Below are 111,529 nucleotides of genomic sequence, written 5' to 3'. Positions count from 1 at the left end.
TCCGGGCCGTCACCATGATCACCGGGACGTCGCTGTTCCGGCGGATCTCCCGGCAGACACCGAACCCGTGCCGGTCCGGAAGCATCAGTTCGAGCAGGACGACGTCCGGCGGCTCGCGACGCAGCGCCGCCAGCGCCTCAGCCCCATTGGTGGCTTCGAGAACCTGGTATCCCTCGTCCTCCAGGGCGAGCCGCAGACGTCGCCTGATCCGCGGATCGTCGTCCACCAGCAGCACCCTCCGGGCCGGCATCGAGCCATGCCCGCCGGCGGCCGCAGTCCGGGTGTCGCTGATCATCGCCAGTCGTCCTCTCCATCACACGGCCGGAGCGGGACCGCCTCACCTTCGAAACGGTCTTTCAGCTCATGAAGGCTGCAGAGTGATCGCACCATCGCAGCATCGCGCGGCACGGATGGTCCTGTCGTCGAAGTGAGCACCCAACCACCGAGCCTGCTGGCGGGAGTCCCGCCCCACCCGCTACCTGCAATCGCCGAGGCGCGGAAACTACCTACGGCAGCCAGGTAACAGCCCCAGGTTGCCGCCCGATATAGCCGAGGGGCCAATCGCACCAGGTGCATCGACGAGCGGCCCGTCACAGTGGTACCGCGATGCGAGTCCGAGCATGGGATAACGGCGCACAGCACTCATCTGGAGCGCGGTACGACCTCAAGTGCGCGGCCAGGGTCGCGACAACACTTGTGGGCGGAGGGGTCAGAGATATGGGGGGACGTTCGTTGGTTGGGATCTCGAGGAACATGGTGCGGAGGGCGCTGGACTCGCAGGAGTGGCCGCGATATGCGCCCGCGCCAAAGGTCAACCCCGGGCGCGCCGCAATGTGTCGTGTCGAGCATCAACATCTGCACCCGCGATGGATGATGGAACCAGTTCGATCCTCAACGCCGCCCAAGCGCCGACAACTGCGACCGGGCGAGGTTGCGGCGAGACCGCCCAGCAGTACGGAAAGGGACTTCGTAGCATGACTGAGAGTCTTGGTCGATTCGTATCAAACGTCATCGAATTCGTGATCTCCGGCGTTCTCTTTCTCGCAACCCTGGCCGTATTGTTCCAACTGTCGTTTCCTGGCGACTCCCACACGGCATGGGAAAGGTTCGAGCAGCTTTCGTCGAAGACTTCTTCGGACACGCTACTGTTTGCGATGGGCGTTGCGTTTGCCTATGCCGCCGGTGCATTCGCCGAGAATCTCGCCCGATGGTTGTTCGAGTGGCGACTCAATCAGATCAAGGTGCAGCGAAGCTCAGATCAAGACGAGTACGGCAACATGCGTTTCGCTATCATGGCTCGCCATCCTGAGCTGTATCTGGAGATCGAGTTCCAGCTTAAGAGGATGCGGACTGAGAGAGTTCTCGCTCTCTGCCTCGCACTTCTCCTCCCCGCCGCAGCCAGCCGCCTAATCGTCGATCCGAGATGGTTCTGGGTCATTTGCTTCGTCATGCTGATCGGCGGCCTCCTGGCGCTCCTCACCCAGATCAATGAACGCTTCCACAGGTACTGTCGCGCCATCGAGCGTGCCTACCACGAGTCAACCAAGGTGCCGCAGGTTCCCTGACTACTCATCCCATTGGTTGGCTATCTCCACCAACTGCTGGTGAGCGGCCCCGTTCGACAGGATCACGCCAGCCATCGTGCTGTCGAACACGAGTGGCGACCCAGCCAAGTCACTAGCACGGCCGCCGGCCTCGACGACGATCAGGGCACTTGACGCCACATCATGAAAATCTGCATGACTCTTGATCGTCCCGACGCCCTTGCCGCGCGCCACCATCATCGCTTTGTATCCACTTCCTGCTACCGACTGGGTAGCGGCCCCGAATTTTTGCAAGGCGGGTACAAACGGCCGAGAAGTCGTCCCCAAGAGGACCAGACCCTCGCTGAGATCCTGACCACTGACCCGAAGTGGGGCACCGTTCAAGAACGCCCCGCCACCGCGAACAGCCTGGTACAGGGAATCGGAGAAGGGGTCATACACCACAGCCATGTTCAACAACCCGCCCTGCTGCAGCGCGAGCATAAAAACGCTGTTGGGGATGCCCAGCAGGTAGGTCCTCGTCCCGTCCAAAGGGTCGCAGATCCACGTCGACGACTCTGCTCCGGTGCCGGAGTTCAGCTCCTCACCCAGCAATCCGTGGTCAGGATACGCATGCAACAACTCCGATTTCACCATCCGATTGATGCGCTCGTCTACTTCAGTAACTGGCGATCCGTCTTGTTTGGTGGTCACCTTGACATCGCTACGGAATCCTTCGAGCATTAATCGTCCAGCCTTCAGGGCAACGCCTCTCGCGAAGGCTGAATACTCTCGGGCGCGATCTCCATCCATGCAGTCATGCTACAGCACTTCAACGGACGCCTCTGTCGTACATAAACTCGATTGCTCGACCCACAGGCAGCGGAGCACATGAGCACTTACATTGGAATCGACCTCGGTAAGACCAGATTGCGGATAGGCATTTTTGAGTTCGACCTTGCGACCACCGAAGTCCTCTCGATACGACGCAGACCCGCCATCTCGACGCCACTTGTTGATGTGGAGTCTCTGACCGACGCTTGCATCGCCGGCATCAGGGCGGCCATCGCATCGGTGACCTCAGTGGACGCGGTCGGGATCGGAGCATTCGGCGTGGTCGATCCCGCTTCCGGGTCCGTGCTGAAAGGAGGATCGGTAGAGTTCTGGAACGGTGTGCCACTGGCAAGCATCATCGCCAGCGGCAGCGGCATCCCGTGCTATCTCATCGGTGATGTCGCCGCCGCGGCGTTCGGCCATGCCACACAACTGCACGATCCCACTGACTGTTTCAGTCTCGTCCAGATCGGCACCAGCGTAGGAGTCGGCGCATGTGGCGGCCATCTGAACTACTCGCCGGACGCTCCGAACTTTGGCCAGATATCGCGACTATCGGCGCCGAGCGGCGCAGCATGGGGAGACACGCTGGGCGGGAAGGGGTTTCGACTGACGGCCTCACGATCGTTCGGGAGGCCAGTTCAACCACGCGAGGTCTTCCACATGGCTAGCCACGGAGACGGCCGCGCCCTAACGCTGGTCGAGGAGTATGTCGGCGCGCTAGGCGACCTGTGCGCGCTACTGGCCGTCATGCATTCCCCTCGCCGCATCCTTGTCGCCGGAGGAATGGTGAACGCGCTGCGGCCGTTAGAGACCCAACTCCAAGACAGTTATAGATCGAGAACCGCGTCCCTGTGGTCGGCGCCTGCTCTCGAACTGAGAAGCGACAAAGGAATGGGTGAGATCGGCGCTGCCCGATGGGCGATGAAGCAACACACGGCCCGCGGCCCGAGAGGTTCAGACGCGGGGCCTGGCTTGGCTCTATGACAATGCAACTGGTCGACAACTGCCTCACGCCGCGTCGGACCCGAGATGATCCGCATCCCCGATATCGATCGCGCGATCACCAGGCGTTGTACCTCCAAATTGGTGTAGATCTTGCGGGTACAAGCGTGGGCAGATCGGTCACCAATCAGAGGCTCACCAGCTCCGTAGACGTGGAAGGACCCGACCCAGCAGCCCGAGTCTGCGGTCGCCTTGGCTATCAAGCGGCCAGGGCAGTGCGGGGGCAGGCAGTCGCACAATCGGCGCCTGCGCGGGCTTCTAGGGCGACGCGAGGCGGATGAGGGCCGTGGTGGCGACGCCCGCGGCGGCTGCCGGCAGCATCGGCACCCTCAGGAGATTGAGGATGCCGGCAACGCCTACTCCGATCAGTTGGGTCCAGTCGATCGTGCGGCCGCCGAGGTCAGTGACGATCAGTCCTGCGAGCAACGCCGGAGCAGTCAGCTTGGTGACACTGATCAGTGCCGGCGGGAGATCTCGCTTCCCGAGCACCAGTGGGCCTGCGGCCTTCATCAACCAGTTAGCGGCGCTGACCGCCAGTACGCACAGCCACAGCTTCATGAGGCCTCCTTCGTCGTAGCCCGATCAGGGTGGCCGCAGCGGCGCCGAGCAACGCATAGCTGGGACCGGTGACGAACAACAGCCCGGCGGCGATCACCGCGCCGAGCAGGCAGGCAGCGACCGCGCGGCGGGATCGGCGTACTTCGTCGATCAGCAAGACGATGAAGAACGCCGGGAACGCCACGTCGAGGCCGAGCCTGTGCATGAGATCCGGCGATGGAGCGGCCAGCACCCCGACGGCGGTGCCTCCGGTCCAGCAGATCCATTGGGGGACGCTGACTCCGATCATCCGCCAAACGTCGTACCGTCCGTCCTCGTCGTGCGCGGCCAGGAACGACGCGTCGACGATCGCTTGTGCCTGGAGCATGCGCGCCAGCCGGCCTCCGCGCAGGCTCGGCGCAATCGCCACGCTCATCACCAGGTATCGCACGTTGATCACCATGGCCGCGACGATCGCCGCCAGCACCGTTGCGCCGGACAACGAACTGAGCAACGTGAACTGTGCCGAGCCGCTGAACGCGAACGCGGAGAAGGCCACCGGCACCACGGTCCCCCAGCCTCGTGCCCGCGCTTCGGCACCGAAGTTCAGTGCCAGTACGCAGGTCGCGAGCGCCGGTCCGATGCCGAGACGAAGCCCTCGGGCGAACGACTGCCGACCAGACTCCGTCATGCTGTCGATTCGTCTCGGGCTCGCTGGTAATGCCGGCGAGCGCGAGCCCGGTTGCCGCAGTCGGCCGAACTGCACCACCGGCGTGAGCCGTTCTTGCTCCGGTCCAGGAACAGCCAGCCACAGCCGTCATCTCCGCACTGGCGCAACCGGCCCAGGTCTTCGTCCTCGAACAGCCGCCAGACTGCCAGTCGGACGACGCCACCCGGATCGTCGGCCCGCCACCCGAACGGACCCACCTCGACGGATGCCGACCGGACCACCTCGGAAACGAGGCCGTGCAGAGCGTCGATTGCGGCGCGGGCCGGCCGGTCCCCGATGGCGAGGCTTGCGAGGACGTCGTACGCGATGTCCCGCGCAGCCACCAGGTCGTCGCGCAACCGTCGCGTCACCACTCCGCCATCCGTGATCACGCCGGCGGCAAGCAGCCACCGCTCCACATTCGACAGCTCGGTGAACCGATCGACCGTCCGCCCAGGATCGAGACGCCACGCCACAGTGTTCACAAGGTCGAGCGCAAGATGCCCGCCAATCAACTCCGCCCGATACGTCACCCAAACCACCTCCGCACCTAACCCTAACAGCCAATATCACTTTTGCCTGTTAGAGAGGCCGACGCCCCGCAACCTCCAGGCGACCCAGACCTGCTGTAGCTTCACCGAAGAGTTCGGGTCTACGAGCATGCTGGAAGGGAAACCTCAGATGGCCAGCTTCGGAACACCGGACAAGACGGAGGGTTCAGGCAGGACCTGGTGCTCTGTGGTCGCGGCACAGTACCGGTCAACCCTCGACGACCTGGCCATCACCCTGCGCGGCTGTCCAGATGAGCTGTGGGACGCAAGCATCTACGAGGTAAAGAAGACCGACCAGTGGGCGTGGCCTCCAACGGATCGTCACGGGCAGCCGTTCGATGACCCAGCGGTCCGCGAGCGCAAGCTCCAGGCCACCTCCGCCGTCTGGCGAACTACCTCCCACGCGCTCTGGTTCACCGACGTCGACCTGTCGACCATGGAGACTGACTGGGCACCGCCGGCCCCGTTCTCGCCGGGCGACGAGGAAGCGTACGTCGTTCCGCCCCGGTACTCGCGCGAAGCGGTGTTCGGCTACCTCGGCCACTGTCGGCGGAAGGTCGACAGACTGTTCGGTGACCTGACCGATGATCAGGCCGCCGCACAACTCCCCCGTCCGCACCGAAACGGCGGGACGTCGCTCGCGGCCGTCCTCATCCAGGGCGTGGTCCACCTCCAGCTTCACTCCACCCAGATCCGCACATTCCTCAGAAGCCGGGGCCTCCGCTGCGAAGACGAGTGAGCCCCGGATGAGCGGTTGTCTGCTTATGCTTCGTCGGTGTCGATCACTGTGAAGATCATCGATGTGTCGGGTACTGGCCGGGTCGGTGCGACGACGATGCTGGAGGGGGTTTCGAGCAGGATCGCGCTTCGCGATCTTGTGCGGACACGTGTTCGGGATGAGGTGGCGCGTTTCAATGCTGCTCCGGAGCCGGTGTTCACCGGTTTGGTGATGCCCGAGGGAGGAGTGGCGACCGAAGAGGGCTTCCGGTTGCCGAAGCACCGGCCGCTCGATTGGGAGCGGCAGGCTGATCGGGCGATCGAGGCATTCGAGCGCAACGGGTTCTTCGTCCTGGTCGACGACCGGCAGATGACCGAACTCGACGAGGAACTCGAGCTGGCTGCGGACTCCGACATCCGTTTCGTCCGCCTTGTTCAGCTGGTCGGTGGCTGAGCGTGGCGCAGGCAAGCGATGGTGTGCCTGACCGGAGCGATGGTGAGGCCGCCACGATGGTGGTGGCTGCGCTGCAGGCCCTCAACGGTCAGTCCTGGACACCCGGGCCGGAAGCTCGGGCGCTGCCGCAGGTTCAAGAGATCCTGCAGGGCTCGGACGCACTTCGGCGGGAGTGCATTCTCAGCGTCTTCGACCGCATAGACAGTTATCGCAGCGTCCAACTGCTGTCGGTGATCGCGCGGAAGCGCGTCGAGCTGTCGGCGGAGCACATCGAGCGGTTGCTGACTCCGCCGCTTGCGCAGCTCGAGCAGCTGTGGTGGTGGAACAGCGAGTGCCTCCGCCTGATGAGCCGCCACATCGAGCACGCCCACGCTGCGCTGTCCGGCGCGGAGCAGGACCGGCTGAAACCACTGCTCGGGCGTGCGGCCGAAGGGGTTCGAGACGCAGCCACCGCGACCAGGCTGCGCAAGCTCGTAAGGCCCGGTGATGGGATCCGCGTCGACTTGATCGACGAGGGTGACGACATCGGCCCTCGGCTGCGAGCCGCGTTCGAGACGGCCGACGAATCGATCGGCACGCGTGCGACGGCGCTCGATCTCGTTGCGGCGTATCCCCCAAGCGGTCGACCCTCGAAGAAGTGGCTCGCCGAGGCCGGCCGCGTACGCGGCCAGTTGTCCCGGCCCGCGGCTCTGGTCGGCGCGCTCCTCGATGCTGCCCTCGACGCGGCCGAGACCGACACGGAGCACAGCCACGGCGATCGGGTCTACACCGTGACGCGATACGCCACCGCAGGCAACGAGGCCTTCCTGTGTGGAGTTGTCGCGATCGCGGGGCTTCTCGGGGATCCGGGGCTCCTGCCGCAACTACGGCGCCTTGCCAGCAAAAGTGTAACCGTGATCGGAGGTCAGTTCGGCAATCCACGAAGCCTGCGACTCGCCAATGCATCAGCGCAGGCGATGGCCGATATCGGCGCCCCTGCGTCGATCACCGAGTTGCTCGCGCTCGAGCGCTCCGTTCGGCACGGGACGCTGCTGAAGCAAATCCGTAAGGCCATCGACGCGCTGGCCGCCGCGCAGGGAATGACACGCGAGGAGCTACTGGAACGCGCCGTCGAAACACATGACCTCGACAAGGATGGCGAACGCCGCGTATCGCTGTCGCGGGGGTCCGCCTTGATCGTCGTGGACGGACGAACGGCATCACTTGTCTACGTCGACGAGAACCAGACGCCACGGAAGTCGGTTCCGGCGGATGTGAAGCAGACTGATGCCGAAACGCTTGCTGCGATCCGCGGCGACCTGAAGGCGATCCGCAAGACGATCGCCGGCGAGCGCCTGCGGCTCGACGGGCTGATGTCCCTCGACCGCCGCTGGCCGCTCGACGACTGGCGCACCTGGTACCTGGACCATCCGATCACCGGTCGACTGACACGCACGCTGGTCTGGGCGTTCAGCACACCGCAAGGAGACAGCGTCGTCGGAATCCCACGCGATGCCGCGACCGCGATCACCAGTTCGGGCCTGCAGGTCGCGATTCCGCTTGATGCGGAGGTGCGGCTTTGGCACCCGATCCACGCGACCGCTGACGAGGTTCGCTCCTGGCGAGCCCAGCTGCTCGAGCAACAGGTCGTTCAGCCACTCAAGCAGGCGTTCCGCGAGCTCTATGTGCTCACGCCCGCCGAGGAGCAGACCCGCGTGTACTCGAACCGCTTCGCCAGCCACATCTTCGGCCAGGTCCAGGCTCGCGCGTTGATGAAAGGGCGTGGGTGGACGCCGGTCGCCGTCGCGTGGTGGGACGACGGCATCGACCACGGAGTCGCCCGCCGAACGTTCGCCACCGCCGGGATCCGTGCTGAATTCTTCTTCGACCCGATCCTCGATCACCAGCCGACCGCGAGCGATCTCTACCCATACTGCACCAGCGATCAGGTGCGATTCGTCGATATCCACAGCGATGACTCGATCGAACTCGCCGATGTGCCGCCACTCATCCTCACCGAAGCGATGCGTGACGTCGACTTGTTCGTCGGGGTGACATCGATCGGAGCCGATCCGGAGTGGCTCGACCGCGGAGCAGACCACCGCTTCGAGGCGTACTGGCATACCTACGGCTTCGGCGAACTGTCCGCTGCAGGCGAGATCCGCCGCGACGTCCTCGAGCAACTCGTACCGCGTCTTGCCATCGCCGACCGGTGTGAACTCGAGGATCGATACCTGAAAGTGCGCGGCGACCTACGCACATACCGCATCCACCTGGGAAGCGGCAACATCCTCATGTCACCGAACGACCAGTACCTCTGTATCGTCGCCGCCCGCGACCCCCGAGCCGGCAAGCTCTTCCTTCCCTTCGACGACGACCCCGTTCTCAGCCTGGTGCTCAGCAAGGCGTTCCTGCTAGCGAACGACACCGGGATCAAAGACACCACGATCACCGCCCAAATCAACCGCCACTAACTCCCACACCAATCGACTCCCACCCTCCACCCATCGAGCCACACCGCGGCTCAACAGTGCAGCCCGCAACTGCCGCAGCCGCCGCCACCTCGTGCCCCCATCCGCACCCACGGGCAGTCGACACGCACGCCGCAGCACGCAAACCGCGGGCGAGTGCCCACTGCAACACTCTGACCGCGGCAGAGCCGTGTGATCAGCAGAAGATTTGTTGTTCCATGTCCTGAGGCCGATCGGGTGCGCGCCCAGCGGCATGGGCTCGAGCCTCCGCCGTGCAACTCCGCGAACACCTCCGCGTGCTCGTCGACTAACAGGCCGATCGCGTCCAAGCGAACAGGCGCCCCTGAAGAGCGCCTTGCTGGGGGATGTCCCATTGCTCTGTTGGCACGCAACCGCGTCGATGGGCCGGCAACGGACTACTTCTCATCCGCGCGAGTCCTTATGGTGGCCATCACCTCGCGTACAATCGCCAACTTTTGGCTGAAAAGCGGGTCCAGGAGCGAAACTGATGTCACAGCGACCCCAGACGATGCAAAAGAAGGTCAGCCCACCGCCCAGTGCACCATCGACCTCGATTCCGGACGATCGCAGGGCGACAACCACAATCAATGGAATCGCGCCGATCAGGAGTGATTTGACTATCTGACTTGCCACGATCAAACGCTGGGCGCCGGTCAGTGGCGGCAAGTGCGACTCTGGAAGCTCATCATAATGTCCGGACAAGAGTACAACGCCAATGTTGATCGAGACTGCCGATAGCTGCGCTGCCGTATCTGATTTGGGAAGCGCAACCCAGATCTCCATCGATTCCAGTGAGTCAGCGGCACCTCCGCACCGCGCACTGAAGATGGCGCGCTGCGCAGGACTCGGAAGTAGGATCGAGCCCGGCAGGCCAGACCGCGTGAGCCTGGACGCTCGATGTAGCGCCTTCACTACCTCGGAACGCCTCCGGTGGCTGGTGAACGGCTCCGGCCTGGACAGGAAGTCCACGACACGGACGAGTTCGTGCAGTGCGTACACATGCGGCATCCGCATCTCAGCCCGGCGATTCCTGATCGAGACCCATATCAAGCCGAACACGAACGCGGCACCGATCATGTAACCGTAGAAAGCGAAGAAGATGAGTAGCACCGCAGAGAAGCTGCGCTCATCCTGCAACAGGACCGCGGACAACTCTCCGCGGCCGACTCCGCGCGGCAGCAGCAGGAATCCAACCGTACCGGCGAGGCCGAACAGAGCCGTCAGCGTGGTGGCTACTGCGACGAAGGACGGCAGGGCTCCGAGTGCGAGGGCAGCGCAGATGCCTGACATCGCGAGAGCCAGACAAGCGGATCCGAGGACGATGTACCGCAACTCTGTCCTGTCGACGAGCGCCAACGGTAGCCAGCACGAGGCGATCAGTACGATCGCTGCACACGCCGCACTCCTAGCAGTGCGAGCCTGGCGACACACGAGATCTTCGGCGACCTGCCTCGCACAACAAAGTAGTGATTCTTTACCTCACGACAGTCACTGCCCGGGTACTTGATCTTGAGGGCTCGCTCGAACATGAGCCAGCTTCTGTACCAGTGCTCCAGAGTGCGGCGTGCGCGGCGACTGGCTCGCGGTGTGGGATCTACCAAATACGCAAAGAGGTTGAAGATCCATCTCATGGGTCGAAGAAGGTGACGGAGCCCCTCGGCAATCCCTTTTTGTCCAACAGGTAGGTCTGGCAGTGAGCCTCCTTGCCCGGGGTACCGCGCTCCCGGTGCGATTCGACCATCAGTTGCGTGATCCCCAACGCTTGTCATTGGCTCCCCCACGTCCCCCGAAGCCTGGCCCCAATTCCTGGCCATGGCCACCTGACGGTTGTATCGCGTAGCGTCAACACATCGTTACCTGATCCCTGAGGAACAGGTCTGAGCTGTCAAAAGCGGACAATTCGCGTCCATACCAACGCAATCCAGAGCATGTTCGAGCACTACTCAAACAGTTGAGCCAAGCGGCCAGTTGGCCCGCCCACCAGTGCAACGCTTCGCGGGACCCTCCCATGCACACATGCGGCTAGCTACAGGTCTGGCATGGCATCACCGGCCGTACTCGGTCGATGGACCTCAAAGATGATGGTGCAAGTCGGCTGAGCCTCGAGCACCGGTGTTTGTCCTGCCTTGCACCCTGTGAAGCAGCTCGAGGCCAGCCAGATGCTGCGTGCGAAGACCCGCTGGAGGCCAGCGACGCGCGTGTTCGGATGCAGCCGCGGAGCTGCCGGCGGCAGACTTGGAGTTGCTCGACATGTCCACAGCGCAGAACGACGTACACGTTGGCCTGCGCGGCCGTTCGAACATCGGAGGGAGGCGGCGAGCAGTGGAGCAAGCTAATGACTTGTGGACAGCGTTCGAGTACGCCGTCGTCGATGTCGAGGGCAACGGACAGCGGCCCCCGGACCTGGTCGAGATCTCGATTGTCCCGATCAAGGGCGGCTTGATCGGCCCTGCGAAGAACTGGCTTGTTCGCCCGCCTAGGCCGATCACACCGATGGCGCGACGCTTCCACAAGATCACCGACGACCGGCTCGCAGACGCACCAACTGTTGCCGACATCGAAGAAGAACTGCGCCACGCACTGAGTGACAAGGTGTTCGTCGCCCACAACGCCGGCGTCGATCTCGCCGTTCTCGGACGCGAGCTGCCGGGTGTCCAACCCGCGCGCGCCCTGGACACCCTCAAGCTCGCTCGGCGATTGCTCCCCGGCCGCACTTCCTACAAACTCGGCGCGCTTGTCGACGCGTTCGGCCTAGCCAGAGGCCTTCCAGCCGACTTGATGCCGCACCGTGCGACCTACGACGCGCTGGTCTGCGCCCGACTCCTCTCCCATCTCGCAACGCCTCCCGGCCGCGAGCCGCTTTCACTCCTCGAACTGCTGGATGCCACAGCTGGTAAGGCGATGACGGACACCGCAGCGGATGAACCAGCCGCGACCCTCTTCTAGACCGGTGCCTACAACTACTTGTAGCGGTGCCACAGTTCGTTGGCACCCGATCTGAGAGTGGCCAGCCGATGCGCGTGGACCTTGGCGATGTCGGGACGGTTGCGGAGGTCGGTGATGACGCTGGTGACGAGGACCAACTCTCGGATGCGACTGAGGGTTGGCCAGGACGGGAGGGTGGTGACGTCTAGGCCGTACGTGGTGGCTAGGGCTTCGTGGTCTTGGATCGCACCGAAGCGTAGAGCGCTTACAGCGGCGACAACCAGGTCGTACGCGAGAGGGCCGATGCTGGTGCCGTCGAAGTCGCAGAGGACGAAGCGGCCGGTGGGTTCACGTAGGAGGTTGCCGATGTAGGCGTCGCCGTGGAGTAGGCCCATCTGGAGGTCAGGGGTGAGGGCGCTGTAGTCGGCTTCGATGTTGGCCCATTGTCGGGACAGCCAGGCGTGGTCGTCGGCGGTGAGTCCATCGGCCATGGCAAGGCGACTACGGGCACTGCTGAACGGGTCCCACGGCTTGAGGCCGGGCATCGGCTCGAGTTTGCGCCAGGCGAGTAGTGGTGCTGCCAGCTCGGCGCCGGTCCATGCGGGGTTGCTGGCTTCGAGGAGCTGCCAGATTGTGGCCGAGTAGTTCTCGAACAGGACGGGCTGGGTCAGACCTGGCGCGAGCCTGACTGCCGGCGCTTCGTGGTGCTCCAGCCAGGTGGCGATTCGGACTACGTGGTCGGCCCGTTGGCTGGCTAGATCGCCGGCTCCGAACCTGACGACAACGCCTTGGTTGGGAAGCCGGTAGACGGCGTTGTTGGTGTACTTGATCAGCTCGGCTTCGTCCGGCAGGAGGCCTGCTTCTTGGCAGAGGCCCTTCAGGGCGTGCTTAAGCCGCTGGTCGAGCTCTGAGGACAGGTTGGTCATGCTGTGAGTGCCTTCGGCGCGGTTGTGCGGACGGATTCGATCTGGTGTAACAGGTCCACGGCGTCGGAGTTGTCGGAGTGTTGTGAGGCTGCGGTGCCGATCTCGGCCAGGCGGCTGAGTCCGCGGCCGCTGCGGAGATGTTGCGCTTCATTGATCACGTCACGAGCGACGTCGATGCCGACGTCCAGTTCGTTCGTACGCAGGAGGTTGGTCGACAAGATGATCCGATCGAACGTCCGACTTCGGCGTGACCTGTCGGGGCCGGATTCTGCGATTGCTTGCTGCGCGAATGCGACGGCGCGTACGGCGTACTCGCGGGCTTGCGCATCGTCCTTCGCGTAACTCGACAGCGAGTTGTACACGAGCGCCTGATGTCCGGTGTAGTCGCCTGGCGTGAAGTACAGCGTCGTCCACGGAGAGACCCGACGCCTATCGGCACGTCCCATCTCGTGTTCCGCACGAGCGAGAGCCTCGACGACGTGATCGTGCTTGCCCAGCATCGCGTAGGCCAGCGCCTCGTTGGCGTGCAGTCTTGCGACCTCGGCTGGATCGCCCGCGTCCTGTGCTGCGAGTTGGCCGAGCTGCAGCATCTTCAACGCCTCAACGGGTTGAGCTTCCTGCATGCTGACCCGACCGAGCCGGTACAGAATTGACGCAGCCAGCGAGGGCTCGTCGGCGTCTTTCGCGAGTACGAGAGCGTTCATCAGGAAGCGTCTTGCGGCAGCTTGGTCGCCGATGTCATGGAACGACCATCCGACCATGCTGCTGAAGTCCGCGAGGGACACCTTGAGGTCTCGGTGCGTGCGCTGGTCGGCGGTGGAATGGATCATCCGTCGTGCGTAGCCGTAAAAGCCACGGGCAGCGTCGACCGCCGCTCCCCCGCCGTAGCGCTGATCGAGTTTCCGGAGTTCTGCTGTCATCGACACGACTTGATCGACGTCGGATTCAGTGATCGTCGGAGGCACGGCGGCGACGCTGCTGGGGAACTCCGGCAGCCACTTCCGAGCATGGTCGTTCACCGAGCCGAACGCCACGCTCGCCACCGCGCCGGCGAAGTTTCTGCGATCTTCGCTGGTCAATTCGTGCGACTCGTCGGCCGCCGCTTGGGCGGTCGAGCTGTACGCAAGCCCCATCCTTCCTCGCGGAATCTCGAGCGCGTCCGCGATGCGCTCCAAGACGTCGTACGCCTTGACCTGGCGGCCGTTGAGGATCTCCGAGACCTCACCCTGAGACTGGTATGTCCGGGCGCCAATCTGCGTCTGGCTCCAGCCATGCCGCTGGAGCCAGCGGAAGATGCCAGCCACGTCGCGAGATGCCAGGACAGGACGCAGCTCCGAGCTGTCCCACCACGAGGAGTCGAGCAGCGGCTGCGTTGCCGTCATCGTCACTCCTTGTCCCTAGGCGGCTCTGTGAAGTTAGCCCGCGCGCATCCGCTCCGTCTATTGGCATCGCCGATAGGTCGCCTCGATGAGCACAGCCGGTGGTGGAAGTTGCCGCCACAGCGCCATGGTGTGAATACAGAGCGTTACAACACACCGACGAAGGACACCCACCATGACGACGCCACTGTTCATCGTGATCTGCCTGGCTGCGGGGCTGACGATCGCGATGCTCACCGATCTGTTCCGAGACCTGTCCGGCCGGAACGAATGACGTGGCGGCCGGACAAATGACCAGCACGCCTCGAAGTACAGATCGCCACCAACTGAGCAGCGCCGTGCGGGCGTACGGCTACATCCGGAAGCATTTCCTGATGAACGAGACGGAGTTCGCGAAGGCTCGGAAGCTCATCGTCGAAGCCGCTCGGACTCGTGGTGTGGAGCTCGTGGCGATTCACGTCGAGGAGATCGAGACATCGCCAGAGGCGTTCCACGATCTGCTCGCGGTCGTGATGCAGGACGCACAGCGAATGATCATCACGCCCGACATCCACCACCTCGAGGTAGCCGGCGACCCATCGGTAGTACGACAGCGCCTTGAGTCCAACGGCATCACGATCGTGGCCGGCGACTAGACACCGCGGCCGTAAGGAACGACTGGTGCACATGTCTGCGACCCCAGCCCTCGGATTCATCTCCATGTCCTTTGTACGCAACCCCGGCGAACTCCTCGCCATCCACCGAGAACTGCTGGCGCTCGCAATCGAGCACGGGCTTCACCTCACCAAGGTGTACGTCGAAGAGCCGGGACCGCCCAGCGCGGCGTTCGACCTCCTCGAATCGCTCCTGGAGTCCGACGGACAGCCGCTCGTTGTGCCGACACTGCACCACCTCGCCGGCCTCGGCCATCCGGTTCAGATCCGAGACCACCTCCGCCAATGCACCCACGAGGTTCTGATCGCCGCCAAGCCGGCGGAGCGGACGTGCTGAGGGGACGTCCCTCGTTCTCCTCAAGTCCCCTGCACTCCGCGTCCGTTCCGCCGTTCCACCGGAGCGCAACCCGATCACCTCACCACGTCGGGATTGTGTTCCTGCCCCAAAGCAGGCGCTGGCCCCTGAGCGGACGCGGCGTCACGCACGCCCGCGTGCAGTCGCAACGGCGCGCCCAGCGGGCTCCGTCCAGGGTCTCCTCGGCTAGCACGGTCGGTCTGCCACCACCACGGAGCGGTCGCCCGCGCGGCAGCGGGCACCGCGGGCGGCAGCCCGCCGATCGCCGGCGGGAGCCGGCAAAGGGAAGGACGGCGATAAGCCGGGGGCGGGTGGGAGCGCGCGTAGCAGGCGCGGGAGGAGCGAAGGGACGAAGCGCCTGCGTCGCGCGCGTGGGTCGGACCTACCTGATCCGCATGCCGGAGATGGCTCGGGCTATTACCAGGCGCTGGATCTCCGACGTACCTTCAAAAATCGTGTAGATCTTGGCGTCTCGGTGCATGCGTTCTACGGGGTACTCGCGGGTGTAGCCGTTGCCGCCGAGGATTTGGATGGCTTCTTCGGTGACCTTGACGGCTACCTCGCCGGCCTTCAGCTTCGCCATGGAGCCTTCGCCGTGCTGGTAGTCGGGGGTTTCGCCGCGCATCAGGGCCGACGACATGTTGGCGGCGCGCCAGACCAGCAACCGGGCGGCGTCGATCTCGAGGGCCATGTCGGCGAGTTTGAAGGCGATGCCCTGGTTGTCGATGATCGGGCGGCCGAACTGTTCGCGGGTCTTGGCGTACTCGAGGGCCACCTCGTACGCCGCGCGCGCGATGCCGATCGCCTGGGCGCCGACCAGGTGGCGGGTCATCTCGAAAGTGGCCATCGAAGCGTTGCGCCCTTGCTGGCCGGCGGCGGGCACCCGAGCGCGCTGGCCCGCGGCCTCGCGAGCGCGGGCCAGGCGGGCGTCCAGCTTCTCCTTGCCCCCGAGAACGTTCTCGGCCGGGATGCGCACGTTGTCGAAGAAGACGTCGGCCGTGTGTGACGCGCGCAGGCCGTGCTTGCGCAGCTTGGTCCCCATCTCCAGCCCGTGCACCTCGGACTTGGGTACGACGAACGCCGCCTGCCCCTTCGTCCCGAGCGACGGGTCGACGGTGGCGACGACGACGTGGATGTCCGCGATGCCGCCGTTCGTCGCCCAGGCCTTCTGCCCGTTGATGACCCACTCGTTGGTCACCGAGTCGTACGTCGCCCGCGTACGGATCGCGGACACGTCAGAACCCGCACCAGGCTCCGACGAGCAGAAGGCGGCTACACGTACGTCGTCAGGTGTCCCGTAGCAGCGCCCCATCCACTGGCTCCACTGCTCAGGGGTGCCGTTGGAGAAGATCGCGGACGATGCCAGACCGGTGCCCTTGAGTGACATCGCGATGCCGGCGTCGCCCCAGAACAGTTCCTCGTGGACCAGCGGCATCAGTAGGCCGGTCGGGTCGACGAAGAGGTTGACGTTCATGTCGAGGCCGTACAGGCCGATCTTCGCGGCCTCCTGGATGATCGGCCACGGCGTCTCCTCACGCTCGTCCCACTCGGATGCGGCGGGGCGGATGACGTCGGCGGCGAAGGCGTGGGTCCAGTCGCGGATCTCCCGCTGATCGTCGTTGACGGCGAGCGAGAAGGTGCTCCAGCCGGGCTTGGATCGCTCGGCGCCGAGCTCTCCGGCAAGCGTCATCACGTTGGCGGACAGGGTGGGCGCGGACTTCGGGTCGGTCATCAACATCCTCCGGCGGCAAGAAGCAGACAAGCCAGATGTTACCGACGAGTGTAACCGTCGTTTGCACCGGGGGGCACCCCTGTGACTAAGATCGTTCCATGAGCTCCGCGCTGCTCGCGATCGGACGCCGCCGCACCACGGCGGAGCGCCGGCGCGACCGGGAGCGGGACATCATCCGGGCCACCCGCGAACTGTTCGACGAGCGGGGCACGATCGACGCCCAGATCGACGATATCGCCAAGCGGGTCGGGATCAACAAGGCCCTGATCTACCGCCATTTCGCCGGCAAGGAGGAGTTGTTCGCGCTCACCCTGGTCGACTATCTCGGCGAGCTCGACGAGCGGCTGGCCCAGGTCGACAACCCCCGGCGGGCGCCGCTCAATCGATTGAAAGCGCTCAGTGAGGTGTTCGTCGACTTCTGCCTGGAGTTCCCGGCCTTCGCCGACTGCGCGATGAGCCTGCTGCGGCGGACCGGTGACGAACTGTTCGGCGAGATCACCGAGCCGGTGATGACCAAGCTCGGTACGGCGATGGCCTCGGCGCTGGAGCGGATCTCGGCGATCCTCGAGGCCGGCCAGCGGACCGGGGTGTTCGACGACGTCGACAGCGACTACCTCGCCAACCATCTGTACACGCAGACACTCGGTTCGTTGCACATGGCAAGGGTCGGGTTGATCGTGTCGAGCGGCCGGCCCGGACATCCGGTCGTGCATCATGCCGATGTCGGCACCGTCCGGTCGACCGCGATCACCGCCACGCTCGCAACCGCCGTAGGCCGCAAGGCGCTCAACGGCAAGAAGACAACCCCGCGCTCCACCAGAGCAGGAGAGAAATCGTGACCGAGACCCGCAGAGTGGCCGTTGTCGCCGGCAACAGGATCCCGTTCGCCCGCCAGGACAAGGCCTACCGGCACGCCTCGAACTCCGACATGCTCGCGGCCGCACTGAACGGCCTGGTCGACCGGGCCGGCCTCGGCGGCCAGGAGGTCGGTGAGGTGGCGGCCGGCGCGGTGCTGAAGCACGCCCGCGACTGGAACCTGGTCCGCGAGGTGGTTCTCGGGTCCAAGCTCGCCCCGACCACCCCGGCGTACGACATCCAGCAGGCGTGCGGCACCGGGCTCGAGGCGGCCATCCTGGTCGGCAACAAGATCGCTCTCGGTCAGATCGACGTCGGCATCGCGGGTGGTGTCGACACCGCGTCCGACGCGCCGATCTCGGTCAACGACCGGCTGCGCAGCATCCTGCTCGACCTGAACCGGGCCAAGAGCTTCCAGGACCGGCTCAAGGTCCTCGCGCGGGTCCGTCCGAAGGACGTCGTACCCGAGATCCCCCGGAACGCCGAGCCGCGGACCGGCAAGTCGATGGGCGACCACGCGGCACTGACCGCGCTGGAGTGGGGTATCACCCGCGAGGACCAGGACGAGCTCGCGTACCGCTCCCACGTCAACCTGGCGAAGGCGTACGACCGCGGCTTCCAGCAGGACCTGATCACGCCGTACCTCGGTCTCGAGAAGGACCAGAACCTCCGCGCGGACACGTCCCTGGAGAAGCTCGCCAAGCTCAAGACGGTCTACGGCAAGGGCGAGACCGCGACGATGACGGCCGGCAACTCGACACCGCTGACCGACGGCGCGTCGACCGTGCTGCTGTCGACCGATGAGTGGGCCACCGAGCACGGTCTGCGGCCGCTCGCCTACCTCACGCACTCGCAGACCGCCGCGGTCGACTACGTGAAGGGTGCCGAGGGCTTGCTGATGGCCCCCGCGTACGCGGTACCGCGGATACTCGCCCGGGCCGGTCTGACCCTGCAGGACTTCGACTACTACGAGATCCACGAGGCGTTCGCGTCGCAGGTGCTGGCCACCCTGAAGGCGTGGGAGGACCCGATCTTCTGCAAGGAGCGGCTCGGCCTGGACGCGCCGCTCGGCGAGATCGACCGGGACAAGCTGAACGTGAACGGCAGCTCGCTGGCCGCGGGCCACCCGTTCGCGGCGACCGGCGGGCGGATCGTCGCCGCGCTGGCCAAGCAACTGAACGAGAACGGCGGTGGGCGGGGCCTGATCTCGATCTGCGCCGCCGGCGGCCAAGGCGTCGTCGCCATCCTCGAGAAGTAGGAGCAGAGAATGACGGATCGCTACCAGACCTTCACCCGCACGCCGCTCGGCCAGACGCTGGTGAAGAACCTGGGTCTGCCCGACCCGACGCCGCTGCCGCGCTGGACCGAGGGTTCGCCGGTGATCGACGGGCCGGTCGTGTTCGGCGCGATCTCCGAGACCGACGCCGGCAAGGCGATCCAGGCCCTGCTGCGGGATATCGGGGCCTCGTTCAGTACGGCGACCGAGGGCGTCGCGTCGAGCGAGATCCGGCCGAAGGCACTTGTCTTCGATGCCACCGGCGCGACGTCGACAGCTGAGCTGACGAGTCTGCAACGGTTCTTCTCCCCCGTCATCCGTCAGCTGGCGCCCGCCGGCCGGGTGATCGTGATCGGACGTACGCCAGAGCTCGCGCACTCGACCGAGCAGCAGATCGCCCAGCGCGCTCTCGAGGGCTTCACGCGCAGCCTCGGCAAGGAGGTGAAGCGTGGCGCCACCGTCAACCTCGTGTACGTCGCTCCGGACGCGCACGAGCAGCTGGACTCCACGCTCCGCTTCTTCCTCTCCCCCAAGTCCGCGTACGTCGACGGCCAGGTCGCGCGGGTCGGGACCGGACCGCTGGTGAGCAACGACCCGGGTCACCCGCTGGCCGGGAAGGTCGCACTCGTGACGGGCGCTGCGCGTGGAATCGGCGCGTCGATCGCCGGCACACTGGCCCGGGACGGCGCGACCGTCATCGGCGTCGATGTACCGCAGAACGCGGACGCGCTGCGCAAGGTGATGTCCAGGATCGGCGGCAGCGAACTCCTCCTCGACGTGACGGCGGTCGACGCCGCGCAGCGGATCGCGGCGCACGCGCAGGAGCAGCACGGCGGACTCGACATCGTCGTCCACAACGCAGGCATCACGCGCGACAAGCGGCTCGCGAACATGCGGACGGACGCGTGGGACGCCGTACTCGATGTGAACCTGCGCGCGCCGGAGCGAATCACCCAGCATCTGCTCGAGTCCGGAGCCGTCAGGGACGGTGGCTCGATCATCGGGGTCGCCAGCATCGCCGGGATCGCGGGCAACAACGGCCAGACGAACTACGCGACCTCCAAGGCCGGGGTGATCGGCCTGGTCCAGGCGTTCGCGCCGAAGCTGACCGAGCGGAACATCCGCATCAACGCGGTCGCACCGGGCTTCATCGAGACCGAGATGACCGCCAAGGTCCCGTTCACGATCCGCGAGGTCGGCCGCCGGATCAACTCGCTGCAGCAAGGTGGGCAGCCGATCGATGTGGCCGAAACGATCGCCTGGTTCGCCGATCCCGCGTCGGCGGGCGTGACCGGCAACGTGGTCCGCGTCTGCGGCCAGAGCATGCTGGGCGCATGACATGCCGACCCGACGGTACGACGACACGCCCGGGTTCGGCTCGCTCTACGCCCGGACCGTGAAGGCGACGCTGCGGCGAGCGGACTACGAGCCGGACGCGGACGGTCTGATGCTGGAGCTCCCGCGGTCGGCGATCGATCAGGACCACCTGTCGGCGTACCGGGATGTCACCGGGTTCCCGGCAGGTCCGGCGCTTCCGGCGACGTACCCGCACGTCCTGGCGTTCCCGCTGCACCTGGACCTGATGTCCGATCCATCGTTCCCCTACAAGCCGATGGGGATCGTGCACCTGTCCAACACGATCACGCAGCGGCAGCCACTCCCGATCCACACAGAGCCCGCGATCCGCGTGCACAGTACGCCGGAACGCCCGCACCCCAAGGGCACGGTCTTCGACGTGATCAGCGAGGTGAGCGTCGACGGTGAGGTGGTGTGGACGGACCTCACCACCCTGCTCAGCCGCTCGTCCGGGGACGAGTCCGTGCAGGTCGACCTGTTACCGGACCCCGAGCTCGCCCCCGCGGCATGGTGGGACCTGCGCGGCAACCTCGGCCGCCGGTACGCCGCCGCGTCCGGCGACCGGAACCCGATCCACCTGTTCAAGCTGACCGCTCAGGCGTTCGGGTTCCCGCGCCAGATCGCGCACGGCATGTGGGCCAAGGCCGCCGCGCTCGCCTCCATCGAGCGCGCCGGGAAACTGCCGGACGCCTTCACTGTCCGCGTCGACTTCCGCAAGCCGCTGCTGCTCCCGTCACGTGTGCAGTTCGGGTTCAAGGACACCGGCAAGACGACCGACTTCGCGCTGTACGACGAGCAGCACGAACTCACTCACCTGATCGGACAGCTGCAGGCACACTGAGCTTCGCGATCCGGCCGAGCACTTCGCCGATCGGTGCGGCCTCGTGCTGCTGACCACCGCGTTCCCGGATCGCCAGCGACCCGGCGTCCGCTTCACGAGCACCGATGACGGCCTGGTACGGCGCCAACCGGTTCTCCCGGATGCGGGCACCGAGACTGCCCTCGTCGGCGTGCGCGACCTCGACCCGCAGGCCGCGCTGTGCCGCGCGCCGAGCGACGTCGATCGCGACCTGCTCCTCGTCGTCGGAGATCGGGAGTACGACGAGTTGTACCGGAGCCAGCCAGGCCGGGAACGCCCCGCCGTGCACCTCGATCAGCTGCGCGACGGCGCGCTCGATGCTGCCGACGATCGCCCGATGCACCATCACCGGCCGGTGCTTGTTGCCGTCGGCACCGATGTACTCGAGGCCGAACCGCTCCGGCTGGTGGAAGTCGATCTGGACGGTCGACAGACTGGACTCCCGGCCGGCCGAATCCTCCATCTGGATGTCGATCTTCGGGCCGTAGAACGCGGCGTCGCCGGGCGCCTCCTCGTAGTCGACGCCCGCGTCCTTCAGTACGTCGCGCAGGAGATCCGCGGAATGCGCCCAGCTCTCGGCAGCACCGACGTACTTGCAGTCGGGGCTGTTGAAGTCGGCGTCCTCGGACGGCAACGCGAGGACGTAGCGGGACGGACTGATGCCCATGTCGCGGTACGCCTGGTTGATCAGTTCGAGCGCACTCGCGGCCTCCTCCTCGACCTGGTCCAGGCGGCAGAAGATGTGCGCGTCGTTGAGCTGCATGGCACGGACCCGGTTCAGGCCGCCGATCGCGCCGGACAACTCGGAGCGGTACTGACCGCCGAGCTCGGAGTAGCGGAGCGGGAGTTCGCGGTAGCTGTGGGCTCTGGATCGGTACATCAGCGCGTGGTGCGGGCAGATGCTCGGTCGCAGTACGAGCTGCTCGTTGCCGACGTCCATCGGCGGGTACATGTCGTCGCTGTACTTCTCCCAGTGACCGGAGATCTCGTACAGCTCTCGCTTGGCGATCACGGGCGAATAGACCTGCTGGTAGCCGGCTCTTCGCTCCACTTCGGCGATGTAACTCTCCAAGGCGTGGCGGATCGCGGCACCGGCGGGCAGCCAGTACGGAAGGCCGGCGCCGATCAGCGGGTCAGAATCGAACAGGCCGAGTTCACGGCCGAGCTTGCGGTGGTCGTACATCTCAGTGGCTCCTTCACGAGGTGGGGCGAGGACCACGGAGCACAACAAAGCCCCGGGGCACACGCCCCGGGGCTTTGTCAGACAGTCAGGTGTCAGCGCGCCGGGACGGACTCCGGCGTCGTCTCCACTACCGCGCGCTTGAACATGCTTCAACCGTAGCAGACCCCCACGGGGCTTCCGCACGATTTACCTTTGAGCCATGACCGCCGAGTTGCTCACTCTCGCCGACGGGCGGACCCTCTCGGTGTGGGAGGGCGGATCGCCTGAAGGGTCCCCGATCGTGTTCCACCACGGGACGCCGTCCGGACGGCTCCAGGCGGTGCTCGGTGCCGAAGCCGCTGCCCGGCATCACGTTCGGCTCGTGTCCTTCAACCGCCCGGGGTACGGCGACTCGACCGATACACCACCGAGTCTCGCGTCGGTCGGTGTCGACACATTGCGGGTGGCCGACGCTCTCGGCCTCGCGGAGTTCGCCGTACTGGGGGCGTCCGGAGGTGGGCCTTATGCGCTGGCTGCCGGGCTTGCTGATCCAGGCAGGGTGCGGGCGGTCGGGCTCGCCGCCGGCATCGGTCCGTGGCGGCTGATCGAGTCGACCGAGAGCACCGATCCCGACCTGCCGCTGCTCGCACTCGCTGACGCCGGCGACGTGGACGGCGCGCTGGACGGGTTCCGGGCGCAGGGCCGCGTCGCCTTCGACCGTATGCTCACACTCGCGGACGAGTCGATGATCGACGAGTTCTTCCGCGGCGCACCGGCGGCCGACCTCGGCTGGCTCGACGACGACGCCCGACGCCACTGGGCTGCCGACGTACGCGACGCCCTTCGCACGTACGACGGGTATGCGCGGGACAATGTCTCCTGGGGAGGCCCGTGGGACATCGATCCCACTCGGCTGGAGGTCCCCGCCTACCTCTGGTACGGCGCGGAGGACCGCCTCGTTCCTGCGTCCCATGGTCAGTGGCTGGCCGCCCGCATTCCGACATCCACCGTCGTCATCCATCCCGGCGAGGGGCATGGCGGAGCCATCTTCGGGCACTGGGACGAGATGTTCGCCGGCCTTACCGGAGGGTGAGTGGGGTCTCGGATTCCACCCGGGACAGCTTCTCCGGGTTGCGGACGTAGTACACGCCGGTGATGCGGTCGTCGTCGACGCGGATGGCCATGACGCCGTCGAGCTCGCCGTCCAAGCGGAGGACGAGTCCCGGACTGCCGTTGACCACGGTGGGTTCACTGGTGAGCGTGGCTGGTGTCTTGCCGATGCCGCCGAGGATGTAGCGGATTGCCTTGTCGGCGCCGACGACCGGTCGCAGCCCGGCCTGCTTGAGGCCACCGCCGTCGCCGATCAGGACGACATCGGGGGCAAGCACGTCCAGAAGACCCTGCAGGTCCCTGGTTTCGATAGCGCGCTGGAAGGACTGCAAGGCAGCCTTGGTCTGGCGCTGCGATACGGCGGCGCGCGGCCGGCGGGCATCGACGTGCTGTCGGGCGCGATGCGCGATCTGGCGAACTGCCGGCGGGGTCTTGTCGACGGCGGCCGCGATCTCGTCGTAGCTGACGTCGAACACCTCGCGCAGTACGAAGACAGCACGCTCGGTCGGCGTGAGTGTCTCGAGGACGAGCATGAGCGCCATCGACACGCTCTCCGCGAGTTCGACGTCCTCGGCCACGTCCGGCGTGGTGAGCAACGGCTCCGGGAGCCACGGGCCGACGTACGCCTCCTTGCGGCGCTTCATCGTGCGCAGCCGGTTGAGCGCCTGCCGGGTGGTGATCCGGACCAGGTATGCGCGCTCGTCGCGGACCTCCTCCGGGTCGACCTTGACCCAGCGCAGCCAGGTCTCCTGGAGGACGTCCTCGGCGTCGGCCGCCGACCCGAGCATCTCGTAGGCCACGGTGAAGAGCAGGTTGCGATGGGCAACGAAAGTCTCGGTCGCCCGGTCGGCGGCGTGGTCGCTCATCCTTCGCTCCTCATGTTCGTGGCCGGCCCGGCGTCAGCCGGTGAAGGGCTCGAGGCTGAAGCGACCGAGCGCGATGAAGGCCGCCAGCACGAGGTAGACCGAGTTCAGCATGACGAACTTGTACTGATCAAGCCGACCGTGGGTGATCATCGCACCGATCATCAGCGCCACCCAGCAGACCGCCGTCACCGGCACCATCACCGGTGCGATGTCGACGATGGCGGGCAGGAGCAGGCCGACCGCGGCCAGGAGCTCGAGGATCCCGAGGCTCTTCACGAAGCCGGCACCCGAGTGCCCGGTCCACTCCCCACCGTTGTGCGCGGCCAGCTTCTCCTTGGGGACGAACGTCTTGCTGATGCCGCCGGTCAGCGCGACTGCTGCCAGCAGTCCGGCAGCGATCCACAGAACGAGGTTCACGATCTCTCCTTGCCTTGTCTCGGGGTTCGGCCACAAGACACCGCGTCGTCGATCGTTGTGACGGCGCGTGAGACAGATCACTCGACAGGCGTGGAGACGTACTACTCGCTGAGGTCCAGGCCGACGGGACGGATGAGGCCTTCCTGGGCGACCGAGGCGGCCAGCTGGCCCGACTCGGTGTAGAGGCGGCCGGTGGCGAACCCCCGGGCATTGGACGCGGACGGGGATGCCTGGTCGTACAGGAGCCAGTCGTCGGCGCGGAACTCCCGGTGGAACCACAGAGCGTGGTCGAGAGACGCCGGCTGGATCCGGCGGTCGCCGATGATGATGCCGTGGGGCAGGAGGCTGGCGCCAAGGAGGGTCAGGTCGCTGGCGTAGGCCAGGACGCACGCATGGAGGGCGCGATCGTCGGGAAGCTTGCCTGCGGCACGGATCCAGAACTGACGACCGCTGAGGCCGGCCAGGCGTACGTCGAGCGCCGCCCACTCCTTGTCCCAGTCGGCGGCCTTGCGGCCCGAGCGTGCTTCGAGGACAGTCGCCAGCCGCGGCGCCTCCTCCGGCGGGACCAGATCCTCCGGCATCGGGTCCTGATGGTCGAGCCCCGGTTCCGGCCGCTGGAACGACGCGGACATGTAGAAGATCGGCTTGCCGTGCTGCGACGCGACCACCCGCCGGCTGCTGAACGTTCCGCCGTCCCGCGTCGGCTCCGGCCGGTAGATGATCGGTACGGCGGTGTCCCCGGCACGCAGGAAGTAGCCGTGCAACGAGTGCACCACCCGCTCGGGATCGACCGTCCGGCTCGCCGCTGCGAGCGCCTGACCGAGCACCTGGCCGCCGAACACGCGTTGCAAGGAGGTCTCCGGCTGACGGCCGCGGAACAGGTCGACCTCGATCATCTCCAGGTCGAGCAGCTCGACCAGATCCTCCAGCGACTCAGGCATGCCTCATCCTGACAGGCCCCGGCCCGAATCCCGCTGTGGAACCGGTCACGCGGACAAGAACCGGGGGCCTCGGACAGGCTATTTCCTGTCCGAGGTCCCCGGATCATGTACGCACCGCCGGCGTGGGGAGGTGGTCAGTCCTCGTCGTTGCGGTTGAGCTCGGCCAGGAACTGCTCGACCTCGGCGCCGAGCTCCTCCGCGGACGGCGTGGAGCCGGCCAGGAGGCTGCCACGGCTGACCGAGCCGGCGGCGGCGTCGTACTGCGTTTCGAGCGCGTTCACTACCGCGGACGCGTCCTCAGAGGCCTCGACCTGCTCATCGACCAGCCGGCCGGTGACGGCGGCCTCGTCGAGCAGAGCCTTGCTAGGGAGCAGCAGGCCGGTCGCGGCGGAGACCGCGTGCACCAGCGCCAGCGCGGCGCCCGGGAAGCGGTTCTCGGCCAGGTAGTGCGGCACGTGGACCGCGAAACCCATCGCGTCCTTGCCGGCCTCGCCGAGCCGCACCTGCAGCATCGTGCCGGCGCTCGCCGGAAGGCGCATCTCGCCGTCCCAGATGTTCGAGCGGGTGACCAGCTCGGGCCGCGTCGCGTGCGCGGTCAGGCCGAGCGGACGGGTGTGCGGGACGCCCATCGGGATGCCGTGGACGCCGACCGTGAGCGTCACGTTGTAGCGCTCGATCAGCTGCCGGACCGCGCCGGCGAACCGGTCCCAGTGGTTGTCCGGCTCGGGGCCCTCGAGCAGCAGGAACTCGACCCCCGCGTCATCCTTCAGCAGGTGCACGCTCAGCCGCGGCGGCGTGTAGTCGATGAATCGGTCCTCGGCGAACGTCACCTCAGGCCGCCGGGCCCGGTAGTCGTGCAGGAGGTCGATGTCGAACCGCGCGAGCAGCCTGTGGTCCAGCACCTCGAGCAGGTGGTCGGCCGTGACTCGGCCTGCCTGACCCGCGTCCATGAACCCGTCCAGCGAGTGCACCAGAACCTTCGGCGTCGCCGCCGCGCCGGTCGCCACCGACTCGTCGACGATCTCGTAGAGGTCGTCCGGTCGCAGCATCGTCGTTCTCCTTCACATCTGGCCAACAGGGCGGGTAGGCCCATCTATCCTGCCCTCTCCACCTCACAACGCCCGACCTCGGGCCCACATTCCGGTGCTCGCGATCTTTCAGCTTCTTCCAAGATTCGGCACGCGGGGCGACAGCGTTGGAAAGCGCTTGCTAAGTTGCTGTCGTGCGCACCGAACCTGACTCCGCCCTGACCGTCATGCTGGCGATGAACGACGCCAGCCGGGATCGCGTGCTCGTCCCGCGGGTCCGGAAGCGCCTGGAAGCGGCCGCCACCGTGCTGCCGGTCGGTCCCGGCACCAGCTTCCTCGCCGACCCCGCGATCAAGGCCGCCCTGGCCGACGTCGACGTACTGGTGACCGGGTGGGGGTGCCCGCGGATCGGTCCCGAGGTGCTCGACGCGGCGCCGAAGCTGCGGGCGATCCTGCACGCGGCCGGTTCCGTGAAGGCGATGGTCGACCCGTCCGCGTTCGACCGCGGGATCCAGGTCTCGTCGGCGGCCACCGCGAACGCGCTGCCGGTCGCGGAGTTCACCGTGGCCGCGATCGTGCTGGCCGGGAAGCGGGCGTTCCGGCTGGCGGCGCAGTACCGGCTGGAGCGGCGCAAGTCGGACCCGCACGCGATGCCGGGCAACTACGGTACGACGGTCGGCCTCCTGGGCGCCTCGCGGATCGCCCGGATGGTGGCCGAGCGACTCCGCACCTTCGACCTGAACGTACTGATCAGCGACCCGTACCTGAACGAGGCCGAGGCCGCGGGGCTCGGCGCCGAACTGGTCGACAACGACACCCTCTTCAGCCGCAGCGACATCCTCAGCGTGCACGCGCCGCTCATCCCGGAGACAGTTGGGCTGGTGGACGCGCGCCTGCTCGGCCTGCTGCGGGACGGCTCCGTCCTGATCAACACCGCCCGCGGCAAGATCATCGACTCCGAGGCGCTGGAGCGTGAGTGCGTCTCCGGCCGGATCGACGCGATCCTCGACGTGACCGACCCCGAGCCGCTGCCGCCGGACTCGCCACTGCTCGACCTGCCGAACGTCTTCGTCACGCCCCACGTAGCCGGTGCGGTCGGCAACGAAATCGCCCGGCTCGGTGAACTCGCCGTCAGCGAGCTCGAACGCCTCGCCGCCGGCGAACCCCTGCAGCACGCCATCAACGCTTCCGAGATCGGGAGACTCGCATGAGCCGCCTTGTTCTGCCTGACACTGATCGTGTTCTTTCTCGTCAGACTGGGTGGGTGCGTGCGCACTGGGAGGCCCTTGCGGACCATCTGTTGGAGTCGCTGGTGCCGTACTTCTCCCCTGGTGCGTCGCTGATCGCGCTGCCTGGTCGGCCGAGCCGGTCGGGTACGGCGTCCGACCAGTTGGAAGGTTTCGCGCGGTCGTTCATGCTGGCCGCGTTCCGGATCGGTGGAGTGCGGGGTGAGGGGTGCGAGGCGCTCATCGAGCGGTACGCCCGCGGTGTCGCGAACGGTGCGAACCCGGACCATCCGGAGTCGTGGCTGCGGCTCACCCCGCGGTCGCAGCAAATGGTGGAGGCCGCGGCGATCGCGGTGTCCCTGCACGAGACGCGGGAGTGGATCTGGGACCGGCTCGACACCCGCGCGCAGGAGCACGTGGCCGAGTGGCTCGGCGGGTTCATCGGGTCCACGACGCACGACAACAACTGGCGGTTGTTCCAGGTCGTGAGTGAGCAGTTCCTCGCGTCGGTCGGAGCGCCGTACTCACAGGAAGACATCGACGGCGGGCTGGACCGGATCGAGGACTGGTACGTCGGTGATGGCTGGTACTCCGATGGCGACGGGCAGAACTTCGACAACTACATCGGCTGGGCCATGCACCTCTACCCGGGACTGTGGACGCGGATGGCGGCTGCCACGCCGGGTGCGGCGTACGAGGACCGGCTGAAGCTCTATCAGGAGCGGATCGGTCTGTTCCTCGAGGACGCGGTGCATCTGGTCGGCAACGACGGCGCACCGGTGTACCAAGGGCGCTCACTGACGTACCGGATGGCCGCGGCGACGCCGTACTGGATGGGTGCGCTGCTGGACTCCACTCCCCTGTCGCCCGGGCAGACGCGGCGGCTGTGCTCCGGGATCGCGCGGCACTTCGTGCAGCACGGTGTGCCGGACGAGCGTGGGCTGCTGACGCTGGGGTGGTACGACACGTTCCTGCCGACGACACAGCAGTACTCCGGGCCTGGCTCGCCGTACTGGGCGTCGAAGGGGTTCATCGGGCTGCTGCTGCCACCGGAACACCCGGTGTGGACGGACCCGGAGGACTCGATCCCACTGGACGACGCGGACCAGGTGCGGGCAATGCCGGCGCCGGGGTGGATCGTGCATGCGAGCCGGCACGACCAGATCGTGCAGTTGGTGAACCACGGTGCTGATCACGCGCCGATGGCCGAGCCGGAAGGAGTGGAGCCGGAGGGCGACGCGCACTACAACCGGCTGGCGTACGCGAACCACGCCGGGCCGGAGTTGTCCGACCACGCGCCGCGGATCGACAACCTGATCGCTCTCGTTGACGCGGACGGCCGGTCGAGCGCGCGCGGGCGGATCCGGCGGATCGGGCTCAGCGGACGTACGGCGTCGTCGTGGCACAAGGCGTGGCTGGGATCGGACGGACCGTGGCGGATCGAGACGGCGTCGGTCGTGCACGGCGGCTGGGAGATCCGGTGTGCGCTGGTCGAAGGGCCGGCCGGGACGTTGGTGCGCAGCGGCGGGTTCGCGGTCGCCGGGGCATCCTTGCCTGAGGCAACCGCTGGGGACCGGTCGGCGTCGGCGCGGAATCTCGACGGGCTGATGTCCGCGGTGGTCGGTCTGCACGGGTACGACGAAGCCGGCGTGCACCGGGGTCTCGGTGCGAACCCGTTCGGTGTGCACTCGGCGACGCCGTACCTCACCGCTCCGCACAGCGGGGATCCGCTCGTGCTGGTGAGCGCCGTACTGCTGACGCGGGACGCGCTCCGGCCGGAAGCGCTTGCCGAGGGCATCGATGTCGCGGTGGACGGTACGACGGTGCGGATCAGCCTGCCTGGTGGGGGTACCGAGGTGGTCGAGCTCGGGCAGACACACCCTTAGGTCAGGCTCACCAACCATGTGCTCGCCGGATCTGGTCAGTAGATTGACGGGATGAGCACGTACGAGAAACTTTTGCAGGAACAGATCCGTAACGAATTCACGGCGTCGCAGCAGTACACGGCAGTCGCTGTCTGGTACGACGATCAGGATCTGCCGCAGCTGGCCGGGCACTTCTACAAGCAGGCACTCGAAGAGCGCAACCACGCGATGATGATGGTGCAATACCTGCTGGACAAGGACATCCGGCCGCACATCCCCGGTGTCGGTGAGGTGGAGAGCGACTTCAAGACGGCGCTGGAGCCGCTGGAACTCGCGCTGCAGCAGGAGATCACCGTCACCAAGCAGATCGAGACGCTGGCGCGGGCCGCTCGGGACGAGAGCAACTACATCGGCGAGCAATTCATGCAGTGGTTCCTGAAGGAGCAGGTCGAGGAGGTCTCCGCGATGACCACTCTCGTGAATGTCGCGAAGCGGGCCGGGGACAACCTCTTCCACCTCGAAGACTTCCTGGCCCGAGAGATCTCCGGAGCCGCCGCCGACGACCCCACCGCTCCGACTGCGGCCGGCGGTCGGGTCTAACACTTTTCAGTTGTCTCTTGGCTGATCGGGTGGCCCATGCGGCCGGCACGGTTGCCTGAGGTCCTCGCCGCTCCGGCCGGAGTTGGTCGTGAGCCGAGCCTTGCACGGCCAACGCCAGAGCCGCGACGAGCATGCTGAACAGGATCCCGAGTGCCCGACGCATGCACGTGACACTACCGAGCGTAAGAGCCGCCACTACTACCAGCTACCGCCGCCTCCGCCGCCGCCACCGCCTCCGGACGAGCCGCCGCTGAAGCCAGACGAGCTACCGCCGCCTCCCCCACTGCTCGCCGGAGCGGGAGGCGGGTCGAACGTCTGCGCGACGGTCGAGCTGACGGCGCCGGCCGTCCAGCCGGAGGTGTAGTACGACGGTCCGCTGTACCAGTACGGGTCAGGCGTCAGCCGGCCCGCTGCGACCAACCGCTCGCAGACCTTCTGCCAGCGGTCGGCGAGGTCGAACGCGATCGCCCAGGGCAGGTACTTCGAGAAGATGTCCTCACCCTCCTCGAAGCGGAGCTGCTCCGCCTCCGCCGTCGCCAGGTACTTCCGGAACCCGATGAGCTGATCCGTGACCGCCCGCCCGGCCGGATTGCGCTGCCCACGCCCGCGTATCGCGATCCAGAGGCCGACGGCAACGATCACCGCGATCACCGGGACCGCGATCACCACCGCACGACCGAGGCCGCCGGTGAACGCCGCGGTGGCTGTGCCTGCCAGGCCGGCACCGACCACCCAGAACCCGATCATCGCCATGCACGCGCACCCGGTACCGCTCTTGAACACCGAGCCACCGCCGGCGCGTGGCATCCGCAGGTACCACGCACGCTCCTTCACCTGGGCCCGCAGCGCCGCGATCATCGCGTCGTGCGCCCGCCGCATCGTGTGGTCCCCCACCGCACCGCGGCGCAGCAGCACCTCCGACCCCGGCTCCAGCGTCGGGAACAGGCCGGACATCAGAGCCTGCTCGTGTGGCGCGGTCGCGACCGCCGGGTTCAGCAGCACCGCCTTCTGATCGTTGCCGGTGTTCTCGATCCGTACGCCGCCACGCACCGCCATGTCGATCAGCGTCGCGGCCGTCTCGGTCGTGGTCGCCTTCGCATCGATCAGCAGACCACCTTCGGCCACCGGGATCCTCGGCGGCGCGAACGCGACCGGGATCTGGTCCTCGGCCAGGTCGTCCTTCACCGGCTCGGCAGCGACACCGTTTGGCGGGAACGTGCCGGGTGGCATGCCGGCGTACCGCTGGTCCTTGTTGCCCCGCTGCGAGTACAGCCACGCGCCGGCGATTGCCGCGAGGGTGACGACGCCCGAGCCGATCAGTGCCGGCAGGCTCACGCCGTTGCGTTCCATCCAGCTGGGCGCGTCGACCACGATCGGAGCGTCGTTGCTGACAACTCCGGCCTTGATGCCGGCGACGATCGTCATCTGGTCGCTGCGAGCCAGACGGCTGGCGCTGAAGATGCCCTTGTCACCACTGACGCTGCTCGTACATTCGTCGGTCGAGCCGTACGGTCCCTGGAAGCACTGCGTCTTCTGCACACCTTCCGGCACGCTGACGCTGACATCGACCTGGTCGAGCACCGCGTCCCAGCCGTCGCCGGTCGCATCCCAGTACAGCTCGCTGTGGTCGTCGAAGTGCCGGAGGGCCCCGCGTACGTCGTACGTGATCACGTACGTCGCGTCGTACCCGGAGATGGTCTCGTTCGCGGAGCCGATCTTGATCCGCAGACTCTCGTCGCGGTCGTCGTTGTACTTGAACGTCTCCGTCGTGAACTCGTCGGGCGCGCCGGACGGGCTGTCGACGGTGATGTTCGAGACCTCGTACTCCTGGTCCTTCGAGTCGTCGTCGACGTACGGCTCGCGGGTCACCAGGTCCCGGAAGATGCCGTGCCGCCCGGTGTCGCCGAAGCTGTAGGCGATCGTCTCCTTCACCTGCAGCACACCGTCGGCGGTGACGTTGTAGTCGATCGTGAGGTTCTTGATCTCGTCACCCGTCGCCGCCGCCGCGGGCAGTGCGAAACCGACGACTGCCAGCCCCGCGACGAGCGTGCTGATGATGACCCCGAGTGCCCTACGCATGGCCGCGACCCTACCGAGCGTGAGGGTCCGCCGAGGCGCGGCGGCCCGGCTGGGCGGCTGACGGCTCAGCGAATCCCGCACGTGATGGCTCTTGTGCGAAGGGGCCGTTGGGGGAATCGTGGGTGAACCAGGAGGAACGTCATGGCAGACAAGACGAACACTTCCCAAGGCACCGGAGCCGCGCCCGCTGTGGACAGCCCGGACGCCATCCGCAACGTGGTGCTGGTCGGCCCGTCCGGGTCCGGCAAGACCACCCTCGTCGAGGCCCTGCTGGTGGCCTCCGGAGTCCTGAACAGACCCGGCACCGTCCTGGACGGATCCACCGTGTGCGACTTCGACGACGCCGAGATCAGGCAGCAGCGCTCGGTGGGCCTGTCGCTCGCGTCGCTGCCGCACGACGGCGTCAAGGTGAACCTCATCGACACGCCCGGGTACGCCGACTTCATCGGTGAGCTGCGGGCCGGCCTGCGGGCCGCGGACTGTGCGCTGTTCGTGATCTCGGCGAGCGAGGGCGTCGACGAGCCGACCAAGACGGTCTGGCAGGAGTGCGCCCACGTCGGGATGCCGCGAGCCGTCGTCATCACCAAGCTCGACCACGCCCGGGCGAACTACCAGAGCGCGCTGGCGGCCGCACAGGCGGCGTTCGGCGACAAGGTGCTGCCGCTCTACCTGCCCGCTGGTGACGGGCTGATCGGGCTGCTCTCCCAGACGTACTACGACTACTCCGGCGGCAAGCGGTCGACGTCCACGCCCGACTCGTCGTACGACGACCAGATCGAGGAACTGCGCGGCACGCTGATCGAGGGGATCATCGAGGAGTCCGAGGACGAGTCGCTGATGGACCGCTACCTCGAAGGCGAGGACATCGACCAGAAGGTGCTCATCGACGACCTCGAGCGCGCCGTCGAGCGCGGGTCGTTCTTCCCGGTCATCCCGGTCTGCAGCGCCTCCGGCGTCGGCACCCACGAGCTGCTCGAGGTCGCGACCAGCGGTTTCCCGTCGCCGCTCGTGCACGCCCTGCCCGAGGTGTTCTCGCCGCACGGCGTGGCGCGCACGGGCCTGACCTGCGATCCGGGCGGTCCGCTGCTCGCAGAGGTGGTGAAGACGACGTCGGACCCGTATGTCGGCAGGGTCAGCCTGGTCCGGGTGTTCTCCGGCACCATCAGGCCCGACGCGACGGTTCACGTGTCGGGCCATTTCACGTCGTTCTTCGGTTCCCAGAACTCGCACGCCGACCACGACGAGGACGAGCGGATCGGCACCCTGTCGTTCCCGCTCGGCAAGGTGCAGCGTCCGGCGGCTCAGGTGGTCGCCGGTGATCTGTGCGCGATCGGCCGGCTCACCCGGGCCGAGACCGGTGACACACTGTCCGACAAGTCCGATCCGCTGCTGCTGAAACCGTGGAACATGCCGGAACCGCTGCTGCCGATCGCGGTCCAGGCCCACGCCAAGACCGACGAGGACAAGCTGAGCGTCGGCCTGCAGAGGCTCGCGGCCGAGGATCCGACCCTGCGGATCGAGCAGAACCCGGAGACGCACCAGATCGTGCTGTGGTGCATGGGCGAGGCCCACGCCGACGTCGTACTCGACGCCCTGGCCAACCGGTACGGCGTGACCGTGGACACCGTGGAGTTGCGGGTGCCGCTGCGGGAGACGTTCGGTGGGAAGGCGAAGGGCCACGGCCGGCATGTGAAGCAGTCCGGCGGCCACGGTCAGTACGCCGTCTGCGACATCGAGGTCGAGCCACTGCCGCAGGGCTCGGACTTCGAGTTCGTCGACAAAGTGGTCGGCGGCGCGGTGCCGCGGCAGTTCATCCCGAGCGTCGAGAAGGGCGTTCGGGCGCAGATGGAGCGGGGTGTCTCCGCCGGGTATCCGATGGTAGGCATCCGGGTCACACTGCTGGACGGCAAGGCCCACAGCGTCGACTCGTCGGACATGGCGTTCCAGATGGCCGGTGGGCTCGCCCTGCGTGAGGCCGCGGCCGCGACCAAGGTCAGTCTGCTCGAGCCGGTGGATCTCGTCTCGGTGCTGGTGCCGGACGATCTGGTCGGCGCGGTGATGAGCGATTTGTCCGGGCGGCGCGGACGGCTGCTGGGGACCGACAAGATCGGCGACGACCGGACCGTGGTGAAGGCCGAGGTGCCGCAGGTCGAGATCACTCGCTACGCGATCGACCTCCGCTCACTGTCCCACGGTGCTGCGTCGTTCAGCCGGGAGTTCTCCCGCTACGAGGCCATGCCGGAGGGCGCCGCGGCGAAGATGAAGTCATCTGCCTGACGGATCACTGTCCGGTGCCGCCGTCAGCTGAGGCGGCGCCGGACATCCCGCGACTTCAGGTACGCCGCGACGTCGTCGTACCGCTCGCTCTGGTTGGCGAACTCGATGTACGACCGGACGCGGTGCAACCAGTCGAGCGTCGACGGCTTGACCGCGGGCAGCACGTCGGTGAGATGGTGCATGGCCAGCGGCGGCTCGCCGCCACTCGACAGCGCTTCGTCGATCACCTGGTCGACGCCACGCTCGATCAGGGCGCGCAGGTCCGCTCCGCTGAACATCGGTGTCTGCCCAGCGAGCGCCTTCAGGTCCAGTCCGTCCGCCGGTACGTCCTGCACCAGCACGGACAGGATGTCGGCGCGCGCGGGCTCGTCCGGCGGCGGGACGAAGATGACGCGGTCGAACCGTCCCGGGCGCAGCATCGCCTCGTCCACGTCCCACGGCGCGTTGGTCGCGGCCAGAACGAGCAGACCGTCGTTCTCGGAGCCGATCGCATCGAGCTCCTGCAGCAGTACGTCGACCAGCCGCCGTGCCTCCGAACCACCGTGCTTGTGCCGCGCGAACGCCAGCGCGTCGAGTTCGTCGAGGAACAACACGCACGGCGCATTCGCCCGGGCACGCTCGAAGGCGGCGTGCAGGTTGCGCTCGGAGACCCCGAGATACGGGTCCATCACGTCCTCGATCCGGACGTTGATGAACGGCAGACCGCACTCGCCCGCTGTCGCCCGGGCCAGCAGGGTCTTCCCGCAGCCGGGCGGACCGTAGAGCATGACACCGCCGCCGGATTTCCGGCCGTACTTCTCGTACAGCTCCGGGCGGCTCAGCGGCAGGATCACCATCCGGTGGATGACCCGCTTGATGTCCTCCATCCCGCCGACCTGGTCGAAGGTCGTGGTCTCTTTCGGGGCGTCCACCTCGAACGGCGCGTCCGCCTCGGGACCGACCTTGATCTTGACGCCACTGCGCTCGGCGATCATGTCGTCGACGAGCTGCTGCAGGCGACCGGTCCCCTCGACCACGCCCTGCTGACGAGCCGCCTCGAGCAGGCTCCGCAGCAGCGCGAGCCGTCCGTTGGCCGCGGCCAGTTCACCGACCGGCACGAACTGGTCCTCCGGCAACCCCTGCTGGTCGAGCAGTACGACGTACTGGTCCAGGGCCTCCTCGGTGTCGCCGGCACTCACCAGCGACTCGGCCAGGACCAGCCGCAGCAGTACGTCGTCCGGGCTGGTGTCGACCGCCTTGCGCAGAGCGGCGATCCGATCGTTCGTCATGAGCCCCATTTTCTGTTGATCCAGCGGCGGACCAGCGGCGGCGCCACCCAGGAGTACACGCAGAACGCCAGCCAGACCATCGCGAAGGCGAACGACAGTGGGGCCAGCCCGACCATGCGCAGGCCGTAGATGATCGCGACCGCGCCGATCCAGACGACCAGCGGGTTGAAGCGCTGGAACGGACGCAGCGGCAGCATCAGAGGATGGTTCATGAGCTTCGCCTCGCGTGCGGCGGCTCGGAGGTCGGGGTCGCCGGGCTGGGACGCGGCGGCGGAGGCGAGCGAGTTGTAGCCGGATCGCGAGTCGCCCGTGAGCATCGATGACGTACCGTGCAGGGCGCGGGCGCCGGGGTCCTCCGGGTCGTGCGAGAGAGCCTCCGTGCTGTGGCGGTGCATGTCGCGGTCGTTGCCGAGAGCGAAGGCGACCTGAGCGCGGGCGGCCGAGACGGCGGCGCTCTCCGGCGCATACGACGCGGCGCGCTCGACCAGGGCGCTCGCCTTCTGCGCCTGCCCGGCGGTCAGACACACCCGGGCGTAGCCGATCAGGAGATCGGGATCGTTCGGATCCAGGCTGAGACCTTGCAGGAACGCGGCCTCGGCCTCCGGGAGACGTCCTTCGGACCGCAGCGCGGAGCCCAGCACCTGCAGCATCGGGAGGAACGGGCCGTGCTGAGCCAGGCCGTCCTTCAGTACGTCGATCGCCTCGGCGTTGCGGTCCAGCGCGTGCAGCGCGGCACCGCGGAACAGGTACGCGCGGAAGTCGACCGCGGCGTCGCCCCACAGGCCCTGGAGTTCGTCCAGGGTGCGCTCCGGGTGGCCGATCTGCAGCCAGTGGCCGGCCATCTGCAGGCGGGCCTCGGTCGGTTCGCTCACAGGGCCACCGTCACAAGGAACAGGATCAGGGCTTCGGCGACCGCGCCGGCGATCGTCACTCCGAGGCCTGTGCCCCACAGTGAGCCGTAGTCGGTGCCGCGGAGCTGGAACGCGCGGTCCATCGGTCGCTGGATCCGGAGCTGGATCAGGCAGCAGACCACGGCGACGACCCGTATCCCGACCCGCAGGCCGGAGCCGAGATCACCGTCGGTGTTCAGGACGGCGAAGGCCGCGATCACCACAGCCAGGCCGATGGCGCCGACGCTCAGGATCAGGCGCTGCTTGGCCGTGTCGACGCCGAGCCTGCGGGCGTTCAGGAACGCGATCACCGTCGAGGCGATCACCCCGCCGAAGAAGGCGACGTACGTCTGCGACATCAGCCGCCACGGGCGCACCGACATGTCCACACCGGCGCCGATGGTCGGGCGCAACAGTTCGTCCGGCATGAGGCTCCTCGATGGGCCATCGATCTGGGCACGCGCAGTGTACTGCTCTGGCGGGCATTAGCCTGGGGCGATGAGTGAGACGAACTGTCTGTTCTGCGGGATCGTGGCTGGGAGCATTCCGGCGACACGGGTCGCAGAGACCGAGCGGGCGATCGCGTTCATGGACATCAATCCGGCGACGGCCGGGCATCTGCTGGTGATTCCGCGGGCGCACTCGACCGATCTGCGCGAGGCGGGCGCCGAGGACCTCACCGCGGCGACGCTGCTCGCGCAGTCGCTGGTCAGCCGCGTGATCGAGCGCCTCGACGCCGACGGCGCCAACCTGCTCAGCTGCATCGGTGAGGCCGCCTGGCAGTCGGTCTTCCACACCCACCTTCACGTCATCCCGCGGTACCAGGATGACCCGCTTCAGCTCCCCTGGCACCCGACCCCGGGCGACATGGACCAGATCCAAGCCACGGCCGCGAAGCTGGTGTAACGCTGCCGCACCCTCACGACACTGCAGGGCTGACCGAACACCTCAGCCCTGGGAGTCGTCATGACGCAAGCCATCGCCACCGCTCCTCCCACGCCGTGCGTCGAGCCCAAGAGCGCGCTGCTGCGAAGACGGCTGCTGCCCCTGTGGGTGGCCACCTTTCTGCAGGGCGTCGGGTTCTGGGTGCCGGTCGAGAAGCTGTTCATGAGCGGGATCGGGTTCGATGCGGCCACGATCGGAGTGATGGCGGCCGCGTACGCCGCGCTCGTGCCGGTGATGGAGGTGCTGTCCGGCGTACTCGCGGACCGCTGGTCGCGGCGGGGCGTGCTGATGGTGGCTGGTGTCGCTCTCCTGCTGAGCGTGTTCATCGGCGCGATCAGCCAGAACGTCGTCACCTACATCGTGGCGGCGCTGATCCTGGGGATCTACTTCGCGATGTACTCCGGGACCGTCGAGGCCGTGGTGTACGACGTGGTCGTCGAGGAGACCGGTGACGGTGCGGAGTACGAGCGGCGGATCGGCTGGGTCCGCTTCGTCGAGAGCGTCGCCCTGGTGGGAAGTGCGTTGGCGGGCGGATGGATCGCAGCCGCGCTTTCGCCGCGGGCGACGTACTTCCTCACGCTGCCGTTCGCAGCGCTCTACCTGGTCGCGCTGAGCCGGTTCTGCGAGCCCCGGCTGCATCGGACGGCCGAACGGACCTCGCTCCGGGATCACCTCGTGGTCACGTACCGCGCGATCACCGACCGTGGGCGGTTGGTGCCGATCGCGGCAGCCACCATCATGTCGGCGATGATCTTGCAGGCGATGTACGAGTTCGGTCCGCTCTGGCTGGTCACGCTCAAGGCAGAGGCCGGGTACTACGGACCGTTCTGGGCACTGCTGGTCGGGATGATCGGGGTCGGTGGACTCCTCGCGAGTCGGCTGCCTCTCGAGCGACCGCTGCCCGTGGCGATCGTCGTACTCACCATGTTGGCTGCGTGCGTGACCATGACGACCAGCCGCAGCCTGGCCGCGTTGACAGCCGCCATGGTCGCTCTGACGCTGCTGCTCGTAGTGATCGGCATCCACCTCAGTCAACTGATGCACGACGCGGTGCCGTCGACGATCCGGACCGGGGTGGCGTCCGGGATCAGCGCCGTCTCGTGGTTGCTGTTCACGCCGTTCGCGCTGATCTTCGGTGCCGTGAGCAAGCACGCCGGCGTCTACGTGTCGGGCTGGATGATCACCGGTGCGGTCGCGCTCGCCGGTGCCGCGCTCGTCTGGGTGCAGCGGCATGCGGTCGCCGTACGCTGAGCCGATGATGGCTGGGCTGCCGTCTGACGACGTACTCCTCGAGCGGTTGCGGAGCGGCGACGAGGACGTGTTCGCCCTGCTCCTGGACGGCTGGTCCGGTGGGATGCGGCGGGTGGCGCGCTCGTTCGTGTCGACCGAGGAGTCGGCCGCCGAGGTCGTGCAGGAGACCTGGCTCGCGGTGATCGAGGGCATCGGCGGGTTCGAGGGCCGGTCCTCGCTGAAGACCTGGGTCTACCGGATCCTCACCAACACCGCGAAGCGCCGCGGCACCCGCGAGCACAAGGTCGTGCCGATGAGCAGCATCGACGACCAGGGGCCGACCGTGGACCCGAGCCGGTTCCGCCCGGCGGGCGATCCGTTCCCTGGCCACTGGTGGGACTACCCGCCGGCCTGGCCGTCGCCGGAGCAAGGGTTGCTGACCGCCGAGGTCCGCGCCTACCTGACCGAGGCTCTGGCCGAACTCCCGGAGCGCCAGCGCCTGGTCGTCGTACTGCGGGACATCGAAGGCTGCCCGTACGACGAGGTGTGCGAGCTGCTCGGAATCACGGCGGCGAACCAACGGGTGCTCCTGCACCGCGCACGGGCGTTCCTGCGCGGCAGACTGGAAGAGTTCTACCAGCGGGAAGGTGACGGGTCATGAGCGACCTCGAGTGCCGTGAGTTCGTCGAGCGCGTGACGGCGTTCCTCGAAGGGACCCTGAGTCCCGAGGCGGAGCAGGACTTCGTCGACCACCTGGCCCTGTGCGACGGGTGTGAGCGCTACCTCGACCAGATCCGTCAGACGTCGCAGACCCTGAACGACCTGCCGGGCGAGGGCTTGCCAGGCGACGCCCGCAGCGCACTCCTCAACGCCTTCCGCTCCGGTCGGTCCTGATCAGGGCCGGACGGCGTCGAGCAGGCGGTCAGCGGCCTCGGTGTCGCCGGTGATGATGAGACGTCCGTCCTCGACAGCCTTGGTCACACTTGCTCCTCGACGAGGACCCGCGCCAACGTGTCCGGGTCGGAGTCGATGACGGTGTCGGGCCGATCGTGCGGCACGCCGCGAGTCGTCCGCCGGGACTACCGGCGGGCGACGAGCTCGTAGACCGACAGGAGCTCTGGCAGCAGGACCGACCAGTCGTACCGAGGGACGGCGCTCAGTCCGGCGGAGCGAAGCTTCTCGCGGTCGTCGGGACTGCCCAGGAGCCGAAGTGCACGTCGAGCGAGCTCGTCGGCGCTACCCGGCTCGAACAGCTCGCCCAGGCGGCCACCGTCGAGGACCTGCCGGAAGGCGGCCAGATCGCTGGCCAGGACGGGAGCACCTGCCGCCATCGCCTCTAGCAGGACGATGCCGAAGCTCTCGCCGCCCAGATGCGGCGCGACATAGACGTCCGAGCCGGCCAGCATGTCAGCGCGGGCAGCGTCGTCGATCTCGCCCAGGAAGAGGATGTTGTCGCGGAACCGCCCGGGGACAGCGCGCCGCGCCTCGTCCGCCTGACCAGACCCGGCCACCAGGATCTTTAGCCCCGGCCGCTCCGCGATCAATGCGGGGACGGCCTTCACCAGGACACCCAGGCCCTTGCGGGGTTCGTCGAGGCGGCCGAGGAAGCTGATCGTGCCGTCGTCGCCCATCCACTCCGCGCGGGGACTCCCCTTGAAACGCGCGGTGTAGAGACCGTTCGGGATCACGACCGCCTCGCCGCCGATGTGCTGGACCATCATCGACCGCGCGTTCTCCGAGACCGCGATCCGGGCGTCGATCTTCTCCAGCGCGGGCCGGAGCAGACTGGCGGCGGCACTCATCGCGCGGGACCGGACCTGCCAGGTGTGGAACGTCGAGACGAACGGGCCGTCGGCCGACCAGAGCGCGATGATCGACGCACTCGGAGTCGTCGGCTCGTGCACGTGGACCACGTCGAACCGGCCTTCGGCGAGCCAGCTCTTCACCCGCGCCGCCGTCCGTGGGCCGAACGTGACCCGCGCGACCGAGCCGTTGTACGGGACCCCGACCGCGCGCCCGGACGAGACGACGTACGGCGGGACCGCGTCGGAGTCGTCGACCGGCGCAAGGACGGACACCTCGTGGCCGACGCCGAGCAAGGCCTCGGCGAGGTCGCGGACATGGTTCTGCACCCCGCCGGGCGTGCCCAGCGAGTACGGGCAGACCACACCGATCCTCACGGAACGATTCTCACTCTTCCAGGAAAATCCTCTGCAGCATGTGCCAGTCCTGGGGGTGCGCGGCGATCCCGGCGGCGAAGGCGTCGGCGCAGCGCTGGGTCATCCCGGCGGTGCCGCCCTCGGGCTCGATGGCGTCGTGGAACGTGATCACCAGCCGAGGCCCGTCGTAGTGCAGTGTCGCCGGGATGAGCGGGGCTCCCGTCCGCAGGCTCAGCGCGGCCGGACCGGCCGGCATCCGCGAGGGACGACCGAAGAACGTCACCGGTACGCCGCGCTCGGACAGGTCCCGGTCGGCCACGAGGCAGACGAACCCGCCCGCCTGCAGCCGCTCGACCAGGATCCCGACGACATCGTGGTCACTGCCGGTCAGCGGGAGAACCTCCATGCCGAGCTTCTTGCGGTACTCGATGAAGCGGTCGAACAGGGACTCCGGCTTCAGCCGCTCGGCCACCGTCGACACCGGCATACCGGTCAGACCTGCCCAGGCGCCGGCGTGATCGTAGTTCGCCAGGTGCGGCAGCGCGCAGATCACGCCCCGGCCAGCCGCGTGAGCGTCGCGGAGCAGCTTCTCGTTGACCGTACGGACCCGGCCGACGACCTCCTGGTCCGACCACTCGGGCAGCCGGAACGCCTCCTGCCAGTAGCGCAGGTACGAGCGCATTCCGGCCAGCGTGAGCGCATCCAGCTCCGCCGGTGTGGCATCCGGGCGGACCACGGCCAGGTTTCCGCGCAACCGTCGTACGCCGCGACCGTTCCGGCGTACGACGTGATCCGCGGCGTGGCGGAACAACCAGGTGACTGTCTTCTCAGGCAGCCGTCGGACCAGCGCCCAGGCGAGGGCGAACGCGAGATCGGCAGCCCGCTGACGGAGGCCGTCCATGCCTCAGTTCTTCGGATCCGGTTCGGCCGGGGGCTCGGTGGCGACAGTGGGCTCGGTCGTGGCCTGGGGCTCTGTCGTGGCGGGCGGTGGAGCGTCGAGGCCGGCATTGGCCGGATCGGCGAGGACCTGCTTGCGGACCGACAGTGACCGCTGCACCACGGTGATGGTGCTGGCGACAGCGACCGCCCAGATCACGATCTTCAGCAGGATCGGCAGGTCGAACACGTCGGAGAAGAACGCGATGACCAGGGTGAACACGAGCCGGTCGGCGCGCTCGGCCAGACCACCGCTCGCCTTCAGACCGAGGCTCTCGGCCTTGGCCCGCGCGTACGACGTGACCGCACCCATCACCAGCGCCCACAGCGTGACCGCGGCCATCAGGGTCGAGTCGCCGGCGCGTGAGTTGGCGTAGTACATCACCAGGCCGCCGTAGATCGCGCCGTCGCCGATGCGGTCCAGCGTGGAGTCGAGGTACGACCCCCACTTCGACGACGTGCCCGACGTGCGGGCCATGAAGCCGTCGATCAGGTCCGAGAACACGAAGCAGGTGATGATCACGACGCCCAGCCACAGCTGGCCGCGCGGGAAGAAGATCAGCGCGCCCGCGCACACGCCGATGGTGCCCACGAGCGTGACCATGTCAGCGGTCACGCCGAGCCTGAGCAGAAGTTTGGCGATCGGCGTGATCACCTTGGTCCAGAACTGCCGGAATCTGTTAAGCATGGCGGGCCGATCGTAGTCCAGCCGGATCACCATCCGGTGACAAGCCACGGCGTTCCGCCTGCGACAGACCGGATTTCGCGCGATGCTGACGGGGTGAGGACGCGACGGAGGACGGCGCGGCTCAGCCGCGGCGCGCTGGCGAGTGCACTGGTTGGTGCACTGGCTCTGGCGCTGCTGACCTCCGGCTGCTCGGTCGCGCGCAAGGCCGACGGCTCGCGTCCGCTCACCGTGCCGACGCAGCCTCCCGCCGTCGTCCCCACCGTCATCGCTCCCCCGCAGGCCGAGGGCCTGGACGGTACGGCGGGGGCACCGGGACCACAGGTGTGTACGGCGATCACCAGAACGCTGACCACCCAGCTGCAGGTGCCCGTCACCGCGAAACCGAACGCCTGGAACGATGGCGGCCTGCCGGCTATGGATCTGTGCACGCTGCTTCTCGAGGACCGGGTCGTCACGATCGGTGTCACCGCGCTGCCCCGCCAGCCCGACTCGCTCAACCGGCTGCTCACCGGCGCCGGCAAGGTCGAGCCCCTGGCCGAACTCGGACCGAGCGCCCTGATCACCGAGTCTCGGATGGTGTTCACGGTCGGCGACCGGGCTGTACGCATCACGCCGGCGGGCGGAATCGATCGCAGTACCGCGGACGGCATCGACCGCGCCAAGGCGGTGGCGATCGCGCTGGCGACACGGGACGCCGTACCGACGTCGCTGCGGAACGCTCGGCAGACCGACGCCGCGTGCCAGCTGTCGAACTCGCAGGCCGAGGAGTTCGCCGGGGCGCAGGTGCAGCTGCGGCGGGACTATCGGGTCCGTGGTGCGCTGACGTGCATCTGGGGGACGTACGACGCGACGGTGTCGATCGTCGAGGCGTTCGACCAGCCGACGATCCCGGAGGCGGAGCGGACGCCTCCACCGCAGCTCGCGCCGGTCGGCCAGCCCGGCTACTACCTGCCGGACAAGGGCGAACTCGTCTTCCGCCTCGGCCGCCGCGTCGTCCGCGTCACCGGCCTGACGAACCCACCCCGCGTGGTCCCCCTCACCACGCTCCAAGGCATCGTCGACCCGATGATGCCGCTCTTCCTGCGCTGACCCGCCTACGGCCAGGACTTGGCGAGCAGGGCTCTGGTTTCGGACAGGAGTTGCGGCAGCACCTTGGTGTGGGCGATCGCCGGCATAAAGTTGGTGTCGCCTGCCCAGCGCGGCACCACATGCTGGTGCAGGTGGGCGGCAATCCCGGCGCCGGCGATCTCGCCTTGGTTCATGCCGATGTTGAAGCCGTGCGCGCCCGACACCGTCCGGACCGCCTGCATCGCCTGCCGGGTCAGCTCCGAGACATCCCTGACCTCCGCGTCGGTCAACTCCGTGTAGTCCGCGACATGCCGGTACGGCACCACCATCAGATGGCCAGGGTTGTACGGGTACAGGTTCAGCACCGCGTACGCCGCCTCGCCCCGGTGCACGATCAGCGCGTCGGCATCCGGTAGCCCCGGCAACCGGCAGAACGGGCAACCCGACCCGGCCGCACCACTGGTCGGCTTGTTCTCCCCCTCGATGTAGGCCATCCGGTGCGGCGTCCACAACCGCATGAACGGATCCGGCACCCCGACCCCGTCCTGCACAACCACCTCATCCGGCGCGTACGGCGACTCCGGTACGCCGCCCTGATCGCCGGCGGACGGTTGGTCGGGGGAATCCGTCATACTTGGACGCGCTTCTGGACGGCCTCCACGATCTCGCTCACCGCGTCGGCGATCGGTACGCCGTTCTTCTGCGTGCCGTCGCGGTAGCGGAACGACACCGACCCGGCGGCCATGTCGTCGTCGCCGGCGATCAGCATGTACGGCACCTTGGACTTCTGGGCGTTGCGGATCTTCTTCTGCATCCGGTCGTCGGACGAGTCGACCTCGATCCGGATCCCCTGCGCCTTCAGCTGCGCGGCGACGTCGTACAGGTAGTCCACGTGGCCGTCGGTGACCGGGATGCCGATCACCTGGACCGGGGCCAGCCAGGGCGGGAAGGCGCCGGCGTAGTGCTCGGTCAGCACCGCGACGAACCGCTCGATCGAGCCGAACAGCGCGCGGTGGATCATCACCGGCCGCTGCCGGGACCCGTCCGGCGCGGTGTACTCCAGCTCGAACCGCTCCGGCAGGTTGAAGTCCAGCTGGATCGTGGACATCTGCCAGGTCCGGCCGATCGCGTCCTTGGTCTGGACCGAGATCTTCGGGCCGTAGAACGCGGCGCCGCCCGGATCCGGGACCAGCTCGAGACCGGAGCCCTCGGCAACCTCCCGCAGCGTCTCGGTCGCCTCCTCCCAGACCTCGTCGGAGCCGACGAACTTGTCCGGGTTCTTGGTCGAGAGCTCGAGGTAGAAGTCGTCCAGGCCGTAGTCGGCGAGCAGGCCGAGCACGAAGGTCAGCAGCTTGCGCAGCTCGTCGCGCATCTGCTCGCGGGTGCAGTAGATGTGCGCGTCGTCCTGGGTGAAGCCACGGGCCCGGGTCATGCCGTGCACGACGCCGGACTTCTCCAGCCGGTAGACCGTGCCGAACTCGAACAACCGCAGCGGCAACTCCCGGTAGGACCGGCCGCGGGCGCCGTAGATCAGGTTGTGCATCGGGCAGTTCATCGGCTTCAGGTAGTAGTCCTGGCCCTGTTTGCGGATCTGCCCGTCCGCGCCCCGCTCCTCGTCCAGGTGCATGGGTGGGTACATGCCGTCGGCGTACCAGTCCAGGTGGCCCGAGGTCTCGAACAGCTGCGCCTTGGTGATATGCGGCGAGTAGACGAACTCGTAGCCGTCCTCGACGTGGCGCTGGCGGGAGTAGTCCTCCATCACCTTGCGCAGTACGCCGCCCTTGGGGTGGAACACCGCGAGCCCCGATCCGATCTCGTCGGGGAAGCTGAACAGGTCGAGCTCGCTGCCGAGCTTGCGGTGGTCGCGCTTGGCGGCCTCCTCCAGCCGGTTCAGGTACGCCTTCAGCTCGTCGCGCGACTCCCACGCCGTCCCGTAGATGCGCTGGAGCTGCGGGTTCTTCTCGCTCCCCCGCCAGTACGCCGCGGCGGTCCGCATCAGCTTGAAGTTGCCCAGGTAGCCGGTCGCGGGCACGTGCGGGCCGCGGCACAGGTCCTTCCAGGCGACGGAGTCGTCCCGCCGGACGTTGTCGTAGATGGTCAGCTCGCCGCCGCCGACCTCGACACTCGCGCCCTCGGCCGCGTCCGCCGCCGAGCCCTTGATGCCGATCAGCTCGAGCTTGTACGGCTCGGTCGCGAGCTCGGTCCGCGCGTCGTCGTCGGAGACCACCCGGCGGCTGAACCGCTGCCGCTCCTTGATGATCTGCTGCATCTTCTTCTCGAGCTTGCCCAGGTCGTCCGGGGTGAACGGGGTGGGCACGTCGAAGTCGTAGTAGAAGCCGTTCTCGACCGGCGGGCCGATGCCCAGCTTCGCCTCCGGGAACAGGTCCTGCACCGCCTGGGCGAGCACGTGCGCGGTCGAGTGCCGGATGATCGCCCGGCCGTCCTCCGACGAGGCCTTCACCGGCTCGATCTCGTCGCCGTCGGCGACCACCCGGGACAGGTCCCGGAGCTCACCGTTGACGCGGGCGGCGATGGCGGAGCGGTCCTGGCCGAAGATTGCGGCGAACAGCTCCCCGATCGTCGTCGTCTCGGTCACACTCCGCTCAGCCTCGCCCTCGACGCCGATCAGATGGACCTTGACTTCCGGCACGTTCACTCCTCGAGTTTGCCGACCGGCCGAGATGCCGGTCACGCCACAGATGGTATCGAGTCGCGACCCACGGCCCGACGGCGTATCCACAGGTCCGGCCACCTGACGAAAGTAGGGGGTCGCCGACGCCCATCGTCCGATGTGCCAGGGGTGCCCGGATTCCTAGGTTCGAGATACCAATCCGTTCCAGAAGGGCCCCCAGCGTGATCACGCTCGAAGGACTCACCAAGAGGTACGGCGACACCCGCGCGGTGGACTCGCTCGACCTGACCGTCTCTCCCGGCCGGGTGACCGGCTTCCTCGGCCCGAACGGCGCCGGCAAGTCGACCACGATGCGGATGATCCTCGGCCTCGACGCACCGACCGAGGGCACTGCCCTGGTCGACGGCCGCCCGTACGCCGACTGGCCGGCACCGCTCACCAAGGTCGGCGCACTGCTCGATGCCAAGGCGCTGCACCCGCGGCGGTCCGCGCGCAACCACCTGATCGCGATGGCCCGGAGCAACGGTCTCCCGGTCAGCCGGGTGGACGAGGTCCTGTCCGCCGTGGGCCTGGACTCCGTCAACGGCAAGCGGGCCGGACAGTTCTCGCTCGGCATGGGACAGCGCCTCGGCATCGCCGGTGCACTGCTCGGCGACCCCGAGGTGCTGATGTTCGACGAGCCGGTGAACGGCCTCGACCCGGACGGCGTCCGCTGGGTCCGCGGGCTGATGCGCTCGCTCGCGGCGGAGGGCCGGACGGTGTTCGTCTCCAGCCACCTGATGAGCGAGATGCAGCTGACTGCCGACCAGCTCGTCGTGATCGGGCGCGGCCAGCTGATCGCCGACGCTCCGGTCGCGGACGTGATCGCGCGGTCGTCGCGCACCACGGTCGCCGTCCGCGTCCCCGATCGGGCGCACCTCGACGTACTGCGGGACCGGCTCGTCGCGGAGGCGGAACGGGTGGAGTCCGCGGACGGCCGGTTGATCGTGACCGGCGTACCGGCGGAGCGGGTCGGAGATCTGGCGTACGAGCTCGGCGTACGGCTGCACGAGTTGCAGACACAGCGGGCCTCGCTGGAGGAGGCGTACATGGAGCTCACCGCGGACAGCGTCCAGTACGGCGTTGCGGTGGCGTCATGAGTTCCGCGATCCTGCATTTCGCCGAGGAACTGATGTCCTCGTGGTGGATCTACCTCGCGCTATGGGGCTTCGCTGCCCTGGACGGGTTCTTCCCGGCCATCCCCAGCGAGACGCTCGTGGTCACCGCGGGCGTGTTCGTGGCTGCCAACGGTGAACCCAACCTGTACGCCGTGATCGCGGCCGCCGCCGGCGGTGCATTCGTCGGCGACCACGTGTCCTACGCGCTGGGTCGCGGCGCCGGCGGCCGGCTGCTCGATCGGATGAAGCCCGGGACCAAACGCCACGCGGCCGTGCTGTGGGCTCGACGGGCACTGGCAGACCGCGGCGGACTGGTACTCGTGGTCGCTCGGTACGTGCCGGGTGGGCGCACCGCGGTCACGTTGACAATGGGATCGGTGCGGTACCCGCTGCGCAAGTTCTCATCCTTCGCCGCCATCGCGGCCGTCAGCTGGGGCCTGTACTGCACCCTGGTCGGTTACATCGGCGGGAAAGCGTTCGAGGACAACCCGCTGAAGGGCGTGATCCTCGGCATCGGGCTGGCGCTCGCGGTCACGCTGATCGTGGAGGTCGTCCGGCATCGACTGAATAAGAAGAAGAGGGCTCACGTCGAGCCCGAAGCTGAACTCGTGGAAGCAGGTGAGCGGTGAGTACGGCGGTTGCCACCCTGGGGACCGGTCTCCCGGACGCGGTGCGTTCGGAGTGGACCAAGCTGTGGACAGTCCGGTCCAGCTGGCTGAACCTCGCGGCAGCACTCGTGCTGACCACGCTGCTCGGCCTGCAGTTCGGCTTCAACCTCGCCTACACCAGCACCCATCTGGAGCCGGGGCAGGTCGCGCAGACGGAAGCCGTCGGTGAGTTCGGCGCTTCGGTGATCATGATCGTGCAGGTGGTGGTCGCCGCCTTCGCCCTGCTGACCGTCACGTCCGAGTACGCGACCGGCAGCATCCGTTCGACCCTGCAGTGGACTCCAGTACGGCGGAACGTCGTTCTCGCGAAGGCGGTCGTGCTCGCACCGGTCCTGTTCGTCTACGGCCTGGTGCTCGCCGGCGTCGCAGCTCTCACCGGCGGCCTGGCCGCGGGCTCGTGGGCCGACTGGAGCGCGAGCGCACTGGCGGTCGACCTGCTGTCGGTCGCCTTCTACGCAACGACAGCCGGGCTGTTCGCGGCCGGGATCGCCTGGGTCGTCCGCAGTACGGCGGGAACGCTGACCGTGGCCTTCCTCCTGCTCATGGTCGTCCCGCTCATGCTCGGCCAGAGCTCGATCCGCGCACTCGTGTGGATCGCGGCCCTGCTCCCGGGCGGCGCCGGCCAGAACTACCTGACCGGCACAACCGACCCACTCTCCCCAGCCCTGAGCGCAGTTGTCCTGATCGCCTGGGCCGTCCTCGGTCTCGCCCTCGGCACCCGCGTCCTGACCCGCCGCGACGCCTGATCGGGGGCTCGCTGGCGGGTTGTCCCACCACTGGCGTTCTGCATCCGGTCAGCCAGCACACAACCCGCCAGCGAGCCGTCTGATCCCGGCACGGGCCGCGGCAAGAGAGGTCTCGGCCTGCGACCGGAGGTGAGCCAGGTGTGGGACCAGGCCGGCCAAGGCGAGTTCCGCGGTGATGACGTGGATGTTCCGGTCGAGTACGCCGTGATGGGTGAAGTAGGCCCGCAGGTACGGCAACTCGTAGTCCCAGCCTTCACGCGGGGTGCCGGGGCCGTAGGCACCACCGCGGCTCGAGATCACCACCACTCGGGTGTTGGAGAGCAGGCTGCTCCCGCTGTCCGGGTCGGCGAAGCCGCCAGGGAAGCTGACTCGGTCGATCCAGGCCTTGAGTGAGGCCGGCATCGAGTAGTTGTACAGCGGCGCACCGATCACCACCGTGTCACTCGATACCAACTGGGTGATCAGCGGCTGGGTCAGCGCCCACGCAGTCTCCTCCGCCTGGCTTTGCACCAGCGCGTCCACCTTCGCCGGCGGTACAACGCCGTACTGTTCCGACCGTCGTCCGAGCCGGCAGTACGCGGTGTCGATGGGCGGTACTGGGTCCGCGGCCAGGTCCCGATAGAGGTAGCCTGCCGAGCCGTGCACCGCCTGCCACGTGTCCGCGAACAGCCGGCTCAGCTGCCGCGTCAGCGATTCCTCGGAGCGGTTGGCGCTGGAATCCAGGTGGAGCAACGTCGTCACGGCTTCTCCCGTCACCTTCGTGGTCTCGTGGTCGTCAGGTGAGGTGACGGCGCGCAGCGCGGAAAGGTGACCAGTGAACGACGACAGTCTGGCGGAGCAGTTCGAGCAGGAACGCGGGATGCTCCGCGCGGTCGCCTACCGGATGCTCGGATCCGAGGTGGCTGACGACGCGGTACAGGAGGCGTGGATCCGTCTCGGACGGACGGACCGACGGGGTCGAGAACATCGGCGGCTGGCTCAGGACGGTGGTGACGCGGATCTGCATCGACATGCTTCGCGCACGGCGGGTACGGCGGGAGGACCTCACCGGACCTGAGTTCCTCGACCAGGCGCCGGCACGACGTCGTACGCCGGAGGACGAGGCGCTGGTGGCGGACTCGGTCAGCCGCGCGCTGCTCGTCGTACTGGACACTCTGGAACCAGCAGAGCGGATCGCGTTCGTGCTGCACGACATGTTCGCCGTACCGTTCGCGCAGATCGCACCGATCGTGGAGCGGACGCCGGTCGCGACCAAGAAGCTGGCCAGCCGTGCCCGCCGACGAGTGCAAGGAACTCCGACGGTTTCCGCGGCCGAACTGTCCAGGCAACGCCGCGTTGTCTCTGCCTTCCTCGACGCGGCGCGTTCCGGAGACCTGGCTGCCGTTCTCGAGGTCCTTGATCCGGATGTCGTCCGCCGTGTCGACGCTGCCGCGCTGGCACCCGGCATGTCGGCCGAGCTCAGCGGCGCCCGCCCTGTCGCCAAAGGCACTGTCGCACTGGCCAAGCGCTCTCAACTCGCCGAACTCGCACTCGTCAACGGCGAGGTCGGCGTCGTCCTGGCGCCACACGGCAGCCTGGTGCTGGCGATCACGTTCACGGTCGCCGGCGACAAGATCACGGCGTACGACGTCGTTGCCGAGCCGGATCGCCTTGGGCAACTGACGCTCGCCGTCCTCGGGTAGAAACAGCGAAGTCGCCCAGACCGCGAACGGCCTGGACGACTTCGGCAGGTGCTACCGCGGGACGTTCAGGGCGATGGTGATCTGCTCCGATACCTTTGCTGCCAGCTCCAGGCCCGCGCGGCGGGTGGTCGGCTGGAGGGCGGAGTGATCCAGCGGGCCCTCGGCCGCGATGTGCGGGTCGGTCGGAATGTCGACGACAGCAGCCGCGCGGGACTCGAAGTACGGCCGGAGCTGCTTCTCGACCTCCTTGTTCACGTCGCCGGGACCGTTCGACACCGCGATCACCGCACGGCGGATCAGGCGCTGCGCCTCCGGGCCCTGGTTGTCGAGCTCCTCCAGCATCTGCACGGCGGCCGCACAGGACAGGCTCTTCCACTTAATCGGGATGACGAGGGCGTCGGCCGCCTTCATCGCCTCGCGCCAGTTGCTGGAGCCCTCGTTGTTCCCGGTGTCGATCACGAGCACCTTGTAGAACCGGCTCAGCAACCGGTGGATCTGGTCGAAGTCCTTGGCCTCGATCTGCGCGTACGTCGTGGTCGCCGAGGTCAGGACGTCGTACTGCCCGGCGACCTGGTGCCGCAGGTATGCCGCCACGTCGCCGAGCCGGGCGTCCGGCTGGGTCAGCATCGGCATCGCCTGGAGCATGTCGGTGACGGTGGACCGGGAGTTCGTGTCGTGCGTGCGCAGGTGCATGTTGCCGCGCAGCTCGTTGTTGTCCCAGGCGACTACGCCACCACCGCGCGCCTGACCGAGCGCACCGGCGAGCACCAGCGTGGTCGGCGTCTTGCCCGACCCGCCCTTGGGGTTCGCCACCACGATCGTCACCGGGCGCCGGAACGCCGTCGCCGCGGTCGCGCGGGCGATCCGCTCCAGCCGCTCGCCGCTGCCCGGACGCAGCTTCAGCACACTGCGGACGCCGCGCTCCGCCGGAGCCTCCCGAGGCAGCGGAAGCGCCTGGATCAGCTCGTCGGTGCGGTAGGAGACCTCACGCTGCTGCGGCACGTTCTGACCGGGGACGCCTTGCGGGAAGAAGTGTTGCGCGGCCGGAGAGAGCTGCTGACCGCCCTGCGCGGGCCCACCGGCCGCCGCCGGAGGGTTCTCCGGGGCGCCGTGGCCCGCGCCGGAGCCCTGGAACGACGATCCGCCGAACACCGGGCTGTTGGGGGCACCCTGCGGAGCCGTACCGCTGTCGCCCTGACCGCCGGCTGCCGGGGCGGACGACTGGTCGTCGGCGCTGTCCGCCTCGGCGTCGTCTGACTCGTCCGGAGTGTCGGACTCGGCCGCCGGCTGCGACCAGGACGGGCTGGGCGGCGGCTGGTTGGGCCGGGACCACGCGTCGCCCGGGAACTCCTGGGAGAGCGCGTCCGGCTGCTTCTCGGGCTTCTCGGGCTCGTCGGCGGGCGCCGTGTTCGGATCCGGCTGGGTCCAGGAGGGCGTCGGTTGCCACATTCTCCGGACCTCGGCCGCCGCCGCTTCCCGGTCCTTGTGCTGTCCGGAGTTGTGCGAGTCGGTCACGACCTGGGTCCCCGATTCTGTCAGAGGGGGCGGGTGGCCCCTGGGGTTGCTGGGTTTCGATTCCGGAGGTGAGGTCCCCGGGGAAGGTCCACTATCCCATGACCGGGTGTCCACACCACGTCACCACCCGGAGCGTCGTACCACCACCGGGTAACGGAATCTGACCCCTCAACCAGTCACCAGGCCGGCCTCGTAGGCGACGATCGCGGCCTGCACCCGGTTCTTGACCGCCAGCCGCAGCAGAATCGCGCTCACATACGCCTTCACGGTGCCCTCGACCAGGAAGAGCCGCCTGGCGATCTCAGCATTGGACAGGCCCGCGCCGACCAGTCCCAGCACCTCCAGCTCACGCGGACTCAGTACGGCGACCTGCTCCTTGGCAGCCGCGGCGCGGGCCATCGCCCCACCGCCGGTACCGGTGCTCAGCTCGGCGATCACCCGGTGGGCGACGCGGGGCGACAGATAGGCGGCACCTTCCGCGACAGCCTTGAGACCGGCGATCAGCTCGCGGGGGTCGCCCGACTTCAGCAGGAAGCCGCTCGCGCCGTCGCCCAGGGCACGGGCGATGTACGCGTCCTCGGAGAACGTCGTCAGGATCACCACTGCGGTCTCGGGCACGCTCCGCCGGATCTCGGCGCCGGCCGCAAGACCGTCCATCCGCGGCATCCGGATATCGAGCACCGCCACGTCGGGCCGGTGCCGCCGGACCTGCTCGACCGCCTCCGCCCCATCGGCTGCCTCGGCAACGACCTCGATCGCCTCGTCGGTGTCGAGGATCGCGCGGACTCCGGCCCGCACCATCGCCTCGTCGTCGGCCAGCAGCACCCTGATCATGTCGTCATCCTGTGCTTTCGGGAGTCGGTACGACGGAGCCGCTCTGCACGACCATCTTGGCGACCAGCTTCCCGTCGGCGAAGCAGAGCCTGTAGACGTAGGTGATCGAGAACGGGACGTCCGGACTGTAGTAGCGGCAGGACCAGCCGGCCGGGGCCGTGTAGCCCTCGCTGGGTGGGTCGATCATCTGCATCGCCGGGAGCACCTTCTCCACGTCGTCCTCCGGCTGCCCGATGGTCAGAGCGTCGTACTGGCCGGGGTGCAGGATCGAGTTGTAGCCGGCGATCAGGTAGTAGCCCAAGGCAACCACGCCGACGACCGCTCCGAGGATCAGCGGTGCGGCGACGGCCGTGACCAGACCGCGTCGCGCACTGCGTCGTACCGTGGCTCGCTCCGCTTCAGCGGCAGACATCGGCGGTGCTTCGGGCTCGGGCGGGCCGCCTGCTCGCGGCATTGTTGCCACCACCTCGAAACCGCCGCCGCTCCGTGGCCCCGCGGTCAGCGACCCGCCGACGAGCCGGACGCGTTCGCGCAGTCCGTCCAGGCCGCGTCCGCTCGAGGGAACCGACTGGACCGGCCGCTGTGCGCCGGTGTCGCGGACCTGCACGCGTACGTCGTCGTCCGCGCGCGTCACGGTCACGGTGACCGCGGCGCCGGGTGCGTGCTTACTCGCGTTCGTCAGTGATTCCTGGACGATGCGGTGCACGGCGCGATCCACCATTGGCGACAGTTCCCCGTCACCCTCCTCGATCAGGCGGACCTCGAGACCGGACTCGGCAGCCCGCTCGATCAGCGACGGCACGCTCTCGTCACGTGGCACCGTCGGCGCGTCCGAGTCCCGCAGTACGCCGATGATCTCGCCGAGCCGATCGGTCGCCGTGGCGGCAGCTTCACGCAACGAGGTTGCGGCCTGCCGGTGCTCCTCCGGCAGGGACGGGTCGAGCTCCAGCGCAGCGGCGCGGAGGGCGATCAGGCTCAGCTCGTGGCCGACCGAGTCGTGCATGTCCTGGGCGATTCGGGACCGCTCGCGCAGTCGCTCCTGGTCGATCGCCATCCGCTGCTCGCGCTCGATCCGCTCTGCTCGGTCCCAGCCGGCCGAGGCGAGCAGAGCCTGCTGCGCGCGGTACCGCCCGACCAGCCACGGGAGGACGACCAGAAGCAATGCGAGGAGCAGCATCACCAGCCAGCTCAGCACCGCCTCCGTGGCGTGCTGCTCACGCTGCACCACCAGAGCGAGGAGCAGTCCGCCGAGCAACGACCAGCTGCACACCATGGCGAAGTGCTTCAGCTGAGTCTCCCGGCGACCCGCCAGGTAGCTCATCAAGGTGATCGCCGGGATCAATGCGACCTGTACGCCGTTCTGCGTGCCGAGGGCGAAGGCCAGGACGACGATCTCCGCCCAGGCGACGGCGGCGAGAGCGACCAGTGGCCAGCGTCGGCGGACGAAGACCGCCACGAACAGCGTCGCGATGAAGGCGGCCTGCATCCAGTACGGATCGCCGCGGGCACCGCTCTCCCCGAGCACGAGGAAGCTCAGCGCGGCCCACAGGCCGACGTCTCCCAGGCGCCGCCAGTTCATGCCCCAGACGCTACACAGTCACCCCGACATCGCCGTACTGCCGAAAGTCAGGTCTCCTACCCGTTGCCCTCAGCATCGACCAGCTCGAACGGCACCATGGTCAGGTTCGGCACCTCTTCACCGCGAAGCCGGGCGAGCAGCAGGTCTACCGCCCTCCGGCCCATCTCCTGCTGGTCCTGCCGGACGTGCAGGTACGGCGGTCCGCCGATCGAGTCACCTGGTGAGTCGAAGCAGGCGACCACGCGGTCGCCGCCAAGCGCCCGGTCCGTCATCCGGGCCAGGTTGTACTCGCAGGCGAAGTACGCCGTGACCTCAGGCAGCCGCTCGCGGAACGCGCGGATCACCTCGACATCCGCCTCGACACTGTCCGTCGTCGTCGACCCGGGCAGAGTGCTGCGCAGATCGGTCAGCTCGTAGGCCTGACCGCGGTCGCCGAACGCGGACCGGAACCCTTCCAGCCGGTCCTCGATCGACGACGTGTTCACGGGTGGCGGAGACACGAAGGCGATGTGTCGGTGCCCCTGGTCGAGCAACCGCTCAGTGAGGGCCTTCGCCGCTGCCACGTTGTCGGTGTGGACCGCCGCGACGGGGATCCCGGACAGGTGGCGGTCGACCAGCACAACCGGATAGCCGTCCAGCACCTGCCGGAGGAGGCTGGCGTTGTAGAAGTCGCCGTGAACCGGGAACACGATGAGACCGTCCACCTCACCGGTCACCACCAGGAGGTCCACGGCCTTCTCCTCATCGGACTGCCGGCCGTGCGTCCGCCGTACGATCAGATGCGCGCCGTACTCGGCGCACCGCTCCTCGACCGCGCACAGCAACTCCAGGCCGTACGCCTCGGACACATCCGGGATGACGAGAGCGATCGAGCGGGCCTCAGGCCTCGGACGCGGCACCCGGCCCCGCAGCGGCACGGTGACACCGGTCAGGTCGGGCAGATGGCGTACGACGAACGTCCCCTTGCCGCGGATCCGCTCCACCAGGCCTGCCTCCCGCAGGACCTCGAGCGCCCGCTTGGACGTGATGCGGCTGACCTCGAACTCCGCCGCGAGCTCCATCTCCGACGGCACCCGGTCACCGGGCCGCAGCGCACCACGCCGGATCTGCTCCAGCACGTGCGCACTGATCCGCTCGTAGAGCAACGCCACGGCCTCTCCCCTCACGTTGTCCGGTTGACATATCAGATCATGCGCGATGGCATGCCAACCGCGCAGCAACCGGGGTTTCCTCCGGGTGAATCGGGGTGGTTCGGGACCCTGCGGGCTGTCAGCATTCGAGCATGACCGCCACACGTCCGTCGGTGCCTGCCTTCGCTGCTGTTCCCGTCTGCGCCGTCGCTGGGGTCGTGGCCGTCGTACTGACAGCGTTGTCCGGGCGGTACGGGTACCACCGCGACGAGCTCTACTTCTTGGTCGCGGGGCAACATCTCGACTGGGGGTACGTCGACCAGCCGCCACTGACACCGTTGCTGGCTCGGATCTCGACCGAAGTGTTCGGGAACACCCCGATGGGACTGCGGGTGCTGTCTACGGTGGCCAGTGCGATCACGATCGTGGTGGTCGCACTGATCGCGCGGGAGTTCGGGAGCGAGCGGCGCGGCCAACTGCTGGCCGCGATCTGTGCGGCCGTGTCCGGGTTTGTGATCGGCGTCGGGCATCTGGCGTCGACTGCGACGTACGACCTGCTCGCCTGGATGCTGATCGCGCTCTTCGCCATCAAACTGCTACGGACGACCGACGGCCGGTGGTGGCTCGCGCTCGGACTGACCGCGGGGATCGCGCTGGAGAACAAGTACCTCGTGGTGCTGCCGATCGGTGCGTTGCTCATCGCGGTGCTGATCGTCGGTCCGCGTGAGGTACTGCGTTCGTGGTGGCTGCCGGCGGGTGTTGCGATCGCGGGGATCGTCGCGCTGCCGAACGTGCTGTGGCAGTTCCAGCACGACTGGCCCCAGCTCACCGTCGCCGGCGGCATCAGCGAGGACGACGGGACCGAGAACCGGATCATGTTCATCCCGCTGCAGATCCTGCAGTTGTCGCCGTTCCTGGTGCCGGTGTGGGTGGCCGGGTTCCGCCAGATGTGGCGGATGCCGTGGGCACGGTCCGTCGCGCTGGCCTATCCTCTGCTGTGCGTCGTCGTACTGGCCGTCGGCGGGAAGTCGTACTACGCCTTGCCACTGCTGCTCGTGTTGGTGGCGGCTGGGGTTGAGCCGGTGCTGGCGTGGCGGCGATCGATCGTCGCGGTTGGACTCGCGCTGGCCGCAGTCACGTCGGTGCTGTTCACGTTGCCTGTGTTGCCGGCTTCGGCGGTGGACTTCGTCATACCGGTGAACAAGGAGCAGGGCGAGCAGATCGGGTGGCCGGAGCTGACGACGGCTGTCGCGGACGTGTGGAATCGGATCCCCTCGGAGCAGCGGGGGTCGGCGACGATCTTTACCGGCAACTACGGCGAGGCGGGCGCACTGCGGCGCTTCGGACCTTCGCATGGGCTGCCGCCGGCGTACTCGGGTCATATGAGCTTCGCGGACTGGGAGCGGCCACCGGACAGCAACACCGGCCCGGTGGTACTCGTCGAGCAGGAGCGGTCGCCGACGTTCGAGGCGCTCTTCCGCGATTGCGAGCAGGTGGGGACGGTCGAGAACATCGTGTCCAACGACGAGGACGGCACCGCGCTGGTCCTGTGCGACTCCCCCGGCGCCCCCTGGTCCACCCTCTGGCCAGACCTCCGCCACTACTACTGACGCCCCTAGGGTTGGCCGATGCCCACCATGGTCGACATCCCTGCGGGAACCATCGCCCTCCGGGACGACCGCCTCGGCACCCGCTGGCAGGTGTCGTTGTCCGCCTTCCGGTTGGCCTGCTGTCCCGTCGTTGGTTCGGACGGCGTACCTGTTACCGGGATCAGCTGGTACGACGCCATTGCCTTGTGCAACGAGTTGTCGGAGAAGGCTGGGTTGGCCGCTGCCTATGTGGTGGATGGGCTGGAGGTCACGTGCGACTGGAACTCATCCGGCTATCGCTTGCCCACCGAGGCCGAGTGGCAGTACGCCTGCACCGCGGGCACTCCGGCGTACCGCTATGGACCGCTCGAGGACATCGCCTGGTACGCCGGGAACTCAGGCGGTGTCGCGCATCCGGTGGGCCTGAAGACGCCCAACGCGTGGGGCCTTCACGACATGCTTGGCAACGTCTGGGAGTGGTGCTGGGACCTGTACGACCCCGCCACCTACGGCGCCTACCGAATCTTCCGAGGCGGCGGCCATGCCGACCCACCCCGGTCCATCGGTTCCACCCTCCGCCGCCGTTCCCACCCCACCTTCGCCATCGAGGACCTGGGGCTACGGCTCGCTCAGTCTCCGAGGACGGCCTGAAAGACAACGCTTCGCTCGGCAAACCCCAGCCGGCTGTAGAACGCCCGCGCACTGTGATTCGCGACGTACGACGTGACGCTGACGCTGGTCACGTCGTTCTCTCGCGCCCACGCACTGAATCGGCCGACCAGCGCCTGCCCCACGCCGCTCGCGCGAGAAGCGCTGTCCACATAGAGACTGCGTATCTCCGCAGTACGCCGTCCGAAGCGTGTCGGTGAAGGTGCCGTCAGGTATCCAACGAGATGACCGACCACCACACCATCGCGCGGCGCGACCAGCACCAGTGCGGAGTCGAGATCGATCAACCGAGCGAAATCCTCGCGCCCATGCCGCGTCGGCCAGGAGACATCAACCTGAGGGTCGTGAACTCCAGCATCCTCACTGAAGAGCTGCGACTCCAACCGCACCAACTCATCGAGATCGCCCTCGGCCGCGACACTGATCTGGGTTTGATCGATCATCAGGACACCGCCGGGATACGGAATCGCCGACTGTGCTCAACAGGCTCGATCTCCACCATCCCCGCACCAGTCATCACCCGCGCGGAAGCACCGTTTCCCACGAAGCACTCACCCCACAAACTCGCGACGCCCAGTTCGTCACGGCAGTACTCGACTCCCGCGGTCAACGCCTCAGTCATGTACCCCTGCCCACGATGAGCCGCCCGTACGGCGTACCCGAAGCTCCAGTCCGCCACCGGCTCCTTGCTCTGCCCCATCCCGAGCCACCCCACCACCTCACCATCGGACCGCCGCGTGAGGCTGAACTGCACATGCGTCCCGTCGTCCACAAACCCCATCAACCAAGCCCGCACAGCCTCTTCATCCCGCGGCCCGTAATCCCCCATGTACTGCCCCACCAGTTCATCGGTCCACATCTCACACAACGCCGCGAAATCCCCCACCCCCGCCCACCGCAACTCCAACCGCTCAGTCCTCACCAAACCCATCACCCCAGGAAGCTACAGCCCGCAATCCCCCAACCGCGACCGGTTAACCCCACCCACCCGGACCTGCCTCCCGACCGACCAAACCCATTCCAGCGCCGCCGAACCACAGCCCAGAACCGTTCGAGCGGCAACCATCACCGCGGCGACCAACCACCACCGGCAACCATCACCGCGGCGCCCAACCCCCGCCGGAACCATCAAGCGGCGCCCAACCACCGCCCGGAGCCATCACCGCGGCGGCCAACCACCGCGCGGAACCGTCACGGCGGCGCCCAGCCACCGCCCGGAACCGTCCACGCGGCGGCCAACCCCAGCAGCCGAGCGAAGCGACGGCGCAAAGGGGGTGCGGGTGGCGGAGCCCCCGCCCGCGGCGAGCGAAGCGCTGCCGCACAAACGACGAAGGCGACGCCGTCCGCGCACTCCGCGGACACACGTCGCCCATCGCCTTCGTGGACGATACTGGGATCGAACCAGTGACCTCTTCCGTGTCAGGGAAGCGCGCTACCGCTGCGCCAATCGTCCAAAACAACAACAACTCTAGTCTCAGGGCTGCGAGGTGGAGACGGGATTCGAACCCGTGTACACGGCTTTGCAGGCCGTTGCCTCGCCTCTCGGCCACTCCACCAGGAAGAAAGCTGGCCTGCCGAACCCTCTCCGAGCGGACGACCGGGTTCGAACCGGCGACCTCAACCTTGGCAAGGTTGCGCTCTACCAACTGAGCTACGTCCGCATCGCGACCGGGTTTTCGTGGTCCCCGACGCGAGAAGAACACTAGCCCATCTCCGCCTGAGTTCAAAAACCGGGGTGCCCCACCACGTCGACGTACCGTCATCGTCCGGTCACCTTCGGACTGCCTGCCAAGCCCGGATGCCTTGCACACTAAGGTGTTCCGCGGAAGGAGCACGACATGCGTATCTGGCTGAACGGCGCCCTGCTGGACGACGAGGCGACGGTTTCGCCGCTCGATCACGGGCTGACCACCGGCGACGGTGTGTTCGAGACGATGAAGATCGAGAACGGCCGTCCGTTCGCGGTGACGAGGCATCTGGACCGACTGGTCCGGTCGGCGGTCGGGCTTGGTCTGCCCGAGCCGGACGTGGCTCAGATCGAGGTCGGCATCGAGACGGTCGTGCAGGCCGATCCGGGGATCCCGTTCGGCCGGCTTCGGATCACGTACACGGGTGGTGTCTCACCGCTGTCGTCCGAACGCGGCACGTCCGGTCCGACCATCCTGGTCGCCACGCAGGCAGTCAAACGCCCAGGTCCGACATCCGCGATCGTCACGGTCCCGTGGGTCCGCAATGAGCGCAGCGCGGTCGCCGGCCTGAAGACGACGTCGTACGCCGAGAACGTGCGAGCCCTGGCCTACGCGAAGGAACGCGGCGGCAGCGAGGCCATCTTCGCGAACACCATCGGCAACCTCTGCGAAGGCACCGGCTCGAACATCTTCTGCGTGTACGACGGTGAGCTCGTTACGCCGACCCTGGACTCGGGGGCACTGGCGGGTGTGACGCGTGCGCTTGTCCTGGAGTGGTTCGGCGCGACCGAGCGCGACGTACCGATGGAGCGTCTGTTCGAGGCCGACGAGGTCTTCCTCACGTCCACGACCCGCGACGTACAGGCCATCCACCGCGTCGACGAGCGCGACCTGCCTGCGCCGGGCCCGATCACCGCGCAGGTGACCAAGATCTTCGCCGACCGCTCAGCCGACGAGCCGAACCCGTAAGGACGGTCGAGTACTCGCCGGAGGCCGGGCCGGCGTTGACTCGCAGGAGGCCGTGCGGCTTACTCGCCGGAGGCTTTGCGGCGTTCGCGGTAGGCGGCGACGTGCAGACGGTTGCCGCAGGTGCGCGCGTCGCAGTACCGCTTGGACCGGTTACGTGACAGATCGATCAACGCGTCGTCACAGTCCGGCGCCTCACAGCGGCGAAGACGCTCCCGTTCGCCGGCCGAGATGACCTGCGCCAAGGCGATCCCGCACTCCACCGTGATCCGGCACGCCAACGACGCGCCGTCTCGCGAATAATGGATATGCCACGGGTGCCCGTCGTGATTCGTCAGCCGCGGCGTCGTCGTACCCCGGGCAACGATCGCGTTGATCATCGCCGCCGCGTCGGCATCCGACCCGGTCGTGAAGACAGGCGAGAACAGCGGCCGTAGATCCCTGACCTCGGCCAGGTCCTTGTCCGACAGTGAGCCGACCGCGCTGAACTCCCGCTCGTGGACGAACTTCTCCAACTCCTCGAGCGTTTCCAGGGTGTCGACCTGACTGTTCGGACCCGGCAACGTGTTCACGAGCCGGACCAGCGTGCCGAGCGCCTGCTCGGTGTCGTGCGAGAAAGTCACAATCACGTCTCCAACGCGACGGGGTCTCCGTCTTGCAGCAAGAGTAGCCCGGCCCGATTAGATCGTCGCTGACTGATGCGCTATGGTTTCACACGCAACACCAGCACCACCCGGGCGATTGGCGCAGTGGTAGCGCGCTTCGTTCACACCGAAGAGGTCACTGGTTCGAACCCAGTATCGCCCACGAAGTCGACAGGCGACGCATGTCCGCGGAAAGCGCGGACCGCGTCGCCTTCGTCATTTGTGCGGCTTCGCTCCGCTCGCCGCGAGCGGGGGCTCCGCCACCCGCACCCCCTTGCGCCTTCGCTTCGCTCGGCTGCGGTGGCTGGGGTTGCTCGCCGCGTTGATGGTTCCGGGCGGTGGTTGACCGCCGCGGCGGGGGCCTTCGCTTCGCTCGGCTGGTGGGGTTGCTCGCCGCGTTGACGGTTCCGGGCGGTGGTTGACCGCCGCGGCGGGGGGCCTTCGCTTCGCTCGGCTGCGGTGGCTGGGGTTGCTCGCCGCGTTGACGGTTCCGGGCGGTGGTTGACCGCCGCGGCGGGGGGCCTTCGCTTCGCTCGGCTTCGGTTGCTCGGGTTGCTCGCCGCGTTGACGGTTCCGGGCGGTGGTTGACCGCCGCGGCGGGGGGCCTTCGCTTCCGGGGTCCGCTGGGGATGGGTGTTGAACGGACTCGAACGCGGTGGCGCTGGCCGGCGGGAATTGCGCAGACTGCTTGGCTGGTGAGGGGCACAATGAATCGGATGACACTGGACGTTCCCGATGAAGTCCGAAGCAAGGCGCTTGCCGACGGGCACGCGGCATGGCTCGACGATCTACCGTCGGTCCTGGACTCCTTGGCCCAGGACTGGTCGCTGACGATCGGCGCAACGATGCGCGGAGGACACGCTGCCTTGGTCGTCGAAGCCACGCTCGCCGACGGGACCCCGTCAGTCCTCAAGGTCGGGGTTCCCGGATATCGACGCCAGCTCGGCTTCGAAGCGACCGTGCTCGATCTCGCTGCGGGGAAGAGCTGCGCACGCCTGATCCGCCGCGACCTCACCCGAGACGCACTTCTGCTGGAGAGGCTCGGGCCGGCGATGTACGACGTGATTTTGGACCGTCGCTCGCAACACGACATGTTGTGCGACATCGCCGCACAACTCTGGCGCCCGCTCGACGACGACATCGACTTGCCGACCGGCGCCGACTTGGCACATCGGATGCAGCACCTCATACCGCAGCTCTGGGAGGAGCTGGAACGACCATGTTCGGCGGCGACGATCGACGACGCCGTCGAATGTGCCGATCGCCGCGAGCGCGCTTACGACCGTCGAACGTCGGTGCTCGTGCATGGCGATGTTCATGAAGCGAACGCACTCCAGACAGAAGATGACACCTTCAAGCTGATAGATCCCGACGGCCTCAGGGCGGAACCCGCATGTGACCTCGGGACCATCGTCCGTTGCACCCCCGACGCCGGCGACGACTTACGGGTTAGAACGGAACGTCTGGCAGCCCGAACTGGCGTCGACGCCACCGCAATATGGGAGTGGGGAACCGTCCATCGCGTGATCGGCGGACTGAACAGCGTGAGAATCGGCTTCCAGCCCTTCGGCAACCTCCTCCTTGCCGAGGCGGATCGCCTGACGCAGACAGGCTGACTCGCAGGCGGCTCAGCGTGGTCTTACACGGTCTTCAGCCGGTGTGGTCGATGGTGCCGTGGCCGCCGATTCGGACAACGACCAGATTGATCACCGACCAGGTCTTGTCTGCCGAGGTGCTGCATGTGGGTTTCGCCGGCGGACAGCAGGTTGGCACAACGTGGCTGGCCCGCCGGGGAACAGCAAGGACCGCCGGCTGTCCTGTCGTTGCTCGGTGCATCGATAGGTCTGGGTCGGTTCCGGGCTGGGTGGTCTGTTCGGGCGGCAGGATGGCGGGATGGGATTGCTTGGGCGACTTGGACGGCGGCGGGGTGCGCGGGAGGTTTGGGCGGAGTGGCAGGAGGCTGATCGGGTCGGGGACTGTGAGGCGGCCGGGCGGTTGGCTCGCGAGATGGTGAAGGTGGCGGGCGGGCAGTTCGGGGCCTGGTTCGAGGCTGGGTTGTATTCGAAGGCTCGGGCCGAGTGGGCGGAGTCGGCGCAGCGGAATCAGCGGGCGGTGGAGTTGTTCACGGCTGAGGACGGGCGCACGTACGACGGTGTGAATCCGGCGGCGTGGAACCTGGGGATCGCCGCGACGGCGCTCGGTGACTGGGCCACGGCTCGGCGGGCGTGGTCGGCGTACGGGGTCGAAGGGATCTCGGAAGGGTCCGAGCCGATCGACGGTGACTACGGATTGACGCCGATCCGGTTGAATCCTGATCGGCCGAGCCTGGTGCATCAGGTTCCGATGGCGATCGGGGACACCGAGGTGGTGTGGTGCTGGCGGCGCAGCCCGGCGCATGCCGTGATCTCGAGTGTGCCCCTGCCGGACTCCGGTCACCGTTTCCGGGACGTCGTGCTCCACGATGGTGAGCCGAAGGGCCGCCGGCGGCGCGGCGACCACGAGGTGGCGGTCTTCGACGAGCTGGCCCTGCTCAACGAATCGGGGTTGCAGACCTGGCAGGCGCAGGTGCTCGGCGCCGGGCCCGACGACCTGGCCGCGCTGGTCGATCTCGCCGGACCGAAGGACCTGGGCGTCGACGACTGGTCCGGGATTCGGCTGATGTGCTCGGACTGCTCGCACGGCATGCCCGACGATTCGCACGACCACGAGCCGGCCTCGAACGACGCGGTCCGGCTCGGGCTGGCGGGATCCGAGGCGGACCTGAGGGCCTGCCTCGACAGCTGGCTCGCCGACCGGCCGCACGTCACCTTGGCCGAGCTCACGTTCCTCTGGTGAAACGGGCTAGACGAGCCACACACCGGACTGCATGAGGAGGCGGCCCTTGATCTCGTTGCCCTCGCTCCAGGCCTGGATCGTCGTGGGCGTCGCGCGGATGAACGGGTAGGGAGTGGAGGCTTGGCGGGGGTCGAAGCCGGCCTTGGTGGCGAAGGCGTCGCCCTCGGCGATGGGGACAGTGGCAAGTTCTTCGGTCGTGGCGGTGATGTGGATGACGTCCCTGGTCTGGCCGATGGTCATCTGCACGAGAGGGTTGGCGCGGAGATTGCGGGCGGTGGGGTTGTTGACAGCGGTGGACAGCAGGAGGGTTCGGCCGTCCCAGAGGAAGGACAAGGGCATCAGGTACGGCGTGCCGTCAGGTGATGCGGTGGCCACCCAGGCGTCGATGTCGTGCTCCAGCCGGTGCAGGGTGTCTTGCTTGCGTACGGCGAGGGGCCTGGGGGCAGCCATGATGGACTCCTACGGGTGTCACATGTGGTTGGGTTTTCGCGTCACACCAATTGACGGTGGTCGGACCGGAGTGTGACAGGTGGAGAGGGACATGAGCGAACACGACTGGCTGGCGGAGCGGTTCGAGGAGAACCGGGAACACTTGCGCGTGGTCGCGTACCGGATCCTCGGGTCGCGCGTCGAGGCCGAGGACGCGGTGCAGGAGGCGTGGATCCGGCTGAGCCGATCCGACGCCGACGCGATCGACAACCTGGGCGGTTGGCTCACGACCGTTGTCGGGCGCATCTGCCTGGACATGCTGCGGACACGGCGCGGGCGGCCCGAGCAGACGGTCGGCGACCACTCCCCTGCGCTCACGGACGACGACGTACCGGATCCTGAGCTCGAGGCAGTGCAGGCGGACTCGGTCGGGCTCGCGCTCCTCGTCGTACTCGAGACGTTGACGCCGGCCGAGAGGTTGGCGTTCGTGCTGCATGACATGTTCGCGGTGCCGTACGACGACATCGCGCCGATCGTAGGCAAGTCGTCGGAGGCCGCGCGGCAGCTGGCGAGCCGGGCGCGGCGGCGAGTGCAAGGTACGCCGGAACCCGCGGGAGCGGATGCCAACCGGCAGAAGGAGATCGTCGAGGCGTTCCTCGCGGCGTCGCGTGGTGGAGACTTCGACGCACTGCTCGAGTTGCTCGACCCGGACGTCGTACTGCGTGCCGACGAAACGGTCGTGGCGCGCGGCGCAGGCGCGATGGTGCGGGGTGCCGCGGCCGTCGCGGAGACGTTCTCCGGGCGCGCGCAGGCCGCCGTACTCACGTTGGTCGACGGCAAGGCCGGAGCGGTGTGGAGGCTGCGGGGCGAACCGGTCGTCGTGTTCTCGTTCACAGTCGCCGACGGCCGGATCGCCGGGATCGAACTCCTCGGCAATCCCGACTACCTGCGCAACGTCGACCTCGCGCCGGCCAACGGCTGACGCGGCACGGATCCCGGGGTACTACGGCGTCCTGGAGTCACCCCCGACGCGTGGGACTGGTGTGACGGGAGAGGTGAAATCCACGCTCCGACCGTCCACATCGCGACACCCCGGAATCTGGTTTTTGCGTACGCCGAAAGTGCGCTACTGTTCTGCTCTCGCACCGAGCAGGAACACCCCGCCGGAGCGATGCGGACGTAGCTCAGTTGGTAGAGCGCAACCTTGCCAAGGTTGAGGTCGCCGGTTCGAACCCGGTCGTCCGCTCGGAGAGGGTTCGGCAGGCCAGCTTTCTTCCTGGTGGAGTGGCCGAGAGGCGAGGCAACGGCCTGCAAAGCCGTGTACACGGGTTCGAATCCCGTCTCCACCTCGCAGCCCTGAGACTAGAGTTGTTGTTGTTTTGGACGATTGGCGCAGCGGTAGCGCGCTTCCCTGACACGGAAGAGGTCACTGGTTCGATCCCAGTATCGTCCACGAAGGCGATGGGCGACGTGTGTCCGCGGAGTGCGCGGACCGCGTCGCCTTCGTCATTTGTGCGGCAGCGCTTCGCTCGCCGCGGGCGGGGGCTCCGCCACCCGCACCCCCTTTGCGCCTTCGCTTCGCTCGGCTTGCTGGGGTTGGGCGCCGCGGTGACGGTTCCGGGCGGGGCCGAGCGCCGCGGTGATGGTTCCGGGCGGTGGTTGCTCGCCGCTCGAACGGTTCCGGGCGGGGGTTGGGCGCCGCTTGATGGTTTCGGGCTGGGGGTGGGTTGCTTGCTGGGTGTGGGATCTGGGCAGCACATACGCGGACCGTCCCGGCTCCACGTCTCGGGTGGCCCACACCCAGTCACAAGCTCAGGCGGTTAGGGGCGTAGGGCTTTTAGGGCTACTGCTGTTAGGAGGGTGGCGGCTCCTGTGAGGGTTAGGAGCGTCAGGTGCTCGTGGAAGAGGAGGACGGCTAGGGCTGTGGCTGTTAGGGGTTCCAGCAGGGCTAGGACGGCTGCCGTTGAGGGGGTCAGGGTGCGGAGGCTTGAGTAGAAGAGGGTGTAGGCGAGGGCGGTGGGGATCAGGCCGAAGTACGCGAGGGTCGGCCAACTTGCCGCGTGTGGGGTCAGGCCTTCGAGTAGGGCTAGGGGTAGGAGTGCCAGGGCTGCGGTGGTGAAGCCTAGGAGGGCTGTGGTGGTGGGGGCTGGGTTGTTGCGGTTGAGAAGGGTGGTGGTGGCGTAGCCGGCTGCTGAGAGGAGCGACAGGAGGATGCCGGGGAGGGATGTGGTGATGGCGGTGCCGGGGGCTGCTACCAGGAGGGTCAGGCCTAGGACTGCCAGCAGGAGTGCCGGCGTGATGCGTTCTCGGGTTGCCAGGGCTATGAAGAGAGGGCCTGCGCCTAGGGAGATGACGGTGGCTACTGCTACGCCTACTCGGGGTATGGCGGCGAAGTAGCCGAGTTGGCAGGCGGTCAGACCTAGGCCGGTGAGGATGTATCGCCTTGGCGCGGCCATGAACGTGGCGCGGATCGAGGTCCTGGTGAAGAGGCAGTTGGCCAAGAGCAGCCAGGCGGCGCCGGTGGCCAGGCGCCAGAAGGAGATGGCAGTCGAGGTCAGGCCGCTCGATTGGAACAGCAGAGCGCCGGTGGGACCGCCGGTGCCCCAGGCGAGGCCGGCCAGGGCGACGTAGGCGAGGGCGCGCGTCTTCGTGGGTCGGTGCAGCATCGAAGTACTCCGGGATGTTCGCGGGAGAGATGGGTCGTCTGCGAACAGCCCGAAGAAGCCCAGGTCAGAACCTGGGCGCTAACCGAGTGACCGTCCGCCTAAGCGGCGGTCGGCGGGGTGATGATGCGATGCACGGACAGGACCCTAGCCCGAAAGCGCGAGCCGGCCGAGCGAATTACATCCGGAGCTGGGAGCCACCGTTGAAGTCCAGGACCGTGCCGGTGGCGAACTCGGCCTCCGGCGACGCCAGGTAGAGGATCGCCGCCGCGACTTCCGACGGGTCGGCGACGCGTTCGAGCGGGCTCTCCATGCGGCGGCGGTCGTAGCCTTCGCCGGTCAGGTGTACGGCGGCCATGTCGGTGGTCGTCCAACCGGGCGCGATCGCGGTCACGGCGATGCCTTCCGGACCGAGTGCGCGGGCCAGCGACTGGGTGAACGACACGATGCCCGCCTTCGAGGCGCCGTACGCGGGCTGGTTGGGCTCGCCGCGGAACGCACCGCGCGACGATACGTTGACGATCCGGCCGCCGCGGCCCATGTGCCGGACCGCGCACCATGTGACGTTCGATGGGCCGACGAGATTGACCGCGAGGGTGTCGGCCCAGGCCTGCTGCCATTCGGCGTACGTCGTCTCCCGGATGCGGTGGGGGTGGTAGACGCCGGCGTTGTTCACGAGTACGTCGATCCTGCCCAGAGCGGCCGCGGCGTCGTCGACCATTGTCTGGATCGCGGCCGGATCAGCCAGATCCGCGTGCGCGAGGACATGCCCTGATCCAGGCAGCGACTTCACAACGGCCTCGGCAGCGTCGGCCGAGGCCCCGTAGTGCACCGCAACCCGGTCCCCCGCGTCCCCGAACGCCTGCGCCGTCGCCGCCCCAATCCCCCGCGAGGCCCCTGTCACCAACACAGCACGATCCATGCTCCCGATCCTTTCACCGGGAGCACGCAACCTATTGGCGTGGGTTCACGTCGCGGCGGTAGGCCTTGGACTGGCGGGCCCATTGTTTCTTGGCTTCGGCGCGGAGGCGGAGGTTGTTGCGGCGGGCCATGAAGGCGGCCTCGCGCTGCAGTTTGGTCCAGCTCTCGAAGCGGCGGATCGGCAGCGTGCCGTCCTCCAGCGCGGCCCGCACAGCGCACCCGGGCTCAGTGGCATGGGCGCAGTCCTTGAACTTGCACTGCTCAGCCAGCGCCGTGATGTCCGGGAACGCCGCGGCCAAACCCTCACCGGACTCCTGCAGACCGATCCCCCGCAGCCCAGGCGTGTCGATCACAACGCCGCCATTCGGCAGCACGATCAGCTCACGCCGGACCGAGGTGTGCCGGCCCTTCCCGTCCTCACGGATGTCCTGCACGTCCAGCAGCTCCACACCGGCCAGCGCGTTCACCAGCGACGACTTCCCCGCACCACTCGACCCGAGCAGCGCCACAGTCGCGTCACCATCCAGCAGCGTCCGTACCGACTCCAGGCCCTGACCAGTCGTCGCACTACACACCAGTACGTCGGCACCCGGCGCAGCACGCGCCACATCCTCAGCGAGGGCGTCGGCATCGCCGACAAGGTCCGACTTGGTCAGTACGACGACCGGCCGCGCACCGCTCTCCCACGCCAGCGCGAGGAAGCGCTCGATCCGGACGATGTTCGGCTCCGGTACCAGGCCGACGACGATCGCGATCACGTCGACGTTGGCCGCGAGCACCTGGCCTCTGGACGAACCACCGACCTCCGCGCGCACGATCGCCGTACGCCGTGGAGCCAGGGACTCGACCGTGATCCGGTCGTCCGGCCAGTACCGCAGTACGGCCCAATCCCCTGTACATGGGCCGGCCTGGGGGTCACTGGCCACCGCGGCAAGGAGCGCACTGGACCACGTCGCGCGGACCGGGCCGTCCTCGGTGAGTACCGTCGCCAGGCCCTTGTCGACCCGGGAGACGCGTCCCGGCACGAGCTCGGCCGGGACAGAGCTCAGGTAGTCGGCCGTGGAACTGTCGAGTCCCAGGGCCTGGAGTGTGGCTGACATCGGCGAACCTTTCGGAGGGTCCGGCCGCGAGGTCAGCTCAGCGGACGGACGGGGTGGGAGACATCGGCCCGGTGGGCCTGATCCAAGCTCATGGCGGGGGCCTCCCTTCCAAGTCCTGCGGTCCTGGTCCAGGACCGGCTGATGGCGTCAGCGTAGGTCGTCGGTGTCAGTTTGCGCACCGGGTTTTCCGACCGGCTCGGGCTTGCGCTGGGGCGCCGGCCCGGAGGCCGGTTCGGGCTTGCGCTGCGGCGCCGGCGCGGGGGCCGGCTCGGCGACCTCGGTCTTCGGTCCCGGCTCGGCCGCCGGAGCCTTCGGTGGCCGGTCCGTCCGCGGCCGGTCCGTAGGTGGCCGGTCCGTAGGCGGCCGCTCTGACGACGGGGCCTTGGGCGGCTGGTCCGCCGCCGGTACGCCGAGGCCCTCGACCTTCCGCGCGACCTCGATCTCCGGCCGCTCCTGCTCGACCGGGGTCAGCGGGTTGTCGTGATGCGGCTCCGACTCCGCCTTCATCACCGGCTCGACCTCGTCCACGGTCTCCTTCGCCGTCTCCGTCACGCGGACCTTGTGCGGCCAGAGCCGGTCGACGACCGCGTTCAGCGCCGCGCCGATCAGCACCGCGATGGCGGTCATGTAGAGCCACATCAGTACGGCGATCGGTGCCGCCAGCGGACCGTAGATCGACGTACCGCCGACCGTGCTCTGCAGGATCCAGCGCAGGACGAAGCTGCCCAGGATCCAGATCGAGAGCGCCAGGAACGACCCGGGCAGATCGGAGACCCAAGGCGTCCGCACCGGCACCGACAGGTGGTACAGGGTGTTCAAGAAGCCCGCGGACAGGATCGTGACGACGGGCCAGTACAGCTGGTTCAGGAAATCGAGGCGGTGCGGCAGCAGAGCCTGTACGGCGTCCGGTCCGGCCAGCACCAGCGGGAGGACGATCACGCCGATCACGAGGGCGGCGCAGTACAGCGAGAACGACAGCGCCCGGGTCCGGACGATGCCGCGCTTGCCACCCATCCCGTACATGATCGTGATGGTGTCGACGAACACGTTCAGCGCGCGGCTGCCGGACCACAGCGCGAGCACGAAACCGATCGAGATGACGTCCGGCCGGCCGCCGTTCAGGACCTGGTCCAGGGTCGGCACGATCACACCCTGGACGGAGTCGGCGGTCAGCGCCCGGGCGGCCAGTTCGACGATCTGCGCCTTGATGTCGTCGATCGTCTCGACCTCGAAGTACTTGCCGGCGATGTAACCGAGACTTCCGGCCAGCCCGAAAATCAGCGGCGGCAGCGAGAGGATCGCGAAGAACGCCCCCTCCGCCGCGAGACCGGTGACCCGGTAGCGCAGACAGACACCGATGGTCTGGGTGAGCAGCTTCCAGGTCGTCGCGGGGATTTTGCGGACCCATGCCAATGAGAGGGAGCTCCCACCCGCGGGTCTTGCCCCTGAACGTGCCATACCGCTTACCGTACTGACATGGCGGACCCATTCGCGGTAACGAATCAGGCTCCCCCACTCCAGGGGGTGAACTTCTTCACCCGGGACACGGCCCTCGGTGACGCTCTGCGTCCGTACGCCGACCTCGCGGACGATCCCGGGCTGACCCGGATCGGCGAGCTCGCGGGCTCCGAAGAGGCCCTCGCTCAGGCACTCCCCGCGAACCAGAACGTACCGGTCCTGCGCACGCACGACAGGTACGGGAACCGGATCGACGAGGTCGAGTTCCACCCGTCCTGGCACTGGCTGATGGAGCGCGCCGTCGGCTTCGGGCTGCAGGCCGCGCCGTGGACGAGCGACCGGCCCTCCCCGCACCTGACCCGCGCGGCCGGCTTCTACGTCTGGTCCCAGGTCGAGCCCGGCCACGGCTGCCCGATCTCGATGACGTACGCCGCCGTCCCCGCCCTCAGGGCGGACGAACGGCTCGCCAAGGAGTGGGTCCCGCAGCTGGCTTCGCGCCAGTACGACGTACGCCGGTTGCCTGCGGCCACCAAGAGCGGCGTCCTCGCGGGGATGGGGATGACCGAGAAGCAGGGCGGCTCGGACGTCCGGGCGAACCTGACCACCGCGACGCCGGCCGGTGACGACGGTGAATACCAGCTGAACGGGCACAAGTGGTTCTGCTCGGCGCCACAGGTCGACGTCTTCCTGGTACTGGCGCAGGCGCCGGACGGACTGAGCTGCTTCGTCGTCCCGCGCGTGCTTGCCGACGGCAACCGGAACGCGTTTGCCCTGCAGCGGCTGAAGGACAAGCTCGGGAACCGGTCGAACGCGTCCAGCGAGGTCGAGTTCCACGGCACGGTCGGCTACCGCCTCGGCGACGAGGGCGCCGGGGTCCGCACGATCATCGAGATGGTGGCCGCGACCCGGCTGGACTGCGTCCTCGGCTCGGCCGCTCTCCAACGGCGCGCGCTGGTCGAGGCGCTCTGGCACACCCGCCATCGTTCGGCGTTCGGTGATCTGCTCGCCGACAAGCCCGCGATGCAGAACGTGCTGGCCGACCTGGCGCTCGAGAGTGAGGCTGCGACAGCGCTCGCGATGCGGCTTGCGGCGGCGGTTGATGCGTCGACCAACGGCAACGAGCAGGAGGCCGCGTTCCGGCGGATCGGGCTGCCGCTGGCGAAGTTCTGGGTGAGTAAGCGGACGCCGTTCATGGCCGCCGAGGCCCTGGAGTGTCTCGGCGGGAACGGGTTCGTCGAGGAGTCCGGGATGCCTCTGCTGTTCCGGGAGTCCCCGCTGAACTCGATCTGGGAAGGGTCGGGGAACGTGAACGCACTCGACGTACTGCGAGCCCTCAGACGGCCCGAGTCGCTCGAGGCTTGGCTGCTGGAGGTCGGCGCGGCGCGGGGTGCGGACGAACGCCTGGACACCGCGGTCAACGACGTACTGCAAGCGCTTGCTGACGTCGAGGGCGCCGAGGCGGGCGCCCGCCGGTTGGCGGCGCGGATGGCGCTCTGCCTTCAGGCGTCCCTGCTCGTCCGGCACTCCACACCCGCGGTCGCGGACGCCTTCGTCGCGTCCCGACTGGCGAACGACTGGGGCGGCGTCTTCGGCACCCTCCCGCGGACCACGCCGTTCGGCCTGATCACCGACCGCAGCCTCTGACTCTGAGCCGCGGCAGCACGATAGGGTGGCCGCGTCGCGACTGGCGCGCTGAGGTGGAGAACCACCGGGGAGCGAAGACTGTCGGCACCGTGCGCCTGGGTGCCCACGACCCACTGCAACCGCAGGAGAGACAACGATGACTCAACCCTTCGACGCCGCCGCCGCGTCGGCCGCGTACAACAACGCGCTCCAGGTGATCGCCGCGGTGGAACCCACCGTCGCCGGCGCGATCAAGGCCGAACTGGCCGACCAGCGTTCCTCGCTGAAGCTGATCGCGAGCGAGAACTACGCCTCCCCCGCCACCTTGCTGACGATGGGCAACTGGCTCTCGGACAAGTACGCCGAGGGCACCATCGGGCACCGTTTCTACGCGGGCTGCCAGAACATCGACACCGTCGAGCAGGCCGCGGCCGACCACGCCACGGCGCTGTTCAACGCCCCGCATGCCTACGTCCAGCCGCACTCCGGCATCGACGCGAACCTGGTCGCCTTCTGGGCGATCCTGGCCCAGCGGATCGAGTCCCCGGCGCTGGCCGAGGCGGGCGCGAAGCACGTCAACGACCTGTCCGAGGAGGACTGGTCCAAGCTCCGCCGGGCGTTCGGTGACCAGAAGATGCTCGGTATGTCGCTGGACGCCGGCGGTCACCTGACCCACGGCTTCCGGCCGAACATCTCCGGCAAGATGTTCCACCAGAGCTCCTACGGCACCGATCCGGAGACCGGGCTGCTCGACTACGACGAGGTCGCCCGCAAGGCGCGGGAGTTCAAGCCGCTGATCCTGATCGCCGGCTACTCGGCGTACCCGCGGAAGGTGAACTTCGCGACGATGCGCGAGATCGCCGACGAGGTCGGCGCGACGCTGATGGTCGACATGGCGCACTTCGCCGGCCTGGTCGCGGGCAAGGTCTTCACCGACGACTTCGACCCGATCCCGCATGCGCACGTCACCACGACGACCACGCACAAGTCGCTGCGCGGCCCGCGCGGCGGCATGGTGCTGTGCCAGCCGGAGTACGCCGACGCCGTCGACCGCGGCTGCCCGATGGTTCTGGGTGGTCCGCTCGGCCAGACGATGGCGGCGAAGGCGGTCGCGCTGGCGGAGGCCCGGCAGCCGTCGTTCCAGGAGTACGCGCAGGCCGTCGCAGACAACGCGGTCGTGCTCGCGGAGGGCCTGATGAAGCGTGGCGTCAAGCTCGTCACCGATGGCACCGAGAACCACCTGGCTCTGCTCGACGTCTCGTCGTACGGGATCACCGGGCGGCAGGCCGAGTCGGCGCTGCTCGACGCGGGGATCGTGACGAATCGGAACGCCGTACCGCGCGACCCGAACGGCGCCTGGTACACCTCAGGCGTCCGGATCGGTACGCCGGCACTGACCACGCGCGGCTTCGGGGCCGACGAGTTCGACCGGGTCGCCGAGTTGATGGTCGACGTGCTGTCTTCGACGACGCCGACGACAACGGCCGCCGGTGCACCGTCCAAGGCGAAGTACGTGCTGGCCGACGGCGTTGCCGACAAGGTCAAGGCCGCCTCGGCCGAGATGCTCGACAAGCACCCGCTGTACCCGGGCCTCGAGCTCAACTGACGTCATCGCGCGGCGCCTGCTCTCCCCTCGGGAGCAGGCGCCGCGCTGCTCTGTCAGGCGTCCTGCTTGATCCCCATCAGCGCCTCCTGCGAGGCCTTGGTGGCCTGCTTCGGCATCAGTACGGCGGCCAGTACGGCGCCCACGACCGCGATGCCGGCCGAGACCCACATGGTCGTGTTGAGGCTGGTCATGAACGCGTCGCGTACGTCGCCGAGCAGGTCCGCAGACCCGACCTTGGTCGCGACTGAGAGCCCGCCACCCAGCCCCTTCTCGACCGCGTCAGCCGCCTGTGCCGGCAGTCCGGTCGTGTCCACGTTGTGCCGGTAGACCGAGTTCAGCACCGTGCCGAGGACAGCTACACCGACGGTGCCGCCAACCTGCCGGAACGCCTGCAGTAGAGCGGATCCGGTGCCGGCCCGCTCCGGGTCGAGCACACCCAGCGCCGCGTTCATTGCCTGCGGCATCGAACAGCCGAGGCCGAACCCGACCACCACGAACCAGATCGCGGTGTAGCCGTAGCCGGTGCCGAGATCGGTGAAGGCTCCGAGCAGGAACCCGGCGGCCATCACCAGGAACCCGGCCATCACCACCAGCCGGGTGCCGACCTTCGCCTCAACCGGCTCGGCCAGCTTCGCCCCGACCGTCATTCCACCGATGAACGGCAGCAGCTTGAGACCGGTGTGCAGCGCGTCGGACCCGTTGATGCCCTGGAAGTACTGCGGCATCGTGAAGAGCAACCCGAAGATCGCGAACACCGAGACGGTGAGCAGCACCGCCCCACCGGTGAACACCTTCTCGCCGAACAGCCGCAGCTCGATCAGCGGGTCGGAGTTCCGCCGCTGCCAGAGCAGGAAGACAGCAAGGAGTACGACGGCCAGCGCCAGGAAGAGCACCGTGGTGCCGTCGGTCCACGAGGTCTCCCCCGCCTTGGTCACGCCGTACACGAGCGAGGCCAGGCCGGTGCTGGAGAGCAGGATGCCGAGCCAGTCGATCGCCGGCCGGCGCGAGCTGCGGGTCTCCGGGACCAGCAGGCTGACAGCGATCGCGGCGATCAGCGCGATCGGCACGTTCAGGTAGAAGATCCACTGCCAGCCGGCGTGGTCCAGCAGCAGGCCGCCGACGATCGGGCCGACCGGCATACCGATGCTGTTCGCCACGACGAAGAAGCCGATCGCCTTCTTGCGCTCGACCTCGGTGGGGAACAGCACGGTGATCAAGGACAGCGCGACCGGCACGATCATCGCGGCGCCGACGCCGAGGAACGCCCTGGCGCCGATCAGCTGGCCGGCCGAGTCGGACAGCGCACAGGCGAGCGACGCTGCGCCGAACAGTGTCAGCGCGATCGCGATGATCTTGCGGCGCCCGAAGCGGTCGCCGAGCAGTCCGGCCGGCAACAGCAGCGCGGCGAGAACCAGGTTGTAGCTGTTCGCCATCCACTGCAGCTGACTGGTCGACGCGTCGAGGTCGGCGGCCAGGGTCGGCAGCGCGACGTTCAGCACGGTCGTGTCGAGGCCGAGCACGAGCACGGCCAGGCAGAGTGCGAAGAGGACTCCGAAGCGGCGGGCGCCGGTGAGCGTCGGCCCTTCGGCAACGGAGGAGGTGGTCATGTCGAGCAAATTATCAGATATTTGTGATAGTTGCGATAGATCAAATTACTGTAGTCTTCAACCATGGCGCCCGAACCCACTCCCGAAGAGGTCAGCCAATTCGTCGAGCGCTTCGCCGGCATCCTGGCGAACAGTGGCGTCCCGACCATGTCGGCCCGGGTGATGGGACGGATGCTGGTCAGCCCGACCGGGACGATGACGGCCGCCGAGCTGGCCGAATCGCTGAAGATCAGCCAGCCCGCGGTGTCCGGCGCGGTCCGGCAGCTGATCCAGGTCTCCTTCATCACCCGCGAGCGGCAACCCGGCTCACGCAAGGACCACTACCGGATCCGCGACGACGTCTTCGCCGCCATCCTCGAACGGCGCAATCTCGCGCTGAGCGAATGGGAGTCCAGCAGCCGCTCCGGCGCGGAGCTGTTCGGCCCCGGCAACCCGGTCGGCCGCCGCCTCTCCGAAGCCGCCGACTTCTTCGCCTTCATCCACGCCGACATGGACCAGATGATCAAGAACTGGCGCGCCGAACATCCCCGCTGAACGCTCCTTTGATCGGCTGTAATCGTTTGTTGTGATCGGCAATAGACGGGTGTGGAACCGATGACCGAGCCCACCGGGGCCGATCTTGAGCAGCTGTATACGGAGCACTATCGCGCGATCCTGCGGTACGTCGTACGCCGGATCGGGGATGCCGACGAGGCGCACGATGTGACCGCGGACGTGTTCCTGACGGCGTTGAGGCGGCGGACGGATTTGCCGCAGGACCGGGCGTTGCCGTGGCTGTACCGGGTCGCGGCGAACGTGCTGGCCGATCGACGGCGCAGTCGGCAGCGGTCGACTGCCGCATATCAACGCGCCGGCAACGACCTCGTGACCAGGACCGGACCGGCCGCGGACGAGCGGCTTGAGTGGTCCGACCAGCTGGCCGGGACTTTGGCTGCTCTGCGGACACTGAGCGCGGCCGACCAAGAGGCGCTGATGCTGGCGGGCTGGGAGGAACTGCGTGGCGCCGATCTCGCGACGGCACTTGGTTGCTCGAGGGCGGCCGCGGCAGTTCGGCTGCACCGCGCGAGAGCTCGGTTGAAGACGGCGCAGGCGCAGTACGACGACCGCGCGCGGAGCACCCAGGGACGGTCGGTCGGTTCCACGGTCGTGCGAACAGCTGAGTCCAAGACGCAGGGAGAACGTTCATGAACACCAACGACCTCGACACACTGAAGCGCGTCGACCCGGCGTCCGGGATCCCAGATGGCCCGCTGACAGGTCGCGAACTGGCGGGACTGCAACGGATCGCGACCCGGCTGGCCGCGGAGGAGCATGTTGCTCCGGTCAACGGCGTACGGGCGGCCGACGTACCTGCCCGTCGTGGAAAGGTACGGCGGCGCGCGGTGCTGGTCGGCGTGGCCGGGGCCGTGGCGGTCGCGGCCGCGGGGGTGGTGGTCGTCGACCCGTTCGGGTCGGGTGGGGTCGCGATGGCGGCGACTCCGCCGTTGCTGGATGCCGAGCTCGCGCAGGGCCGGCCGGGCAAGGCGGCGTTGCTGGCGCTCGCGGCGACGGCGGCCGCCGACAAGACGCTGCCGGGCGACGCCGGGTCGCACACGGTGCGGATGCAGGCGTGGAACCTGTCGACGGCCGTCGACAGTAAGGAGCGGGTCACCTCGGCGATCATCCCGGAGGACGTGAGCCTGACGTGGAACAGCGATCTGTCCGGGCGCCTGGTGATCAGGACCGGGCAGCCGTACTCCCCGGATCCGACGTCTCACAAGGACCCGGTCGGCAAGCCCGGCAGGGTGAAAGGTGACCAGTCGTGGCCGCCGGGGAGATACCAGCCGATGTACCGCTATCCGCTGCCGAGCGACCCTGCACGGCTCTTGGCGGTGCTGAAGATCGGCCACGACATCGACGCCAACGGCCCCGGCCAGCTGGCCGGCGCAGTCACGGACCTGTACCGCGAGGCGACGCCGGCCCCAGCGGTACGCGCGGCGGTGCTCAAGATCCTCGCCGATCACAGCAACGCGGTATCGCTGGGCGCAATGACCGACCGGAGCGGCCGCAAGGGCCAGGCGTTCGCGGTCGACAGCAGCTACGGCGGCCTGCCGAACCGGCACGTCCTGATCTTCGACGCCAAGACCGGCCGCCTCTGGGCCGACGAAACAGTCCTGACAAAAACCGCCGGGCGTCTGAACGTCCGGATCCCCGCCGTGATCAGCTACAAGCTCTACCTGTAGGCGGGGCGGCTGGGTGCACCGGCGAGCGCGCGGGGAGAGGTGCGCGCGCGTCGCCGGTGCGGGGAGGGGACTACGTGGTCAGCGCGTAGACCGCGATGGCTGCGAAGTCGTCGGCTGGTTCGGAGGCTTGCCAGGAGCGGACGTCGTCGACGTACCGGGAACCATGACCAGTGAACTGAGCGTACTGATCGACACCGTCGGCCGGGCACGGGTTCATGCCGTCCAGGTGATCACCCAGACCTTCCTCGAACAGCTCCTCCGAGTTCGGCCCGTTCACGACCGCACCCGTGAGCTCGCGCCCGAGAATGTTCGCGATCTGGTGGTGCGGGCACCGCTCGGCGTTCTCCCCCACGCCGACCATGAACGACACACCCCACGCGTTGGCGCCGAAGTTCCAGTCGAGCTGCTGCGTACCGAAGTCGTCGTACCGCCGGTCTCCCGTCACCTGCCGATACAGATGCGCGGTAGCCGCCAGCCCGAAGGCATGCGGTACGGCGTCGAAGTTGTCGTACTGCGCCCCAGCGCGGAACGGATCCGCGGACGCCCGCCCCGCCCCGATCTCCAGCTGCGCACGCAGATCACCAGCCAGCTTCTTCACCAGCCCACGATCCGATCGGTTGGCCCGGATCAGGTCCGCATGCGCCAGTGCGCTCACGTCATACAGGTTGAGCGTGTCGCCGCCGGCCTCGTGCTCGATGTACTGCCCAGCCCAGTAGCCGGCCTGCTTCAACCACGCGTGTCCTCGTGGATCGCGGAGGCGCTGCGCGGCAAGCGCCAGCTCGGTGGCGCCCAACTCGAGGTCGTCCCGCCACGCCGACTCCGGGTAGAACGCGAACGGCAGCGACGTGACCAACTGCCCGACGTTCTTCGTCTGAGCCTGAGCGAAGATCTGCGCCGCAGTCTCGAGATGACGACGAGCCTTGACCGGATCCGTCCGCGCCTCGACCTGTGCAGCAAGAGCGAACGCGGCAGCAGTGCGGCCCGCAAGGTTCGGACTGATCGGCTGCCCTGGCGCCGCGGCCCGGAACACCGGCCGGTTGCGCAGGAACCGCTCGGACGGATCGGTCAGATGATCGTCGACCTCCGGCAGCCGCCAGATGTCGTGGTCGCCGATGAAGGTCTCCTCGACGTTGCCGGTGCCGGTTCCGACCTGGATGTAGAGCGTCTTCGTCCGCTCGTCCCACATCTTGTCCAGCCAGTCCAGACCGTGCCGCGCCTCGGCCAGCACCTGCTTGTCCGGCTTCCGCGCGTCCCTGGCCGATGCCCACAGCAACGACTCCGAGTACGCCGCGATGTGCGTGAACTTCAGGTAGTCGCCGGCGTCGTACCAACCGCCCTCGACGTCGACCGGCCCACCGATCCGCTGCAGTTCACCGACGGTCTGATCGGTGTCGGGATCGACGAACACCGGCCAGTCGTAGACCTGCGCGGCCCGGTCGTTCAGGTGCGCCGGCTGCCGGCCGAGTGAACCCGGTACGACGTTCGCGCCGTCACGCTGCTCGGTGAAGAACGTGACCGCCTTGTCCTTGGCACCGGTCAGCATCCGGTCGCTGTTCGCCCGGATGTCGAACGCCGCCGACGACGCGACCCCGGGCACCTCGACCCGGTAGGTCCCCGGCACCTTCAGCGCGGACAGGTCCAACTGGTACACGTGCTGGTACGTCGCATTCCACTCCCCCGCGTCTCCGCCGACGCGCCCGGTCAGCACGCGATGCCCGTGCCGGTCGACCACCTGGAACTTCTTCCCGGCCGCTGCGTCCCGCGTCATCACGTACGCCGCCTTGCCGTCCAAGGCGCCGTACCCGAGCTGACTCACCCGCACCACGCCGCCGGACGCGGCAGCGGACACCGGACTCACCGGCCCCACCACCAATCCCGCGGCCAATCCCGTGGCCATGACGATCGACCCCACCCGGCGCAGCGACCTCACGAGCGAATCCTCCCACCCGACCAGCAACGTCGACCCGACCAATAGGAAAGTTTCCTGTTGATTTGTCGGAAGGTAGCGCAGTCCCCCGCCGGAGTACAGAGTTCAGCGCCCGACTCGGACGACCGCCCAGACCATCAGCGCAGCGAAGGCCGAACCGATCACCACACACGCCACCGAGATCCCCGCCAGCGTGATGAACGCACCGAAGGCAACCATCGCGACCGGCATCAGGCCTTGGTCGGACAGATGCACGATGCTGAAGCTCCGGCCCAGGTACGACGCGTCGACCGACAACTGGAACACGGCCGACAACTGGGCGGACGCGATCCCGGCCGTACTGCCGATCATCACCATGGCCAGGAAGATGCCGGCCCGCGGCATCACACCGATCATCACGCAGCCGGCCGCCTGGAAGATCAGCGCGATCAGCCCGGTGCGGGCAAGGTTCGCCGGCTTCCAGCGCATCGCGACGATCGCACCGGCCGCGGCCGAGATCCCCGAGACGGCCTCGAACCAGCCGAGCGCGGTCGGTCCCCACCCGTCCAGATGCGTCCGCTGCACCAGACCGACCGCCAGCACCGGGCCGACGCAGAGGTTCAGCCCGGAGAACGCGATCACCAGCGTCCGCGCCTTGGCGTCGCGGCCGAGGTAGGCGAAGCCCTCCTTCAGGTCCGCGCGGATCGACGTACCGGTGGACGCGGGTTGTGGGAGCCGCGGCTTCACCAGGAACGCCAGGACAGCCGCGATCACCGCGAACGACACCGCGTCGACGAGCATCACTGTGACCAGGCCGCCGTGCGCGACCAGCACGCCACCGAGTGGGGCCCCGACGAAGATGGCGAGGCGGACCGCCAGCTGGTTACCGGCCATCAGCTTCACCTGGTCGTCCGGCTGCACCATCCGGCGCGGCAACGTCCCGGCGGCCGGCGTGTAGATCGCGTCGACCACGCCGAACGCCACCGCGATCGCGAGCAGCAACGCCAGGGACAACCCCCACATCGAAGCGACCAGTGCGCCCACGGTCAGGACGACGATCCGGCCCAGATTCGCCAGGACCATCACCCGGCGTCCGTCGATACGGTCGGCGAGCGCCCCGCCGAACAGCAGCACGAGCGCCTGCGGTAGGGCGCCGATACCCATCACGAGTCCGACGCCGGCCGGCGTCGTGATCTGCGCGGCACTCCAGGCCAGACCGACGTACCAGGCCATGTCGCCGACCTTCGAGACGGCGGCTGCGAAGATCCAGGCGTGCACCTGGGTGTCCCGGCGCAGCGGCGGGAACACGACGGCGGGAGCAGTGGGCGGAAGCTCGCTCATGGCCGGGCCGGCACCGCGTGAGCGAAGAAGAAGACCCGGTGGGCGTCCTCCCCCTCGGACGGTTCGTCGTAGTACTCGCGGACCAGAACCTCGATCCGCTCACTGAGCTCGTCCAGCCGCTCGGGCGTCAATGTGAGCCATCTCTCGGTCGCGTACGCCGCCCGCACCCAGGACTCGTCGAACTGGTACCTGATGTCGAACCATTGCCGCACCTTGCCGACGTGATGAGCGAGGTTCTGATCCTCGGCCGTGGCCGCGACCAACTCGCCGGCCGGGTCGCCCTGGGCATCCGCGATGGACCAGGAGTACGACGACGTGTCGCCGAGCCTCCACCACCGTTCCCGCCGGTTCTTGGCCAGCTCGGGGGCCTCGACGATCACCCCGGCCGCGCTCAGAACCTTGAGGTGATGGCTGATGTTGCCGACCAGTTCACCGGTGGCCTCGGCCAGCCGGGAGGCGGTCGCGGGGCCGTCCACATAGATGATGTCGAGCATCCGGCGGCGGAGCGGATGGTGGATCGCGGCGAGTACGGACGGTGTCACCGACCGTCGGTTGGCGGGTGTCATGGGCAGCACGATAGCTTCCACAAGAATTCTTGTGCAAGAGTTCTTGTGGAACAGATCCGGAGCCCGAAACAATCTCCATCAGACTGGTAGACATAGCCGTACCGTGAGACCGGCGCTCAGGATGTGGGATTATGGGTTGATTTGTCAGCCGCTGGAGCTGACTCTTGTGGACATGCTCGCTGCCCAGTCCACCCACCTCGTAGGTCGCATTCATGTCGACCTCGGGCGGATGCGCAGCGCCATCTGTTGTCCTTCGATGTTCTGACAGCGACCCCGCCGGGCCTGATGACGGCCCCTGATCACCCCCGATCACCGCTGGGTGCGCACCGCGCGGAACGCATCGAACCGACGACGCTTCGATCTCGCCGCCTGCGGACGCACCTGTCACGAGGACTAGGACACGTTCCCGATGACTGGCGTCACCTCAGCTCCCCGCAAACCGGCCCGCCCGCGCAAGGGCAAGGGCGAAGGACAGTGGGCCCTCGGCTACCGCGAGCCGCTGAACAAGAACGAGGAGAACAAGAAGAACGACGACGGCCTCAACGTCCGGGCCCGGATCGAGAACATCTACGCGCACACCGGCTTCGACTCGATCGACCCGGCCGACCTGCGCGGACGGTTCCGCTGGTGGGGGCTGTACACCCAGCGCAAGCCCGGGATCGACGGCGGCAAGACCGCGACGCTGGAGCCCGAGGAGCTGGACGACCGCTACTTCATGATGCGGGTCCGGGTCGAGGGCGGCCAGCTCAGCACCGAGCAGCTCAAGGCGATCGCGGAGGTCTCGACCGACTACGCGCGCGACTCCGCCGACATCACCGACCGGCAGAACATCCAGCTGCACTGGATCCGGATCGAGGACGTGCCGGCGATCTGGCAGAAGCTGGAGTCGGTCGGCCTCTACACCACCGAGGCCTGCGGCGACGTACCGCGCGTCGTCATCGCCAGCCCGGTCGCCGGGATCGCGGCCGACGAGATCATCGACCCGACGCCGGCCATCGACGAGATCGTCGACAAGTACATCGGCTCCTCGGAGTTCTCCAACCTGCCGCGCAAGTTCAAGACCGCGCTGACCGGTCACCCGTCGCACGACGTCGTACCTGAGGTCAACGACATCGCGTTCGTCGGGGTGGTCCACCCCGAACACGGGCCGGGCTTCGACCTGTGGGTCGGCGGTGGATTGTCGACGAACCCGATGCTCGCGCAGCGGCTCGGCGCCTGGATCCCGAGCGACGAGGTCGCCGAGGCCTGGTGGGGTGTCACCAGCATCTTCCGCGACTACGGCTACCGGCGGCTGCGCAACCGGGCCCGGCTGAAGTTCCTGGTCGCCGACTGGGGTGTGGAGAAGTTCCGCGAGGTGCTGGAGGAGAAGTACCTCAAGCGGAAGCTGATCGACGGGCCCGCGCCAGCGATCCCCGCCGTCCAGGGTGACCACGTCGGCGTTCACAAGCAGAACGACGGCAAGTACTTCGTCGGCGTCGCGCCGGTGGTCGGCAGGGTCTCCGGCACGTCGCTCGGCAAGGTGGCCGACGTGGTCGCGGCGCACGGGTCGAACCGGATCCGTACCACCGCCCAGCAGAAGCTGCTCGTACTCGACGTCGAGGAGTCGCAGGTCGACTCGCTGGTCGCCGCGCTGCACGCGCTCGGCTTCCAGGCCAACCCGTCGGCCTGGCGGCGGAACACGATGGCCTGCACCGGCATCGAGTTCTGCAAGCTCGCGATCGTCGAGACCAAGGCCCGCGCCGCCCAGCTGATCGACGAGCTGGAGGAGCGGATCCCGGAGCTCGACGTACCGATCACCGTGAACGTCAACGGCTGCCCGAACTCCTGCGCCCGGATCCAGGTCGCCGACATCGGCCTGAAGGGTCAGCTGGTCCGCGATGCCGAGGGCAACCAGGTCCCGGGCTACCAGGTCCACCTGGGCGGCGGCCTCGGACTGGACGCCGGTTTCGGCCGGAAGCTGCGCGGCCACAAGGTCACCTCGGCGGATCTGGCCGACTACGTCGAGCGGATCACGCAGAACTACCTGAAGGAGCGCAACGAAGGCGAGCGCTTCGCCCAGTGGGCCACCCGAGCGGACGAGGAGGCACTCCAATGAGTGAGCGCGCTGCACCGCTGTACTGCCCGTACTGCGGAGACGAGGACCTCCGGCCGGCGGAGGACGGGCACGGCACCTGGGAGTGCCGGCCGTGTGCACGGGTGTTCCAGCTGAAGATGATCGGACTGCGGGTGGCGGTGGAATGAGTACAGATCTGAAGACGCTCGCCGAGGAGGCGAACGAACGACTGGGCGACGCCACGGCGCTCGAGGTGCTGGCGTGGGCACGGGAGACCTTCGGTGACGAGCTGGTGGTGACCGCCTCCATGGCCGACGGTGCACTCCCCCACCTGGCGGCCGAGGCGGCTCCCGGTGTCGACGTACTGTTCCTCGACACCGGCTACCACTTCGCCGAGACGATCGGGACCCGGGACGCGGTCGCGGCGACGCTGCCGATCAACCTGATCAACGCGCTCCCGAAGCAGACCGTCGCGGAGCAGGACGCGGAGTACGGCGAGAAGCTGCACGACCGCAACCCCGACCAGTGCTGCGCGCTCCGCAAGGTCGAGCCGCTGAACCGGTACCTGTCCGGCTACAAGGCCTGGGTGACCGGCGTACGGCGGGAAGAGGCGCCGACGCGGGCCAACACCCAGATCGTCGAGTACGACGAGAAGCGCGACATGGTGAAGCTCAACCCGATCGCCCCGTGGACGCAGGAGGATCTGGACAGCTACATCAGCGACAACGGCGTACTGGTCAACCTCCTGCAGTACGACGGCTACCCGTCGATCGGCTGCGAACCGTGCACCCAGCGCGTCGCACCGGGCGAGGATCCTCGCAGCGGCCGCTGGGCCGGCCAGGGAAAGATCGAATGCGGGCTCCACACATGACCGCCATCATTGACGCCCCGGAGGCCATCCTGACCACCATGAGCGCCACTCAGACAGTCACCGAGCTGGATGCTCTGGAGAGCGAGTCCATTCACGTGTTCCGTGAGGTGGCGGCGGAGTTCGAGCGGCCGGTGATCCTGTTCTCCGGTGGCAAGGACTCGATCGTGATGCTGCACCTGGCCCGGAAGGCGTTCGCGCCGGCCGGTGTCCCGTTCGCACTGCTGCACGTCGACACCGGGCACAACTTCCCCGAGGTGCTCGCGTTCCGCGACGCCACGGTCGAGTCGCTCGGGCTGCGGCTCGAGGTGGCCAGCGTCGAGGACTACATCGCCGACGGCCGGCTGCGGGAACGCTCGGACGGGACCCGGAACCCGCTGCAGACGATTCCGTTGCTGGACGCAATCAACGGGCACCGGTTCGACGCGGTGTTCGGCGGCGGGCGGCGGGACGAGGAGCGGGCCCGGGCGAAGGAGCGGATCTTCAGCCTGCGCGACGAGTTCGGCCAGTGGGACCCGCGCAACCAGCGGCCCGAGCTGTGGTCGCTCTACAACGGCAAGCACCGCCCGGGTGAGCACGTCCGGGTGTTCCCGCTGTCCAACTGGACCGAGCTGGACGTCTGGAACTACATCGAGCGCGAGCAGATCCCGCTGCCCGACATCTACTACGCGCACCAGCGGGACGTGTTCGAGCGCGACGGCATGTTGCTTGCCGTCGGCCCCTACTCGCAGCCGCGCGAGGACGAGACGGTCGAACGCCGGGTGGTCCGCTACCGCACCGTCGGTGACATGTCCTGCACCGGCGCAGTCGCCAGTACGGCGACGTCCGCGGCCGAGGTCGTCGTCGAGGTCGCGGCCAGCGAGCTGACCGAGCGCGGCGCGACCCGTGCCGACGACCGCGTCAGCGAAGCCGCGATGGAAGACCGCAAGCGAGAGGGGTACTTCTGATGACCACGCTCCTCCGCCTGGCCACCGCCGGCTCGGTCGACGACGGCAAGTCCACGCTGGTCGGCCGCCTGCTGCACGACTGCAAGGCGATCCTGGCCGACCAGATCGCCCACGTCGAGTCCGTCTCCGCGGCCCGCGGCGGTGACTTCGACTTCGCACTGCTCACCGACGGCCTGCGGGCCGAACGCGAGCAGGGCATCACCATCGATGTCGCCTACCGGTACTTCGCGACCGAGAAGCGCAAGTTCATCCTGGCCGACTGCCCGGGCCACGTGCAGTACACCCGCAACACCGTGACCGGCGCGTCCACCGCGGATGTGGTGATCATCCTGGTCGACGCGCGGCACGGCGTACTCGAGCAGACCCGCCGGCACCTGGCCGTCGCCGGACTGCTCCGGGTGCCGCACGTCGTACTCGCGGTGAACAAGATCGACCTGGTCGGGTACGACGAAGCCGTGTTCACCGGGATCGCGAAGGACGTCGCGCAGCTCGCCGACCAGCTCGGGATCGCCGATGTCCAGGCCATCCCGGTGTCCGCGCTGGTCGGGGACAACGTGGTCGACCACTCGACCGAGACCAGCTGGTACGACGGGCCGACGCTGCTGGAGTACCTGGAGAACGCGAAGGGCCGGATCGACTCCTCCGACCAGCCGCTGCGCTTCCCGGTCCAGTACGTGATCCGGCCGCAGACCGACGACGAGTACCGCGACTACCGCGGTTACACCGGCACCGTTGCCTCCGGCACCGTTGCGGTCGGCGACCCGGTGATCGTGCTGCCCGCCGGTCGCCGTACGTCGATCGCCGGCATCGACCGGCCCGTGGTCACCGCCACCAGCACCGCGGTCGCCGAGCGGCCGTCGGCGGTTGCCGGTGAGGCCGTGACCGTCCGGCTGGCCGACGACATCGACGTCGCCCGCGGCTCGGTCATCGTGGCCGCCGAAGCCTCCCCCGGCACCCGCCGGGAGGTCGCCGCGACGGTGTGCTGGCTGTCCGACCGCCCGCTGACGGTGGGCGCCCGGGTGCTGATCAAGCACACCACCACGACCGCCCAGGCGATCGTCACCAAGATCAACGGGGCGCTGGACCTCGACTCGCTCGGCGTCATCGATGCCACCGAGCTGGGCCTCAACGACATCGGCAAGGTGCAGCTCAAGGCAGCCGCACCGCTGGCCGCCGATCCGTACTCCAGCAACGCCATCACCGGATCGTTCCTGCTGATCGACGCCCACGACGGGTGGACGCTCGCGGCCGGCATGATCGACGACGAAGAAGGGGAACTGCTGTGACTGCTCCAGCGCTCGTGATCCTCGCCCACGGCAGCCGCGATCCGCGTTCGGCCGCCACCGTCCACGGCCTCGTGAAGTGCCTGCGTGACCTGCGCGACGACCTGCGGATCGAAGCCTCCTTCCTCGACCACTGCCCGCCCACGCCGTACCAGGTCATCGGCAAGCTCGCCGCCGAGGGCGTGGAAGAGGTCGTCGTCCTGCCGCTGCTGCTGTCGTCGGCGTACCACGCCCGGGTGGACGTCCCGGCCGTCGTCGACGAGGCGCGCAGCCGGTTCCCGGACCTGCGGATCATCGCTTCCGACGTGCTCGGGTACGACGAGACGCTGCTCGACGTACTGGATCGCCGGATGCGCGCCGAGCTCAAGGACGGCCGGGTGCGGGAGCTGGACGCGCTCGTCCTGGCGTGCGCTGGGTCGAGCGACTCGCAGGCGAACGCGAGCGTGACGCGGCTGGCACGGTTGTGGGGTCAGCGGCACAAGCTGCCGGTCACCGCGGCCTTCACCGCTGCCGCCTCGCCGTCGCCGGCTGAGGCCGTGCTGCAGTGGCGGCTCGAGGGCCGCCGTCACGTGGCCGTCGGTTCGCTGTTCCTGGCGCCTGGCGTCCTGCCGGATCAAGCCGAGTCGACCGCTCGCCGTGCCGGTGCCGTCGCGGTGTCACGGCCGCTGGGTGTGAGTGCTGAGGTCGCCCGGCTCGTGCTGCTGCGCTACGGCGTGGCCGGCCTCGACCTGCTGACCCTGGCCCCGGTCGCGCGCCCGACAGTGATCAGCCGCCCGGAGCTCGTCCGCACCGCCTGATCAACCGCCGCGCTACGGATCTCAGCCGAAGCGCAGCGGATCGATGAAGGAGACGTCGGCGTACGGCGTCTCCTTCGTCATGAGTTGGCGACCAGTCGCCGAGTCATGCTCGGCGGTTACCGGCTCTGCACCAGCTGAATCGGATTTCCGTCGGGATCCGCGATCCACGCGATCCGCAGGCTGCTGAGCCAGTCGTGTGGCGCGGACAGCGACGCACAGCCGGCCGCGGTCAGGCGGGCGAACTCGCCGTCGGTGTCCTCGCACCAGAGCACGAGCTCGGCGGCCCGGCCGGTGAGATCCGGTGAGAGACCGTGGTCCTTGCGTGCGGAGGCGACATCGGCGATGCCGAGGTTGAAGCCTTCGAGGACCAGTTCGACGTGGATCGGATCGCCCTCGGGCGGATGCTGGAACCGTTGCGCGAAGCCGAGGCCGAGGTAGAAGTCGCGCAGCACCGGGAGCTGCTCGGAGTAGAACGTGATCTGAGGCGCCCTGAACATGCCCCCGATCCTTTCACGAGGCCCGGCGTAGATAGCGTGATATCTTGCTATCTATGACGAAGGATGCGACGAAGAACATCCTGCTGCGGCTGGATCCGGAGTTGGCGGAGCAGCTGCAGACGGTGGCCTCGGTCGAGGGCCGATCGGTGTCGGACGTCGCGCGCGAAGCGATCGCCGCACTGGTGGATCGCCGGCGAGAAGACAGCCGGTTCAGCCAGCTGCTGGAGGAGAACCTCGCCCGGCACGAGCAGTCGCTGCGCCGCCTCCGCGGAGACGACTGATGCGCTACCTCGGCGTGTACGACGTCCTGGCGGTGGCGGCCCGGGTGCTCCGGTGCAGCTCCGAGGACGCCGTACGCCGGACCGACCTGGACGCGGTCGAACGCGCACTGTCCGACGTACGCCGTACCAGCGGACTGGCCGAAGCGGCCGGTGTCCTGCTGTCCGGGCTGATCCGGTCCCGGGTGTTCAGCGGAACGAACCGGACGGTCACGGTCGCGGTGGTGCTGCAGTTCGTCACGCTCAACCAGGCCGACCTGCGGCTGGAGCCGGTGGACGAACTGGACAACCTGCTGGACCGGATCGTGGCCGACGAGACCAACCAGCACGAGGTCGCCGGCTTCATCCAGGACCGGCTGGAGCACCTCGGGATGACCGCCGCCGAACTGCACGAGCACCTCCGGCTCGATCTGCTGCTGGAGGACGAGGTCGCGGCACTGCACACCGACTGGCAGTGGAGAGGAGAAGGCATGTTCGAGCGGTTCAACGACGAGGCCCGGCGGGCCGTCGTGGTGGCGCAGGAGGAGGCGCGGAGCCTCGATCACAGCTTCATCGGGACGGAGCACCTCCTCCTCGGACTGATCGAGGAGGGGCAGGGCGGGGTGGCGAAAGTCCTGTCCGACAAGGGGATCGTGGCGCCGGCGGTGCGCGACCTGGTGGTGGAGATCATCGGACGTGGCGCGCACAAGGCATCGGGCGGACACATCCCGTTCACACCGCGGGCCAAGCGCGCGTTCGAGCAGGCGTACCACGAGTCGCGCCGGCTCGGCGCCGAGCAGCTCGGGCCCGAGCACATCCTGCTCGCCCTGCTCCACGATGGCGAAGGCGTCGCCGCCCAGGTCCTGACGAGACTCGGCGGCAAGCTCGACGACCTCCGCGCGCGGATCGAGCAGTGGATCGACCGCCGGCAGCGGACCGAGGCCGTGGTCACCGACATGCTCGCCGAGGACCCGTCGACCTGGACCACTTACGGCCGGCGGCACCACCTGGTCCACGAGCTGAACGCCGTACTCGACGAGAACGAACGCCTGCACGAGCAGGTCACGCGGCTACGCGACCTGCTCCGCAAGCACGACATCGACCCGGACAGCTGAGGCCCGCGGCTGAGGCCGGTCAGGTGGCGGCCAGGCGCTTCTTCTCGGCCGCCACGTCGTAGTCGGCCTCAGGCCACTGCGGGTCGAGCGCCTTCAGCGTCTCCAGCAGGATCGTCGTGACGGCCCAGTTGCGGTACCACTTGCGGTCGCTGGGGATCACGTACCACGGCGCCTCGGCGCTGTTACAGCGCTCCAGTGCCGCGTGGTAGGCCTCCATGTAATCAGGCCAGAGCTTGCGCTCGTCGACGTCGCCGGTGTTGTACTTCCAGTGCTTCGTCGGGTCGTCCAGCCGGGCCTGCAGCCGCTCCTTCTGCTCCTCCTCGGAGATGTGCAGGTAGCACTTCAGCAGCGTCACGCCGTTCGCGTCCAGCTCGGCCTCGAAGTCGTTGATCTGCTCGTAGCGCCGGTTCCACACAGCCGGAGTGACCAGGTTGCGAACCCTGGCGATCAGCACGTCCTCGTAGTGCGACCGGTCGAAGATGCCGATCAGGCCGGGGTCCGGCAGCGCCTGCTTGATCCGCCACAGAAACCCGCGGCGCTTCTCGGCAGGCGTCGGCGCCTTGAACGAGGTGATCTTCAGGCCCTGCGGATCCATCAGACCCGCGCCGTGCCGGATCACGCCGCCCTTGCCGGACGTGTCCATCCCTTGCAGCACCAACAGGATGCCGCGCTCGCCGCCCGTGCGCCCCTCGGCGAACAGCTTCTCCTGCCAGTCCGACACCTCGGCGCCGAGGCCCTCCAGCGCGAGCTTGCCGTCCTCCTTGGACCCGTCGAACCCGGTCGTCGCGCGCGTGTCGTACTTCGTCAGGTCGACCGGACCCGACGGCACTCGCAGTTGCGCGGCCAGTCCCCCAGCTTCCGCATTCTCAGCTTTCTGGCTCTTCTTCTCCTTCGCCATTCGCCCATCCTGCCTCATCCATCCCCGACTTCAGCGCCTTTTGGTACGACGCCACCGCACAAACTCGATCACCACGATCGCCACGAGACACATGGGGATGGCGATCAGGCGGCAGCGCGGACGAGCCACCGACCGGCGCTCATGCACTCAGAGAGTCATGCCCGGGACAGGGCGATCAATCGCGACACGGCGCGCAGGTACTTCTTCCGGTAGCCGCCCTTGAGCATCTCCACGGAGAACAGCTGGTCGAGCGGTACGCCGCCGGCGAGCAGCGGCAGGTCCCGGTCGTACATGCGGTCGGCCAGAACAACAAGCCGCAGTGCGACGTTCTCGTCGGTCAGTGGCCGGATGTCGGTGATCGCGACGGCCTCCACGCCGTCGAGCAGAGCGCCGTACTTGCTCGGATGCAGCTCTGCCAGGTGGCGGTGCAGGTCGACGAAGTGGTCGCACGACGCACCCGGCCGCTCGGCCGCGATCTTCTCGACCTGCTCGTCCGGCCGAGGCTCCGGCGCGACCGGCAGTCCGCGATGGCGGTAGTCCGGCCCGTCGATCCGCCGTACGTCGAAGTGGGCCGCCAGCGCCTGGATCTCGCGGAGGAAGTCGATCGCCTGGAACCGGCCCTCCCCCAGCTTGTCCGGCAACGTGTTCGAGGTCGCGGCCAGTTCGACTCCCGCGGCCACCAGTTGACCCAGGAGCCGCGAGATCAGCATCGTGTCGCCCGGGTCGTCCAGCTCGAACTCGTCGATACAGATCAGCCGGTACGACGACAAGGCCTCGACGGCGGCGCGGAGACCGAGAGCACCGACCAGGTTGGTGAGCTCGACGAACGTGCAGTACATCTTCGGCCCGGCCGCCTCGTGCCACAGCGACGCGAGCAGGTGCGTCTTGCCGACACCGAAGCCGCCGTCCAGGTAGATGCCCGGCTTGCCGGCTGGGGTGGTGCCACGTCCGCGGAAGCGCGACCAGAAACTCGGCGCTTGCGGCGGCTGGGCCAACTGCACCGCGCGTTCGCTGAGCACCCTCAACGCGTCGGCTTGCGAGGGCTCGTCCGGATCCGGCCGGTACGTCGCGAAGCGGACCTCGGCGAAGCGCGGTGGCGGCACACACTCGGACAGCAGCCGATCGGAACTGACCTCCGGCCACCGCTCACTCAGCCGGATCACCATGTCTCAACCTTAGGGCTATCCGCTCTGCGGATGACGATCCGTTCTTCTGCGGATGGAAAGGTCCGGAAACCCTGCCGCGACCTTGACCGCTTTCTTACTTTCAGTTAGGAAGTTGATGTGGGGTTCGTGAGGTGAGCGACTAGGAGTCGGCAATGGGCGAACGGCACGTACGGCGGCGGACAGTACTCAAGGGAGCGGTGGGCGCGCTCGGACTCGGGTCGGCGCTCGCGGCCTGTGGTGGCAGCGACAGCAGCGGCGGGACGACCAGCGGCGGGAAGGCCGTCGTCCGGATGTGGTCCTGGTACGGCGAACAGGAGAAGCAGTTCCCCAAGCTGGTCGAGAAGTTCGAAGCGGCACACAGCAACATCAAGATCGAGAACCGGGTCTTCGGCACCCCGGACCAGTACCTGCCCGCCCTTCAGGCGGCAGTGGCCGGCGGCGACGTCCCGGAGATCTTCGCGCCGCACACCCGGGCGCTCACCTACGGGACCGGCGGCGTCTCCGCCGACCTGAAGAAGGATCTCGGCGACGACTTCCTGAAGGACTTCTTCGACTCGGCCAACCAGGAGTACACCCTGGACGGCAAGCAGTACGCGGTCGGCTGGATGGCGCAGACGTTCGGGATCTTCTACAACCCGGACCTGCTCAAGCAGGCCGGGGTCGGCGAGGACGAGATCGAGACCTGGGACGACCTGATCGCCGCGGCGGCCAAGATCAAGGCCATCGGCAAGTTCCCGGTCGCGCTCAGCTGCAACCCGACGACGAGTTCGCTGGACTTCTTCCTGCCGCTCATCACCCAGGTCGCCGACGACCCGACCTTCTACCTCAAGCTCGACCAGTTGAAGGACGGGGCGACGTACGAGGACCCGAAGGTCGTGCAGGCGATCGAGCTGCAGAAGAAGATCGTCAAGGGCGGCGTCTTCCAGCCCGGCACCACCGGTACCAGCGGCGAGCAGGCGCCGGTGATCTTCTACACCGAGAAGTCCGCGATGCTGTTCAACGGCTCGTGGACGCCACAGGGCCTGACCACCGACGCGCCGCCGGCCTTCGTGAAGAAGTACAAGGTGATGAAGACCCCGGCGATCGCGGCCGGCAAGCGGCACTGGACCGCGAACCAGGCCGGCGCCGGCTGGGCGGTCTCGGAGACCAGCAAGAACAAGGACGCCGCGCTGGAGTTCCTCAAGTTCCTGTACTCCGCGGACGAGTACTCCCCCACCATGAACGAGTCCAACTCGATGCCGGCCACGAAGAGCGCGGCGACCCGGATCGAGCTGCCGATCATGAAGCAGATGACGTCGTGGCTGCTCGACGGCGACGGCTGCCCGCACATCCCGTTCGGTCCCGGTTCGGTCGCGGCCGGCGATCCACTCGCGAAGATCTTCGACGGCTCCGGCGATCCGGCAGCGGTCGCGAAGGAGATGCAGCAGGCCGTGCTGAACGCCAAGGGCGGCTGATCGGATGGCGACGGCAACCTACAAGGCGAGCCGGACCGCGACGGTCACAACGCACAAGTTCGGTTCTCCGCTCCGGAAGTCGCAGCGGGTCGCGGGGTACGTCTTCATCGGGCCGACCTTCGTGCTTTTCCTGGGCTTCGTGCTCTGGCCGATCCTCTACACGGCGTACCTGAGCCTCACCTCCTGGGGAGGCTTCGGTACGCCGCGGTTCGTGAACCTCGACAACTACAGCCGGATGCTGTCGGACCCGGTCGCGCGCCGGGCGATGATCGTCACGCTGGTACTGACCGGCGTCACCACCGTGCTGCTGACCTTCCTCGGCCTCGTCACGGCAGTGCTGGTCAACGCGGTCTGGTCGAAGGTCGGTGTGTTGGTCCGGACGATCCTGTTCATCCCCGGCATCGTCTCGTTCGTGGTGTCGGCGGTGTTGTGGCGGCTGATCTACGACCCGAACATCGGCACACTCAACCGGATGCTCGGGGCCGTCGGCCTGGACAGCCTGCAGCATGCCTGGCTGGCTGATCAGAAGACCGTGCTCCCGGCGATCATCGTGGTGACGGTCTGGGGTGGCATCGGCTTCAATATGCTGATCTACTACGCCGGCCTGCAGAGCATCGACCCGAACCTCTACGAAGCGGCGGCCATGGACGGAGCCAACACCGTCCAGCAGTTCCGCCACATCACCGTCCCGAGTCTGCGAGTCGTCACCGGCCTGATCGTCAGCCTCGGCCTGCTGAACGGCTTCAAGGCGTTCGACGTGATCTTCGTGATGACCGGCGGCGGGCCCAACCACGCCAGTGAGGTGCTCGGCACCTATCTGTACTCGCTCGCCTTCGGGTCCACCTCGGGCTCGATCCCGCAGCTCGGCTACGCGAGTGCGTTCAGCGTCGTGACGATGGTGCTCTGCACGCTGGCCGTCATCGCCCAGCTCTGGCTGACGCGGAGGGCAGACCGATGAGCGCTTCGAACGCGCGAAGGCCGTGGGTCGGCAAGTCGTTCGCCAGCTTCGTCCTGCTGCCGTTCTGTGCGCTGATGGCGTTCCCGTTCGTGTGGATGCTGCTCACCTCACTGCGGGAGCCGAACACGATCTTCAACGGGCCGATCATCCCGCGGTCGTTCACGGGTTCGGCGTACAAAGAGGCGTGGACCTCGATCGAGTTCCCGCTGCATTTCTGGAACAGCGTCTGGATCACCTCGGTCACCGTGATCGGCGTCCTCGTCTTCGCGACGCTCAGCGGCTATGCGTTCGCCAAGCTCGAGTTCCCGTTCCGCAACACGCTGTTCGTGCTGCTGCTGACCACGCTGATGATGCCGTCGACGGCGCTGATCATCCCGCTCTACCTCGAGCTCAAGTCGCTCGGTCTGCTGGACAGCCAGGTCGGGTTGCTGGTGCTCTACATCTCCGGCTCGGCGCCGTTCGCGATGTTCCTGATGCGGGCGTTCTTCCAGACGTTGCCGGACGAACTGATCGAGGCTGCCCGGGTGGACGGTGGCAGCGAGTTCACCATCTTCCGCCGCGTCATCCTGCCGCTCACCCGGCCCGGCATCGCGACCGTGGTGATCTTCCAGTTCCTGTCCACCTGGAACGAGTTCCTGATCGCCAACACGGTGCTGCGCAACACCGACTCGCTCCCCCTGCAGCCGGTGCTGTTCACCCTGATGGGCCAGTACTCCACCAACTGGCCGGCCCTCACCGCCGGCCTGACCCTGTCCGTCGTACCGGTCATCGTCGTGTACGTCCGGATGCAGCGGCAGTTCGTCGCCGGGATGATGCTCGGCGCCGTCAAGAACTAGCACACAGAAAGAGGCCTTATGCCGATCAAGAACCTCGTGGTCAACTGCACGGACGTCCAGCGCTCGGTCGAGTACTACACGAAGTTCCTGGAGCTGCCGGTGGTGGGCGAGCCGACCGCGGAGCGCGCCGTCCTGGACGCGGTCACCGCGACGATCGAACTGCGGGCCGTGGGCAACGGCCGAGATCAGACCACGTGGTCGCCGGACGATCTGCAGAAGGGCTTCCGGCACATCGGCTTCAAGGTCGACCGGCTGGACGAGCGGGCCGGCGTACTCAAGGCGGCCGGGGTCGAGTTCAAGCTCGACCCGCTCGATGCCGAGGGCAAGGTCCGGATCTGCTTCTTCTACGACCCCGACGGCACGCTGCTGGAGATGATCCAGGGCGACCTGCAGTACGCCGCCGTACTCGACGCCGACGGCGTGGCGCGGGAGCGGGCGCTCGGCGTACCGCGGCGGCCGCGGTTCGACCACGTCGCGGTCACGATCGACGACCGGGACAAGACCAGCGAGTTCTACCGCGACAACTACGGCTTCTCGTTCATCGGCACGATCGAGCAGCCGCACGACCAGCGCGGCTTCCACATCGGCTACCTGAAGGGCGGCGACACGGTCATCGAGGTCTTCACCTACGAGGTCGAGAAGACTTCGCGGGCACCGCAGCTCGACGTGGCCGGGTTCGCCTACGCCGAGCTCGCGGGCAACCCGCCGGACCTGCCCGCGGACACCGCTCCCGACGGAACCGAGGTCTACGTCGATCGCGACGGGTTCGCGTTCGCCGTAGGCTCCGAGGCATGAAGGACAACTGGCTGCGGCCGCTCGGATCCACCGGCTTGACCGTCTCCGCCGTCTGTGCCGGCGGCAGTGGGATCGGGGGCATGCCCGAGGTGTTCGGGTACGACGTGACCCGGCAGGAGGCCGTCGACCTCGTACTCCGCGTCTTCGACGGCCCGCTCACCTGGATCGACACCTCGAACGGGTACAGCGACGGCGAGAGCGAACTGCGGATCGGTCAGGCCATCAAGGAGTACGGCGGCCTGCCCGAAGGGTTCCTCGTCGCGACCAAGGTCGATGCCCGGGGCGGGGACTACTCCGGTGCGCGGGTCCGGGCGAGTGTCGCCGAGAGCAAGGAGCGGCTCGGCCTCGACGACCTGCCGCTGGTCCACCTGCACGACCCGGAGTTCCACGACTTCGACTCGATGCGTGACGCCGTCGACACGTTGATGCAGCTCAAGGCGGACGGCGAGATCGGGCACGTCGGGCTGGCCGGCGGCAACGCGACCGAGCTCGGGCGCTACCTCGACCTCGGCGGATTCGAGGTGCTGCTCGTGCACAACCGCTGGAGCCTGGTCGACCACTCGGCCGGTGACCTGTTCCGGCAGGCACTCGGCGAGGGCATCGCGGTCGTCAACGCGGCCGTCTACGGCGGCGGCATCCTCGCCAACCCCGACGGCGCCACGAAGTACGGCTACCGCGATGCGCCGGCCGCCGTACTCGACGCTGTCGCGGCGATGGACAAGGCGTGCCGGGAGTACGGCACCGACCTCGCCACCGCGGCACTGCGGCACTCGGTCGACAACCCGGACATCTCCGGGACCGTGGTCGGCATCACCAAGCCGGCCCGGGTCGACGCGCTGGTCGCCGCGCTCGAAATCGACCTGCCCGATGAGCTACTTAACCGGTTAGGTACCCTGCTACCCAACCCGCAGTACTGGCTCGAAGGCCCAAAGGAGACAACGTGACCACTGGCTTCCCACCCGGCTTCGCCTGGGGCGCGGCGACAGCGTCGTACCAGGTCGAAGGCGCGGTCGCCACGGACGGACGCGCCCCGAGCATCTGGGACACCTTCGCGCACACCCCTGGCCGAATCGCCGACGGCACGACCGGCGACGTCGCCGACGATCACTACCGCCTCTTCGCCGAGGACATCCGGCTGCTCGCCGGCCTCGGTCTGACGGCGTACCGGTTCTCGATCGCCTGGTCGCGGATCATCCCGGCCGGCTCCGGCGTCACCAATCCCGGCGGCCTGGCGTTCTACCGCCGACTGGCCGAGGCATGCCTGGAGAACGGCGTGACGCCGTACGCGACGCTGTATCACTGGGACCTGCCGCAGCCGCTCGAGGACGCCGGCGGCTGGCTCGTGCGGGACACGGCCGAGCGGTTCCGCGACTACGCGGCGATCACGCACGCCGGGCTGTCGGACGTGATCAAGCACTGGATGACGCTGAACGAGCCATGGTGCTCGGCGTTCCTCGGCTACGGGAACGGCGAGCACGCGCCGGGCCGGACCGAGGGCACTGACGCACTCAAGGCGGTGCATCACCTGCTGCTCGGGCACGGGCTGGCGCTCGACGCGATCCGGTCGGACGAGGGCACCTACGGCATCGCGCTCAACCCGGCGCCGATCCACGCGGCCTCGGACTCGGCCGCGGACCTGGACGCGGCGCGCCGGATCGACGGACTGCGGAACCGGATGTTCCTGGATCCGTTGCTGGCCGCGAAGTACCCGGCCGACGTACTCGAGGACACCGGGCTGACCGACTGGTTCGCGGAGCAGGAAGCCGACCTGCCGCTGATCGGTGCGCCGCTGGACTTCATCGGCGTGAACTACTACTGCCCGACCACGGTGGCCGCGCCCGAGGGCCCGATCTCCTCCCCCGGTCAGCCGAGCACGCAGCCGGGCAGCGAGAACGTCGTTGCCGTCGACACCGGTCTGCCGCGCACACAGATGGGCTGGCCGATCCAGGCGACCGGGCTGCGCGACATCCTGGTCACGATCAACAAGCTCGCGCCTGAGCTCCCGCTGTACGTGACCGAGAACGGAGCGGCGTACCTCGACGAGGTGACCGCGGACGGGACCGTCGAGGACGACGAGCGGCAGGAGTACCTGGAGCAGCACATCGCGGTCTGCCGGGACCTGGTCTCCGAGGGCTTCCCGCTCAAGGGGTACTTCGCCTGGTCGCTGATGGACAACTTCGAGTGGGCCTGGGGCTTCAGCCGCCGCTTCGGGATCGTGTACGTCGAGTACGCGACCCAGCAGCGGACCGTGAAGAAGAGCGGCCGCTGGCTGAAGGACTTCCTCACCACCTAGCCGACTGGCGGGTTGTTTGCTCGCTGACCGGCTACAGTCCGGCAGCGATGAAACAACCCGTCAGCGGCCGGACTTCTGGTGGGGGGTGAGTTGGCTGTGGAGGACGAGTGACGCTGCGCCGAGCGCGGCGGCGCTCGGGCCCAGTTTGGACTGCTCGACGCGGGTCGGGTGCATCGCGCGGACGAACGACAGGCGGTTGATCTCCGTCGTCGTGATCCGGACGTAGATGTCACCCGCCTCGCTGAAGCCCGGGCCCGCCAGGATGACCTGGTCGAGGTCCAGCAGATTCGTGATCGACAGCAGGGCCTTGGCCAGGTACGTCGCCGACTCCTCGATCAGCTCGGTGCAGCGCGGATGGCCGGCGGCGGCGAGCCGCGCGATCTTGGCGAAGTCCGAGCGGATCGACGTCCGGCGGCCGCGGAGCCCGAGCGCGGTCACCAGCGACGCGTCCTGCTCGGCACGCTTCACCACCGCGGCCGGCGCGGCGAGACTCTCCAGGCAACCGATTCCGCCGCACCAGCACTCCGGTCCGTTCACGTCCAGGACCATGTGGCCGATCTCGCCGACGTTCGACGAGGAGCCGCGGTACACGTCGCCGTTGGTGACCAGGCCGAGGCCGAACCCTGCCGCCATGTAGACGGTGGCGAAGTCGTTCGCCGACGGGATGCGGCCGGCCCAGAACTCGCCGATGGCGGCGCAGGTCGAGTCGTTCTCCACCACGATCGGGTGGTCGATCGTCTCCATCAACGTGTCGCGAACGGCGAACGGCTCCCAGGCGTACTTCTCCGGGTCGGTGCGCAGCAGCCGCAGCCCTCCCCCGCCCTGCCGGCCGGCCAGCGCGACCCCGACGCCGATCAGTGAGGACGGCTCGACGTCCGCCTTGACGATCAGGTCCTCGAGCTCGGCGGTGATCCGCTTGACCGCGGTCGCGGGCACGTCGCGGCCGATGCCCCGCGACGACACCTGCTCGATCACCCGCCCGCTCATGTCGGTGATGACGTACGTCGTACTGGGCGTGTCGATCGAGATGCCCACGGCGTGCCGGGCGCGGGGGTTGAACTGCAGCAGGGTGGCGCGTTTGCCGCCGGTCGGGTCGCCCAGGCCGGTCTCGATGATCAGGCCGTCGGCGAGCAACTGCTTGACCACCCGGGAGATCGACGCACCGGTCAGGCCGGACCGTTCGGCCAGGTCGACGCGGGTGACAGTGCCACTGGAACGGATCAGGTCCAGGATCGCGCTGTGCGTCTCCTGCGCGGTCGCGCCCTTCAGAATCCTCGCCACGTGAGACCCTCCCTTACCGCGCACTTTAATACACAACGTAAGAAAGTGGGACCAAGTTGACCTCAAGAGCCGTTGAGGTTCTAGGTTCTGGTAGTTGTGAAGACGATTACGCTGCACGAGTTCGGTCCGCCGGAAAACCTGCGCTACGAGGAGGCACCGGATCCGGTTCCGGGCCCCGGGACGGTCCTGATCCGGGTGGAGGCCGCCGGTGTCCACCTGGTCGACACGATGCTCCGGTCCGGCGCGGCCGGCGGTGGCCCGATCCCGGTGCCCGAGCTACCCACGACCCCCGGCCGTGAGGTCGCCGGCCGGGTCGAGGCGGTCGGGTCCGAGGTCGACGCCGGGTGGATCGGCAAGCGGGTCGTGGTGCACCTCGGCATGGTCCCCGGCGGGTACGCCGAACTCGCGGTCGCCAAGGTGGAGTCGTTGTACGAGCTCCCCGACCACGTGGACGGCGTCCAGGCCGTCGCCGCGATCGGGACCGGGCGAACGACGGCCGGGATCCTTGGACAGGCGCAGTTGACCGCGGACGACGTCGTACTGATTACTGCAGCCGCCGGTGGGATTGGGAGCTATCTGGTCCAGGCTGCCCGAAACGTGGGGGCGACTGTGATCGGCCTGGCGGGTGGGCCGGCCAAGGTACGGCTGGTCCGGGATCTCGGGGCGCACTACGCGGTCGACTACCGCGATCCGGACTGGGTGAGTGCTCTCCAGGCGGAGCTCGGCGACCGAGCCGTGACGGCGCTGCTCGACGGGGTCGGCGGTGAGAGCGGTCAGCGGGCGTTCGAGCTGCTCGGGATCGGCGGGCGGGTGCTGATGTTCGGGTGGTCCGGAGGCGGGCCGATCCGGCTCACCACCGAGGATCTGATGAACCGCGGGCTGACCGCGACCTGGGCGATCGGGCCGAAGCTGACACCCCGGCTCCGGGAGCTCGAGAAAGCGGCGTTGGAGGAGACCGTCTCCGGACGCTGGAAAGCGCTCACGACGACGTTCCCACTGTCCGAGGCCGCCGCGGCACACCGCGCTCTCGAGTCCCGGTCGACCACCGGCAAGGTCGTGCTGATCCCCTGAGCACCGGCTGAGGCGCTCGGGGGCGCCTCAGCCGGTGCGGGGGTCGTGATTGGCGTGGGCGTCGCCGGCGGGGCGGGTTGGGGTGTCGTAGTCGAGGTCCGGGAAGGGGCTCGTCACGTCGATCACCCGGCCCTCCTCGGCGGAGCGCTTGGCGGCGAGCATCACCTCGAGTGCGTGGAAGGCGTGCTCGGGCCGGGTGACGGTCGGCGTACTGTTCTCGACGCTCTCGACGAGATGCCGCAGGCCGTCGGTCCAGGGCCAGTTCGGGTCGCGTTCGCCGAACACCTCCCAGGATCCACGGTCGTTCGACCACTGCTCGAACCCGTTCGGGGCCCAGTCGTCGCCGAGCATCTGCAGTACGCCGGTGCCGCCGTACAGCTCGATCGCCGGCGACCGGTACTGCTGGATGGTGAACCCGGTCGTGATCGTGGCGAAGCGGGCGTTGCCGAAGTCGAGCGTGATCTGCGCGTTGTCGTCGGCGCGGACCGTCACGAGCTCGCCGTTGATCTCGCGCTTCGGTATGGCGGTGCCGACCATCGCGGTGACTCGCCGGACCGCTCCGAAGAACCCGCACAGACTGGTCAGGTTGTACACGCCGAGGTCGAACAGCGCACCGCCGCCGGCCTCGTAGAACCACCGGCCCCACCACGGGCCTGACCAGCCGTACCGGGCCCGGGCCAGATGGAGGTCGCCGATCTCGCCGTCGCGGACCCGCCGATGCATCTCCCGGTACGTCGGCGACAGCACGATGTGCGGAGCACACACCAGCTGCCCCGGTGCGACTGCGGCGGCATCGAGCAGGACCTGAGCATCGTCGAGGGACGTGGACATCGGCTTCTCGACGAGTACGTGCTTGCCGGCCTCGAGGGCCGCGCGCGCCAGTGAGCCGTGCTGATTCATGCTGGTGAGGACCAGCACGATGTCGAGGTCGTCGCGGCCGATCAGGTCCTCGGGCCGGTCGGCCGACGTATCGATCCCGAACCGGTCCGCGGCCAGGGTCCGCTTATCCGGGTCGGGGTCGTAGCCCGCGGTCAGCCGCACGCGTCCTTCCTGCTCGAGCTTGGTGATCAGGGAGGCGTACGGGCCGGAGAACACACTTCCGAGTCCGAGCACACCGATGGACAAAGTCATCGTGGCGGGTTCCTTTCCTAGGAGAGGCGCACTGTCAGGCGATAGCCGGCCGGGCCGGCGGGCCAGCTGATGCGCCAGCCCTCCGCGGTCCGGCTCACGGCGGCATCGCCGTCGACAGAGACATTCCGAGTGGTCTCGATCAGCGCGCGGCCCGGGCCGGCCGGACGCCGCAGCAACAACGTCGACCCGTCGCCAGGCCCGTCCAGTTCGGCGGTGGACCAGCGCAGTACCGCGTCGTCGAGCCGTACACCGACCGGCAGGATCAGCCCTTCGCGAGCGCCGAGCTGGAGCTCGAGGGGTACGTCGTCGTCCACGGTCAGCGTGAACGTCTGAGGCACCGGCGCGACGTTGATCAGATGCACCAGCCGCTGACCGGTGGCATCGGCCGAGCTCGTCGTCACCAGACCAGGAGTATTGCCCTCAGCGATGATCCGGCGGCGGACGCCGATCCGCTCCCACACCAGCCGCCAGAAGTCCAGGTGGGACGGATAATCGCAGGCCATCACCACGACCCGTCCACCGGCGAGCGCCACCGCGACCGGCGCACCGGTCGCGACATCGACGGCCAGTGGCTCGGCGTCCGGCGCAACCAGGTGCTCCATCATCCCGACCCGGACCTCTGGCTGGTCGCCGGCCCACGCGGTCGCACGCACCGACGGGAAGAAGTGCGGGGTGCCCTGGACGGTGCCGTCGACCTTCACACCGAGCTCGTCGGCGAGCACCGTGCACGGCGTACCGTCGTCGTCGGTGACCGGGATCCGGCCGTGCAGCAGCAGCCTGCCGCCGGCCCGGACGTACGCGGCCAGACGCTCCTGGATCGCCCGACTCAGGACCGGCGGCGTCGCCAGCGCGACCACCGGCCCCGCCGGATCCAGATCGGCGCGGGCCGAGGTCGGCGTACCGGACAGGTCGACCGCGCCGAAGGAGTAACCGCCGAGCAGCAGGGCGCGGGCGAGGATGTCGCGCGGCCCCATCCCTCGGTATCGCTCCAGCTCGCCGACCTGGTCACGGCGTACGGCGGAGTCCGGGTGGTGGTACTCGGTCAGGTAGTGGTCCGGCACGTAGCCGAGGACGACGTCGTCGTACTCCTCGTCCATGTCGGCCAGCAGGTGCTCGGCACCATGGACCGCCCGCACCGCGCTCGCCGTACCCGCGTAGGTCTGGCTCAGCCGGCCCTCCGGGTCGACCGGCGCCGCGAAGCCGTGCCGCTCGCCGGTGAACGCGATCCGGTCGTTGCCGTCGCCAACCGGTTCGTCCAGCGGTGGGTTGTGCCCGCCGGCGAAGAGGTAGTAGTTGATCAACCGGTTGCCCTGGGCAACGCACAGCCGCGTCTTCAGCTCAGCGGTCTCCGGGCTGGTCAGCGAGCTCAGGTCCTCGCCGTAGTCGCCCGTCCCCGCCTCGAATTCGAGCGACGTGATCGGCTGGTCGGCGTCGTGGACCGCGGCCATGAAGGCATTCATGACATACAGGTCCGGCACCTTCTCGACGGTCAGTTCGCCCATGTAGTGATCGGAACCCGAGGTCGTCTGCGGCACTCCGGCATACGCCTTCGAGAGCTGGCTGATGCCGATCGGGAAGTGCCGGCCGCGTCCGGCGTACGTGCCGTGGAGATTGACCATGAACGGTACGCCGTCGACGCCGTGCTGCAGGGCGACGTCGCGCAGCCGCAGCAGGTACCGCGCATAGCGGTCGCGGTGATGCGCACCGAGGTCGTGGTGCACCGCGAGTTGCTGGCTCTCCGTGCCACCGCCGGTGCCGCCGGCGCGCCACCACGCCGCCCAACGCTCGGTGTCGCCAGGGTCGACGCCGTACCGATCAACGCTGCCCTCTCGGCCCCAGGTCTGCTCGGCCCAGGTGGCAAGGTCGGCCAGCGTACGGTCGGTCAGCTCCGGCGTGTTCGTGACCCACGAGAGCATGCCGACCTCGTTGTCCAGCTGGACCGCGGCGACCGGTCCGCCCTTGCTGACAAGGCGTTCCGCGAGTACCGGCATGATCGCGGCGTACCACCGCTCGGCCTCGGCGAGGTACCCGGGCTCGAGGTAGTCCAGGGTCGCCGTACTGGCCGGCTTGCCGTCCCATCCCAGCGGTACGGCGTCCGGGTGGTCGCGGTAGATCCGGAACGGCACGCCTTCGTTCTTCAACTCGGCCATCACGAACGGGCCCGGCCGGGCGATCACCAGCAGGTCACGCTCGGCGGCCAGGTCGAGGAACCCGATCAGGTCGTGGTACTCACTGGTGGCGCCGGTCAGGTCGACCTCGCCGGACGTGGTCTCATGCACGAGCCACGGCATGTAGCTGGCCACCGCGTCGCAGCCTGCGGCGGCGAGTTTGTCGAGCCGGTCGGCCCAGTCCTCGCGGTGCAGCCGGAAGTAGTGCACCTCGCCTGCCATCAGGATCCGCGGTACACCGTCCACCAGGATGCGGCGCCGTTCCAGCCGTATCGATCGGGGCGGTATCGATGGGGATTGGGCAGATGTCGTCACAGTCACGTCCTCGCCGGGTCTCGATCGTTCCGGGTCGCCGCGCCGACCTGTTGCCTGGAGGCGCGGTCGTGGTTATGGTCGTGAAACCGGTCTCATGAAACCGGTTTCAACCGTAACGGGAGTTCAGCCGATGGGCAACAGCCGTGTCACGCTCCGCCGGGTCGCCGAGATCGCGGGCGTCTCCCCCGCGACCGTGTCGCGCGTCTCCAGGGGCACGACCCCGGTCTCCCCCGAGGTCCGCGACCGGGTCCTGCGGGTGATCGAGGAGCACGGCTACAAACCTAGCCACTTCGGGCGCGCGCTGGCCGAGCGCCGGCACGGCGCCTTGGGGCTGGTGTTTCCGGGCCTGTCCGGGCCGTACTTCTCCGAGCTGATCCAGGGCTTCGAGGCTGAGGCGCTGGAGACGGGCGACAGCGTGCTGGTGCTGGCGTCGCATTCGCGCGCCGACACCGACGCCACCGTGCTCGACCTGGCCGACCGGGTGGACGGCATGGCCATCCATGGCGGGACAGTGTCGACCGACACGATCGCCAAGGTGGCCGAGCAGATCCGTGTCGTGGTGATGGCCAGCGAGGCCGGTCCGGCGCAGGCCTCGGTCAGCGCCGCCAACGACACGGTGAAGGATCTTACGCGGCACTTGCTGGTCGACCACGGCTATCGCCGGCTGGCCTTCGTCGGCACGCCGGACGGCTCCCCCGACGTGACAGCCCGCTGGCAGGCGTTCCTCGCCGCGCACAAGACGGCCCGCCGCAAACCGCCGGCCGAGCCGATCCGGGTCGGACTGCAACAGTCCGACGGCGCGATCGCCGCGGAGCAGTTGCTCGATCGCGACGACCGGCCCGATGCGGTGGTCTGCGCGAACGACGAAACGGCGCTCGGTCTCCTGCTGAGCGCGCTCGGCCGAGGGCTGCGGGTGCCGCAGGACGTCGCGATCACCGGCTTCGACGACATGCCGATGGCCGCCCTGGTGCGGCCTGCGCTGACGACGATCCGGCAGCCGATCCGCGAACTGGCCGCGACCACGGCCCGGCTGCTGGCCGACCCGCTCGACCAGCCGGCCGGCGACATCGTGCTACCGACCGAGCTGGTGCTGCGCAGCTCGTGCGGCTGCGGGGGTGTGCCCTGATCCTGCCGAGCTGAGGGGATCGAGGTACGGGGATCGAGGGGGGAAACCGCCAACGTCCGGCCCTGGCCGGACACACCCTGAGGAGGACTCCCGATGACGAGACGAGCACGGCTGAAAACCCTCATCGCCGCAGTGGCAAGCGTCAGCCTGCTACTCGCCGGCTGTACCGGTACCGAAGGCCAGACAACGGCCAGTTCCGGCGACGGGATAGTCGACTTCCTCAACTACGGCGACTTCGGCGGCGGCGCCGCACCGAAGCCCAACTACAACCCGTATCTCGAAACCACCAAGCTCAGCGCGGCGGACTACATCTACGAGCCGCTGATGTACGTCGAGGGCTACAGCTGCAAGGCACTCCCCTGGCTGGCCACGTCGTTCCAGTGGACCGACCCGCAGACGCTCGTCTACACGGTTCGCGACGGCGTGAAGTGGAACGACGGCAAGCCGTTCTCCGCGGCCGACGTCGCCTTCACCTTCAACATGATCAAGAAGTACCCCGCCCTGGACCTCAGAGGCGTGTGGACGTACCTGTCGACGGTGAAGGCCGACGGCGCCAAGGTGACGATGTCGTTCAAGAAGCCGGCCGCCTCCGTATTCACCCTGGTGAGTGACGTACGGATCGTGCCGGAGCACGTGTGGTCGAAGGTCGCGGACCCGACGACGTTCACGAACGCGACCGCCCCGGTCGGCACCGGGCCGATGAAGCTGAAGTCGTTCAACCCACGCCAGCTCGTCGTCGAGCGGAACCCGGACTACTGGCAGGCCGACAAGATCAAGGTCAAGGAACTGCGGTTCAACAAGGCCGACGCCGGTGGCCAGGTCGAGCAGCTCAAGCTCAGCCGGGGCGAGTACGACACCAATGCGATGTTCGTCCAGGACATCAAGAAGGCCTACGTCGACCGCGACCCGAAGAACCACCACTACTGGTACGCGCCGGGCGGCGTGATCAGCGTGTACATGAACCTGACCGAGACGCCGTTCAACGATGTGGCGTTCCGCAAGGCGCTGACCACGGCGTTCAACCACCAGCAGGTCATCGACCGGGCCCAGCTCGGCTACGTCACCCAGGCCAGCCAGAGCGGCCTCGTCGTACCGGGCCAGAAGGACTGGCTGCCGCAGGGTCTGGCCGACGACGGCCGGATCAAGTACGACCCGGCGGCCGCCGACAAGGCGCTCACCGACGCCGGCTACGCCAAGGACTCCAAGGGCCACCGGCTCGGCAAGGACGGCAAGCCGATCTCGTTCAGCTTCAAGGTTCCCGGCTCGTACGTCGACTGGGTCGCGGCCGCCGACATCCTGATCAAGAACCTCACCGCGCTCGGCTTCAACGTCACCAAGGACACCCCGACGCCGGAGGCACACGACCAGGAACGGGCCACCGGCAACTACGACATGATGTTCGGCGTCCACGGCGGCGGCTGCAACATGTACGCCAACTTCAGCGACCCGCTGAACAGTGCCCGCACCGCGCCGATCGGCAAGAAGGCCGACAGCAACGAGATCCGCTGGCAGGACCCGAAGACCGACGAGCTGCTCGGCCAGCTGGAGACCTCGCCGGACGAGGGCACCCAGAAGCAGGCTGTCGCCGGACTGGTCGACATCATGATGAACCAGGTCCCGATGATCCCGATCTGGTACGGCGCCAAGTGGTTCCAGTACGACACCAAGAAGGCCCAGGGCTGGCCGAACGAGCAGGACCCGTACGCCGACGGCGGCAACGGCCTGGTCGTGCTGACCCACCTCGTCCCGTCGTCCGGGAGCTGACCGCCGATGCTGTACTTCGTCCGCAGGGCCGGGTTCTTCCTGGCCACCCTGTGGGCGGCGGTGACGCTGAACTTCCTGATCCCCCGGCTCCAGCCGGGGGATCCGGCCCAGGCGTTGCTGAACCGCCTGCAGGGTGAGACCACGGCGGTCAACCCTGCCCAGCTCGAGGCGATCCGCAAACTGCTCGGGACTCCCGACGGCAACCTGCTGTCGCAGTACTGGGACTATCTGGGCGCCATCTGTACCGGGCATTTCGGGGTGTCGTACTCGTACTTCCCGTACACGGTGACGGCCATGATCAGCAGTGCACTGCCGTGGACGCTGATCCTGGTCGGTGTCACGCAGTTGCTGTCGTTCGCGATCGGCACGTTGCTCGGCGCCTGGGCGGCGTACCGGCGGAACTCGCGGGTCGACTCGGTCATCACGCTCGGGTCGACGTTCGTCGGCACGCTGCCGTTCTTCTGGCTCGCGCTGCTGCTGATCTTCGTGTTCGCCATCACGCTGAACTGGTTCCCCGACGGCGGCGGGTACGGCGGCGGCAGCAGTCCGAGCTGGACCTGGCTGTTCGTCTCCGACGCGTTCCAGCACAGTGTGCTGCCGGCTGTGGCGCTGCTGATCACCGGGCCGATCGGCTGGATCATCGGGATGCGCAACAACATGGTCCAGACCCTCGGCGAGGACTACGCGCGGCTGGCCCGTGCGAAGGGACTGCCGCGGCGGCGGATCGCGTTGACGTACGGCGCCCGGATCGCGATCCTGCCGAACGTCACCGGGTTCGCGATCGCACTCGGCAGCCTGCTCGGCGGGACTGTGCTGGTCGAGACGATCTTCAACTACCCCGGGCTCGGCCGGCTGCTGCTGGAGGCGGTGTCGAACAAGGACTATCCGCTGATGCAGGCGCTGTTCCTGTTCACCACGATCGGCGTACTGACCGCGAACTTCCTGGCCGACGTGACGTACGGATTCCTCGATCCGCGAGTGAGACGAGCGGAGGCAGTATGACGACCACTCAAGAAACCATCGATACAGAGGCCTTGCGGGTCACCGCGCTGGACGCCGACGCGTCCAGTCGGTTGCCTGGGTGGTTCGTGATCCTGTGGCGCAACGGGAAGTGCCGGGTGGGCATGCTGATGCTGGCGGCGTTCGTCGTGATCGCCGTATTCGCTCCGGTGATCGCGCCGTACGGGCCGCGGCTCGACGAGTTCGGCGCGTCCGAGGGGCCGACTGCCGCGCACTGGCTGGGCACCACGGCACGTGGTGAGGACGTGTTCTCCCAACTCGTGTACGGCGCTCGCACGTCGCTCATCGTCGGGCTGGTGGCCGGCGTGCTGAGCACGCTCATCGCGATGGCCGTCGGTCTCACCGCCGGATACCTGCGAGGTGTGGTGGACGAGGTGCTCTCGTTCTTCATCAACCTCGGTCTGGTGGTACCGGTGCTGCCGCTGATGATCGTGCTGGCCGGCTATGCCCCGGTGAAGGGTCTCGGGCTGATCATCATCGTCATCACCGTGACCGGCTGGGCGTACGGCGCCCGGATCAAACGCGCCCAGATCATCACGTTGCGGACCAGGGACTACATCACCGCGGCGAAGTTCGCCGGCGACAGCACGGCCCGGATCATCGCGTTCGAGATCGTGCCGAACATGATCTCGCTGATCGTGGTCGGCTTCATGGGCGCCGCGCTCGGCGCGATCGGCGCGGAGGCCGGTCTGGCGTTCCTCGGGCTCGGCGATCCGCAGACCGTCAGTTGGGGCACCATGCTCAACCAGGCCAGCCTCGGTGGCGCGTTGACCACCGGCCAATGGGCTTGGCTGGTGGCGCCCGGACTCGTACTGGCCCTGCTGATCACGTCGTTCACGCTGATGAACTTCGGCATCGACGCGCTGAGCAACCCGCACCTGAGGGAGGACTGACATGGCTCTGCTCGAGGTCAGCGACCTGAGCGTCACGTACAGCCCGCGCGACTCCGCCGCCGTCCGGGCGGTGGACCGGGTCAGTTTCGAAGTTCACGACGGCGAGTTCGTCGGCCTGCTCGGCGAGTCCGGCTGCGGCAAGTCGACGCTCGGCAACGCCGTACTGCGGCTGCTCGACCGGCCGGCCGCGATCACCGGCGGGACGATCAGGTTCGACGGACAGGACGTGACCACGACGCCCGAGGACGAACTGCGGTCGCTGCGCTGGGTCGACCTGTCCACGGTCTTCCAGTCGAGCATGAACTCGCTCAACCCGGTGATCACCGTGCGGCGCCAGTTCGCCGACACGTTCGAGGCGCACTCTGATGCCCTGGGCAACGACCTGGACGGCGACGCCCGCGCCACCGAGCTGCTCGAGATGGTGTCGCTGGACCGCTCCGTGCTGAGCCGGTTCCCGCACGAGCTGTCCGGCGGCATGAAGCAGCGGGTCGCGCTCGCGCTGGCGCTGGCTCTCGAGCCGCGGTTCGTGCTGCTCGACGAGCCGACCACCGGGCTGGATGTCGTGGTGCAGCGCGACATACTCGACCGGCTCCGCGAGCTGCAGGCACGGCTGGGCTTCGCCGTACTGTTCATCAGCCACGACCTCGGCACGGTGATGGAGCTGGCCGACCGGGTGATGGTGATGTACGCCGGGGAGATCGTCGAGGACCAGCCGGCCGCGGAGATGGTGACGCGCCACCTGCACCCGTACAGCGCCGGCCTGCTCGGTTCGTACGCCGACCCGCGGGACCAGGTCGTCGAGGTCGAGTTCATCCCGGGCCGGCCGCCGGACCTGTCGCAGTCGCACGCCGGCTGCCTGTTCCAGCCGCGCTGCCCGGTGGCGGTGGACGCCTGCCGGACCGTGCACCCCGAACTGCTGCCCGCGAGTCTCGGCCAGGTGCGGTGCCTGCTCGTCGAGCAGTCCGGCGACGCCCGCGTCGTACTGGAGAAGGCAGCGGAGCTGCGCCGCCGAGATCAGGTGTTCGCCGCCGGCTTGTCGGAGCGGATCGACGCGGAGCCGGTGCTCGTCGTGGACGGCCTCAGCAAGGTCTACAAGAGCAGGCGCGGGCTGAACACGACTGTCACCCAGGCCGTCGACGACGTGTCGTTCGCGCTGCGACCGGGGCGGGTCACCGCGCTGGTCGGGCAGAGCGGTTCGGGCAAGACGACGATCGCCCGCATCCTCACCGGCGTGGAGCGCCCGACCGCCGGATCGATCCGGTTCAAGGACGAGCCGGTCGACCACCTGGGCCGTGGTGCACTGCGGAAGTACCGGCGGCACGTCCAGCTGGTCTTCCAGGACCCCTTCTCCGCGCTTAACCCGACGCGGACCGTGGCGTACGCCCTCAGCCGGCCGCTGCGCAACCACCTAGGTCTGGATGGCGCCCAGGCACGCGCGCGGGCGGCCGAGCTGCTGGAGACGGTCGGGTTGAGCCCGGCGGAGCAGTACCTCGACAAGCTGCCGCACCAGCTGTCCGGCGGCCAGCGTCAGCGCGTGGTCATCGCACGGGCGCTGGCACCCGAGCCCGAGGTGGTCGTCGCCGACGAGCCGATCTCGATGCTCGACGTGTCCATCCGCGCCGAGATCATCGCGCTGCTCGACAAGCTGGTTCGCGACCGCGGCATCGCCATGCTCTACATCACCCACGACCTGCTCAGCGCCCGGCTACTCGCCGACGATGTGATGGTGCTGAACCAGGGCGTGATGGTGGAGCGCGGCCCGACGCTCGATGTCATCGGCCAGGCCAAGGACCCCTACACCCGCAAGCTACTGGCCGCCATCCCCCGCCCGGGCGCGCGAGACATCGCCTGAACCACGCGCCCGGGAACGGGATCAGACAGTGACCTGGATCAGGACTGCCGACGGCTGTGGCAGGTCGAGCTCGAGGACTCCGGCGGTGAGTTCGACGGGCTCGGCAACCAGCTGGTCGGCTCGACGCAGTTCGTCCCACTGCTCGTCCGTCGGCCAGTCCTGTACGCCGATCCGGTCGGCAAGGGTCGCGATGTCGCCGTGGTCCGCGTCCAGCCGGGTGACTCGCGCCGTACCGCCGTCCTGGACGTGCAGCCGGACGGTACGACGGAGGGCCGAATCGCCACTGGCCTTGCCCTGGTCCAGCGTGTGGTTCCAGACCAGGATGCTCAGGCTGCCGTCGTCATCGCGTGAGGCCCAGGCCTGCACCAGTCCGTCGGCGCCGTCGCCTGACGCCGTTACCGGCAGCTCGGTGTCGCCGAGTCGGGACAGCAGATGCAGCGCGTGGTAGCGCGCCTTGGCGATCCCGCCGACGGTGATGAGCCCGAACCCGCCGTGCAGCAGTCGCGGCGGCCGGCCAAGCTCTTCGAAGTGGTCGCTCGCCACCCAGTAGGACAGCGCGTCCAGCCGGCCCGACGCCGAACGCATCCCGTGCAGCAGGAACGTCGCCGACGAGACGCTGTCGTTGACCGGGTTGAAGTGCGTCGGGGTGACGCCCCATTCGGTCCACAGGATCCGCGCCGTACTGCCGTACCGGGCCAGCGTCGGCCGCAGGTCGAGCGGCGAGTTGCCGTAGGTGTGAGTGCTGACGAAGTCGACCGGCGCTCCGGACCGGCTGGTGTGCTCCAGCAGTTCGTCCACCCACCCGGCGGCCGCCGAGGACGGTCCGCCCACCGCGAGCCGCGGGTCGACCGCCTTCACCGCGGCGGCCGTCACGTCGTACAGCCGCATCCACTCGTCGCGGGAGCTGGACCAGAAGACCTCGAGGTTGCCCTCGTTCCACACCTCGAAGTCCCAGTGCAGTACTTCGTCCGCGCCGTACCGGTCGATCAGGTGCCGCACCAGCGAGCCGATCAGGTCCGACCAGCGGTCCCAGTCCTTCGGCG

106 protein-coding genes, 7 tRNA genes and 1 riboswitch (2 of these 114 running past the window's edge) are annotated in these 111,529 nt (G+C 68.0%); of the genes, 62 read left to right on the top strand and 51 right to left on the bottom strand.

The genetic code is table 11. The annotated features are described in order from the left end of the window. Positions 1 to 295, bottom strand: the beginning of a protein-coding gene (locus ACIBG5_RS05055; RefSeq protein ID WP_396390195.1) for a response regulator. The gene continues 473 nt to the left of window position 1, outside the view; only the first 295 of its 768 coding nucleotides appear in the window; it begins with the start codon at positions 293 to 295; its stop codon lies beyond the left edge, outside the window. 679 nt (positions 296 to 974) lie between these two features. Between ACIBG5_RS05055 and ACIBG5_RS05050 the strand changes: the two genes are divergently transcribed. After that, entirely contained in the window at positions 975 to 1,565 is a 591-nt protein-coding gene (locus ACIBG5_RS05050; protein WP_396390194.1) for a hypothetical protein, read from the top strand. On the opposite strand, the gene ACIBG5_RS05045 is transcribed toward ACIBG5_RS05050, so the two are convergent. Then, complete coding sequence (locus ACIBG5_RS05045; protein WP_396390193.1) at positions 1,566 to 2,336, bottom strand: inositol monophosphatase family protein; 771 nt, start codon at positions 2,334 to 2,336, stop codon at positions 1,566 to 1,568. A gap of 78 nt (positions 2,337 to 2,414) precedes the next feature. Here ACIBG5_RS05045 and ACIBG5_RS05040 point away from each other — a divergent pair, with 78 nt between their 5' ends. Continuing rightward, on the top strand, positions 2,415 to 3,344 hold the full coding sequence (locus ACIBG5_RS05040; RefSeq protein ID WP_396390192.1) for an ROK family protein: 930 nt from the start codon (positions 2,415 to 2,417) through the stop codon (positions 3,342 to 3,344). Positions 3,345 to 3,620: 276 nt separating this feature from the next. On the opposite strand, the gene ACIBG5_RS05035 is transcribed toward ACIBG5_RS05040, so the two are convergent. Genes ACIBG5_RS05035 through ACIBG5_RS05025 form a run of 3 tightly spaced genes read right to left on the bottom strand, consistent with a single transcriptional unit; the run spans position 3,621 to position 5,141 of the window. Further along, the gene (locus ACIBG5_RS05035; protein ID WP_396390191.1) at positions 3,621 to 3,920 is read right to left on the bottom strand and encodes an AzlD domain-containing protein; all 300 of its coding nucleotides are present in this window, start codon (positions 3,918 to 3,920) and stop codon (positions 3,621 to 3,623) included. Beyond that, on the bottom strand, positions 3,880 to 4,590 hold the full coding sequence (locus ACIBG5_RS05030) for an AzlC family ABC transporter permease (RefSeq protein WP_396390190.1): 711 nt from the start codon (positions 4,588 to 4,590) through the stop codon (positions 3,880 to 3,882). The genes ACIBG5_RS05035 and ACIBG5_RS05030 overlap by 41 nt, the downstream gene beginning before the upstream one ends. Continuing rightward, positions 4,587 to 5,141, bottom strand: a complete 555-nt coding sequence (locus ACIBG5_RS05025; RefSeq protein WP_396390189.1) for a CGNR zinc finger domain-containing protein — start codon at positions 5,139 to 5,141, stop codon at positions 4,587 to 4,589. The genes ACIBG5_RS05030 and ACIBG5_RS05025 overlap by 4 nt, the downstream gene beginning before the upstream one ends. Before the next feature lie 148 nt (positions 5,142 to 5,289). On the opposite strand from ACIBG5_RS05025, the gene ACIBG5_RS05020 reads away from it, so the two are divergent. Then, positions 5,290 to 5,898 (top strand): hypothetical protein, encoded by a 609-nt coding sequence (locus ACIBG5_RS05020; RefSeq protein WP_396390188.1) that lies wholly within the window; start codon positions 5,290 to 5,292, stop codon positions 5,896 to 5,898. A 36-nt stretch (positions 5,899 to 5,934) separates the two neighbouring features. Beyond that, positions 5,935 to 6,330, top strand: coding sequence for a hypothetical protein (locus ACIBG5_RS05015; protein ID WP_396390187.1), 396 nt, complete (start codon positions 5,935 to 5,937; stop codon positions 6,328 to 6,330). On the opposite strand, the gene ACIBG5_RS05010 is transcribed toward ACIBG5_RS05015, so the two are convergent. Beyond that, a complete protein-coding gene (locus ACIBG5_RS05010; protein ID WP_396390186.1) occupies positions 6,312 to 7,082 on the bottom strand; it encodes a hypothetical protein in 771 nt (256 codons plus the stop codon). The genes ACIBG5_RS05015 and ACIBG5_RS05010 overlap by 19 nt on opposite strands. Before the next feature lie 18 nt (positions 7,083 to 7,100). Between ACIBG5_RS05010 and ACIBG5_RS05005 the strand changes: the two genes are divergently transcribed. Continuing rightward, a complete protein-coding gene (locus ACIBG5_RS05005) occupies positions 7,101 to 8,783 on the top strand; it encodes a DUF4132 domain-containing protein (protein ID WP_396390185.1) in 1,683 nt (560 codons plus the stop codon). 420 nt (positions 8,784 to 9,203) lie between these two features. Here the strand turns inward: ACIBG5_RS05005 and ACIBG5_RS05000 are convergent, their stop codons facing one another. Next, entirely contained in the window at positions 9,204 to 10,157 is a 954-nt protein-coding gene (locus ACIBG5_RS05000) for a hypothetical protein (RefSeq protein ID WP_396390184.1), read from the bottom strand. Positions 10,158 to 11,036: 879 nt separating this feature from the next. Here ACIBG5_RS05000 and ACIBG5_RS04995 point away from each other — a divergent pair. Continuing rightward, entirely contained in the window at positions 11,037 to 11,747 is a 711-nt protein-coding gene (locus tag ACIBG5_RS04995) for an exonuclease domain-containing protein (protein ID WP_396390183.1), read from the top strand. Between the two features lie 14 nt (positions 11,748 to 11,761). Here ACIBG5_RS04995 and ACIBG5_RS04990 read toward each other — a convergent pair whose 3' ends face one another. Together ACIBG5_RS04990 and ACIBG5_RS04985 are read right to left on the bottom strand one after the other, a co-directional pair. Beyond that, positions 11,762 to 12,652, bottom strand: a complete 891-nt coding sequence (locus ACIBG5_RS04990; RefSeq protein ID WP_396390182.1) for a phosphotransferase — start codon at positions 12,650 to 12,652, stop codon at positions 11,762 to 11,764. Next, the gene (locus tag ACIBG5_RS04985) at positions 12,649 to 14,034 is read right to left on the bottom strand and encodes a helix-turn-helix domain-containing protein (protein ID WP_396390181.1); all 1,386 of its coding nucleotides are present in this window, start codon (positions 14,032 to 14,034) and stop codon (positions 12,649 to 12,651) included. Before ACIBG5_RS04985 ends, ACIBG5_RS04990 begins: the two co-directional genes overlap by 4 nt. A 371-nt stretch (positions 14,035 to 14,405) precedes the next feature. On the opposite strand from ACIBG5_RS04985, the gene ACIBG5_RS04980 reads away from it, so the two are divergent. Then, on the top strand, positions 14,406 to 14,666 hold the full coding sequence (locus ACIBG5_RS04980; RefSeq protein WP_396390180.1) for a hypothetical protein: 261 nt from the start codon (positions 14,406 to 14,408) through the stop codon (positions 14,664 to 14,666). Between the two features lie 25 nt (positions 14,667 to 14,691). After that, complete coding sequence (locus tag ACIBG5_RS04975) at positions 14,692 to 15,021, top strand: hypothetical protein (protein ID WP_396390179.1); 330 nt, start codon at positions 14,692 to 14,694, stop codon at positions 15,019 to 15,021. Positions 15,022 to 15,421: 400 nt separating this feature from the next. Here the strand turns inward: ACIBG5_RS04975 and ACIBG5_RS04970 are convergent, their stop codons facing one another. Further along, positions 15,422 to 16,771, bottom strand: a complete 1,350-nt coding sequence (locus ACIBG5_RS04970) for an acyl-CoA dehydrogenase family protein (RefSeq protein WP_396390178.1) — start codon at positions 16,769 to 16,771, stop codon at positions 15,422 to 15,424. A 98-nt stretch (positions 16,772 to 16,869) separates the two neighbouring features. Here ACIBG5_RS04970 and ACIBG5_RS04965 point away from each other — a divergent pair, with 98 nt between their 5' ends. From ACIBG5_RS04965 to ACIBG5_RS04950, 4 genes are read left to right on the top strand one after another with little or no spacing between them, the layout of a single operon-like run. Then, on the top strand, positions 16,870 to 17,610 hold the full coding sequence (locus ACIBG5_RS04965) for a TetR/AcrR family transcriptional regulator (protein WP_396390177.1): 741 nt from the start codon (positions 16,870 to 16,872) through the stop codon (positions 17,608 to 17,610). Next, a complete protein-coding gene (locus ACIBG5_RS04960; RefSeq protein ID WP_396390176.1) occupies positions 17,607 to 18,884 on the top strand; it encodes an acetyl-CoA C-acetyltransferase in 1,278 nt (425 codons plus the stop codon). Before ACIBG5_RS04965 ends, ACIBG5_RS04960 begins: the two co-directional genes overlap by 4 nt. Positions 18,885 to 18,893: 9 nt before the next feature. Then, a complete protein-coding gene (locus tag ACIBG5_RS04955; protein ID WP_360446255.1) occupies positions 18,894 to 20,240 on the top strand; it encodes a 3-oxoacyl-ACP reductase in 1,347 nt (448 codons plus the stop codon). Between the two features lies 1 nt (position 20,241). Continuing rightward, the gene (locus tag ACIBG5_RS04950) at positions 20,242 to 21,099 is read left to right on the top strand and encodes a MaoC/PaaZ C-terminal domain-containing protein (protein ID WP_396390175.1); all 858 of its coding nucleotides are present in this window, start codon (positions 20,242 to 20,244) and stop codon (positions 21,097 to 21,099) included. Here the strand turns inward: ACIBG5_RS04950 and thrS (ACIBG5_RS04945) are convergent. Then, positions 21,065 to 22,300: a threonine--tRNA ligase gene (thrS, locus tag ACIBG5_RS04945; protein ID WP_396390173.1), complete on the bottom strand. Its 1,236-nt coding sequence runs from the start codon at positions 22,298 to 22,300 to the stop codon at positions 21,065 to 21,067. The genes ACIBG5_RS04950 and thrS (ACIBG5_RS04945) overlap by 35 nt on opposite strands. 199 nt (positions 22,301 to 22,499) lie before the next feature. Here thrS (ACIBG5_RS04945) and ACIBG5_RS04940 point away from each other — a divergent pair, with 199 nt between their 5' ends. Further along, positions 22,500 to 23,372 (top strand): alpha/beta fold hydrolase, encoded by an 873-nt coding sequence (locus tag ACIBG5_RS04940; protein WP_396390172.1) that lies wholly within the window; start codon positions 22,500 to 22,502, stop codon positions 23,370 to 23,372. On the opposite strand, the gene ACIBG5_RS04935 is transcribed toward ACIBG5_RS04940, so the two are convergent. From ACIBG5_RS04935 to ACIBG5_RS04920, 4 genes are all read right to left on the bottom strand, one after another. After that, positions 23,359 to 24,255 carry an RNA polymerase sigma-70 factor gene (locus tag ACIBG5_RS04935; protein ID WP_396390170.1) on the bottom strand — a complete coding sequence of 299 codons (897 nt, stop codon included), beginning with the start codon at positions 24,253 to 24,255 and terminating at the stop codon, positions 23,359 to 23,361. The two genes, ACIBG5_RS04940 and ACIBG5_RS04935, sit on opposite strands and share 14 nt — an antisense overlap. A gap of 33 nt (positions 24,256 to 24,288) precedes the next feature. Continuing rightward, complete coding sequence (locus ACIBG5_RS04930; protein ID WP_396390169.1) at positions 24,289 to 24,672, bottom strand: DoxX family protein; 384 nt, start codon at positions 24,670 to 24,672, stop codon at positions 24,289 to 24,291. A gap of 101 nt (positions 24,673 to 24,773) precedes the next feature. Beyond that, entirely contained in the window at positions 24,774 to 25,613 is an 840-nt protein-coding gene (locus ACIBG5_RS04925) for an acyl-CoA thioesterase (RefSeq protein WP_396390168.1), read from the bottom strand. Between the two features lie 134 nt (positions 25,614 to 25,747). After that, complete coding sequence (locus tag ACIBG5_RS04920; RefSeq protein ID WP_396390166.1) at positions 25,748 to 26,662, bottom strand: proteasome assembly chaperone family protein; 915 nt, start codon at positions 26,660 to 26,662, stop codon at positions 25,748 to 25,750. Between the two features lie 173 nt (positions 26,663 to 26,835). Between ACIBG5_RS04920 and ACIBG5_RS04915 the strand changes: the two genes are divergently transcribed. Genes ACIBG5_RS04915 through ACIBG5_RS04905 form a run of 3 tightly spaced genes read left to right on the top strand, consistent with a single transcriptional unit; the run spans position 26,836 to position 30,332 of the window. Continuing rightward, positions 26,836 to 27,852, top strand: coding sequence for a hydroxyacid dehydrogenase (locus tag ACIBG5_RS04915; RefSeq protein ID WP_396390164.1), 1,017 nt, complete (start codon positions 26,836 to 26,838; stop codon positions 27,850 to 27,852). Positions 27,853 to 27,905: 53 nt separating this feature from the next. After that, entirely contained in the window at positions 27,906 to 29,753 is a 1,848-nt protein-coding gene (locus ACIBG5_RS04910) for a DUF2264 domain-containing protein (protein WP_396390163.1), read from the top strand. Positions 29,754 to 29,804: 51 nt separating this feature from the next. Next, complete coding sequence (locus ACIBG5_RS04905) at positions 29,805 to 30,332, top strand: ferritin (RefSeq protein WP_396390162.1); 528 nt, start codon at positions 29,805 to 29,807, stop codon at positions 30,330 to 30,332. Between the two features lie 198 nt (positions 30,333 to 30,530). Here the strand turns inward: ACIBG5_RS04905 and ACIBG5_RS04900 are convergent, their stop codons facing one another. After that, positions 30,531 to 32,411: a DUF2207 domain-containing protein gene (locus tag ACIBG5_RS04900; RefSeq protein WP_396390160.1), complete on the bottom strand. Its 1,881-nt coding sequence runs from the start codon at positions 32,409 to 32,411 to the stop codon at positions 30,531 to 30,533. 141 nt (positions 32,412 to 32,552) lie between these two features. Between ACIBG5_RS04900 and ACIBG5_RS04895 the strand changes: the two genes are divergently transcribed. Further along, positions 32,553 to 34,688, top strand: coding sequence for an elongation factor G-like protein EF-G2 (locus ACIBG5_RS04895; RefSeq protein ID WP_396390159.1), 2,136 nt, complete (start codon positions 32,553 to 32,555; stop codon positions 34,686 to 34,688). Between the two features lie 23 nt (positions 34,689 to 34,711). On the opposite strand, the gene ACIBG5_RS04890 is transcribed toward ACIBG5_RS04895, so the two are convergent. The 3 genes from ACIBG5_RS04890 to ACIBG5_RS04880 are packed head-to-tail and all read right to left on the bottom strand — an operon-like array spanning position 34,712 to position 37,274. Next, positions 34,712 to 35,956: a tetratricopeptide repeat protein gene (locus ACIBG5_RS04890; RefSeq protein ID WP_396390158.1), complete on the bottom strand. Its 1,245-nt coding sequence runs from the start codon at positions 35,954 to 35,956 to the stop codon at positions 34,712 to 34,714. Continuing rightward, positions 35,953 to 36,828 carry a tetratricopeptide repeat protein gene (locus tag ACIBG5_RS04885; protein WP_396390156.1) on the bottom strand — a complete coding sequence of 292 codons (876 nt, stop codon included), beginning with the start codon at positions 36,826 to 36,828 and terminating at the stop codon, positions 35,953 to 35,955. Before ACIBG5_RS04885 ends, ACIBG5_RS04890 begins: the two co-directional genes overlap by 4 nt. Then, entirely contained in the window at positions 36,825 to 37,274 is a 450-nt protein-coding gene (locus ACIBG5_RS04880) for a hypothetical protein (protein WP_396390154.1), read from the bottom strand. The genes ACIBG5_RS04885 and ACIBG5_RS04880 overlap by 4 nt, the downstream gene beginning before the upstream one ends. 70 nt (positions 37,275 to 37,344) lie before the next feature. Here ACIBG5_RS04880 and ACIBG5_RS04875 point away from each other — a divergent pair, with 70 nt between their 5' ends. From ACIBG5_RS04875 to ACIBG5_RS04860, 4 genes are read left to right on the top strand one after another with little or no spacing between them, the layout of a single operon-like run. After that, entirely contained in the window at positions 37,345 to 37,752 is a 408-nt protein-coding gene (locus ACIBG5_RS04875; RefSeq protein WP_393388827.1) for an HIT family protein, read from the top strand. Between the two features lie 60 nt (positions 37,753 to 37,812). Next, a complete protein-coding gene (locus ACIBG5_RS04870; protein ID WP_396390153.1) occupies positions 37,813 to 39,042 on the top strand; it encodes an MFS transporter in 1,230 nt (409 codons plus the stop codon). 4 nt (positions 39,043 to 39,046) lie between these two features. Further along, positions 39,047 to 39,682 carry an RNA polymerase sigma factor gene (locus ACIBG5_RS04865; RefSeq protein WP_396390152.1) on the top strand — a complete coding sequence of 212 codons (636 nt, stop codon included), beginning with the start codon at positions 39,047 to 39,049 and terminating at the stop codon, positions 39,680 to 39,682. Continuing rightward, positions 39,679 to 39,915 (top strand): anti-sigma factor family protein, encoded by a 237-nt coding sequence (locus ACIBG5_RS04860; RefSeq protein WP_396390151.1) that lies wholly within the window; start codon positions 39,679 to 39,681, stop codon positions 39,913 to 39,915. Before ACIBG5_RS04865 ends, ACIBG5_RS04860 begins: the two co-directional genes overlap by 4 nt. Positions 39,916 to 40,100: 185 nt before the next feature. Here the strand turns inward: ACIBG5_RS04860 and ACIBG5_RS04855 are convergent, their stop codons facing one another. The 3 genes from ACIBG5_RS04855 to pgsA are packed head-to-tail and all read right to left on the bottom strand — an operon-like array spanning position 40,101 to position 42,804. Further along, positions 40,101 to 41,201, bottom strand: coding sequence for a glycosyltransferase family 4 protein (locus ACIBG5_RS04855; protein ID WP_396390150.1), 1,101 nt, complete (start codon positions 41,199 to 41,201; stop codon positions 40,101 to 40,103). A gap of 10 nt (positions 41,202 to 41,211) precedes the next feature. Continuing rightward, on the bottom strand, positions 41,212 to 42,081 hold the full coding sequence (locus tag ACIBG5_RS04850; RefSeq protein ID WP_396390149.1) for a phosphatidylinositol mannoside acyltransferase: 870 nt from the start codon (positions 42,079 to 42,081) through the stop codon (positions 41,212 to 41,214). Positions 42,082 to 42,084: 3 nt separating this feature from the next. After that, a complete protein-coding gene (gene pgsA / locus ACIBG5_RS04845; protein WP_396390148.1) occupies positions 42,085 to 42,804 on the bottom strand; it encodes a phosphatidylinositol phosphate synthase in 720 nt (239 codons plus the stop codon). Positions 42,805 to 42,897: 93 nt separating this feature from the next. Here pgsA and ACIBG5_RS04840 point away from each other — a divergent pair, with 93 nt between their 5' ends. Further along, the gene (locus tag ACIBG5_RS04840) at positions 42,898 to 43,893 is read left to right on the top strand and encodes a hypothetical protein (RefSeq protein ID WP_396390147.1); all 996 of its coding nucleotides are present in this window, start codon (positions 42,898 to 42,900) and stop codon (positions 43,891 to 43,893) included. 5 nt (positions 43,894 to 43,898) lie between these two features. Here the strand turns inward: ACIBG5_RS04840 and ACIBG5_RS04835 are convergent, their stop codons facing one another. Together ACIBG5_RS04835 and thrS (ACIBG5_RS04830) are read right to left on the bottom strand one after the other, a co-directional pair. Further along, the gene (locus tag ACIBG5_RS04835; RefSeq protein WP_396390146.1) at positions 43,899 to 44,504 is read right to left on the bottom strand and encodes an HIT family protein; all 606 of its coding nucleotides are present in this window, start codon (positions 44,502 to 44,504) and stop codon (positions 43,899 to 43,901) included. Further along, positions 44,501 to 46,522 (bottom strand): threonine--tRNA ligase, encoded by a 2,022-nt coding sequence (gene thrS / locus ACIBG5_RS04830; protein WP_396390145.1) that lies wholly within the window; start codon positions 46,520 to 46,522, stop codon positions 44,501 to 44,503. The genes ACIBG5_RS04835 and thrS (ACIBG5_RS04830) overlap by 4 nt, the downstream gene beginning before the upstream one ends. Before the next feature lie 203 nt (positions 46,523 to 46,725). Here thrS (ACIBG5_RS04830) and ACIBG5_RS04825 point away from each other — a divergent pair, with 203 nt between their 5' ends. From ACIBG5_RS04825 to ACIBG5_RS04815, 3 genes are read left to right on the top strand one after another with little or no spacing between them, the layout of a single operon-like run. Next, a complete protein-coding gene (locus tag ACIBG5_RS04825; RefSeq protein WP_396390144.1) occupies positions 46,726 to 47,643 on the top strand; it encodes an ABC transporter ATP-binding protein in 918 nt (305 codons plus the stop codon). Further along, positions 47,640 to 48,290: a DedA family protein gene (locus ACIBG5_RS04820; protein WP_396390143.1), complete on the top strand. Its 651-nt coding sequence runs from the start codon at positions 47,640 to 47,642 to the stop codon at positions 48,288 to 48,290. Before ACIBG5_RS04825 ends, ACIBG5_RS04820 begins: the two co-directional genes overlap by 4 nt. Then, the gene (locus tag ACIBG5_RS04815; RefSeq protein ID WP_396390141.1) at positions 48,287 to 49,075 is read left to right on the top strand and encodes an ABC transporter permease; all 789 of its coding nucleotides are present in this window, start codon (positions 48,287 to 48,289) and stop codon (positions 49,073 to 49,075) included. The genes ACIBG5_RS04820 and ACIBG5_RS04815 overlap by 4 nt, the downstream gene beginning before the upstream one ends. A gap of 48 nt (positions 49,076 to 49,123) precedes the next feature. On the opposite strand, the gene ACIBG5_RS04810 is transcribed toward ACIBG5_RS04815, so the two are convergent. Next, positions 49,124 to 49,816 (bottom strand): FMN-dependent NADH-azoreductase, encoded by a 693-nt coding sequence (locus ACIBG5_RS04810; protein ID WP_396390139.1) that lies wholly within the window; start codon positions 49,814 to 49,816, stop codon positions 49,124 to 49,126. Between the two features lie 118 nt (positions 49,817 to 49,934). On the opposite strand from ACIBG5_RS04810, the gene ACIBG5_RS04805 reads away from it, so the two are divergent. Both ACIBG5_RS04805 and ACIBG5_RS04800 read left to right on the top strand, forming a co-directional pair. Further along, positions 49,935 to 50,132: a hypothetical protein gene (locus ACIBG5_RS04805; RefSeq protein WP_396390763.1), complete on the top strand. Its 198-nt coding sequence runs from the start codon at positions 49,935 to 49,937 to the stop codon at positions 50,130 to 50,132. Beyond that, positions 50,086 to 50,757: a sigma factor-like helix-turn-helix DNA-binding protein gene (locus ACIBG5_RS04800; protein WP_396390137.1), complete on the top strand. Its 672-nt coding sequence runs from the start codon at positions 50,086 to 50,088 to the stop codon at positions 50,755 to 50,757. The genes ACIBG5_RS04805 and ACIBG5_RS04800 overlap by 47 nt, the downstream gene beginning before the upstream one ends. A gap of 51 nt (positions 50,758 to 50,808) precedes the next feature. Here the strand turns inward: ACIBG5_RS04800 and ACIBG5_RS04795 are convergent, their stop codons facing one another. The 4 genes from ACIBG5_RS04795 to ACIBG5_RS04780 all read right to left on the bottom strand — a co-directional run bounded on the left by ACIBG5_RS04795 (position 50,809) and on the right by ACIBG5_RS04780 (position 55,836). Continuing rightward, positions 50,809 to 52,272 carry a MinD/ParA family protein gene (locus ACIBG5_RS04795; protein ID WP_396390136.1) on the bottom strand — a complete coding sequence of 488 codons (1,464 nt, stop codon included), beginning with the start codon at positions 52,270 to 52,272 and terminating at the stop codon, positions 50,809 to 50,811. Between the two features lie 168 nt (positions 52,273 to 52,440). Beyond that, the gene (locus ACIBG5_RS04790) at positions 52,441 to 53,106 is read right to left on the bottom strand and encodes a response regulator (RefSeq protein WP_396390135.1); all 666 of its coding nucleotides are present in this window, start codon (positions 53,104 to 53,106) and stop codon (positions 52,441 to 52,443) included. A gap of 4 nt (positions 53,107 to 53,110) precedes the next feature. Continuing rightward, positions 53,111 to 54,685 carry a sensor histidine kinase gene (locus ACIBG5_RS04785; protein ID WP_396390134.1) on the bottom strand — a complete coding sequence of 525 codons (1,575 nt, stop codon included), beginning with the start codon at positions 54,683 to 54,685 and terminating at the stop codon, positions 53,111 to 53,113. A 56-nt stretch (positions 54,686 to 54,741) separates the two neighbouring features. Then, positions 54,742 to 55,836 (bottom strand): GntR family transcriptional regulator, encoded by a 1,095-nt coding sequence (locus ACIBG5_RS04780; RefSeq protein WP_396390133.1) that lies wholly within the window; start codon positions 55,834 to 55,836, stop codon positions 54,742 to 54,744. 131 nt (positions 55,837 to 55,967) lie between these two features. Here ACIBG5_RS04780 and ACIBG5_RS04775 point away from each other — a divergent pair, with 131 nt between their 5' ends. Beyond that, entirely contained in the window at positions 55,968 to 57,425 is a 1,458-nt protein-coding gene (locus ACIBG5_RS04775; RefSeq protein WP_396390132.1) for an ArnT family glycosyltransferase, read from the top strand. 18 nt (positions 57,426 to 57,443) lie between these two features. Next, on the top strand, positions 57,444 to 58,055 hold the full coding sequence (locus ACIBG5_RS04770) for a formylglycine-generating enzyme family protein (protein ID WP_396390131.1): 612 nt from the start codon (positions 57,444 to 57,446) through the stop codon (positions 58,053 to 58,055). Here the strand turns inward: ACIBG5_RS04770 and ACIBG5_RS04765 are convergent. From ACIBG5_RS04765 to ACIBG5_RS04745, 5 genes are all read right to left on the bottom strand, one after another. After that, positions 58,034 to 58,516, bottom strand: a complete 483-nt coding sequence (locus ACIBG5_RS04765) for a GNAT family N-acetyltransferase (RefSeq protein ID WP_396390130.1) — start codon at positions 58,514 to 58,516, stop codon at positions 58,034 to 58,036. The two genes, ACIBG5_RS04770 and ACIBG5_RS04765, sit on opposite strands and share 22 nt — an antisense overlap. Then, the gene (locus tag ACIBG5_RS04760; RefSeq protein ID WP_396390129.1) at positions 58,516 to 58,995 is read right to left on the bottom strand and encodes a GNAT family N-acetyltransferase; all 480 of its coding nucleotides are present in this window, start codon (positions 58,993 to 58,995) and stop codon (positions 58,516 to 58,518) included. The genes ACIBG5_RS04765 and ACIBG5_RS04760 overlap by 1 nt, the downstream gene beginning before the upstream one ends. A 459-nt stretch (positions 58,996 to 59,454) precedes the next feature. Next, a tRNA-Val gene (locus tag ACIBG5_RS04755) sits at positions 59,455 to 59,526 on the bottom strand. 32 nt (positions 59,527 to 59,558) lie between these two features. Then, positions 59,559 to 59,629, bottom strand: a tRNA-Cys gene (locus ACIBG5_RS04750). A gap of 32 nt (positions 59,630 to 59,661) precedes the next feature. Continuing rightward, a tRNA-Gly gene (locus ACIBG5_RS04745) sits at positions 59,662 to 59,734 on the bottom strand. A 177-nt stretch (positions 59,735 to 59,911) separates the two neighbouring features. Here ACIBG5_RS04745 and ACIBG5_RS04740 point away from each other — a divergent pair. Next, positions 59,912 to 60,730: an aminotransferase class IV gene (locus ACIBG5_RS04740; protein ID WP_396390128.1), complete on the top strand. Its 819-nt coding sequence runs from the start codon at positions 59,912 to 59,914 to the stop codon at positions 60,728 to 60,730. A gap of 59 nt (positions 60,731 to 60,789) precedes the next feature. On the opposite strand, the gene ACIBG5_RS04735 is transcribed toward ACIBG5_RS04740, so the two are convergent. After that, entirely contained in the window at positions 60,790 to 61,350 is a 561-nt protein-coding gene (locus ACIBG5_RS04735; RefSeq protein ID WP_131366815.1) for a CGNR zinc finger domain-containing protein, read from the bottom strand. Between the two features lie 112 nt (positions 61,351 to 61,462). On the opposite strand from ACIBG5_RS04735, the gene ACIBG5_RS04730 reads away from it, so the two are divergent. The 3 genes from ACIBG5_RS04730 to ACIBG5_RS04720 all read left to right on the top strand — a co-directional run bounded on the left by ACIBG5_RS04730 (position 61,463) and on the right by ACIBG5_RS04720 (position 64,206). Further along, positions 61,463 to 61,534 (top strand) — tRNA-Val (locus ACIBG5_RS04730). Positions 61,535 to 62,087: 553 nt separating this feature from the next. Continuing rightward, the gene (locus tag ACIBG5_RS04725) at positions 62,088 to 62,987 is read left to right on the top strand and encodes an aminoglycoside phosphotransferase family protein (protein ID WP_396390127.1); all 900 of its coding nucleotides are present in this window, start codon (positions 62,088 to 62,090) and stop codon (positions 62,985 to 62,987) included. 391 nt (positions 62,988 to 63,378) lie between these two features. Next, complete coding sequence (locus ACIBG5_RS04720) at positions 63,379 to 64,206, top strand: hypothetical protein (RefSeq protein ID WP_396390125.1); 828 nt, start codon at positions 63,379 to 63,381, stop codon at positions 64,204 to 64,206. A 6-nt stretch (positions 64,207 to 64,212) separates the two neighbouring features. Here ACIBG5_RS04720 and ACIBG5_RS04715 read toward each other — a convergent pair whose 3' ends face one another. Beyond that, the gene (locus tag ACIBG5_RS04715; RefSeq protein ID WP_396390123.1) at positions 64,213 to 64,656 is read right to left on the bottom strand and encodes a pyridoxamine 5'-phosphate oxidase family protein; all 444 of its coding nucleotides are present in this window, start codon (positions 64,654 to 64,656) and stop codon (positions 64,213 to 64,215) included. 91 nt (positions 64,657 to 64,747) lie between these two features. Between ACIBG5_RS04715 and ACIBG5_RS04710 the strand changes: the two genes are divergently transcribed. From ACIBG5_RS04710 to ACIBG5_RS04695, 4 genes are all read left to right on the top strand, one after another. Continuing rightward, positions 64,748 to 65,617, top strand: a complete 870-nt coding sequence (locus tag ACIBG5_RS04710; protein WP_396390121.1) for a sigma-70 family RNA polymerase sigma factor — start codon at positions 64,748 to 64,750, stop codon at positions 65,615 to 65,617. Positions 65,618 to 65,808: 191 nt separating this feature from the next. Next, positions 65,809 to 65,881: transfer RNA gene (locus ACIBG5_RS04705), tRNA-Gly, on the top strand. A gap of 32 nt (positions 65,882 to 65,913) precedes the next feature. Further along, a tRNA-Cys gene (locus ACIBG5_RS04700) sits at positions 65,914 to 65,984 on the top strand. 32 nt (positions 65,985 to 66,016) lie between these two features. Next, positions 66,017 to 66,088: transfer RNA gene (locus ACIBG5_RS04695), tRNA-Val, on the top strand. A 367-nt stretch (positions 66,089 to 66,455) separates the two neighbouring features. Here ACIBG5_RS04695 and ACIBG5_RS04690 read toward each other — a convergent pair. The 4 genes from ACIBG5_RS04690 to ACIBG5_RS04675 all read right to left on the bottom strand — a co-directional run bounded on the left by ACIBG5_RS04690 (position 66,456) and on the right by ACIBG5_RS04675 (position 70,777). After that, the gene (locus tag ACIBG5_RS04690) at positions 66,456 to 67,301 is read right to left on the bottom strand and encodes an EamA family transporter (protein WP_396390120.1); all 846 of its coding nucleotides are present in this window, start codon (positions 67,299 to 67,301) and stop codon (positions 66,456 to 66,458) included. A 175-nt stretch (positions 67,302 to 67,476) separates the two neighbouring features. Then, positions 67,477 to 68,220, bottom strand: a complete 744-nt coding sequence (locus ACIBG5_RS04685) for an SDR family NAD(P)-dependent oxidoreductase (protein WP_396390118.1) — start codon at positions 68,218 to 68,220, stop codon at positions 67,477 to 67,479. Between the two features lie 31 nt (positions 68,221 to 68,251). Further along, positions 68,252 to 69,319 carry a ribosome small subunit-dependent GTPase A gene (rsgA, locus tag ACIBG5_RS04680; RefSeq protein WP_396390117.1) on the bottom strand — a complete coding sequence of 356 codons (1,068 nt, stop codon included), beginning with the start codon at positions 69,317 to 69,319 and terminating at the stop codon, positions 68,252 to 68,254. 147 nt (positions 69,320 to 69,466) lie between these two features. Then, positions 69,467 to 70,777 carry a YhjD/YihY/BrkB family envelope integrity protein gene (locus tag ACIBG5_RS04675; protein WP_396390115.1) on the bottom strand — a complete coding sequence of 437 codons (1,311 nt, stop codon included), beginning with the start codon at positions 70,775 to 70,777 and terminating at the stop codon, positions 69,467 to 69,469. Positions 70,778 to 70,795: 18 nt separating this feature from the next. Between ACIBG5_RS04675 and ACIBG5_RS04670 the strand changes: the two genes are divergently transcribed. Together ACIBG5_RS04670 and ACIBG5_RS04665 are read left to right on the top strand one after the other, a co-directional pair. Continuing rightward, positions 70,796 to 72,421: an acyl-CoA dehydrogenase family protein gene (locus tag ACIBG5_RS04670; protein ID WP_396390113.1), complete on the top strand. Its 1,626-nt coding sequence runs from the start codon at positions 70,796 to 70,798 to the stop codon at positions 72,419 to 72,421. A gap of 26 nt (positions 72,422 to 72,447) precedes the next feature. Then, positions 72,448 to 72,529: riboswitch (ZMP/ZTP riboswitch) on the top strand. Positions 72,530 to 72,557: 28 nt separating this feature from the next. Next, positions 72,558 to 74,006 (top strand): glycine hydroxymethyltransferase, encoded by a 1,449-nt coding sequence (locus ACIBG5_RS04665; protein WP_396390111.1) that lies wholly within the window; start codon positions 72,558 to 72,560, stop codon positions 74,004 to 74,006. Between the two features lie 53 nt (positions 74,007 to 74,059). On the opposite strand, the gene ACIBG5_RS04660 is transcribed toward ACIBG5_RS04665, so the two are convergent. Beyond that, positions 74,060 to 75,613, bottom strand: a complete 1,554-nt coding sequence (locus ACIBG5_RS04660; RefSeq protein WP_396390110.1) for an MFS transporter — start codon at positions 75,611 to 75,613, stop codon at positions 74,060 to 74,062. 63 nt (positions 75,614 to 75,676) lie between these two features. On the opposite strand from ACIBG5_RS04660, the gene ACIBG5_RS04655 reads away from it, so the two are divergent. From ACIBG5_RS04655 to ACIBG5_RS04645, 3 genes are read left to right on the top strand one after another with little or no spacing between them, the layout of a single operon-like run. Continuing rightward, positions 75,677 to 76,147 carry a GbsR/MarR family transcriptional regulator gene (locus ACIBG5_RS04655; protein WP_396390109.1) on the top strand — a complete coding sequence of 157 codons (471 nt, stop codon included), beginning with the start codon at positions 75,677 to 75,679 and terminating at the stop codon, positions 76,145 to 76,147. 60 nt (positions 76,148 to 76,207) lie between these two features. Then, on the top strand, positions 76,208 to 76,801 hold the full coding sequence (locus tag ACIBG5_RS04650; RefSeq protein WP_396390107.1) for an RNA polymerase sigma factor: 594 nt from the start codon (positions 76,208 to 76,210) through the stop codon (positions 76,799 to 76,801). Beyond that, positions 76,798 to 77,835, top strand: coding sequence for a CU044_5270 family protein (locus ACIBG5_RS04645; protein WP_396390105.1), 1,038 nt, complete (start codon positions 76,798 to 76,800; stop codon positions 77,833 to 77,835). The genes ACIBG5_RS04650 and ACIBG5_RS04645 overlap by 4 nt, the downstream gene beginning before the upstream one ends. A 70-nt stretch (positions 77,836 to 77,905) precedes the next feature. Here ACIBG5_RS04645 and ACIBG5_RS04640 read toward each other — a convergent pair whose 3' ends face one another. The 3 genes from ACIBG5_RS04640 to ACIBG5_RS04630 all read right to left on the bottom strand — a co-directional run bounded on the left by ACIBG5_RS04640 (position 77,906) and on the right by ACIBG5_RS04630 (position 81,648). Next, positions 77,906 to 79,765, bottom strand: coding sequence for a glycoside hydrolase family 9 protein (locus tag ACIBG5_RS04640; RefSeq protein ID WP_396390103.1), 1,860 nt, complete (start codon positions 79,763 to 79,765; stop codon positions 77,906 to 77,908). A 102-nt stretch (positions 79,766 to 79,867) separates the two neighbouring features. After that, positions 79,868 to 81,082 carry an MFS transporter gene (locus ACIBG5_RS04635; RefSeq protein WP_396390101.1) on the bottom strand — a complete coding sequence of 405 codons (1,215 nt, stop codon included), beginning with the start codon at positions 81,080 to 81,082 and terminating at the stop codon, positions 79,868 to 79,870. Then, positions 81,079 to 81,648 carry a helix-turn-helix domain-containing protein gene (locus ACIBG5_RS04630; RefSeq protein WP_360439166.1) on the bottom strand — a complete coding sequence of 190 codons (570 nt, stop codon included), beginning with the start codon at positions 81,646 to 81,648 and terminating at the stop codon, positions 81,079 to 81,081. The genes ACIBG5_RS04635 and ACIBG5_RS04630 overlap by 4 nt, the downstream gene beginning before the upstream one ends. Before the next feature lie 409 nt (positions 81,649 to 82,057). On the opposite strand from ACIBG5_RS04630, the gene ACIBG5_RS04625 reads away from it, so the two are divergent. From ACIBG5_RS04625 to ACIBG5_RS04600, 6 genes are read left to right on the top strand one after another with little or no spacing between them, the layout of a single operon-like run. Beyond that, complete coding sequence (locus ACIBG5_RS04625; RefSeq protein WP_396390098.1) at positions 82,058 to 83,743, top strand: nitrite/sulfite reductase; 1,686 nt, start codon at positions 82,058 to 82,060, stop codon at positions 83,741 to 83,743. Next, positions 83,740 to 83,889, top strand: a complete 150-nt coding sequence (locus ACIBG5_RS04620; RefSeq protein WP_360439171.1) for a hypothetical protein — start codon at positions 83,740 to 83,742, stop codon at positions 83,887 to 83,889. Before ACIBG5_RS04625 ends, ACIBG5_RS04620 begins: the two co-directional genes overlap by 4 nt. Further along, entirely contained in the window at positions 83,886 to 84,572 is a 687-nt protein-coding gene (locus ACIBG5_RS04615) for a phosphoadenylyl-sulfate reductase (RefSeq protein ID WP_360439174.1), read from the top strand. Before ACIBG5_RS04620 ends, ACIBG5_RS04615 begins: the two co-directional genes overlap by 4 nt. 38 nt (positions 84,573 to 84,610) lie before the next feature. Beyond that, complete coding sequence (cysD, locus tag ACIBG5_RS04610) at positions 84,611 to 85,516, top strand: sulfate adenylyltransferase subunit CysD (protein ID WP_393384783.1); 906 nt, start codon at positions 84,611 to 84,613, stop codon at positions 85,514 to 85,516. Further along, a complete protein-coding gene (locus ACIBG5_RS04605) occupies positions 85,516 to 86,802 on the top strand; it encodes a sulfate adenylyltransferase subunit 1 (protein ID WP_396390095.1) in 1,287 nt (428 codons plus the stop codon). Before cysD ends, ACIBG5_RS04605 begins: the two co-directional genes overlap by 1 nt. Continuing rightward, positions 86,799 to 87,596, top strand: a complete 798-nt coding sequence (locus tag ACIBG5_RS04600; protein ID WP_396390093.1) for a sirohydrochlorin chelatase — start codon at positions 86,799 to 86,801, stop codon at positions 87,594 to 87,596. The genes ACIBG5_RS04605 and ACIBG5_RS04600 overlap by 4 nt, the downstream gene beginning before the upstream one ends. A 116-nt stretch (positions 87,597 to 87,712) precedes the next feature. Here the strand turns inward: ACIBG5_RS04600 and ACIBG5_RS04595 are convergent, their stop codons facing one another. Further along, the gene (locus ACIBG5_RS04595; RefSeq protein ID WP_360439183.1) at positions 87,713 to 88,093 is read right to left on the bottom strand and encodes a VOC family protein; all 381 of its coding nucleotides are present in this window, start codon (positions 88,091 to 88,093) and stop codon (positions 87,713 to 87,715) included. A 53-nt stretch (positions 88,094 to 88,146) separates the two neighbouring features. Here ACIBG5_RS04595 and ACIBG5_RS04590 point away from each other — a divergent pair, with 53 nt between their 5' ends. Then, positions 88,147 to 88,374 (top strand): ribbon-helix-helix protein, CopG family, encoded by a 228-nt coding sequence (locus ACIBG5_RS04590; RefSeq protein WP_396390091.1) that lies wholly within the window; start codon positions 88,147 to 88,149, stop codon positions 88,372 to 88,374. Beyond that, positions 88,374 to 89,465 carry a Clp protease N-terminal domain-containing protein gene (locus ACIBG5_RS04585; RefSeq protein WP_396390089.1) on the top strand — a complete coding sequence of 364 codons (1,092 nt, stop codon included), beginning with the start codon at positions 88,374 to 88,376 and terminating at the stop codon, positions 89,463 to 89,465. The genes ACIBG5_RS04590 and ACIBG5_RS04585 overlap by 1 nt, the downstream gene beginning before the upstream one ends. A 19-nt stretch (positions 89,466 to 89,484) precedes the next feature. Here the strand turns inward: ACIBG5_RS04585 and ACIBG5_RS04580 are convergent, their stop codons facing one another. Then, on the bottom strand, positions 89,485 to 90,363 hold the full coding sequence (locus ACIBG5_RS04580) for a polyphosphate kinase 2 family protein (RefSeq protein ID WP_396390088.1): 879 nt from the start codon (positions 90,361 to 90,363) through the stop codon (positions 89,485 to 89,487). Between the two features lie 155 nt (positions 90,364 to 90,518). Then, on the bottom strand, positions 90,519 to 91,529 hold the full coding sequence (gene zapE, locus ACIBG5_RS04575) for a cell division protein ZapE (protein ID WP_396390087.1): 1,011 nt from the start codon (positions 91,527 to 91,529) through the stop codon (positions 90,519 to 90,521). A gap of 152 nt (positions 91,530 to 91,681) precedes the next feature. On the opposite strand from zapE, the gene ACIBG5_RS04570 reads away from it, so the two are divergent. The 6 genes from ACIBG5_RS04570 to ACIBG5_RS04545 are packed head-to-tail and all read left to right on the top strand — an operon-like array spanning position 91,682 to position 97,865. After that, on the top strand, positions 91,682 to 92,983 hold the full coding sequence (locus ACIBG5_RS04570) for an ABC transporter substrate-binding protein (RefSeq protein WP_396390085.1): 1,302 nt from the start codon (positions 91,682 to 91,684) through the stop codon (positions 92,981 to 92,983). Positions 92,984 to 92,987: 4 nt separating this feature from the next. Further along, positions 92,988 to 93,941 (top strand): carbohydrate ABC transporter permease, encoded by a 954-nt coding sequence (locus ACIBG5_RS04565; RefSeq protein ID WP_396390083.1) that lies wholly within the window; start codon positions 92,988 to 92,990, stop codon positions 93,939 to 93,941. Continuing rightward, entirely contained in the window at positions 93,938 to 94,777 is an 840-nt protein-coding gene (locus ACIBG5_RS04560; RefSeq protein WP_396390081.1) for a carbohydrate ABC transporter permease, read from the top strand. Before ACIBG5_RS04565 ends, ACIBG5_RS04560 begins: the two co-directional genes overlap by 4 nt. Positions 94,778 to 94,795: 18 nt before the next feature. Next, entirely contained in the window at positions 94,796 to 95,572 is a 777-nt protein-coding gene (locus ACIBG5_RS04555; protein WP_396390079.1) for a VOC family protein, read from the top strand. Next, the gene (locus ACIBG5_RS04550) at positions 95,569 to 96,516 is read left to right on the top strand and encodes an aldo/keto reductase (protein ID WP_396390078.1); all 948 of its coding nucleotides are present in this window, start codon (positions 95,569 to 95,571) and stop codon (positions 96,514 to 96,516) included. The genes ACIBG5_RS04555 and ACIBG5_RS04550 overlap by 4 nt, the downstream gene beginning before the upstream one ends. Beyond that, positions 96,513 to 97,865 (top strand): GH1 family beta-glucosidase, encoded by a 1,353-nt coding sequence (locus ACIBG5_RS04545; protein WP_396390076.1) that lies wholly within the window; start codon positions 96,513 to 96,515, stop codon positions 97,863 to 97,865. The genes ACIBG5_RS04550 and ACIBG5_RS04545 overlap by 4 nt, the downstream gene beginning before the upstream one ends. Before the next feature lie 60 nt (positions 97,866 to 97,925). On the opposite strand, the gene ACIBG5_RS04540 is transcribed toward ACIBG5_RS04545, so the two are convergent. Further along, positions 97,926 to 99,146, bottom strand: coding sequence for an ROK family protein (locus ACIBG5_RS04540; RefSeq protein ID WP_396390074.1), 1,221 nt, complete (start codon positions 99,144 to 99,146; stop codon positions 97,926 to 97,928). Between the two features lie 96 nt (positions 99,147 to 99,242). Here ACIBG5_RS04540 and ACIBG5_RS04535 point away from each other — a divergent pair, with 96 nt between their 5' ends. Then, positions 99,243 to 100,217: a zinc-binding dehydrogenase gene (locus ACIBG5_RS04535; RefSeq protein ID WP_396390072.1), complete on the top strand. Its 975-nt coding sequence runs from the start codon at positions 99,243 to 99,245 to the stop codon at positions 100,215 to 100,217. Positions 100,218 to 100,244: 27 nt separating this feature from the next. On the opposite strand, the gene ACIBG5_RS04530 is transcribed toward ACIBG5_RS04535, so the two are convergent. Together ACIBG5_RS04530 and ACIBG5_RS04525 are read right to left on the bottom strand one after the other, a co-directional pair. Further along, the gene (locus ACIBG5_RS04530) at positions 100,245 to 101,348 is read right to left on the bottom strand and encodes a Gfo/Idh/MocA family protein (protein WP_396390071.1); all 1,104 of its coding nucleotides are present in this window, start codon (positions 101,346 to 101,348) and stop codon (positions 100,245 to 100,247) included. Between the two features lie 17 nt (positions 101,349 to 101,365). Continuing rightward, entirely contained in the window at positions 101,366 to 103,762 is a 2,397-nt protein-coding gene (locus tag ACIBG5_RS04525; RefSeq protein WP_396390069.1) for a beta-galactosidase, read from the bottom strand. A gap of 199 nt (positions 103,763 to 103,961) precedes the next feature. On the opposite strand from ACIBG5_RS04525, the gene ACIBG5_RS04520 reads away from it, so the two are divergent. From ACIBG5_RS04520 to ACIBG5_RS04500, 5 genes are all read left to right on the top strand, one after another. Next, positions 103,962 to 104,957, top strand: coding sequence for a LacI family DNA-binding transcriptional regulator (locus tag ACIBG5_RS04520; RefSeq protein ID WP_393384758.1), 996 nt, complete (start codon positions 103,962 to 103,964; stop codon positions 104,955 to 104,957). A gap of 93 nt (positions 104,958 to 105,050) precedes the next feature. Next, complete coding sequence (locus ACIBG5_RS04515; protein ID WP_396390067.1) at positions 105,051 to 106,721, top strand: ABC transporter substrate-binding protein; 1,671 nt, start codon at positions 105,051 to 105,053, stop codon at positions 106,719 to 106,721. Positions 106,722 to 106,727: 6 nt separating this feature from the next. Continuing rightward, on the top strand, positions 106,728 to 107,723 hold the full coding sequence (locus tag ACIBG5_RS04510) for an ABC transporter permease (RefSeq protein ID WP_393384755.1): 996 nt from the start codon (positions 106,728 to 106,730) through the stop codon (positions 107,721 to 107,723). Beyond that, entirely contained in the window at positions 107,720 to 108,634 is a 915-nt protein-coding gene (locus ACIBG5_RS04505; RefSeq protein ID WP_396390064.1) for an ABC transporter permease, read from the top strand. The genes ACIBG5_RS04510 and ACIBG5_RS04505 overlap by 4 nt, the downstream gene beginning before the upstream one ends. Before the next feature lies 1 nt (position 108,635). After that, positions 108,636 to 110,486, top strand: coding sequence for an ABC transporter ATP-binding protein (locus ACIBG5_RS04500; protein WP_396390062.1), 1,851 nt, complete (start codon positions 108,636 to 108,638; stop codon positions 110,484 to 110,486). 21 nt (positions 110,487 to 110,507) lie between these two features. Here ACIBG5_RS04500 and ACIBG5_RS04495 read toward each other — a convergent pair whose 3' ends face one another. Beyond that, positions 110,508 to 111,529, bottom strand: the 3' portion of a protein-coding gene (locus ACIBG5_RS04495) for a xylan 1,4-beta-xylosidase (protein ID WP_396390060.1). Its footprint extends 790 nt past the window's final position; 1,022 of the gene's 1,812 nt are visible here — the last part of the coding sequence; its start codon lies off the right edge, out of view — the gene reads right to left on this strand; its stop codon occupies positions 110,508 to 110,510.

The organism is Kribbella sp. NPDC050241 (assembly GCF_044459685.1).
Classification (GTDB): Bacteria; Actinomycetota; Actinomycetes; order Propionibacteriales; family Kribbellaceae; genus Kribbella.
Note: the sequence above shows the minus strand (reverse complement) of the source record. Positions and strands in the feature narration are given on the sequence as shown.

Bases quoted from the DNA above. Each gene is read 5' to 3' on its own strand.
- ACIBG5_RS05050 (WP_396390194.1), top strand. From the start codon at position 975: ATGACTGAGAGTCTTGGTCGATTCGTATCAAACGTCATCGAATTCGTG.
- ACIBG5_RS05045 (WP_396390193.1), bottom strand. From the start codon at position 2,336: ATGGATGGAGATCGCGCCCGAGAGTATTCAGCCTTCGCGAGAGGCGTT.
- ACIBG5_RS05040 (WP_396390192.1), top strand. From the start codon at position 2,415: ATGAGCACTTACATTGGAATCGACCTCGGTAAGACCAGATTGCGGATA.
- ACIBG5_RS05035 (WP_396390191.1), bottom strand. From the start codon at position 3,920: ATGAAGCTGTGGCTGTGCGTACTGGCGGTCAGCGCCGCTAACTGGTTG.
- ACIBG5_RS05030 (WP_396390190.1), bottom strand. From the start codon at position 4,590: ATGACGGAGTCTGGTCGGCAGTCGTTCGCCCGAGGGCTTCGTCTCGGC.
- ACIBG5_RS05020 (WP_396390188.1), top strand. From the start codon at position 5,290: ATGGCCAGCTTCGGAACACCGGACAAGACGGAGGGTTCAGGCAGGACC.
- ACIBG5_RS04990 (WP_396390182.1), bottom strand. From the start codon at position 12,652: ATGACCAACCTGTCCTCAGAGCTCGACCAGCGGCTTAAGCACGCCCTG.
- ACIBG5_RS04985 (WP_396390181.1), bottom strand. From the start codon at position 14,034: ATGACGGCAACGCAGCCGCTGCTCGACTCCTCGTGGTGGGACAGCTCG.
- ACIBG5_RS04980 (WP_396390180.1), top strand. From the start codon at position 14,406: ATGAACGAGACGGAGTTCGCGAAGGCTCGGAAGCTCATCGTCGAAGCC.
- ACIBG5_RS04970 (WP_396390178.1), bottom strand. From the start codon at position 16,771: ATGACCGACCCGAAGTCCGCGCCCACCCTGTCCGCCAACGTGATGACG.
- ACIBG5_RS04965 (WP_396390177.1), top strand. From the start codon at position 16,870: ATGAGCTCCGCGCTGCTCGCGATCGGACGCCGCCGCACCACGGCGGAG.
- ACIBG5_RS04955 (WP_360446255.1), top strand. From the start codon at position 18,894: ATGACGGATCGCTACCAGACCTTCACCCGCACGCCGCTCGGCCAGACG.
- ACIBG5_RS04950 (WP_396390175.1), top strand. From the start codon at position 20,242: ATGCCGACCCGACGGTACGACGACACGCCCGGGTTCGGCTCGCTCTAC.
- thrS (WP_396390173.1), bottom strand. From the start codon at position 22,300: ATGTACGACCACCGCAAGCTCGGCCGTGAACTCGGCCTGTTCGATTCT.
- ACIBG5_RS04940 (WP_396390172.1), top strand. From the start codon at position 22,500: ATGACCGCCGAGTTGCTCACTCTCGCCGACGGGCGGACCCTCTCGGTG.
- ACIBG5_RS04935 (WP_396390170.1), bottom strand. From the start codon at position 24,255: ATGAGCGACCACGCCGCCGACCGGGCGACCGAGACTTTCGTTGCCCAT.
- ACIBG5_RS04925 (WP_396390168.1), bottom strand. From the start codon at position 25,613: ATGCCTGAGTCGCTGGAGGATCTGGTCGAGCTGCTCGACCTGGAGATG.
- ACIBG5_RS04920 (WP_396390166.1), bottom strand. From the start codon at position 26,662: ATGCTGCGACCGGACGACCTCTACGAGATCGTCGACGAGTCGGTGGCG.
- ACIBG5_RS04905 (WP_396390162.1), top strand. From the start codon at position 29,805: ATGAGCACGTACGAGAAACTTTTGCAGGAACAGATCCGTAACGAATTC.
- ACIBG5_RS04900 (WP_396390160.1), bottom strand. From the start codon at position 32,411: ATGCGTAGGGCACTCGGGGTCATCATCAGCACGCTCGTCGCGGGGCTG.
- ACIBG5_RS04895 (WP_396390159.1), top strand. From the start codon at position 32,553: ATGGCAGACAAGACGAACACTTCCCAAGGCACCGGAGCCGCGCCCGCT.
- ACIBG5_RS04890 (WP_396390158.1), bottom strand. From the start codon at position 35,956: ATGACGAACGATCGGATCGCCGCTCTGCGCAAGGCGGTCGACACCAGC.
- ACIBG5_RS04880 (WP_396390154.1), bottom strand. From the start codon at position 37,274: ATGCCGGACGAACTGTTGCGCCCGACCATCGGCGCCGGTGTGGACATG.
- ACIBG5_RS04875 (WP_393388827.1), top strand. From the start codon at position 37,345: ATGAGTGAGACGAACTGTCTGTTCTGCGGGATCGTGGCTGGGAGCATT.
- ACIBG5_RS04870 (WP_396390153.1), top strand. From the start codon at position 37,813: ATGACGCAAGCCATCGCCACCGCTCCTCCCACGCCGTGCGTCGAGCCC.
- ACIBG5_RS04865 (WP_396390152.1), top strand. From the start codon at position 39,047: ATGATGGCTGGGCTGCCGTCTGACGACGTACTCCTCGAGCGGTTGCGG.
- ACIBG5_RS04860 (WP_396390151.1), top strand. From the start codon at position 39,679: ATGAGCGACCTCGAGTGCCGTGAGTTCGTCGAGCGCGTGACGGCGTTC.
- ACIBG5_RS04850 (WP_396390149.1), bottom strand. From the start codon at position 42,081: ATGGACGGCCTCCGTCAGCGGGCTGCCGATCTCGCGTTCGCCCTCGCC.
- pgsA (WP_396390148.1), bottom strand. From the start codon at position 42,804: ATGCTTAACAGATTCCGGCAGTTCTGGACCAAGGTGATCACGCCGATC.
- ACIBG5_RS04835 (WP_396390146.1), bottom strand. From the start codon at position 44,504: ATGACGGATTCCCCCGACCAACCGTCCGCCGGCGATCAGGGCGGCGTA.
- ACIBG5_RS04820 (WP_396390143.1), top strand. From the start codon at position 47,640: ATGAGTTCCGCGATCCTGCATTTCGCCGAGGAACTGATGTCCTCGTGG.
- ACIBG5_RS04805 (WP_396390763.1), top strand. From the start codon at position 49,935: ATGCTCCGCGCGGTCGCCTACCGGATGCTCGGATCCGAGGTGGCTGAC.
- ACIBG5_RS04800 (WP_396390137.1), top strand. From the start codon at position 50,086: ATGCTTCGCGCACGGCGGGTACGGCGGGAGGACCTCACCGGACCTGAG.
- ACIBG5_RS04790 (WP_396390135.1), bottom strand. From the start codon at position 53,106: ATGATCAGGGTGCTGCTGGCCGACGACGAGGCGATGGTGCGGGCCGGA.
- ACIBG5_RS04785 (WP_396390134.1), bottom strand. From the start codon at position 54,685: ATGAACTGGCGGCGCCTGGGAGACGTCGGCCTGTGGGCCGCGCTGAGC.
- ACIBG5_RS04775 (WP_396390132.1), top strand. From the start codon at position 55,968: ATGACCGCCACACGTCCGTCGGTGCCTGCCTTCGCTGCTGTTCCCGTC.
- ACIBG5_RS04770 (WP_396390131.1), top strand. From the start codon at position 57,444: ATGCCCACCATGGTCGACATCCCTGCGGGAACCATCGCCCTCCGGGAC.
- ACIBG5_RS04765 (WP_396390130.1), bottom strand. From the start codon at position 58,516: ATGATCGATCAAACCCAGATCAGTGTCGCGGCCGAGGGCGATCTCGAT.
- ACIBG5_RS04740 (WP_396390128.1), top strand. From the start codon at position 59,912: ATGCGTATCTGGCTGAACGGCGCCCTGCTGGACGACGAGGCGACGGTT.
- ACIBG5_RS04725 (WP_396390127.1), top strand. From the start codon at position 62,088: ATGACACTGGACGTTCCCGATGAAGTCCGAAGCAAGGCGCTTGCCGAC.
- ACIBG5_RS04720 (WP_396390125.1), top strand. From the start codon at position 63,379: ATGGTGAAGGTGGCGGGCGGGCAGTTCGGGGCCTGGTTCGAGGCTGGG.
- ACIBG5_RS04715 (WP_396390123.1), bottom strand. From the start codon at position 64,656: ATGGCTGCCCCCAGGCCCCTCGCCGTACGCAAGCAAGACACCCTGCAC.
- ACIBG5_RS04710 (WP_396390121.1), top strand. From the start codon at position 64,748: ATGAGCGAACACGACTGGCTGGCGGAGCGGTTCGAGGAGAACCGGGAA.
- ACIBG5_RS04690 (WP_396390120.1), bottom strand. From the start codon at position 67,301: ATGCTGCACCGACCCACGAAGACGCGCGCCCTCGCCTACGTCGCCCTG.
- ACIBG5_RS04685 (WP_396390118.1), bottom strand. From the start codon at position 68,220: ATGGATCGTGCTGTGTTGGTGACAGGGGCCTCGCGGGGGATTGGGGCG.
- rsgA (WP_396390117.1), bottom strand. From the start codon at position 69,319: ATGTCAGCCACACTCCAGGCCCTGGGACTCGACAGTTCCACGGCCGAC.
- ACIBG5_RS04675 (WP_396390115.1), bottom strand. From the start codon at position 70,777: ATGGCACGTTCAGGGGCAAGACCCGCGGGTGGGAGCTCCCTCTCATTG.
- ACIBG5_RS04670 (WP_396390113.1), top strand. From the start codon at position 70,796: ATGGCGGACCCATTCGCGGTAACGAATCAGGCTCCCCCACTCCAGGGG.
- ACIBG5_RS04665 (WP_396390111.1), top strand. From the start codon at position 72,558: ATGACTCAACCCTTCGACGCCGCCGCCGCGTCGGCCGCGTACAACAAC.
- ACIBG5_RS04660 (WP_396390110.1), bottom strand. From the start codon at position 75,613: ATGACCACCTCCTCCGTTGCCGAAGGGCCGACGCTCACCGGCGCCCGC.
- ACIBG5_RS04655 (WP_396390109.1), top strand. From the start codon at position 75,677: ATGGCGCCCGAACCCACTCCCGAAGAGGTCAGCCAATTCGTCGAGCGC.
- ACIBG5_RS04650 (WP_396390107.1), top strand. From the start codon at position 76,208: ATGACCGAGCCCACCGGGGCCGATCTTGAGCAGCTGTATACGGAGCAC.
- ACIBG5_RS04645 (WP_396390105.1), top strand. From the start codon at position 76,798: ATGAACACCAACGACCTCGACACACTGAAGCGCGTCGACCCGGCGTCC.
- ACIBG5_RS04635 (WP_396390101.1), bottom strand. From the start codon at position 81,082: ATGAGCGAGCTTCCGCCCACTGCTCCCGCCGTCGTGTTCCCGCCGCTG.
- ACIBG5_RS04630 (WP_360439166.1), bottom strand. From the start codon at position 81,648: ATGACACCCGCCAACCGACGGTCGGTGACACCGTCCGTACTCGCCGCG.
- ACIBG5_RS04625 (WP_396390098.1), top strand. From the start codon at position 82,058: ATGACTGGCGTCACCTCAGCTCCCCGCAAACCGGCCCGCCCGCGCAAG.
- ACIBG5_RS04620 (WP_360439171.1), top strand. From the start codon at position 83,740: ATGAGTGAGCGCGCTGCACCGCTGTACTGCCCGTACTGCGGAGACGAG.
- ACIBG5_RS04615 (WP_360439174.1), top strand. From the start codon at position 83,886: ATGAGTACAGATCTGAAGACGCTCGCCGAGGAGGCGAACGAACGACTG.
- cysD (WP_393384783.1), top strand. From the start codon at position 84,611: ATGAGCGCCACTCAGACAGTCACCGAGCTGGATGCTCTGGAGAGCGAG.
- ACIBG5_RS04605 (WP_396390095.1), top strand. From the start codon at position 85,516: ATGACCACGCTCCTCCGCCTGGCCACCGCCGGCTCGGTCGACGACGGC.
- ACIBG5_RS04595 (WP_360439183.1), bottom strand. From the start codon at position 88,093: ATGTTCAGGGCGCCTCAGATCACGTTCTACTCCGAGCAGCTCCCGGTG.
- ACIBG5_RS04590 (WP_396390091.1), top strand. From the start codon at position 88,147: ATGACGAAGGATGCGACGAAGAACATCCTGCTGCGGCTGGATCCGGAG.
- ACIBG5_RS04585 (WP_396390089.1), top strand. From the start codon at position 88,374: ATGCGCTACCTCGGCGTGTACGACGTCCTGGCGGTGGCGGCCCGGGTG.
- ACIBG5_RS04580 (WP_396390088.1), bottom strand. From the start codon at position 90,363: ATGGCGAAGGAGAAGAAGAGCCAGAAAGCTGAGAATGCGGAAGCTGGG.
- zapE (WP_396390087.1), bottom strand. From the start codon at position 91,529: ATGGTGATCCGGCTGAGTGAGCGGTGGCCGGAGGTCAGTTCCGATCGG.
- ACIBG5_RS04570 (WP_396390085.1), top strand. From the start codon at position 91,682: ATGGGCGAACGGCACGTACGGCGGCGGACAGTACTCAAGGGAGCGGTG.
- ACIBG5_RS04565 (WP_396390083.1), top strand. From the start codon at position 92,988: ATGGCGACGGCAACCTACAAGGCGAGCCGGACCGCGACGGTCACAACG.
- ACIBG5_RS04560 (WP_396390081.1), top strand. From the start codon at position 93,938: ATGAGCGCTTCGAACGCGCGAAGGCCGTGGGTCGGCAAGTCGTTCGCC.
- ACIBG5_RS04555 (WP_396390079.1), top strand. From the start codon at position 94,796: ATGCCGATCAAGAACCTCGTGGTCAACTGCACGGACGTCCAGCGCTCG.
- ACIBG5_RS04550 (WP_396390078.1), top strand. From the start codon at position 95,569: ATGAAGGACAACTGGCTGCGGCCGCTCGGATCCACCGGCTTGACCGTC.
- ACIBG5_RS04530 (WP_396390071.1), bottom strand. From the start codon at position 101,348: ATGACTTTGTCCATCGGTGTGCTCGGACTCGGAAGTGTGTTCTCCGGC.
- ACIBG5_RS04520 (WP_393384758.1), top strand. From the start codon at position 103,962: ATGGGCAACAGCCGTGTCACGCTCCGCCGGGTCGCCGAGATCGCGGGC.
- ACIBG5_RS04515 (WP_396390067.1), top strand. From the start codon at position 105,051: ATGACGAGACGAGCACGGCTGAAAACCCTCATCGCCGCAGTGGCAAGC.
- ACIBG5_RS04510 (WP_393384755.1), top strand. From the start codon at position 106,728: ATGCTGTACTTCGTCCGCAGGGCCGGGTTCTTCCTGGCCACCCTGTGG.
- ACIBG5_RS04505 (WP_396390064.1), top strand. From the start codon at position 107,720: ATGACGACCACTCAAGAAACCATCGATACAGAGGCCTTGCGGGTCACC.
- ACIBG5_RS04500 (WP_396390062.1), top strand. From the start codon at position 108,636: ATGGCTCTGCTCGAGGTCAGCGACCTGAGCGTCACGTACAGCCCGCGC.